A 115,343-nucleotide genomic window follows, 5' to 3' on the forward strand; every position below is an offset into this window, starting at 1 on the left:
CCAGAACATTGCTTGGCTTTGTTCTGTCCGTTTTTACCTAAGTTAGGTTGTTTTGTTCTCTGAATATTCTTTTTGGAATTTTCAGGGTTGCATTACTATTTTATTGTCAAAGTGCTTTGTCTAGGCTTGTCAGCCGCAACTCTGATAGAATATCATGTTTGCAACTTCTTGTCAAGAACTTTTTTATTTTTTTGCTCTGGCTTGTGAAGCGCTGAATCCTTCCGGTCAGTCATCTGTCACTCGCAGCGAGCGAATATAAATATATCACCCGTCCCCCTATGTGTCAATTACTTTTTTTAATTTTTTTCAATTTTTATAAAAATTTCTCAAATAGCCGGATGTAATGGGGCTTTCCGTAAATTACAATTGAAAAAAATGCAAACAAAAACCCCGGCAATATATTGCCGGGGATTACTAACGGAGAAAGAGGGATTTGAACCCTCGCACCGCGTGAACGGTCTACACCCTTAGCAGGGGCGCCTCTTCAGCCACTTGAGTATTTCTCCATGTCTGAAAACCTCTACCAAACGGTATTTGGTTGTCTGTTAACGATCATCTATATCATTAACGCAAAAGTTATTATACAAATTCAGCAGAGCATTGTCAACAAGTGTTTTTTATTCTCTGCAAAACTCCTTTATAGCAGTCTCATACAGATTATTTCCCTCTGAATCTATAACTACTATGGCAGGAAAATTTTCGACACGTAGTTTGCGTATTGCTTCTGTACCAAGATCATCATATGCTACAACCTCTGATTCAACAATTGCTTTAGATAGAAGCGCACCCGCGCCACCGATAGCAGCAAGATATATTGCTTTGTTACGCACAATAGCATCCAGTACTTCCTTGCTGCGTTTTCCTTTTCCTATCATGCCGCTTAATCCCATATCAAGAAGCTCCGGGGCATACTTGTCCATACGGCTGGCTGTTGTGGGCCCCGCTGATCCTATAGGTCTGCCTTCTCTGGCCGGTGAAGGTCCCATGTAATATATTACGTTTCCCTCTATATTTATAGGAAGAGCCTCTCCTTTATCCAGAGTTTCCTTCATTCTCTTGTGCGCAGCATCTCTCGCTGTATATATATCGCCGCTAATATATACCATATCTCCACTGCGGAGTTTAGAAATTGTGTCCTTATCAAATGGTGCAGTTATCTTATATTCCATATAACAGCCCTTTCAGAAATATAATTTGAATGAGTTTCTTCTATATATAGTGGTTTTTATTTAAAAAAGTATTTTTATACCACAACACTTCGATGTCTGTTGACATGGCAGCATATATTTACTGCCACAGGAAGTCCTGCGATGTGAGTCGGATATGTATTGATATTCACAGCAAGAGCAGTAACTGTTCCACCAAGTCCGCCGGGACCAATTCCGGTCTTGTTTATCCTGTCCAGTATCTCTTTTTCCATATCTGCCACATAAGGAATCTCTGAATGTTCGCCTGTTTTTCTGGTTAATGCTTCCTTTGCCATGATCGCACACTTTTCAAAGGTGCCACCTACTCCTACACCTACCACCATGGGCGGACACGCATTAGGGCCCGCATCCTTTACAGCCTGAACAACAGCATCCTTGACACCTTCTTCGCCATCAGCGGGTTTTAGCATGAAAACCCTACTCATATTTTCACTTCCAAATCCCTTTGGCGCTATAGTTATTTCTACTTTATCTCCGGGCACAATATTATAATGAATAACCGCAGGGGTATTATCTCCCGTATTCTCTCTGATAAGAGGATCCTTTACCACTGATTTTCTAAGGTATCCCTCAGTATATCCCTGTCTGACTCCTTCGTTTATGGCATCAGTAAGATCCCCGCCCTCGAAGTGAACGTCCTGGCCGATATTTATAAAAAACACTGCCATTCCCGTATCCTGGCAAATGGGTATATTATCCTTTTCTGCAATTCTCAGATTCTCTTCAAGCTGAAAAAAAATCTTCTTTCCAAGGTCAGATTCCTCAGCCTGTCCTGCCTTGCAGATAGCCTCCTTCATGTCTGGAGACAGCGTATAATTGGCATCTATACAAAGCTCTTTTACAGCTTTGGTTATTTCTGATACATCTATAGTTCTCAATTCTTCCTCCGAATAGAACTTCTTAATATGAATAAGAAATTTGTCATCAAAACTTTATTGTTTCACAAAGCGCTTTTAATTCTTCTGCTGAAGGAGATGTGGGATTCCATAAAATATGCTGTCCATCATCCTTGTATCTGGGAATAACATGAAGATGAAAATGAGGTACTGTCTGGCCGGCTGCCTCTTTATTATTCTGTACGATATTTATTCCGTCAGCTCCCAGCTTTTCCATAAAATGTGCAGCCAGCTTTTTTGCAAGCTTCATTGCGTCTGCTGCTGTTTCTTCGGGAAGCTCAAAAATATCCGTATAATGATCCTTGGGCAAGATAAGACAATGCCCCTTTGTCGCAGGGCCATTATCCAGTATTACATTGAACTTATCATCCTCATAAATTGAATTTGTGGGAAACTCCCCGTTTGCAAGCTTACAAAAAATGCAATTTGAATCTTTCATAGTCATTTCTCCCTTATGATTAATTATTTAAACTCAAACAGCTGATCCATTGTTCGCAGCAGTTTGAAATCCCCTTTCATCTTCAGATTGCCTTCCATGAATGCTCTCTGGAAAGTTATTCTTCCTGATATAATCTGCTCAAAAACCGATGTATTCATTGACACATGTACATTACAGCCCGGTGCTTCTCCCGGTTTACATTCCATATCCTGATTATCTATTTTGATACAAATATCTTTGTCTTTTATCTGATCAAGAAGTGTAATCTGGTAAGCTGCGTGAATCCCAGGCATAGGCTTAAAATGACTTTTTAAGCTGCTGATAAAGTCTTCTGCGTGCTCCGCAGCATGGTCCTTATCCATTTTATCCCTAAAAATGCTGCTAAGTTCCTGGATGTCTTCCTTCTGTTTCTGGACATATTCTTCATTCGAAACATATCTTGAGAGCTGCTCAGTTTCCTGGGGAGTAAGATCCGTTATCTTAGTAATAGAGACTCTGTTCTTAACTGCCTGATTACTCGTTGGCAGCGTCTCCATCTTCTGATTCATATTCCTATATATATTTTCAGCTTTTTTCTCAATATAATTCTGGTAACTCTCAGTTCGCTCAAAAGCAGAAGTATCGGCAATATATCCGCAAATACCATCAAGGGGAACTCCTCCGAGTATCTCCCAAGCCGACGCAAGTTCCATCATTCCCTCACGTTCACCATGAGTAGTTGACATCACAATGGGAGCCATAGGAAGGCCCGCGATTTTGTCCTTATCACCATACAACCAGCATGCATCCAAAAACTGATGCATATATCCACCTACTCCAAACCATTCAACAGTTGAAGCAAGTATTATTCCATCTGCATTTTTAAGAGTTCCGGGAAGCGCAGTGATACCGTTTTTCTGCTCAAAAAGATTAAACTGTTCCACCTGAACATTAAGTTCCTTGAATACCCCGGTCATTCTGGACAGGACCAGGAGAGTGGGATCATCTATGATTCCTCTGCCACCATAATAAATATTGATTTTCATACCATTATCTCCATGTAAGCTGAATCAAACTAACCTATATTGTACCATAAATCAGCGCTTTGAGACACCTGACCTCACCATCATCGATAAGCATAGACACACTTGCCAAAAGAGACTTCATCATCCTCAAAAAGCTCAACTTTTTCATTCGGCATAAGTCTTCTGCCGTTAACAAAAGTACCATTCGTTGAGTTTAAATCCTGTATCCACAGAGAATTTGTCTTGCGATCCTCTCTGAACAGTCTTGCATGCATTCGGGAAACCGATTTGTCCTTTATTACCGCATCCGCACAGGATGATAGCTTTCCGACAACCATTGGAAGTTTTTGAAGCCCTATATTATCAAGACCGGTTCCCTCCTCTGCGTAAAGTTTGTGAAACTTTTCCTCAAAATCAAAGGAAAGCAAGACTGTTTCCTCATTTTCTTCATCCTCGTCGGTCTGCGCCAAAACATTATGCTCATACGCTCTTTTTCTTATATAACCTGCTTTATTATCTGCACTGTATAGAGGCATTTCTACCAGATCCGAGGGTGGAGCTTCTACGTTTTTATCCATATCAGTTGTACTCTCAGGCACTGGTTCTTTTACTTTGTTCCCAAATACTTTTGTATTTTTTCTAAGCTGCAAAATAAAACAGGAAAGAGACATCATGACACTAATCATGAAAACGGCGATATCCAGTATGTTTTCCTCATACGTCAGGATATAAGCATATCTGAGGTACCACAAGGCTCCCGCTATAATGGCAAACAACATTGCCATCAGGAAATTCACTCCCAGCGGTAACATTATTTTTATCTTTTTCTCAGTTACTGATTTATCTTTTGCTTCCGCCTCATCTTCATCATCCTCGAAGTCCTCCTCATCATTCATTTCAAAGCTCTCTTTTTTCTCATTCGCGTTTATTCTTGTCTCATAGATATCCTTAGACGTGTGTATTGTGGACATTTCTTCCATAAAGGCTTCCTCCGGTTCTGCTCGAACCGCTCTTTCCAGTACGCTGAAATCAATTCCGCTGGCATCACATATTGTATCCAGAAGTTCGAAAATCAGCTGTGAGCATCGTCCATCCTCAAGATCAGCATATTCCATAAGTCCTTCAAAAAACGCATGATCTATGGTTTTTTCATGTACCGGATCATATATGAAATAGAATCTGCCTGTTGAAAAATCCTCAAAGACTGCCTCCGGAAGAAGTATAATATGGCTTGGATCAAGAAGATAATCTCCCAGGTTCTTTGCGGTTATAACCATATCCGACAAAAACCGCTTAAGCTTTTCATAAGACATCTTTTTGCGATCATATCTGTTTTTTATGCTCTGCCTCGAATCAATTTCATAATATAAGTAGTAGCATTCATCAGTATTCCTCAGACTAAAAGGCAATAGGCCATCTATTTTGTTGTTTTCAAGCATCTTGTATTGGAAAATATTATCTTCATTAACTTCTGCCTCCAATATAAGATAATTGTGTTTTGCATCCTTATAATATTGAATATCCATTACGGTTTTCCTTTCTTTTTGTTTTTCTCTGCCGTTTGAGTGATAATGTCCTTCGCTCTCTTCATTTTCCGCATGGTTTTTGCAGGTGTTATGATCTTTACTCTTGCAGCAGCTTCGGATTTCCATATGTCGGGTATTTTTGAAAAGTAACCAAACAGGGCTCTGTGATTTGTGGTTATACTTCCGTCAATTCTTATGTCTTTACCTGAGACTGACGATTTTATTTCCGGTTTGCTGCTTCCAAAGTATCTGCTTCCGGTCTTTTCATCCGAATGGTCTGTCACATAATCACACGGCGATGAATAACCCTGTTTTTCATAGAGCAGATACGCTCTGAAGCCCAAAATATACGCGTCCTGTGATAGAACACATCGCCCATAGACCATAAACGCCATGTAAATGATCAAAACAATTCCAAAAATAGCTGCAGGAATTACAAGAGCTGCCTCTACTGTCATGTATGCCGGTAGTTCCAGCTTCTTATCTGAAGGCAAAGCTCATCACCCCCACTCCCACTGTTAGAAATGGCATAAAGGCCATCACACTTTTGCCGGATACTTTTTTCATAATAAGAAGAATTCCTCCGATGACGGCTGAAAATGTAAATGATATAAGTACAATAAGCATGGTATCCGTTATTCCAAACAATGGCCCAAGCGCCAGTACCGTTAATCCATCTCCTAGCCCAATCCCCTGCCTGGTGAAATAGCTTACTGTCAATAAAACAATTCCGGGAATAAGCGAGTATAAGAAATCCGCCGGCTGTGTAATTCCCTTTGACCACAAATAGATAAAACATAGTCCGGAAAGTGTCATTTGTACGGTCGGAATTGATAAAGGAATCTTTTTCTCCCTTATGTCCATGATTGTTGCGATCATCAAAATTATCAATGCAAAAACCTTAAAGAAAAGGCTTACTATTACCGTATTTTCAATAATTTCATAAAAATCCATACTATCTCCTTATCATCCGGCACATTCTTTGCAAGGACTTTTCCCTATTGCCTCCGAAAGTCGCACCGTTCTTATTGTTCTTTTAATACCACTGCAGTTTCTGTTTGAGTGGTATCTGTTTCCAAAATTGGTTATATACACCGAACTCCCTGCCTTTTTTCCACAGTATTCGCAAGGGTAATACTTTGCTCTGTCCGCATTTCTCTTTCCGCTGACTTCTGATTTTGAAATCTGTTTCACACTAAGCTTCAAATGTGAACAATCAAGGCTTTTGTGATAAACCGTTCCATGATCCGTTATATAAACAAGTTCATCCGTCTCATCATTCTTTTCATGACTTTCCCCCGGACTGTATCCGGTAAACGCATGTCCGTAAAACCTTCCTTCCACCGAAAAATCGGTAAACGCTGCTATTTTGAAAAGCGGATGCGCCTTATAAGTCGCAACAATATCAATTATGTCTCCATTGGAATAAAAGGTTGTTTCGCCAAGCTTAAGACCGGAGGCTCCACCGTTTATAGGACTGTGGTCCAGATATTCTTCCCCGAGATAGTTTTTTACCATCTTGCCTGCAACCGCCGCATTTAATGCTCCTGTCGCAGCTCCCAATGCAGAATCACCATCCTCTGATTTTGCAAAAGATCGTGTGGTGGCTTCGGTTATCATAAGTTGTCTGCCTGTTTGGTGGAGGGCTGCTTCCAAATCGCACTGGAATTTTAAAATGTCAAAGACGCCAAGCAGATTGACAAAGAAAAAGAGAAACAAGGGTAATACCAATGATGCTTCGATTGTGACAGAAGCAGCCAGCGACGGCCTTTTTCTATTTGCCCGAAGAAGCAAATCCTTTGTATTAAATTTTATTTTTGAGTTCTTCGAACGATTTTCATTTATTTTTTCCATATTTTATTTTTTCCATATTTTATTTTTTTATTTTCCTTATAAATGAAAAAGGCCATCGCCGGCCACTCCTGTTTATCAGTCAAACATTTCGTAGCCGTATATACGCTCTATTTCTATCTTTTTGTTATAAGCTCCCAAAATATCGAAATCGACGCTTATTATGTCTACACATCTATCCAGTGAAAAAGCCTCATTGCCACTGAGTTTTCTTATATTTATCTCAATGATATCCATAAATCTCATGGTCTTTTTTTGTTTCTTTTCCAATATCAAAAGCATCTTCAGGTAATCTTCATAGCTTAGTCCCGATCCTCCGCCATTTTTCAGATGATCCCTGAACTCCAGCATATGTTCGAGGGAAAGATTCCAGCTATCCGCAGTCTTGATTAGTGGTACTTTGCCGCCGCTTAAGAGAATTCGAAGATCTGATATTGTTTCTGCGAACGTCCAGGCAAATATTATTGCCATCTTTATCGCCTCTTGAAGTTCGGGAAGGGTAAGAAGTACTGAAGCTGTTAGTGCCAATGCATCCGCTTCCGCAAGTTTTGCAGGATCGTTCATTATATATACATAATTCGCAGCCTCTTTTATAAGGAACAGTCTCTCCACGACCTTCTCAAGATTAGCGTAATCGCTGTCCTTGCCCGCCAATATGTATTCCAGTTCATATTTTAGGTACGAATCATCTTTTTCAAGTCCGTAACATCCGCACTTTTCATGGAGATATCTCTCAAAAAGCATATCCGGTCCTGCTCCCGTTGCCACAGTTTCGTCAAGGCCGGTGCCTTTCAGTAGTTTTCTGTGTGAGGCTAAGGTAGATGAATCAATAGCAGCTGTAGAAATTACATTAATGTCAGGTGCTGCCAGCGAGAGAATTCCTACACTTTTTTGAGCCGTGACTCCTGCTGCCGGATTATCAACGTAATAGGTCTCATTTTCTCCGTTTCCGTCCAGATCAAGCTCCCTCGGGGTATTTATATCATTTGCATTACTCTGTGCCTCATTTTCCACATTCATTTCCTCGAACCCGGAATTTTTCAGCTGATCCGCATTATTCTGTATACTTTTTATCGCTGCCTCAACAGGTTCAGAACCCATGTAGGAGAGAATCTGTCTTTTTAACACAGCTCCGCCACCGTCCGTTGCAACCGAGTATCCGGTAATGTCAGCTGACGAAAGCCTGGCGGGCATCATTGTGCTTCTCCCGGTTACTAATCCCACCGGAGATAATTCAAAATTTTTAGAAAAATACTTCTCAATGTGATCCCTTGTATGAATTACAGAACCGTTTGTCCCTCCATAGGTTGTATCAATCAGAAGAAGTCCGTATTTTTCAAACAGCTCTCTGTTGTACTCTCCGAGAGCTGAGTTCATAGCAATATCTACCACCAGTTCAGATTTCATTCTCACTGCTCCGGTCCTTGCACCCTGCAAGAGTGCAAGAATAAGAGCAAGGATTATTGTCAGTGACAACGAAAGATAAACCGTTATATAAGCATCAGCCTGTAACCTTTGCCGCATCCGAATTGATTGTTTTAAAGATCTCGGTAACAAGTCCGTCTATCTCCTTTTTGAAAATAATTACAAGCCCGATGAGAACAACAATAATCAGTATTACTTCCACCGTTCCCATCCCCGCTTCATCCAAAAGCAGTTCCTTAAGCTTGTCTTTTGCGCTGGAAACCACATATCTTAGTTTTGCCTCCAGCATGTCTTTCTTGTTTAAAATCAGTTCTTTCATTTTTCCTCCTTCATTTAATGAACTATATTTCAGTAACACCTTGTGGTGATTACCTTCGCTAAAATGACAGATATGCCGGTATCATAATTACCACCATAACTATCAGAAGCATGAGAATCATCGGAACAAGAAGTTTTGTTCCCGCCTCCTCTCCAAGCTTTCTTGCATAGGACATTCTCTCTATTGTTGCCTTATCTGACTCTTCCCTAAGAAGAGCCATCATCTCAGAATTTCCTTTCTTTAAATTTTGTGACAAAAGCGTCACAAGTCTTGCATATTGCTGCGAGCCGCATCTTACGCCGAGTCTCTCATATACATTTAATTCAGGAACTCCGCTCTCAAGCTCGTTGCAGCTTTTTAGTATTTCCTCATATAAAAAACTTCGTTTTCCGCCTTCTTTAATATGGGCTTTATACTCGTTAGCAAACTTTTTCAATATTGCTCTTACAGACATGCCGCTTCCCATATACAACACCAGTCTTGATACAAAAGCCGGATATTCCAGAATCATTTGCCTTCTTCTGTACTCCACTTTCTTTGTAAGATCTCTGTCTCCGGCTATAAAAATCGTTGCCGCTGCTATAATTGAAAGCATAAGGATCATTATGCTGTTTTCGTCTGTAGCCTCTTTCCAGAAGAGTTTTATTCCTTCGACATTTGCAGGAAGCATAAATCTGTCTTTTGTCCGTGTTTCTTCCTCGGTTTTTTTGATGTTTCCTTCAATCTCCTGCTTAATGATTTCTTCATCGGTAAAGTCCCTTGGAACAACAGTGATCTCAAAATCGTTTTCCCATTCATAGTCGCGATACGTGATATTGGCAGTCAGTAAAACTCTGGATGTCTCAAAGAAAATGTCTTCATTCATTACCTTTCCGTCAGAGTGAATTACATCAATATTGTCGGATTTCCATGAAATCTCAAACGGATATCCTTTGAGCTGCGAAGGAAGCTTCAGGTCGCTTTTCACATGTCTTAAGTCTTTATTTTCCAAGAGTATTTCTTGGGACAACGCCTTTAGCATTTCTTTATACAGTTCTTCCGATTCTTTCTCTGAATATTCTTTTTCTGCGATAGAGACGTTAAAAGCTCCAAGTTTTTCTCCCTCCTCATCCATGGCCACCAGCTGCGTTTTTCTGTCACCCTTCCCATAGTCGCTTCTTATAACCTCTCCCTCGCTATTAAGAGAAGTATTTCTCCTTGAGGAAAAGCAGGACAATAGCGATAGAAGCGATCCGAGAAATACTATTATCAGAACGACACTTATTTTCTTTATGTAGTAATCACCTAGTCTTTTTTGTACATCTGCCTCTGAATCAAGCTTTTGCAGATTTTCTCTCACCCGGCGCCTTCCATGGGATTTAAGAAAAAGCCTGTTTTTTTCGACAAATCTCCTGAATATATAAGAGGCCGTCTTTAAAAAGATTTTTTCTATTCCCTCCGGTTTTCCCCCTTCGGTATCCGGTATTCTTTCGTCGAAGGATAATATCAGTAATAGTCCTATAAAAACCGGAATTACCATGTATATCACCATTAGTATTCTCATTAGTTTCTCCTGTCAGATCTCAATATCCACAATTTTCTGGGTCAGCAAATACGCAGCAATATATATGACGAGACAAACTGTCATGATGACTATCCCGAGCGGATTGCCATATAAAGCATCAAAAAACCCCGGATTGGTCAGCCCCACATAAGTCATTATTCCGAAAGGGACAACCTCCATTATCTGTGCCTCCATTCTCTTTGCGGCAATAAGGATATCAATTTCATTTTCAACATCCATTCTCTTTCCTATCAGATCTATGCATCTTTCTATGGTTTCAGTCATATTTCCGCCGCTTCTTTTGGCAACCGCAAACACAGCCGCAAATTCTTCAATGTCCTTATTATTACTGCGTCTCCCCAGTTCTCTAAGCATGACTTCTATGGTTACGCTGTTTTTTATTCCCTGTTCTATGCGCTGCAGTTCTCTGAAGATAGGTGCACTTTTCCCGTACAGAATTCTCATATCGTGTATTGCTTCCTTAAAAGAATTCTCTATGGAATATCCTGCCTTTTGAGCAGCCAAAACCGCCATCATGGCATCCTTAAACTGAATTCCGAGATCATGGTTTTCCTTTTTTATCTTTTGCTCTTTTTGAATAACAAACCATGGGATAGATAAAGGAAATATCAGAATTGATGCGATAAAACTGCCATAAAATAGTTTTCCTATCATTAGAAGAACCAGAATATTTCTACCTATAAGCGGTATATCAAAGGCTGTCACTTTTAAATCCAAGACCCGCCGCTTCCAGCTTTGATACATTTTCAAGTTCATTTTCACACCTCCATTCTCCTAATATCTTTCCTGTTTCATCCGTACCTGTTTCATAAAACTTGTACAATGTTCTTATTTCAATCTCTCCGGTCATTGGCACGGTCCTTCCTGTTAGTTCACAAACTTCAAGAACTTTCCTAGATTTATCGCGAAGTCTTCCCAGCTGCACAATGATGTCTATCCCCGATGCTATCTGCCCTCTTACAGCCGCAAGAGGAAGATCCATTCCCATAAGAAACATTGTCTCCAGACGTGAGAGCATGTCCCTTGCTGTATTTGCATGCCCCGTTGACATAGATATGTGTCCGGTATTCATAGCCTGAAGCATGTCAACACACTCATCTCCGCGGACCTCTCCTACCACTATTCTGTCAGGACGCATTCGGAGAGAGGATTTTATAAGGTCTCTGATAGTAATTGGCTTACACCCTTCTACATTTGAGTTTCTGGTCTCCATCCTGACTATGTTCGGGACATGATTTATCTGTAATTCAGCATTGTCCTCAATCGTTATCACTCTCTCGTCTTCAGGTATGCTGTCCGAAAGTGCATTTAAAAATGTTGTTTTACCGGATCCTGTCCCACCCGAAATAAAGATGTTATAGCCGGCCTTAACCAGAGTTTGCAGATATTCTGCAAGCTCTTTTTTAATTGAACCTATACTTATCAACTTATTAATTGTTATGGGATTGTCCGGGAACCTTCTGATTGTAAGGATTGGACCGTTAAGCGCCACAGGCGAAAGAACAACATTGACACGTGAACCGTTTTCAAGTCTGGCATCAACTATCGGCGATGCCTCATTTACTACTCTGTTGCATTTACTGACTATCTGTTGTATTACATCTTCAAGTTTTTGAAGAGATTCAAATTTCATTTCATGTCTGTATAATCTCCCGTTTTTCTCTATAAAAATATGGTCGACACCGTTAACCATGATCTCGGTTATCCCGGGATCATCTACCAGTAGCTGCAGAACATCAAGTTTTCTGATTGAATAAAAAAGTTCTTTTCGCAGCTGTATTTTTTCATCAAGCGAAAGCTGCTCTTTTCTGCATCCGTATATTATTCCTTTATCTATTCTCTCAAGCATTTCTTCGTCATCAACATCTCGTGAAAAATCCATGCCTTCAAGTATCTGATCACGAATCATTGTTTTAAGAGCCTCACGTTCCAAGGTTCTCACCTCCGATTCTGCTTATTCTATGTAAATTTCTCATGTCAAATTCCTCATCGGAGTGCAGCTCATTTAAAAATAATTCAATTCTCATATGTGCATTATAATCATCATTTGACAACATATAGACCTCATCACAAAGGCGAAGCATCTCAAACAGTTCTCTTACGCCCTCCGCGATATCCACTACGAGGCTGGTATATTTTCCTGTATCCTCTATCTGCTCAAAGAGCTTTTCATACTCTCTTCCGGTTATAAGTCGGCTCTGACATGCACTGGAAGAAGCCGGAACAAAATCAAGTTCTTTATCATGTCTTACTATTCTCTCCAGATAAATACCAAACTTATCGCCACCACACTCAGCAAAGTACATAAGATCCAGCAAAGTCTCGGAATATGTGTCACTCCTTATGATTTTATTAGTACAAAAGCTGTCTGTATTAATGTATAAAGCCTTTTCTTTTTCGCATAACCGCCTTGCAAAACCAATAGCCTCGCTGGTCTGATCAGTATTAGGTACCGGTGTATAAAAGCCTATTATTTTCATCTTCTTTCCGGTATCACCCTTTTTACTCTTTACAACTATTCCGGGGATGTCCAGACACATGCTGAGGATACTATCTGTGATATGCTCACTCTTTTGGTATTTATCCATGTATCTTATATCCACATCTTTTAGTCCATAGGACTTATCGCATTCCGCAAGATCCCGTTCGTTTTCCTTTAATACGATTATGTGTTGAAAACCGCTTACACTTTCTATATTGAACAGAGCCTCCGATATTAGAAGTAAAACATTCTGTGTCTCATCCCTAAAGCCTGATAAATGCTTTATATCCGTTATCTCAAAGATGTCAAATGGGATGCTGAGATTATCTCTTATAAAGCTGTCCAGTTTTTTACAATAATTCTTGTCCTTATTACATATTATTAAAATATTCTTATTCATAATTATTCATTTCCTCTTCATTATGTGCATATAAGACCACCACCGCCTGTCACAAGAAAGACACTGATCATAATAGGGACGGCAAAGTGAATGGTGCAGTTATGATCCTTTTGGATAAAAATCTTCAGCACTCCGATCACAGCAGCTATGATAAATGCAATTATTATCGAACTCACAGTTTCTCCCGTGGTAAGAAACATTGAAAGAACCGCAAAAAGTTTCAGATCTCCGCCTCCTATGCCATGAACTATATATACCGGAAGAAGAAACATAAGAGTCAGTAGCGCTTTTGCTATTGGTATAAATATAAGTTCCTGCATACCGCTGCCTGTTAAACAAAAAGCAAATTTTGCCAAACATCCCATAAGGAGCCAGCTGTTAAATATTTTATTTTTCAATATATCTGTAATTGCCGATCCGGAGACCAGGCAATACAAAATCGGAATTGTCATAATTTCGTTTCAATCCTTTCTGAAAGAGTAATAAACATGCCGGTGTAAATGCGATTGCATTAAGGATGTACGTATAATTGATTTTGGAGAAAGCGATGAACGCCCGCACCGGCATATTTATGTTTATAAAATTCTGGACAGCGTTAAATTCCTATCCATTCCGTCGCTGTCGGTGACGATATTATCACCGAAAAATCAGCGGCGCAATACCGCTTCCGGCCTGAATTTTTCCTTCGATTTTTTTCTTAAGAAAGTTTTAATTTCGCTCGTGTGACATATAAACAGCCGAACTGACATCCCTTATTTTTGTCAGTTCGGCTGTTTGATTAATATATAGTAGAAAAAAATCGCCAAAATTGAATTATTAAATTTTCTTTAATTTCTCAGGCCATATATCCCCGTGATACCAGATCTCCGCTTATACTCTCTTGTAAACGCCCTTTTCCGTATGTAAGTCCAGCATAGACTTTTGGTACATTTGTCATTAGTGCGTCTTCTCTGTCCTCTTTTTCCAGCGAAAGATATGCTTCATGAAGTTGTTCAAAGGTTCCTGTTACATGGGAAAGTCCGTCTTTACTCAGCTTTCCTATAGATCTGATAATCTGTTTCTTCTCAAACAGGTACAGAGCAAGAAGATTATTTCCCAGTTCATAGTTCACATTCAGTGAATGAATCAATTCATCAATGCAGTTCATGGCTCTGCGGAGCCCTTCAATAAAGCCTGTTTTATCATCATATTCCAGACATTCTTCCGCTTCGCTGATATAGTCGAGTACCATTTCATACAGAATTGTTATCATCTGGGTTTTATTGGCTAACGTTATTCTTCTTGTATATGCATGTTTCTTTTCTTTTGTCATAGATATTCCCTCAAAAATTCACCATAAAATTACTGGAGAAGCTGCAAAACCTGTTGAGGTCTTTCATTAGCCTGTGCAAGCATGCTGGTTCCCGCCTGGGAAAGCACCTGCTGTGTGGAATATACGGTCATTTCCTCTGCCATATCCACATCCATTATTCTGGAATAAGCTGCAGTCATATTCTCGCTGGTTACATTGATATTGCTGATTGTATGATCCAGTCTGTTCTGATACGCACCCAGCCTGCTTCGAATATCAGAAACCTTCTGAATGGCATTGCCAATATCCTCAATTAACTGATCCGCACCGGTATGTGGAGCATTTCTTCCTCTTTCATCTCCGGCTTTCATGATGTCCTCTACCTTTGTTTCGTAATCATTTTGGGCTCTTGTTCGAAGGTCATCATAATTGGCCTGTGTAATTGCAATATCCAGATCTCTTTGTGCCTCAATCGCCGCCTGATTTGCAGGATTTGCTGCTATATCAGCTGCTGCCTTATCCTGAATCTTCTGAATCTGTTCAGCCTCAGCATCGTAATAATCCTTGATTGCATCCTGCGTTTTTCTGTATTCCTCAGATATCTTTCGTGCATCATCTCTATTTATGAAATAATATGATGAGCCATCTTCTATACCTTTGGTTTCATCTATAGCTTGTTTCGTACTGTCATAATATGTCATATCGATGATTCTTTGTTTTTCAGAATATGACATATAATCATCAGCATCTAAATAGTCTACAGCATCTATAAGGTCATCTTTAAAGGTCCTGCTAACATCTGCATATTCAATTCCCAAATTGCTCAGGGTTATCTTTGGAATTCTGATGTCAAGCGTCTGACCTTCGTTAGCACCAATCTGCATAGTCATGGCACCCTTTCTTGTGAGTTCCATGTCAATGCGTTCTCCCTCCAGTTTCTTATTTGCTTTTATTTCAATCTCTCTGCCATCCCTGGTGGCAATCTTAATAAGATCGCCATCTACAGTAACGTTGGCTTCCGACATATAGGTTATTTCTTTATCTCTGCCCTGGGAAAGGGTAATCCTTGTAACATCAATCTTAACCGATTCTGCTTTGTACCCGTCTTCATCAAGAAGTGTTACCTTACCTGTCTTTTCATCATAGTCGCAGTAAAGCCCTTCGATATAATAGTTTCCGCCGTCAATCAAATCACTATAACTGTTTATTGTTATGTCGGGATCGGTATCATCGTCAACAGTAGTATAGCCTCTGAAATCAAAGGTGCCATCAAGAAGAGTCTGCCCGTTAAACTGGGTAGCCTCTGATATTCTTGTTATTTCATCCTTCAACTGTACGATTTCATCCTGGATAATATCTAGATCTGTCTGACTGTTAGTTCCGTTTGCTGCCTGAACGGCAAGCACACTCATTCTTTGAAGAATGTCGTGAACTTCATGAAGAGTACCGTCAGCGGTCTGAATCACGGATACGCCGTCTCCTGAATTGCCGCCTGCTACACCAAGGCTCTTAATCTGTGCATTCATGCGCCTTGATATTGCAAGGCCGGACGGATTGTCCTTGGCGTTTGCAATTTTTAATCCACTTGAAAGTCTCTCAATGGATTCCGCCAGCTTATTATCATTTGCAACAAGGGCATTGTTCGCAATCATTGCTGAAATATTGTAGTTAACCTGCATGATGACCTCCGATTCTGTATATTCCTATACTGCGTGTACAAAAATCTCTGCCATCCTTAGCAATGTGCGATTTTCGAAAACTCCGTTTTCCGATCCGGCTATCGCGCTTCCGGCTTCCTGTCTGCGATAGAATATTCCGATATTTGTACTATCTGTTAAAAGTTCGGGCTCTGCTTCTTTTAGCCCATCTATAAATCTTTGTCTAAGCTCTGTCATATATTCGGCCATTTCACCTGTATGCGGATATGCTGCAGCAAATGCGCCTTTTATCACGTTATCCTCAATTGTCATGGCCATTGAAATGTGTCCGTAATCTATAGTTTCAACTTCCGCTTCTACTTTTCTTCCATCAAGAGCTGTCTCTCTTAAAGTTACGTGCATGGATACGGTTCTTCCTTCCAGCTCAACCGGAATCTCAAAACTCTTCTGTCTTGCCATGTTTGTTGCTACCGTGAGTTGTTTTTGCATAAGATGAATGGTTCTGACATCTATGTATGTATCGGTTTCATTCATCAAAATATTATCCAGACTTTCCGATAGCTCAAGCATTTTCTCAACGTAAGCCTCTTCATAGTTGTCTTCATTAATGAGATCATCCAGCATTTTCTGCCTGGTTTCCTTAAATGCCAGCTTTGCAATTTTTTCTGCATGATCCCATACAGAGGTTTCCCTCCCCTTTCGTCCGGATTTAAGATTGAGATATGCCTGAACATTTTCTACATTTGCTTCAATACTATATCTTGCAAGTTCCTTAGACATTTCTTCCGATATTTGTCCGGATGCTATTTTTCTTAAGTCTGAGGCTTTTTCGCTGTAGTATTTTTCTTCTGCTTCCGTTCCTTCCGGGGTTTCTTCTGCTTCTGTCAGTTTATCTGCAAGCTCGTCCAGAAGCATTTCTTCTTTTGCCTTCGCTGCATGAAGTTTCTCAGGTTCGAGGTTGTCATAAACCACATCCGCTTTTTCACTGTAATATATAAATGCTGTTTCTATCTGTGCTGATATGGATTTTGCCAGAGTTTTCTTTCCTTCCACTCCGCCGAATTTGTCATCAACCTTGAAATCCATTCCCTTCTTTTCAGTTCTGGATGAGCGGACCGCCGATAACAAATTTTCAAGAGTCATCTCGGCTCCGGTCTCCAATACCGCGCCTATAGCGGCATTATCCGTAACTTTGAGCGTATTAAAAAGTCTGTAAATGCCAATGAAAGATTCTCTCTCCTCAGGTGTTATTTCGGCATTTTTTTCAAGTTTATAAAGAAATCTGGCGTACTTTTCTTCCTGTTTTCCCGAATTCTTATCCTGATCTGACAGCTCGCTTGATAGTTGATCGAGCGTCATTTTCAGCGGATTATGTCCATCACGTATCATGTTGAGAACCGCTCCGGGTTTTAGCTTATTAATGGTACTCATAAGCTTTTCATCCATTGCTCTGACCCGCTCAATATTCTCTTCCGACACTTCCATTCGGTTATATCCGAGTATTCTGACTACTCTTCTGTTTTCCTCATTAATTTCCTGTCCGATGTCTTTAAGCAGGTCATCAACATTTCTGAAAGCCTTTTTGATATTATCCCCGAGATCTGCTCTTACTTCGGTTCCGACAGCTTCATATGTAGCACCTGCTTTTTCATAGCGATGCTGGATTGCCTTAGCATCATCATAGATTTCACCAAGACTCTCTTTCATTGAGAGATCATGTCTTCCAATGAATGCTATTGGCAATTCTTTAAATTCGGAGATTTTTGCGTTTGTCTCTTCAAACAGATTATATTTGGAAGGATCAGTCTCTCCGAAAAGCTCCCTGCTAAGAGAATCTATTTCTTTATCCAAAGCCTCTATAACCTTTGTTATCGGCTCTGTTTCCAGATTAAATCCTTTATCAAGAAGTCTTACATTTGCTGTAACTGTCATTTTTAGCCTGACTTCCTCAAGCTGTTTTCTGGCCTCAAGTACTTGGATTTTTTTCTCCGGCAGAAGATTATCTTCGACATTAATTCTTTTTTCTTCTGTTTTCTTCGTGCCTAGACCGCTATCTTCTTCAACTGTTCTCTCAGCTTCGGATAGATTTTTTAAATTTATTTCTTTATCGTCCAGGATGGCTCTTTCAATTGCCTTAGTGCTTATCCTGTCCACTGCTTTTTCAATTCGTACAGCTTTATCAATGGTGCTTTCCTGCTCATTTATATTACCCTTGGCTGCACCGTTCTTATTTGCTATGGATATTGCTGCAGACTTTACTATTTCTTCCTGCGTCATTGGCAAAGTCAGACTTTTAAGCTCATCTACCTTTTGAAGATTTTCTTTTGTCAGCGGAATCGACTCCTCTATCATCCACTTAGCTTCTTCAAGAACGCTTTTCTTCAATGGGTCAAAACCGGCCTCTTCAATTACCTTTTTTGCCTGCTGTTCCAAGGATTGCCATTCAATTTTCTCAGCTTTTTGGCCATAATAACCCTCTGCCTCAAGTGCTATGAACATTCCGGACTTTCTGTTTTGTCCGTTTGTCGCATGCTCAGCAAGATAGATATTTTCCATGGTGGGTTCAAGTTCATTTAATGTCATAAATTTAACCGCACTATCACTAAGAGCAGTTATTTCCTTCATATTGTCATAAACTGCCATTGTATCCGAAACATTATTCTCAGTAATGGGAATGTCATTCTCCTGAAAAGAAGAGATTATATCATTGGCAAAGGATCTGCTTCCTGTTATCTTCGTAAGCTCCTCGGCAGATATAGTATCCGTATAGCCAATAACTTCTGTCCCTGACATAGCAAGTGTAGCCTTGATTTTATCGAGTATAGTCACTGTTTCTTCCGGTTTCATATCACTAAAATCAAAGCCTTCAGCAGCTGCTTTTGCAAAATCCTCTGAAGACATATTATTGGCCATTACCGACATATAATTATGACGAATAGCCGCATCTGTATTCTGCGCCTCCGTCATTATATCGTTTTGTGTTTTTCCGGCTTTAACAAGCCCTTGCTCATTGCTAAGGCTTCCTGCCAGATCAACTGCTACCGCGCCCCTTGGCTGCGTGCTTTTTACATTTGAAAGAGTAAAATTTACTCCTGCATCCATGCTCTTTCTTGTACTATCAATATCGGATTCCATTCCATTAATAGCATTTAAATTCACGTTCATATATTTCTCCGATTTCAAGAAAAAGGTGATAAACACTCTTTGTGCTTATCACCTTTTATTTCGGATTATTTTCGAATTTCTTTAAGATTCGTTATTTTGTCTTTTTTGAAGAAGTAGTCTTCTTTGTAGTTTTTACAGCCCTTTTGGCAGTAACTGCCTTATTTGCCATCTTCTTCTCAGCTGTCTTTTTAGCCGTTTCTTTTACTTCCGGATTCTGGAAAACAAATACCTCAGCTCCATATGGAGGTAGTGTCATAGTTATACTGTAATCCTTGTAATCACAAAGTCCGGGCTCTGCCTTTATACTTGCGGGAACAGAACTTCCGCAGCCGGCATATTTCTTATCAGCACTATCCAGGATGTGCTTATAATTTCCGGCAAAAGGTACTCCAACCTTATAGTCTTTTATCTCCATAGGAGTAAAGTTCAAAACAAACAGAATGTTATCTTTTCCGTTTGAAGCTCTTCTATAAAAGCTATAGATACTGTGATCTGCATCATCAGCATTAATCCACTCAAATCCGCCCCAATCGTTATCCACTTCATAAAGAGCAGGATATTTTCTGTAGATCTCCAACAGGTCTCTCACATAGTCCTTCATACCTCTGTTGAGATCTTCCTGAAGAAGAAACCAGTCGAGCTCTCTCTTTTCACTCCACTCACGCTCTTGTCCAAAATCCTGTCCCATAAAGAGGAGCTTTTTACCACTGTGGCCGAACATGAAAGTGTATCCTACACGAAGATTCGCATATTTATCAACCTTATATCCGGGCATCTTCTCAACCATTGAGCATTTAAGATGAACAACCTCATCATGAGAAAGCGGAAGAATATAATTCTCGGCATTGTTATAGCTCATCGCAAAAGTCATCATGTGATGAGCACCTTTTCTGAAATAGGGATCAAGCTTCATGTACTCGCAGAAGTCATGCATCCATCCCATATTCCATTTAAAGCTGAAGTTAAGACCATCATCCTCAACAGGCGCAGTGATCTTAGGCCATGCCGTTGACTCCTCAGCTATCATCATAACATCAGGATATGTTCCTCTGATAACACTGTTAAGATGTTTAAAGAACTCAATAGCCTCATAGTTCTTATTTCCGCCATCCTTATTTGGAACCCACTGACCATCGCGTTTACCATAGTCAAGGTAAAGCATGGATGCCACAGCATCTACTCTGAGTCCATCTACATGGAACTCTTTTATCCAGAACAGCGCATTAGCTATAAGGAAATTCTTGACCTCATTTTTACCAAGATTAAAAATCTTGGTTCCCCAATCGGGATGTTCTCCCTTTCTCGGATCGGGATCTTCATAGATGCAGGTGCCATCAAAGCATCCAAGTCCGAATTCATCCGGACAGAAATGAGCCGGAACCCAATCGAGAATAACTCCGATGTTATTCTTATGAAGTAAATTAATGAGATACATGAAATCAGTAGGCTCACCGTAACGCGAAGTCGGTGCATAATAGCCTGTTACCTGATACCCCCATGAACCGTCAAAGGGATGCTCGGCAATTCCTATGAGCTCAATATGGGTATACTTCATCTCTTTGAGATATTCTACGATACGATCGGCAAATTCCCTGTAACTGTAAAAGCCATCCTCTGTACCGTCGGGATGCTTCATCCAGGAACCAATATGGCACTCATAAATAGCAATTGGCTGTTTGTTTATGTCCTTGCCTTTTTTGCCTTCATACCACTTATCATCGCTCCATTTGAATTTTGACAGATCTGTCGTTCTTGAAGCATTGCCGGGACGAAGCTCGGCATAATTAGCATATGGATCGGCCTTGTACAGCTTTCTTCCATCCGGAGTGTGAATCAAATATTTATACAGCTCACCGGTTCCTACACCGGGAATAAAAAGCTGATAAATACCCATATTTCCTATTTTTTCCATGGGATACATGCTCTCATCCCATCCGTTGAACGACCCAATAACATGTACTGCTGCGGCATTCGGTGCCCACACAGCAAAAAACATGCCCTTTACACCATTTTCCTCAGAGACGTGTGCCCCCAGCTTTTTGTAAATGTCGTAATGCGTTCCCTGTCCGAACAGGTACTCATCCGCATCTGAAATGAAAACAGTCTGACCCATATGTTATCCCCTTTTAGAAAAAATTTATGTAAAAATATTATAGCATAATAAAATCTTTAATGAAGAAAATCCTTCTCTCTTAAGATGATCATATCTTCACTGTCAAAGCGCTTTCTGAGCATTACATCAAAGTAATGACCAATTGAATGCTTATCAGCATAGTAGATAGCATCATCAACCATTTCTTTAACTTCTGCAACTGTCACCTCATGGTCCAGTGTCTGTCGCTCTGAAATCTTTTGATGAAGGGCAAGTATTCCCAGATTATCGATAACATGCTCTTTTTCAAGTGCGTACTGCTCTGCATAAGCAACCAGAGAATCATCATCAAGTGCTTCTATGTCAACCCGGACATTGAAACATTTTTTGAGGTCCGGATATTTATCAAGCAGCCTGTCAATATCATCTCTTGTGTCTTCAATGACTAAAATATATCCCTTATTCTCACTCTGCAACTGCTTAAGAAGAGTAACTACCGTATCCTCCTTAAGATCAGCTGCTCTTCTGATAATAAGAGCACCATTGACTATCTTATCCAGAATTGAGCTGACAGAACTCTTATTCAGCTTAATCGCCGTAATCATAGCAACTTTTCCTGAGAAGTTTGAATCTGTCTGCTGTACTGCCTTTATCAGACCCTTTGCCAGATTCACGGTACCGGCGCCTTCCTCACCTGTAACTATCGCATTGTTTGTATATGCAGCCATGCTCAGGTTGTCGATTGCGCGTACTATCTGCCTTCTGGATCTCTTGTAATGAATATAAGGGCCAAAGAGTCCTTTCTCCTCAGGAGTCATTACACGTACTCTTTCTTCTATTCCTCTGTCTTCTTTTTCATCATCCTCAGCAGATTCAGGTTCATCTTGAATTTCTTTGGAAATGTTTTCTTTAGTAGTCTCTGCCTTTACGGGTACTTCTTCTTTTGTAGGCTCTTCCTCGGTTGCAGGCATTTCTTCCGACTCTTCAATGACTTCAGAAGCTTCCGGTATTTCTTCTTCAACAGGTTCTTCTTTTTTCTCGTATGTCAGTTCTTTGAGTCCTGCCTCGGCTCTCACGATCTCAGCAGATTCTATCTCTGTGGTTTCTCCAAGATCGATTTCTGCTGCCTCTTTTTCCTCGTCCTCGGACTCTTCCACCGGTTCCTCTGCTGCTTCAGGCTCTGAGACCTCTTCCTCGAGATCCTCTCCTGTAATCTGTACCATCGAAGTTGTATTCTGAAGATCATCTATGGGCGCAATCTCCTCTGAAAACGCCTCTGCAAAGGTATCCTCTTCTGAAGATGAAGCCTCTTTTTCTTTAGCAATTTCAACCTGCTCGGTTTCTTCCTGTGCAGGCTCTGATATTACCTCTTCAATAGGCTCTGTACCCTCATCTGTCACCGGCTCTTCTGTTGGGATTTCTTCAGGAATTTCTTCCTTTACAGTCTTCACAACAGGAGTAATTTCCTCATCCCCGGGTTTCAAAATTCCGGAAATTGCGGGTTCTTCCTTAGGTTTTTCCTCACCAAGTGCCGAGTTCAGAAGGTCCTTATCGAAATCTTTAAACAACTCACCTGTCTCGGACGCTGCAAGCTTCTTGACACTCTGATACTGCTTTTTCTGCTGCTCCTTCTTATATCTCTCCCAGTCACTCATGAACTCATTAATGCTGATCTGACCGGTGATCTGTTTCTCAACCTGCTTGGCATCATCAATAGCCATGCTGATCTGACCGTCATATTCCTGTGACAGCATGTTATCAAAGTGATTATTGATCTGATATCTGATATTCGGTTTTATTACCGCACCCGGAACCTCATCCTGAAGTGGCTCATCCATGAAAACAACACCTTTATACATAGTGTGATCATTCATGGTGGTCTGCGCGATATTTGCGGCAATTTCCTTATCTTTTAATTCCTCTGCTATAGGAGTCTTAGTCTGTACCGGTTCAGGAATCTGTTTCCTTACCTGCTCCATAGATTCCGTATTCCATACCTTTGTATCTGTGCTGGGTACAGGCTCAGTACTAATTTCCTCTTTTTGTTCCCCTACAGGCTCATCATTTTGTTCCACTGCAGATTCCTGCATCTGCGGAGCCTCTGTAACAGGTTCTACTGCAGCTCTCTCCTCCTGCACAGCCTCTGTGCCATATGTCTTGTCCTCATAGAAAAGCTCTGACATTGAAGGCTTCTCAATATCACCTGTAGGTTCAAACATATCTCCGGTATCAAGATTACCGGTTTCTTCCTCTTCTCTTATAACCTGCGGGCCATGCGCATCTGCAAAAAGCGCGGCATCAGGATTCTCCGTAAGTACTTCCTTCAGATTCTCAGCTATTTCCTTCTGAAGATCTACTGTGTTGTAAGTATCAACATTTACTGTCGGAACAGAAAATGGTTCATTTATCGGAGCCTCATAGATAGGCTCTTCTGCTACAGGCTCCTGAACGGGCTGCTCATATATAAGCGCTTGCTGAACAGGTGCCTCCACCGGCTGGCTCTCATAAACCGGCTGGTTGTAAAGCTGCTCTTCCTGTGTGGGCGCAGCTACATAGTTTTGCTGTGCCTGCGCCTGCAATTCCTCCTCAGATATATGCGGAAGCTCTCTCGTAGGTGCTTTTTTCCCATCAACAGCATCCATCCCCGGAACAGCCTCTTTGAACTCCGGTGCATGAATGTTTCCGCTTGTCTCTGCCTTATATTTTGCGTATACTGCCTTCTGTTCAGGAGAAAGAGGTTCATGAAGGGCTTTTAATTCAAGTGCTTTAATAACATAGCGTCCCTCTCTCATGTATAAGAAAAGCTCATCGCATTCCTCTATACATTCTGTTGTGAGGCCTACTCTATGATATAAATAAGCAAGCTCATATGCCCACTTTTCGTTATAATCATGCTTCTTATACTCCTCAAGCACAGCAATACGCTCTTCAAGACTAACTTCCTGAGCCTCGTAGAGCTTGTACTGGAGAATATATCTGGCGGTGTTCCTGGGTGCAAGTCTTACAAACTCCTTGTAATACTCAACTGCCTGAACAAATTCACCCATGGCAATAGCCAGTTCACACAGAGAATAAACTATCTCTCTCCTTGTAGGACTTCTGTCATATGCAAGGAGCAGGATATCTCTACTCTCCTCCAATCTTCTGTTTACCTTGTAAAGGTCACTGATTGCACAAAGCATACCGACACTCTTAACTCTCTTCCAGTCAATTGTGTCGGCAATCTTAACTGCATCTGCAAAACGCTGTGCTCTTATCAGCGATTTAATTTCTTCTGCCCGAATTTTATATTCTGTTTTATCCAAAATATTGTCCTCTAAAACTTTTTCATACTACATCTAGTAGAATTTTAGCATAGAGGTCTTTTGATGTCAAAAAATCACAGCTAAAAATCCGCGTATTTTCGCGGTTTTCCTCGCATTTGATTTTAAAATATGGCAAAATCTTTACTGAATTGATACAATTAATTAACAAAACCATTTGTTTCAGAGTTTTTCACTACTGAAATCCCAATATTTATGAATTCGGAGAATAAAAAAATGCCTACACTTGGATGTGCATCCGGAACAAAAGCAGTTTTAGAAAAATACAACTTAAGTATTCAAAAAAAATTCGGACAGAATTTCCTTATAGATGACTCTGTTCTGACAGGAACCGTAGAGGCTGCAGGTGTCACAAAAGATGATACTGTACTTGAAATCGGACCCGGCATCGGAACAATGACTCAGTATATTGCAGAGAACGCAGGTAAAGTCATAGCCGTAGAAATAGACAAAATGCTTATTCCCATATTGGCGGATACACTTTCTGCTTATGATAATGTCAAAGTTATCAATCAGGATATACTAAAAGTTGATATAGAAAAAATTGTTCGTGAGGAAAACAGCGGAAAGCCCATTAAGGTCGTTGCTAATCTTCCTTACTACATCACAACTCCAATTTTAATGAGACTTCTTGAGAGTGAGCTACCAATAGACAGCATTACCGTCATGGTGCAGAAAGAAGTTGCGGACAGAATGGCTGAAAAGCCAGGGTCCAAAGATTACGGAGCTTTATCCCTTGCCGTGCAATATTACACTGAGCCTTCCATGGTTCAGGTAGTTCCACCCAGCTGTTTTATCCCTCAGCCCGGCGTTGATTCCGCAGTAATTCATTTAAAATGTCACAAAAATCCTCCCGTAGAGGTCACAGACTCAAAGTTTATGTTTTCAATAATCCGAGCCGCATTTGCCCAGAGAAGAAAAACCCTCTCCAACGGTGTTGCGAACGGGAATCTTGGACTCACAAGGGAGCAGGTAGTAGCTGCTCTCGAAAAAATGGGATTAAATCCTTCGGTTCGGGGCGAAAAACTGTCTCTTTCCGAGTTTGCCGAGCTTTCGAACCTTTTGATTGGAGATAGAAATGATTTTTGAAACGCATGCACATTATGATGACGAAGCTTTCGACAGTGACAGAGATTCTCTTCTCTCATCCATGACTGAGAACGGAATCGGAACAATTGTAAATGCAACCGCATCAAAAAGAACTGTCGAGAAGTCCATTGAACTTACTAAGAAATATCCTTTTATCTACACCACAATCGGTGTTCACCCCAGTGACTGCGATGAAATGGATGAAGAAGAGCTCTCCTGGCTTGAAAGCCTGTGCTCCTATGAAAAAGCTGTCGCTGTAGGAGAAATCGGTCTTGATTATCACTATGATGAACCTTCAAGAGATATCCAGAAAAAATGGTTTGAAGCGCAGCTTGATATGGCCAAAAGGGTTAAACTCCCGGTAATAATTCACTCACGTGATGCGGCAAAAGACACCCTCGATATTATGAAAAGCATGAAAGTCGAGGAAATCGGCGGTGATATACATTGCTTCTCATATCCCGTTGAAATTGCAAAGGAATATCTGGGTATGGGATTTTATATAGGTGTCGGTGGTGTCATCACCTTTAAGAATGGAAAGAAGCTGCGTGAAGTTGTTGAATACGCCCCCATAGAGCAGATTGTCATAGAAACCGATTCGCCCTATCTTGCACCCGAACCCTATAGAGGAAAGCGCAATTCTTCCTTAAACCTTCCATTTGTTGCCGATAAGATTGCCGAAATTAAAGACTTGCCTTTGGATAAGGTTATTGAAATTACTGAATTAAATGCAAAGAAACTATATAACTTATAATTTAAAAAAGCTGCCAAAGTGACAGCTTTTTTTCTTTATTTCTTAATTATCATTTTCTCCGAATTCACTGAGTACTACACTGCCACTTTCTCTGGTAGCAGGAACATTAATGACTCTTTGATTTGAAGATCCTCTGAACCTCAGAGAAATATTTTTCAGCTCAAGTTTAAACTCACCATCCACAAGCACATCTATTATCGACAAAATCGGCTCCGTGTCTTCGCTGTGACAGCGCTTATTTTCCTCATCGGTTAACTCTTCCCATAAATAACCGGAATATACCCATATCGATTTATTGGGAAACTCCCTCCTAACCCTTTCAATAAATGGTCTAAGCACTTTCTGATTTTGAATTTCCATTGGCTCACCGCCAAGAATTGTAAGACCGTTAACATAAGCCGGTTTTAGTGATTCGATTATCTCATCCTCCACTTCTTTCGTGAAAGACTTACCGAAATTAAAATCCCAGGTTTCTTCATTAAAACAGCCCTTGCAATGATGAGTGCATCCCGAAACAAAAAGTGAGGTGCGCACACCTGTTCCGTTTGCAATATCTGTTGTTTTTATCTCTCCGTAATTCATAAATACTTTGTCCTTTAATAATTCTCAAAAAGGGGCTACCTATTGATAGCCCCTTTTAAACCCTTTTACATATATTCATCAAAGATGTAATACACGCTCTTTGATTTCCTGTGTTCTTCCCTGATTCCAGTACTGAGTTCCGATATAGCCGCATGTACGTCTTGCAACGTTCATCTTGGACTGATCGGTATTGCCACAGTTGGGGCATTTCCAGATCAGCTTGCCATCGGTATCGTTCTCAATCTGAATCTCTCCGTTATATCCACAGCACTGGCAGTAATCACTCTTTGTGTTGAGCTCTGCATACATGATGTTCTCATAAATATACTGCATCACTGCGAGGACAGCCTCGAGATTGTTGTTCATATTGGGAACCTCAACATAACTGATAGCTCCTCCGGGTGAAAGTGCCTGGAATTCTGACTCAAACTTCAGTTTTGTGAAGGCATCTATCTTCTCGGTTACATGAACGTGATAGCTGTTTGTGATATAGTTCTTGTCTGTAACACCATCAATAATTCCAAAGCGTTTCTGAAGTGCTCTTGCAAACTTATAGGTTGTGGACTCAAGGGGTGTTCCGTATAAACTGAACGAAATATTTGTTTCCTTTCTCCACTTTGCGCACTTATCATTCATAAACTGCATTACTCTGAGTGCGAAGTCTTTTCCTGCAGCATCGGTGTGAGTTACGCCCTTCATGAACTTTGTGCATTCGCAAAGTCCTGCATATCCAAGAGAAATTGTTGAATAATTGCCATATAAGAGCTTATCGATTGTCTCACCCTTCTTAAGTCTTGCAAGTGCTCCAAACTGCCAAAGGATCGGAGCTACATCGGAAGGTGTTCCAAGAAGACGGTTGTGTCTGCACATAAGAGCCTTCTTACAGAGCTCTGTACGCTCCTCCATTATCTCCCAGAACTTCTCCTCGTCTCCGCCTGATGAGCAGGCTGCATCAACAAGGTTTATGGTTACTACGCCCTGATTAAAGCGTCCGTAATACTTATGATCACCCTCGGTATAGTTCTGCGCATTGGCAATATTACCCTTGTTACACAGACCTTCGGCAAGGTCTTCACTGTCAACTGTGAGGAAGCTTCTGCATCCCATGCAGGGATAAACGTCACCGTTCTTATATTCCTTCATCTTCTTAGCGGAGATATAATCCGGAACCATTCTCTTTGCTGTACACTTGGCAGCAAGCTGTGTGAGATACCAATATGGTGTGCCCTCGTGAATATTGTCCTCATCAAGAACATAGATAAGCTTCGGGAATGCAGGAGTTATATAAACGCCTTTCTCATTCTTTACACCGACTATACGCTGTTTCAGCATCTCTTCGATAACAAGAGCAAGATCGTTTCTGAGCTGACCTTCAGGTACCTCATCAAGATACATGAATACTGTAATGAAAGGTGCCTGTCCGTTGGTGGTCATTAATGTGATTACCTGATACTGAATAACCTGAACACCGCGCTCTATCTCCTTGCGCACACGCATCTCGGCGATATCGTTTATCTGTTCATCAGTTGCATCCATACCAGCATCGATAAACTCCTGGCGAACTTCTCTTCTGAATTTCTGTCTACTTACATCAACAAACGGTACAAGGTGGGACAATGTAATACTCTGTCCGCCGTACTGAGAGCTTGCAATCTGTGCTATCGCCTGAGTTGCAATATTACATGCTGTGGAGAAGCTCTTGGGACGTTCGATCATTGTCTCGGAAATAACCGTTCCGTTCTGAAGCATATCCTCAAGGTTTACAAGGCAGCAGTTGTGCATGTGCTGAGCAAAATAGTCGGAATCATGGAAATGAATGATTCCGTCCTTGTGTGCCTTAACTACGTCATCCGGAAGAAGGAATCTGCGTGTAATGTCACGGCTGACCTCTCCTGCCATATAATCTCTCTGAACACTGTTAACTGTGGGGTTCTTGTTGGAATTCTCCTGCTTAACCTCTTCGTTATTACACTCGATAAGAGACATAATCTGCTCATCCGTTGTGTTTGACTTACGGACAAGGGCATGGCGATAACGATAAGTGATATATTTGCGGGCAACCTCAAACTTCCCGGACTCCATGAGACCATCCTCAACCATATCCTGGATTTCTTCTACGCTTGCAGCCCTGGTAAGCCTGTTACACTTATCCTCTACCTGCGCCTCTATGCTCTTAATCTGATCTTCAGACAAGCTCTGATCGGGAGTTACTTCCTTATTTGCTTTCTCAATAGCAGCCAAAATCTTGGCACCATCAAAAGTAACCTCTTTACCGCTTCTCTTAATAATCTTCACTGGCGAACCCCCTATTTAAGTACATTTATATGGAAATACCTATATTTTTAGATAAATAGTAGCCACCCGAAACTATATCTTGTGGCTACAATTAAACTATAATACATTATATAGTATAAATCAAGTAACAATTTTCCGTTATCAAAACTTCCTTACAAATTCAAGCCTGTTCAGCATTCTAAGGTATTTTGACAATCTATCGTTATCCGTAATTTCGTCTCCCGACTCATAGTATGTGGTGTTGAAGCCAACCACAATATCTTGTGGTTCATTAAAAATGATCTCTTTATCTTCATCATTTTTAACTTCTAGCCCCATAACATCACCCAAATGATTAATTGTCCCGTGGTTTCCGTCTATCAGATGAATGCTGTCCCCCAGCAGTTCTCTGTAAAGAGGTTTAAAATAATTAAAATGTGTGCATCCAAGAACCAGCGCACTGTACTTTTCATAGGAAGCATTAACTGACAAAAAGCGGTTACTGATATAATCCCTTACCTCTTCCGTGTCGAATTCTTCTCTCTCCGCATATTTCACAAGCCCCGGCATCTCAAGTAAATCAGCCTTGTGCTGCAAATCCACTCTTGAAAGAAGTCTCTCAAGCTTTTTCTCTCTTATGGTAACGGGAGTAGCCATCACAAGAATTCTTTTACTGTTGTCACGACACTCCTCAACAGCCGGCTTCACTGCAGGCTCCATTCCAAGAATTGGAAGCTTGTACTTTTCCCTTACCATGGATGCACCCACACTGGTAGCTGTGTTGCAGGCAATCACTATGGCATCGACATCTTTGCTGATGAGAAATCTTACAATCTCATCAACATAGCCTTTTATCTCTTCCTCAGACTTTGTTCCATATGGTACATGCCTTGTGTCGGCATAAAATATGTATTCCTGATCCGGAAATCTGTGATAAGCCTCATTCAATACAGAAAGGCCTCCGACACCGGAATCAAAAATTCCTATTCGCATATCATTCCTCGTTGTTGTATCATTATTAATTATGAATGAATCCTACACATTTGAACTTCAAAAATTATATGATGATCCGCATGTAAGCCCTTTTATCCAGGAGGTTTGCGAGTATTACGCATCAAAAGCCGATTACGGCGATGGCTCCGACAGAGAAGAGATTGAACCTTCAGAAATAGTGGAACCCGTATATACTCTGTTTCTTCTTCAGCGAAGGGAAACCTTGCTGGATGAGCTCTCTTATATTCATAAAAAATATCCTCATCTGTTCGCCAGTGTTGAGGGGCTTTATGAGGATATCCTTATTCACATGGACATAAGACCTCTTGAATCCGAAACAGCTGCCCGCCTGTCACTTGCTCTTAATGAAAAAGTCTCGGCCGGGGCTATCACAGAGAAAATCGAAAATCTTTGTGACAGTTATGAGGATATAGGTGAAGCACTGGATCCGTTCTACGGTTGGCTTCACGCCTTCTATTCCTGAACTGTCGCGTATTTCATGACACAAAAAAGGAGCTGATTATCATAGCTTACCTGCGCCCATTCTCCGTCATCACTAACAGCGACTCTGTCGAGTGTAGTTCCTTCCGGCACCTGAACAACGATAAAATCATCGCTGGCTGTGCTGGGAGTGTTGCGCAGATTAAGGTCTGCCGTCGTAACTATCTTATCACCTGTCTTTGTGTATCCCGCGAGTTCACCTACCTGAACCTCAGTCTGCTCTTCATCAGGATCGGGTCTTAAATATTTATCATAAACCTTAGCCTTAAATATCATTCCAATAAGAGCAAGTATAATCAGTCCTGTAACTATCGAAGAGATTCTTACAATAATAAGCGGATCAACTCCGCCCTCATTATCGTCCTCTTCACGATAATCTTTACGTACCTTTTCCCGGTGCACCTTCTCTTTTCGCACTTTTTCTTTATATATTTTCTCTTTTGGCACCTTTTCTTTTTTGACTTTTTCTTTTTTTACTCTCTCTTCTCGTACCTGCTCTTCCCGTTCCAGCTCTCTTGCCCTTTTTCTGATATATCCGGGCTTTTCTTTTGGACTCTCGGGTTCAACACTTACAGGTTCAAGGTCCTCATCATCAAGATAAAATTCAGGTGAGTCCTCAGCAAGACTCTCCCTTTCTCTATCCATTTCCGCCTGTCTTGATCTGTAGTACTCCTCCCTCTCATCAGCTGAAAGGAAATCCAGCGGATCCTGGATCTCTATATTTATCTCCTCTGTAAAGTATTCATCGTTTCTGTTTTTTCTTCTGTAATCGTTAAAATTTCTGATATTGTCCGCCATGACTTCTCCTTGGGAAATCCCTTGGTCAACATCTCCCCCTATAAATGAAAATATAAATCGGGTAGGCATCGCCTACCCGAAACTATAATAGCACATATTTGTTATAAGCAAAAATTTGATTATGATACAACCTTATCAATCATACTCTGAAGCTTAGCTTTACTCTGAGCTCCAACCGCCTGATCCACAAGTTCTCCGTCCTTAATAAATGCAAACATCGGGATAGACATAACGCCATATTTCTGAGCAATCTCAGGCTGCTCATCCACGTTTATCTTTCCAACCTTGAGCTCTCCGTCATATTCTTTAGCAAACTCATCGATCATGGGTGCCATCATCTTGCACGGGCCACACCAGTCAGCCATAAAGTCGATAAGAACCGGAAGCTTACTGTTGAGAACTTCTTCCTCAAAGTTGTCTGTTGTAAATGTGTACTCAGCCATCGTCCACCTCTTTCCGCGATATTGTGGTATCGCTTTGCATAAATTAATGTAACAACCCTAGCGCTTAATAATATATTTGAAGATCGGATTCCCTTTAGCGGAAAACTTCTCCTCATATTCTGTCATTATATTGCCGTCGTTCATTACGGCATCATTATGAAGATCATAGGTCACAGCTTCGGCATGCCAGCCAGCCGTGTTCAGTTCCATCAAAGAAAAATCAAAAAGGTCTCTGTTGTCTGTTTTGAATTCCAATTGTCCGTCTTTTTTAAGAATGCGGTCATAACGCCGCAGGAAAGTGCTGGAGGTCAATCGTCTCTGAGCATGTCTCTCCTTGGGCCAGGGATCCGAGAAATTGAGATAAATTCTGTCTACCTCACCTTCCTCAAATACCTCATTAATGATCTCAGCTTCCATTCTTATGAATCTAACATTGGTAAGCTCAAGTTCAGTCTGCTTTTGTACTGCTCTTAGAAGTACACTGGAATATTTTTCTATTCCTACATAATTTATATCAGGATTGGCTGCTGCCATATCCATTATGAAGCGTCCCTTTCCCGTTCCGACTTCTATCCTTACGGGATTATCGTTTCCGAACACTTCTTTCCATTTTCCCTTATGCTCCTCCGGATTATCTATTGTGAAGGGGCTCTCTGCAATCCTTTCTCTGGATCCTGCTACATTTCTAAGCCGCATAAATTAAATTCTACCTTTCAATATAATAATTATAATACCAAATGCTACATATTGAAAAGTTTTTGCAGCTTCATCTTTGGTTTTATCCACTTTTAGTGTATCATAGATTAGCAGACTGTCGCTACAAGGAGTTTTATGAATTACAAAGGTTTTATAAATAAACTTAATATAATCATTTCCATGGTTCTTATATCTGTTCTGCTTACTCAGACCGGGTCTTTTTGCCATGCGGAGACAGACCTTGAGGCTGCGCAGAATGCACGAAAAGAGTTGCCCATACAAAGTAATGACACTCCGGGATGGCCTGCTGGTCCGCAAATAGGTGCAGAGGCTGCAATTCTGATGGATGCCAACACCGGGACAATTCTTTATGCAAAGAACATTCATGAAGAGCTCTACCCTGCAAGCACCACAAAGATAATGACTTGTCTTCTTGCGGTTGAAAATGCAGGACTTAACGACAGAGTTGATTTTTCCTATGAAGCTATACACTCCGTCCCCGCCGACGGTTCAAAAATCGGCATGGATGCAGGTGAATATCTGTCACTTGAAGAATGCCTTTACGGAATCATGGTTGGTAGTGCAAACGAAGTTGCAAATGCCGTTGCGGAGCATGTAAGCGGATCCATTGACGGCTTCATCGATCTTATGAATGAAAAAGCCGCTTCATTGGGATGCACAAATACTCACTTCTCAAATACTAACGGTCTTCAGGCTTCCGATCACTATACAAGCGCATATGATCTTGCTTTAATCTCCTCTGAGTTTTTCTCAAATGAGCTCCTCTGCAGAGTCGGTAATACGCCAAGATATCACTTTGAGCCAAGCGCCGGACAACCCGATGATTTTTATCTTAATAATAAACATAAACTGATATCCGGTGAAATGTCTTATCCTGGCATCATCGGCGGCAAAACCGGTTATACCGATCTGGCAAGAGAAACTCTTGTCACCTGTGCAGAGCGCGGTGGCATGAAGCTTGTCTGTGTCGTTTTTATGGAGGAATCTCCCTCACAGTTTACGGATACGGTAACTTTATTTGACTATGGTTTCAACAATTTTATAACAGTAAATATTAAAAGTGAAGAAAGCGGATATATCCCGAGGGATAACGCCTTTTTCTCATCCGGAAACGATATTTTCAAAGCCCCCACTTCTGTTCTTGAGTTTGGAAAATCGGATTATGTGATCCTTCCTGTTAATTCCTCACTCTCGGATGCCACATCAACAGTATCCTATGATAATGAAGATGGTTCATCAAATGTGATAGCCACCATTAATTACTCATTTAACGATGTACCTATAGGTTCCGGACATATTCTCGTCTCTCAGGCATCATCCTCTCAGGCAGCTTCTGAAGACAGAGACATTAAAACCATATATTTAAACATGAAACAGATCATTACATATTTTGCCTTTGCCGGCTTTTCACTAATTCTTCTTATCTATATATCTTCGCTAATCAGCACTTATAGCTTTGGTGGAAGCAGAGAAGATCGTAAAAGACTTAACAGAAGAAAACGTGAAGCAAGGAAAAGAAGCGGTCCGAAATTATGAGTTTTTCTTATGGTCCGAAAGCCTGTTGAAGCTTTTCTTTTCGGATTTTGCCTTCATTTCCAGCATTTCTTTATCTGTAATAAATTTAAGAGTCTTAACCGCATAATACTTCTGGCTTTCCGCCTTTTTAACACGGACTTTAGCTCTCATATATCCATGCTCTTTGCAAAGCGATACGCTGTAAAAGTGTTTTCCGTTATTGGAAAACCATTTCACCTTCCGCTTTATGGGCTTATTACAGATATAACACTTTGTCCCCATTACTTCGGGATCTGATAACAGTTCTTCCCTCGTCCTGAATTCTCTTGAAATATATTTTGCATAATGCTCAAAGATTATATGAACTTCCTGGTCTTTGGTCTTGGGAGTCACATAATTATCAAATGAGTAGTTATAAAAGACCTTGCGACTCAGCTCACAGAATATTCTGGCTGTATAATCCGCATCCGACAAAGCTCTGTGGAAGGCCCCGTCCTTTTCCATTCCGAGGCTGTCTGTAGCATGCTCCAACGACCTTCGCATTTTTCCGTCTTCATACTGGATGCTGAAAAGCTTCTGAACATCATAGAACGGAAGCGGTCTGTCTGAAAGTAGCGGGAGATCGTAAAAATCCATATTGCGCTGAAGCTCAGTAAGATCAAGAGGTCCCCAGGTACAAAATGTCGGTTCCTCACCGCACCACTCCAGGAATTCGGTAATAACAGTAACGAAATCATCACCCTTCTGAAGATCCTCCATTGATATATGGATAAGATCTTCTGTTATCTTATGCATCTTTTTATATACCTGCGGTCTTATGAGTCTGCTGAATTCACCTGTCCTGTTCATATTTTCATCGATACGAACCGCACCGATCTCAATAATCTCAAAGGGCAGGGATTTGCCGTTTCGCTCTTTTACTGTTTTCCCCTGATTCCACTCAAGGTCGAAGACAATGTAATTACCCATTCTTTACCTAAATCCTCATCAGCATTAATACTCTTTGGCAGGTGTCCAGTGTTCCTGACCATACATATCAGTGAATTTGAAGGTTACGAGAACTTTTCCATCTCCCACGGAAGTGTTTGCAATGTGCAAATCCTTCATATCACCTTCAATAGTCAGGGTCTCTCCAAGATGATATTTATCCTGGAATACCTGATCATAATCATAAAAGTCACAAAGGAAATCTATTGTATCGCCTTTTACAAGTTCAGTGAGGTTCTTTGCTACAGTCTCAGTCTCTCCTTCGACATAGTCATAATTTACACCTGCAATATAGCCATCCTCGTTTTCAGAATCAAATACAAGAATAAGATTTGCCCTTACTCCGTTTACCTCACAGGGAACCCTTCCTGTTATAGCGTAGTTGTCTGAATCCCCCTGGGTATCCAGACGATAGTATGCAACCGGATGACCATCTATGGAAATCCAGGTTCTGTCTGAAGGAGCTACGGGATTTCCGTCTGCATCAATGTCGTAGGAATTATCAAGTCCGAGATCAATATATCCTGTGCCATCGTCATAGAACATATTTACATCAAGGTCTGAAACAAGCTCCCACTGCTCCGCGGACATCTGGATTACCGATTCCCCATCTGCATTTTCAGTCCACATGAGATTGTCTAAGTCAAAGCGATTCTCTGCAACATACTCAGCCATAGTCTCAACGTCAAGTCCTCTTCCAAAGAATGAGGAGTTGGATGCATCAAGCCCCGATACACCTGAAACACCATCTGACATCATGGCTCCGAATAATTGGATAAGCACATCTGCGCTGGAAACACTCTGTCCCTGACCGCTCACATCACCGAAAAGACTTCCTGCAGGAGAAGTTGTTCCGCCTGCTGCAACCTGACCGGCAACCTCCATGGATGCTGCCTTCTGAATACAATCAGCATAGCTGCTGTCCATTCCGATGGCTTCGTAGGTGTTGACCATGTTGTCCACCTTCGAAGTCTTTTTATAAGGAAAATAAATCGACAGTCCATAAGCATTTGTCATGCTCTGACTGGTTCTGTTGTACTTTACGCACCCTTTAAGTGCCTCGGCAAGCTCTTTTGACTCTTCCGTACCCATGTTTGTTGCAAGATGAATGAGATCCACCTGATCTATTCTTGAGGAAGCAGCAAATTCTCTGGCCTCGGATCTCGCATTTGAAACAAGCTTATATTCCTTATTGGATATTTTTTCCGACGTTTCTGTCGCAAAATCCTTTAACTCTCCGGGCACAGTATTCTGAAGCTCGGCGAGGTCAATCAGCGAAAGTGTCGTCTTCTGGCCTCTGCAGGTTTTTGCACATTCATCAGTGTAAGAATCAATTATAAGTTTAGCCAGCTCAGGAGTTTCCATTGAAGGATTTTTGGAGTATTCATTTAACCAGGGTGTGTAAAACCAGCCAACACCGGGTTCTGTCTCCTCTGAGGCAATCATGTAATCCGCATAATTGGATGCAACAAGAGCCGTCTCAACTGTTGCCATAAGGCAGGCATCAAATCCGATAAAGTCATAGGTTATTCCGCTGTCCTTAAGGGCCTTGTTAATCTGAGACAAATCCATTGAGCCGTTTCGTGCGAATTTTTCATCATAACCGTAACCGCTGACCGAGCCGCCGCCGTGATCCCAGAAAATAAGATCATATCTGTCAGCTTTAAAGTTTTCGCTCGCCCATTTTACAAAATAAGTCAGATTAGCAGGATCTGTCATAGGCTTCTCGCCAAGGCCATCCTGCAAAAGAGCAAGTCCTCCCTTTTTAACCTGATATATCTGATTGGTTCTGCTGGAAATAAGGTTGTTCTGCCAGTTCTTACAACCACCCGTATAAACAATAATATTAATGTTATCGGAAAGATCCGCGCCCATCATTTCCTGAAGATCCTTCGTCGCCATAGCGCTTCTGGACTCAAGATCTGTTCCGCACATATACACCATAATTGTGGTGGTGTCTGTTCCGTCGCCCTTTAAAACGGTTCTCTTATCTCTGGAACCATCAGCGACATCTTTGTTCAGATTACCTGTATTGGGAGTTTCACTCCACTGGCTGCTTGCCTGACCGTAATATCCCGTGCCTCCGCCAAGAAGTGTTCCCAAAAGAGAACCCATCTGTGAGCTACCGGCACTGTTACTGCCACTCTGTGCAGATGTAGTGTCATTTTGCTGCGTTGTATTCTGTGTTCCCGAAGTAGTAGTTGTTGTCTGCGGGGTAGAATTAGTCTGTGACTGCGTATTCGTATAAGCAGTCTCGTTTCCTCCGGAAAATCCTCCCATGAGACTTCCGATACCGCCACCGCCTCCAAGAAGTAATATCGCCAGTATAATTATTATGGAAAGAGGACTTCTGCCACCTCCGCTTCTCTGAGGTCCGCCTCCTCCTGTTGTTCCGGATCCGCCACCTTTTCCCGAATAACCGTCAGATGATCCTACGGGTCCTCCTCCGAGTCCGTCACCTCTCTTATAGACTCCGGTTCCCCCTTCTTCAATGTTTTTCTTTCTCCTGATCGGTTGATCCGCCATAACTTTTTCCACCTTTCCTCTTGCTTACTCTATTACATAGATTTTTTTGCCAAAACTGTCGGCAATATATAATCTTCCCCCTTGCATGCACATTCCCACCGGAGATACCAGTTCTGCATCAGGTATTTTTTCATCCTTTACTTCCACTGTTGTCACCTGACCATCACTGATTCTTCTTACTGCGCCGTTTACCGTATCAGCAACGAAAACAGTACCGTCATTTGCAACCGCAACAGCCTTGGGTGAAGAAAAAGTCGCTGCAGATGCATCCCCGTCCGTAAATCCCTCGGTTCCACTTCCGGCTACAACCTCTATATCCCCGGAGGATTTTTTTGAAGAAGCATCCGATACGTTAACTCTTAAAATTCTGTTATTCCCGGTCTCAGCAATATAGAGAAATCCGGAATTATATCCAAGTCCCATGGGACAGTTAAGATCATCAAGAAGAGTTATGATGTCTCCTCCTGATGTTATCATCTTGATACTATTGGCATGTGTATCTGAAACAAAGAGGTTTCCGTTCTCATCTGATGCCATGCCTGTCGGGAACTCAAAACTCTCCGAATCACCGGATGAATTCAGCACAGTTTCGACTTTATCTGCGCTTACTATACGAATAACTCCGTTGTCTGTATCCGATACAGCTATTCCGGCTCCATAAGCACTCACATCCCAGGGCAGTTTAAAAAGAGCCTGCGCAGGATCTGCATCATTATAGCCTCCCTGCGGTTTGTCATACGCATCTTTCTCACTGTCGGCACCGGCAAATATTTCTGCTCCGCTCTCAGTAACCTTCCATACACACTTTGAGTAGGAGTCCGTTACATAGAGGGCGTCTTCAAACACGCACATTCCGCCGGGTTCAACGGTATCCGGAAGAGCATCAAGATTAAAATCTATGCTATTTTCATTTTGAATCCCAACTACTTTTTCCGAGGAATCAGATGAAGTTTCTTCAATATAAGCTTCCTCTGTCTCCTCAGCACTCTCTTCCTGTGCGGCTTTTTCCTGTTTTTCCTTAAAAAGGCCGCAGGCCACCATGGACACGGTAAATGTTGTTACCAAAAGTACAAGAAAAACGATTACCCACTTAAATCCTTTTTTCTTTTTTTTGTTCATAAGACTCCCCCACAAGAATCTATAATCACTACTATTATGAGTATATCACAAATAATGCCTATTTCCGCTGTACTACGGCATCTATTTCTTTAAGCTCATAATCCTTTATCCTTATTCCGTCAAAGGTGTGCTCTATAGTAAAATATGCCTCTCCTCCAAGTCTGGTAGCTTCATCCTGTTTCTGATCTGCACGGAAGTTCCCAAGAGAATAGTACACAAGCGTCTCACCGCCATCCTCTCTTTCAAGTGTCTGAACGTATTGAAGTACGTGAGGATGTGTTCCTATTACCACATCTACTCCCGCATCACACAGGAGATAGGCAAATTCTCTCTGGTCATCACTTATACTTTTTGTGTATTCATCTCCCCAGTGAGCATAGACAACGATAAAATCCGCTTCTTTTTTCGCATCTTGTATATCGTTTACACACTGTTCCTTTTCCTTTTCTGTCTTCGGAATGTAATGGACAGCGTAGGGATACTTTTCGGACATATCCATCCCGTTTGTTCCGTAGGTATAACTGAAAAGAGCAATCCGTATACCGTTTTTACTTATTATTTCGTACGGTCTGTATGCCTTGTCGCTGCTTCCCTGTATTCCAATGCAGGTTATGTCATTATTTTTATAAAATGAAGTCGTTACATCTATGCCGTAAATTCCCTTATCAAGAGCATGATTATTCCCGCATACCGCAATATCAAAGCCCGCATTTTTTATGGCTTCTCCAACCTCTATCGGAGATCCAAACTGCGGATATCCGGAAACAGCGGAGGGCTTATCCACCAGTATGGTCTCCGCTTGAATTGAAGCTATGTCGGCAGATTCTATCTCCTTTATAAAAGGCTCATAGAGAAAGCTGAAATCGCCGTGCTTATTGGTATACGCGTACTCATAAAGACTCTTATGGATAATGTTGTCTCCGAAAGCCGCGAATTTCACCTCATTATCGATGTTCTTAAGGCCAAACGAGCTCCATATCCATAGAGTATTATCATTATTTCTGTCTTCTGTGAGGATTATCGCTTCATCTCTCTCAAGCAGTTTCATTCTGGTCACAAGTCTGCCTATATCCGATGCAAACCACTTGGAATCTATATCTCCGTCTTCCGAGATATCATATATGAAAATATGCTGAGAATAACTGATCTCATCCCCTGTAACCCAGAAGGGTTTTTCATTTCCGTAGCGTCCTCTCTTCCATAAAAGAAGAATCAGTTCCTCGTCACCGTTTCTGTCTATATCAGTAATAAAGGCATCCTGAATCTTTAATTCCTTTTTGTTTGTCCATAAAAGATTTCCGTCTCTGTCAGTCAGTGTAACCTTTTTTCTTTTTAGGTGACATTCGATTCCGGCATCTGACGTAAATTCCTTTTCCTGCCAGGAAACCCACGAGGGTAAGAGCAGCGCCCAATATATGCAGCAAATGGCTGCCGCTATTACAAGCAGCAGCCACACTGATTTTTTTGAACTCAAAATTTTTTTCATCTCTTCACGCGATAACTCATAGTCCACTGCGGTTTGTCAGGTGTGGATTCCGCTTCAACCCAGTTCCAATCATCATCCAGATATCCGCCGTTAAGTCTTCCTCTCCACTCGGAGTCTGTCATTCTTTCTGATATCGGTACCTCAAATTGGTAGAAGCTGTATACGCTGCCTCGTCCAACATGGAGTTTGCCGTCAATAGGAAATACTACATATATACGGTCAGCTCCGCCGGTACCTACTTCGAGAACCGATCCGTTGGGATCAGTTGCGATATCAGCAACAATAGGACATGGTGCCTGGTAACTGTATGCAAGTCCCTCCACCGTATCTTTATTTACTTCAACCCAGAAATGCTCAAGGTTACCACCGTAGCATCTGATAAATTCGTAGTCCTCATCACTAAGGGATTCATTTTTCAGCTCTTTTTCGGAAATATCAAGAAGCTTTTTAGCCATATCGGAAAGCAGATCAAGATCTTTTTCTGCGGAAGACTCAAGCATTCCCATATTTTTCAGTCCCTCTTTTGTTTTGTTTGAGAGGAATAAAAATCTGCTGTAGACAACGGGTTCAGGATCTACATAGCCCCTGTCGTCCGGAATGTCCTCATCATCCTCACCGCCGCCCATCTCTGCCATTATCTGCTTGGCATACAGAATGGTATCGTGCTTAAGCTCGGCATATGAACCTGCGAAGGTTTCCAGGTCTTTCTTTTCCCATTCGTCTGACAGCATGTATGAAGGATATCCTTCAGGCTTTTTCTCGAACAACGGTCTCAGCGTATTGAGCCATCCGGAATAAAGGCTTGCGTTCCAGAGCTCATTGTTGTCACCACTAAAGAAACCTTTAAGGACAGTGAGATTGTCGGTGTAATTCTTATAATCCGTTGCTCCATTCTCATCAAGAATTGAATAAGCAGTATCAGAACCAAGGACTGCTGCCGTATCAAGCGTATCCGGAAGATATCTGTTATCTCCGTTACTGTTTTCCTGGACATTTCGATATACAAGGCGCTGCATTATTGAAGCATCTATGGTAAATCTCTGTCCCATAAATCTGAAGGAAGGTATAACAACCTCTTCATCTTCGTAAACGGGAACCGAATTAATCTGCGGAGGATCCAGTTTCTCTGCTGCCTTTACGACTTTATCCAATGATGAACTATCGGAAGATAAATCTGCTGCTGCCGGCATTTTTCCATAGCAGGTCTTTACAAGATCAGCAAAAACGTTATATCCCGGATCATCGGAAGCTCCTGCAAAGAAGCTTGTTACACTGTAGATATCAGCCCATTCCTCAGGCTTTTCATCTATCGCCATAGTCATGAGTACTGCGCTCTTAACTCTCTCTTCGGATTCAAGCTCAAACGGAATACGTCCATACCACATCATGGCTCTGAAGTATTTCTCCAGAATTTCATCTCCTTCGTAGTAACCCCTTACCTTGTACTGAGAATAATCCTCGTTAAGTTCAGTGAGTCCGCATACACTAATGCCGTCAGCCGACATGATTTTGTCATACTCAGCGCTTACAAGGTCTTCAAAATTCTTATCATTTATCGGAGCTTTATTATTCCCACCCTGAAGAAGGGATCCTATATAGAAAAAGGCGAGATTATTAAATGCTGCTTTTTCCCAGTCTGTTCCCTTTAATTCTTCATATTGTTTTTGAGTAATTTCAAGCATATTGTCAGTAAGGCTCATTAGCTTATCCGACAAAAACTTCTTTTCCGTATTTTTCATAAGGAATGCAAAATACAGGTGATAAGTATGCATCAGTGAATCCACTGTTACAAAGCTTGGGAAATAGTCGTAACGATTATCTTCATAAACATCAAAGAATTCATCTTCATTGCTTTCTGTCACAGCAAAAGAATTCTTTATCAGCATGTTTCTGAAATCCGTTACATTATTGTATTCGTCCTCATACTCAGTCTCAAAGAGTCCTGCAAAGCGTTTATGATATTCTACATTTGAAAAATCTTCTGCCACGGAATATGCAGGGATGGACGGAACAAGGTTCTCGTCGTAATAGATTTCTTCCTTGTCTCCAAGCAGAGACAAATTGATGACATCATAATCAGATCCGCCTTCATCTTCCTGCGAATCTGTGGTTTCATCAGTCGTTTCTTCCGGCTCCTCATTTTTCACAGAAGCATCATCGTCGCTGCTCTCGGTTTTTTCATCAACAGCAGCCTCTGTTGTATCTTCTGAGTCCTTTGCTTTATCACCAAGATCAGTCTGGTCACTCACACTATTTCCCGGAGTGGTGCTACCCGCGCATCCTGATAAGACCATAGATAACGTCAATAATATAGTAACAACCTTTTTCTTCATACTAAAACCCTCATTAAAAAACTGTATTGCGTTTTTGTTGCAACTATAAAAAGTATATCACATATTAAACAAATAGAAAAAACTGCTCAATTCATGCAACGGTGCAATTTTCATTTACTATCTTCGGAAATTCTTCCCAAAGTTATTCCAGAAAAAACTGTATTCTTCATTTCTTGCAAAAACGAAGGCGTAATGAGAATTTCGTCTTGCCTGCTTCAAACAATTCAGATAGTCTTGCTGATATGGCACAGAAAAAACATGATTTTCATATAATACTATGAGCGGAAGATCAGAAAAGTCCTCTGCTCTTGAATATATCTGCTCATCATTTTCTGTGCCGATGAGCCTTAATGGAATTCTGACAAGCTCAGACATAAAATACTCTGAGTAATCGGGAGCATCTTTATCCATTGAGCTCAGATACATACGCACCCATTCTTCTCCAAGTCCCTGTGATGCGTAATTCTCTGCTGAGGTGATGGTGGGCGAAAACATCGGAAGATTCACTTTCTTTCCGTATACCAGCTTTTTGATGGTTTCAGGTGAAAGATAGAATTCTTCTGCTATTTCCATGATAGAGTGTCCCGCAGAGTAGCGATTGCAGATCATGGCATTTCGCTTATTGAGTCTTTCTCTATAGCCGGATGCTTCGCCCCATCCCTTAGCGGATTCTTTCTTAGGAATATATATCACTTTCCCGCCCGCATACTTTTGAACTTCCTCTAATAGTTTTTCAGGCAAAATGTTTTTGGCATTTTCGTATTTCATACAAGCTTATTCATTCTTTCTTCAAGAGCATTTATGGATTTTACGATTGAATTGCAGGATTCAAGGTCATCTATTGAAGCATGCCATCTGAGTGTAACAATTCCTTTGTAATAAGCCATGCACAAGAAACGCTCTTTGAAATTCTCAATTTTAATATTCTTTTTCTTTGCATATTCATAGAGCTTTTCCGGAACCAGAAGATATGGCTTATTGAGATCAAGGATTACAAAATCCATCAGATAATCCATTATTCCGGCTCTTCCCCAGTCAGCGCAGTAGGTCTTTCCGTCTTCTCCAACGATCATATTGCAGAAGAATGTGTTGTTGTTGGCAAGAAATCTCTGACCTTCGCAAAACGGCGCATACTTAAGAGCTTTTGATGCAATCTCGTTGTAATAATCTTCCTCAAGGAAGGTGGTTCCGAACATTTCCTTCCAGTTCTTCCAATAACCTTCCTCAGGATCACCGAGCATATCATCACGGATGAAAGCTTCAAGACTCTCAAATGGAGCTCTGTTGTTCTCATCAAACTCTCCGTAGCCTTCTACAGAAGATACATCGGTAGCTGCAATCTCAAAGATCATGTCGAAAAAGTTTTCATAACTCTTCTCAAATTCTTCAGGAGAAAGTTCACTTGCGCTTCTGCCCTTAGGGCTCATCTCTAATTTTTCCTTAGTAAGGTTTCTTATAAAAATATCTCTGTTCATGTTTTTGTCCTCATCTATTTGTCTTATGTAATGTTTACTTTGTCTTTTGTATCAGCGCTTTTACAATTATGATGATATCAGCGTCTGTCCTGTAATCAAATAGAGAGAACCGTTATAACAGAACTATACCTAAATTACTCTTTTTTTTATTGCGATAGCTGTGAACTCACCGGGAAGCATATCATTCTCCCAGGACGGGTGTTCATCAAATCTTTCCAAAGTAAAGCCATTTCCTATTATGGAGTTGATGATCTCACTAATTGTGTACTTTCGATACTGACATTTGGGAATCTGCTTACGGATTTCTTCTTCATAAAATCTGGCATGTGCCATCTCACCCTCAAAAATATCTGTAGAAAAATAGCTCATGGTAGGCTGCTGCAGACCAAGCGCATCTGAAATCTTTGTAAATGGGTGGAAATCACTGCAAATCATTTTTCCATTTGGTTTTAAAAGCTTGTTCATCACTTTCATAAAGGCATCTATATCATGGAAGTAGTGCAAAATTCCGCCTTCCATGAATACCACATCAAAAAAGCCTTCATATTTGCTCATGTCAATTTCCATGATGTCGCAGACTTCATATCCAATTGTGGTACCTGCTGCCTTGGCTGTTTCCATTGCATATTTCTTATTGGCTTCAGAAATATCAAAAACAGTTACCTCTGCTCCAAGAAGTGCCAGCGGAACGGCCTTCTTACCGCATGATCCGCATATATTGGCAACCTTAATTCCCTCATATGAATCAAAATAGTTTGCATAATGTTTAAGCATCTTTCCGGGATTTTCCTTATCCTTAGCTGCTCTCTCTTCCGGTGTCCCCGCATTTCTTACCCAGAAATCATATGCATCAAACTCCCAGGCTTTCTTGTGTTGTAAGCTATACTCTTCCAAATCATTCACCCCTTTTTTATCTTTTCCCATAATTTATTTTTCTGTTCTATACCGAACTTCAAAATCTTCCATAATGAATCGACCGCATAAGGCCCATAAACCTGCATATATGAAATATGCATCTGCTCAGCACCTTTAAATATCAAATCAAACTCTTCTCTTGATATTTCTTCCGTGCCGAAATACCCTCTCAAAAAACTCCTCGCCAAATCAAATCTGTAAGTCATCTCTTCTGTATCGTGGTTGAAATCCACAAACTGCATTATAAATGGCCAACCCAAATCTAAGTACCTGCTACCAATTCCCATGATCTTTAATATAATAATTTCCATCCTTCGCGGCAAAAATTCCTGGCGCCATACCATTTTCATTGCCCAGATATAGGTGCGCTGAAGTATTACTCTTTATCGTACTCTCAAGTACTGAGTCAGGTAAGCCTTTCAGTAGATAATCCTGAGTCTCTGTTTTGATTTTAAACATCAGCCTTGCAGATTCTTCATTGAACCTCTCTCCTATTTCAGGATTATCCAAATCCCAATGACACTGAACTATTTCAAGGATAGTCTCATCACTAATATTTATCATTATTTTTCTCCGGTTACAAATCAAACAGGCTCATCTGCTTATACTTATCCGGCATCTCCTGTATAAATTCAAAACACTCTTTTGGTGTTGAAAGGATATTATTTTCCTTACAAATATTCCGAAACAGCGTTTTCAACTCTTTTGAATTAGGACTTGGAAGTTCATATGCATTACCATATCGCTTTATGTATTTCTCTTTTATCCCGGGAAAATTCTTATCAAGCGCAGCATAATAGTACTCCCTGTCGCCTTCCCTGAGAGTAAGACCCATTCCAAAATCGATGATGCCCTTTACTCCTGTCCTAACGCATTCATTCAGAATAGCTTCTATGTTTTCTTTTGTATCATTGATAAACGGAAGTATTGGTGTCAGCCATACAACTGTAGGAATGCCTCGTTCACGCATCATTTCCAAGACCTCTATACGACGTTTTGTGTTGCAGACATTTGGCTCAAGAATTTTACACAACTCATCATCATAGGTTGTAAGTGTAATTTGGACTACACATTTTGCACTGCGATTTATTTCTGAAAGAAGGTCAATATCCCGAAGTATTAAATCTGATTTTGTCTGAACTGCTGCCCCAAAACCATTCTCCAAAATAATTTCAAGGCATCGCCTCGTTAGCAGAAGTTCCTTCTCACAATGCATATAAGGATCCGACATCGCCCCTGTCCCAATCATGCACTTTTTTCTTTTTGACCTTAGTGCCTGTTCAAGGAGCTCGGGTGCATTCTGCTTTACCTCAATATCCTCAAAAGGATGTGTGAACTGATAGCATTTACTCCTGCTGTCACAATAAATACAACCGTGGGTACATCCACGGTATATATTCATCCCAAAGTATCCATTTTTTCCGGATAAAATGCCTTTCGCATCAGTAAAATGCATCTCTTCACCTTCTCCTTTCGCAGAGTGTATTCTGCAAATGTCTTCATTACCCACCAGAACTCATTGCAGGTATTTACGAATTCATCTTCCGTGGGAATGCCTTGGAATATAGTCTGAGTTTCCTTAAGGCGTTCTATGTCAGGCAAAATATTTTCTTTATCCAGAATCTTTTGATATGTATCCCCTATCCATACATTTTCATACTCATTTTCTCTGTTAAACCTTCTAATGAACGTTTCTTTGTCCATAGCATTTATAACGAGAGTGATTCCATCTGCTAACACCATCAAATGAGCCTTTGTATTATCGAACATCTCCGAATAATTCTTATCCCCTCTGTATAATAAAACTCGTTTTCCAAAGCAAGTCTCGAAGATGCTATCATCATCGTATTTTTCAATGTCATCCACAATAAAGCAGAACTGATAAGAATACAAATACTCCCTGACAGGAAGCAACTCTGTTCTGATTACTGCTCTGACTGCATCATCATTTTTTGCCACATCTAACACTATATCTATTATTTCTTTTTCTGTTCTCATGAATATGTCTTTCTGCTTGAATCTACTAATTTTGTCACCCGGCAAGTATAGCTACTGCTTTTTCGACATCCATTACAGTAAGTCCTACCTCTGCATCCGTCTTAACCTGATGTTTTTCTATTTCAATATTATTTAACGCGAGATCATCCAGCACTACCCAATTATCATATGAATTCTCTTCTAACCACAGCAGTATTTCATCAGCCTTAACCATACTGAATTTCTTAGTCTTTCTTATCTCTTCCGTAGTTAAGTCCGGTGTAATTCCTGCAATCCTAATGCCTTCGCTCTTCATTGTATCAGCAAAAAACGCAGCTTCCGGCCTAAGTGGTTTCATTGATTTGTCAAACCAAAATCTCCAGCCTGAGTGGAGAATTATCTTAGCACCAGTCCTTTTCACAAGGCTTCCCAATAGCCTTACCTTTTCAATATCTACGTATTTGCCCTCACTTATTTCTCGCTGATGCTCATTGTCCCAGAACTTTGAATTCAGAACTCCATCAACGTCAAGAAATATTACATTACTCATAATTATCCTGTCTGCCCTTAAAAAGTTTTATCGCATTTTCCCCTCAAGACTCTAATTGCAAATAATCTCTGCACTTATCAAAATGCATTCCGGAACAATTATTTACTCTGGCTATTACATCATCCACTTCATCTATTCTATACCATTTATGGTCATCCACCTCGACAGATTCAGCAAATTCCGCCTTCTTTACATAAGCAATGAAACCTATCATGATAAGCTGCTTTGGCTCAAAGTAATAACTGGACACATACCGGCACTTCGTAACTATCTGTCCGGTTTCTTCTTTTACTTCCCTTGCCACAGCCTCTTCTATGGTCTCTCCTTCAACCATATATCCCGATACGACTGTCCACTTATCCTCAGAAATATAATTCTGCTTCAAAAGAAGAATCTCGTTAAACTCATTTACAACCAAAACTTCAACAACCGGAATAGGATTTCTTCCAAAAATTCGCTTGCAGGAAGGACATATCTTGCAATCATCATCCCCGCATTTTATATCCTCAAGTTCATGTCCGCATTCAGCACAGTATTTAAAAAGCACGGCAACCTCCCACATTATTTATATACAAATAATAGAGGGTACCCTTAGGGCAAGGTCAATATTATAGTTCTACTAATGTTTCCTTATTTGTAGCCAAAAGAAATCACATGGCACCTGGCAGCAATGAAATTCTCAGATTCCAAATATTTGTCGTCCATGCCATGATCTTTTGTAAACCTTCTTTTCTCTGATTCAAAGTCTTCACTGCCTGCACTAATGAAATCAACATAATCATTGATCCTGACTTCGATGTTTTTTAGTCCCAGCTTTTCCATAATCACCGGAATTCTCATACCAATTTGGTAATCTCTTCCACCGGATTTTTCCTCAAAAAGCCACTTTTGTTTTAAAAATTCATCGTTTTCAAATGGATCATAAGCTTCATTGTCTGCAAAAATACCGGCATTTTCCAGGCGTCTGCTTGGTTCAATGCATATTACCAGGCCATTCTCCTTTACAGACCTTGTCATCTTTTTCAAGATGTCTTCAGGATTATTGAGATGTCGCAGCACAGCCTGGCATATAGCGATATCATATTCAGCAACAGGCTCATAATCATTTAAATCTTCCACTTCAAAGCAAACCCCCGAATTAGAATCAGAAAAAATATCCTGCGCTTCTGCAATGAGCTCTTCAGATATATCAATTCCTTTATAGGTGCTCCCTTTCGGAACTAGTGGTAACATCATCTGTGCCAGATATCCATATCCACAACCAAAATCTATAATTCTTACGGGATGGTCTATCTTCCATACAGACTTTACAAGAAACTCAAAGTAATCATTATTCCACAAATTGTTTCTTGTGCTATATAAGTATTCTTTTTCCATTCCCCAATCTTTATTGGTGCCTTTACTTAATGTTATTTTTTCAAATATTTCGTTAAAATTCTTTATCGTTGGAATATGAATCAGCACTGCTCTACCCTGATATTTTTCAAGTAAATTCCAATAAGCCTCATTGCAAAGATAATGGGTTGGTGTTTTCGATATTGTGCTTTTAATACCCACTACTGACAAACGTTCCGCAATAGCTTTAAGATCAAGTTCAGTAGTTATACAGATTCCATCCTTTTCCGCATATTGCTCGATGCGAAACGAGTTGGTCAAATTCTTATCCACTCCAAAGAGATATACCACATCATACTCTGCAGGAAGCATATCAATATCTTTTTTTAATCCATCAAAAGAATTTGTCAGCAGATAGTGCTTCTGCGACAATGCATTTACCAGCATCGATGATGAATTATTTCGGCCTTTAAATCCAATGTATGCTTCAGTCATTATGTATAAATAACCTTTCTGAGCGCCGGTCCGCAGTCTTGTATTCATCTCTCAATTTCGTAAGATGCTCCACAATATTCGGATTCCAGGAAATCATCTGTGGAAGATTATCGCAGGGGAACTCGTCACATAAACCGCAGAACTGTGCATTGTGTTCTTTGCAGCAGACATAAACCTTGCATATTCCTGATCCGGCCCATTCCGGCACGCGTCCTTCTGCCTCAATGCAACCGGGACAAATGCCCTTTATCTTTTTCTCACATCCAACGCAGCACTCACCGCAAGCGGTTATTGTTGTAAAATCTATCATTACTGCCTATCCCCTATCATATTATTTTACATTCTGCCAACACCCTGGTTCTCAGATAAAACTAAGGGGCTGTCGCATTAGATGATTAAATCATCTGGGCGATGGCCTTTTTTTAGGCCTAAAAATCGGTACTTATATCTGCTTTCTGCTCATATCTCATATTTTTAGAGTAACTTAATAGTCCGAAGATATCTTCGGATCAGATACAGGAGTTTGATTTTTAAGGATCAAAAATTATGCCGTTTTCTTTAGCTCAAAAAGATGAGTTCCTGTTCGGCCGGCCATGATCTTGTGATGCAGTTTATTGATATCGAATCCGATTGCAAGCAACACGCTTTGTGCAAGAACATTCTTCGTCCCCTTATACAAATATCTTCTGAAGTTCATGTCTTCTTTTACATTTGCAAATGAACCCTCCGCCTGAATGCTTCGGTTCATTCTGAGCTGCGTGCCGAATTCGCTGGTTATCCGCTTAAGGCATTCACTGCGCTTTTCTTCAAGCTTTCTCGAAACGTAAAGCCTTTTGTTCCTGTCTTCAAATGGTGTCTTGCAGTTGTTTCCTTTAATGCAATCTTTCTTGTACGGGCATTCCTTGCAGCTATCACATTCATACGTAGTGACACTTCTTGAATAGCCACTTGCTGTTTTTTCGTTGCGGGTAAAGATTGCCTTTAATTCTTTGCCATTCCTGCAAACATAAGCATCATCCTCACTGTCATAATCCATGTTTTCACGTCTGCTGATGTCATTTTTAAATTTCCTTGTTTTTGAAAGTTCATAATTCTGAGGTTTTATGTATGCTGTCTGGTCATTTTCCTCGACAAAAACATAATTCTCTTCACTTTCGTAACCGGCATCAGCCACGATGTTCTTGTACTTAAACGGCAGATGTTTTTTCATGTCATTGAGAAACGGAATGAGTGTCAGAGTATCTGTGGGATTTGGATATATATCAAGCCAGGTAACATACTCGGCATCGACACCATGCTGGAGATTATAAGCAGGTTTAAGCTGTCCGTTCAGCATGGCATCTTCTTTCATGCGCATAAAGGTTGCATCCGGATCTGTTTTTGAATAACTGTTACGATTTCCACACTTGTACAGCTTATATGTGTAATCCTTGAGTTTCTTTATGTATTCTTCAAGTGTTTCGACAGACCTTTGAAGAACAGTTTTTCTCTTTCCGGAGCCATAGACAAACTTTATTCCTTCATCATTCTTAATCTTGTAAAGTTTCTTTTTGAGTCTTTTTAATGTATGAAGTGATATCTGGTCATCATAGACAATCTTCAAGCCATAAAGTTCCTCGCACTCTGCGCAGAAGAGGCATATCTTCTCAGCCAGTTTTGCCATGTTTTTTGAAACTGCTTTTTTCCAGACAAAAGTATATTTATTCGCCATGGATTCAATCTTTGTGCCATCGATGAAGATGTTCTCCCCAGAGATTTCACCAAGATCAAGAAGGATTGTTCCAACCTGAGCCATCATCTGTTTTGAACACTGTGACAGATGAAGGGAAATAAACCTTGCAATGGTTGAATGGTCCGGTGCGGGCAAGCCTTCAAGAAGGTACATGAAATTGATATCACGCTTGCATGAGGTTTCTATGTCTCGAGATGAGAAGATTCTGTTCATTGCTGCATAGAGTGCTATCTTCATCATATGACGGGGCGTTGCCTGGCCTTTTTCTGATTCTTTCATATGTTGCATAAAGATCAGAAAGGTCCATCTCCTCCACGAATGCGCTTACCAGGCGTACCGGATCGTCATCTGCTACTGATAGGTCTATGTCGAGCGGAAGTTTTATTTGATGATTTAAGGAAGAAAGGCTATAATTTCCTTGTAAGATTTTATTTAGTAGCATAAATATATTTTACAGCAAAGACCAGGCTTTTCGAAGCCTGGTCTTTGTGTTAATCAAGGCTTTTAGCACTAAAAAGGGGCCTCGCACTAATTGAACCGTTCCCCGTCAAGTAGACAGTCAAAAAAATAAATTTTCTGCCATCAGTTTTTCTCCTGATGGCAGTTTTTTATGCCACCAGCAAATAATTTTTATGTTTCTCTATAGGCGTAAGAACACCAAGATTTCTCTGTAAACGTCTGTTGTTATAGTATTCAATGTATTCCTCAATCATCGTAACCAATGAAGCTTTATCATTGAATCTTTTTCCATAATACCGCTCTCGCTTGATTATTCCCCAAAAGCCTTCCATGGGACCGTTGTCGATGCATTTTGCCACTCTTGACATGCTCTGAGTCATTCTAGCAGCCTCTAACTTCGCGTGGAACAGTCTGTTTGTATACTGGAATCCTCTATCACTGTGGCACAATGGTGTTGCACCAGGATTTGCAACTATAGCAGCATCAAATGTATCAAATACCAATGGGTTATTATTCGAATCACTTATCACATATGATACGATTCTTCGATCATATAAATCGAGGATAGCACTCAAATATATCTTATGAATTTCCTGATCCACATAATATTTGAATTCCGTTACATCTGTCAGCCACTTTTGATTAGGGGCATCTGCCGAAAATTCTCTGTTTAAGATGTTCTCGGCAATGAATTGAGGATTAGCCGCCTGCCTTGTGCATCCATTGTTGGCATATTTTATAGTGGATTTAATTCCCTTTTTACGGCAGATCCTAAGGACACGTTTGTCATTTACCTTTATATCATGGTACCGTTCTAGATCATCTCTAATACGTCGATATCCTTTATCAGGGCTCTCTGTGTGTATTTTTTCTATTTCATCAGCTATACGTTTGTTTTCAGTTTCGTAGGCTGGAATCCCCCTATGCAACCATTTATAGTATGCGGCTCGGCTAACATTTCCCACTTTGCAGAGTGCAGAAATTGGATAGCCATGTTCATCATTCTCTGCCTTAATAGCAAGATATACCTGCTCATGACGGATAAGGCTCAGTCCCACCCCCTCTCTATTGCATCGAGTTTTTTTAAGAAAGCAGCCTCCATTTCAGCACGTTCCTTTTCTGCACGAAGTATCCTATTTTCAGCGCGTAACCTATCCAATTCTGTCATTTCTTCTTTAGACTTGGTTCTTCCACGCCTGTCTTTAAGAGCCTCAATTCCATCGGCCTTATATTTAACTGTATAGTTTCGTGCTTGCTGATATGATACCTTGAACCTCTCAGCAGTTTCTGCATAATTGCAATCATGAGAAATGCAATACTGAACAATTTCTACACGCTCATCAAATGTTGTTTTTCTCCCCTTGGTCATGATGGTTACTCCTCCTGTTCCGGAAGCTTTCAGTTCCTCATGACCATTATATTTCTTTATCCAGTTTTGTAACTTACTTTTTGCTCTAATGCCATATTTCTGACATATAGATAGTAATGAGCCTTCTCCATTTATATACTCCAGAACTGCTTTCTCCTTCAGTTCCTTGGAATATTTTTTGTATTTTCTTTGATAAAATGCTTCAGTGCCATCGCTTTGGTAAATGGCAATCCATAGTTGTACGGATGTGAGTGCAACTCCAAGCCTTGCTGCTGCATGGTACTGTGTTTCTTTTCCATCAAGAATCCCCTTTACTGTCATTAATTTTTCATCTGGATCTATCTTATATTTGGACATAAAAATGCTCCCTCCCAAGCAGTACAAGATTTTATTATTTCTCTTGTCTACCTAGAAGGGAGCATATCAAATTCTTAGTGCGACAGCCCCTTTAGTTTACCAGTCTTACTTCATTTTCTTGTATTTAAAAGTGGCATTTTTCAGACCTTTCTTTTTTAGCTCTTTAACCAGCTTCTTATAGATGTTTTTGTCCTTTGCATATATAGTTACATTGGCTTTCCTTTTAGTATTGCGAAATGCTCCGTTAAAAACCTTTTTAAGTTGATTTCCATTTATATTAATTGTTTTTAGTTTTTTACAGCCAAAGAAAGCTCCTTTGCCAATTGTTGTTACATTGCTTGATTTAAGATCCAGTCGCGAAAGATTTGTGGCATTTTTGAATGCTGCATAATCTATTACTGTTACATTTTTTCCAACTGTTACTTTCTTTATCCTTTTGTTGTTATTAAATGCCTTAGGCAGTATTGATGTGACCGGGTAGGTAACACCATTTATTGTGACATCTGATGGAATGGTAATATTAGACCCGTTGTTTGACGGAGAACTAAACCCTACACTACCATCGGACTTAAGAATATATGTGGAGCCTGTGTTTGGATCCACTAATTTGTCTCCAGCCTTGGCAGTTTCTATTTCGTTATTGTCCGGTGTTTTACTCGGTGTCGTATCTGAAGATTTGTTTGAAATTATATTAACTGTAACTGAGTTAGTAACACCACCATATGAAGCGCTAATAGTTGCTGTTCCTTCTGATACAGGAGTGAGATAAATCCGACCATTATATCCCTCAGGGTGAATAAAAAACGAATCTTCTACACCGGTAAACGGACAAGGTCTTATCTTTACAACATTTTCATTGCTGCTTGACCAAGATACAGAATATATGGATGGATTAGTCCAATTATCGTTTTCATCTACAGAAAAATTATGTCTAGTATCCTCTGATGTTGCATAAATTATTGTGTATAAATAATCAATTTCTATATCAATGCTAGTCGGACTAACTGTATCCAAATTCATAAGATGCCAAGGATATATCGAATCAACATTCATTACTGCTGAATCGCTTACTGTTGAACCATCAGAATTGACATAAGAAGCAGTTACTGTAGCCTTACCTGGTTTAAGTGCAATCATGCAATGGTTGGAGATTTTTATTATAGATTCATCGCTACTTGTGTAGGTTAAATCTTTCCACCTATTACTGGGTTCTGTATATGTTCCATATCCAAAGTTAATGTAGGTATTTTCGCTCAAATCAAGACCACTCAGAGAAATTTTCTGAATATCTTCTTCCTCTGCGGATACACTAAGCGAACCAAATTGCAAATTCATTAGTATTATCATTAGTGAAAGAAAAAACGTAAAGAAATGCTTACGAAGAAATCTATTCATGCATATCCCTCCTATGAATGTTTCAGCATGTTTATACAATCATTTTTATACTAATTCGAGGATGCAGTCAATTCGGTTAATAATGAAATTTTCGTAAAGTGACTGAGTTATTGTAAGGCAATACAAATTTATGGGGCTGTCGCATCTAATGCGACAGCCCCCAATGTAAACGTTCCCGATGTGATTCGAACACACGACCTTCCGCTTAGGAGGCGGACGCTCTATCCAGCTGAGCTACGAGAACACTTATGCTTTTTTTGCACTAAAATATAGTATCATAGCCGTCAGCTAACTTCAAGACTTCACGAAGTAGTGTCTTCCAAGCCAGCGTGAAAGACCGTCCAGTCCCGGATAAACAATTCTTTCCGAAATGTTCTGATGGTCCAGCATGTCCCTGACCTGCCAGCGAAGTTTTTTGTCCAATACATACTTATAAGTGTTGGAGGTATTTTTATTAAGAAAGCCTTCGATATCCTCCATGTCACTTGGAATCACGGAAAAGAAAGAATACTGATTAACTATGCGCCTGTCAACTGAAGGCGGCTCTATAACTACCATCGATTGGTTACCCATATCCTTATCATACTGATCCAGGCTGTCGCATACATCCTGCATCATATCAACCGAGAAAACAGTATTGTTAACTCGCTTGGATTCCTGCCTGTATTTTTCGGGAAGAAGATCATGAAGCTCATGGATATCTATTCTCCAAACTGCGCTGTCATGCATATCCATCTGATCCATGTCCCCTTCAGCTGTGGAAAAATGAAGTGCAATCAGAGGTGAGAACGACCAGTCAAGGAGCCTTGTGGGGAGTCCGTGATGCTGTCCGAAAATCATTTGTCTCCATACGGACCTTTCTATAGATGGTTCCTCTATGGCAGCATACTTAGTAAAATTCCTTAATATACAAGGCTCGAGCTCTCTTCTCTTGTCCTTGCAGTTTCTCATAAGACTTGTTACCAGTTCAAAATCCGCATCGGGCTGTCCTCTGTACACAAAGAGATTCCTGTGCCTTCCAAGGTCATCCCTGTACTCCTGCTCTGATATCATTCGGAAAAGTGAATCCATGTTATCAATTCTTACGGTATTGATCATCTGTCACCTCACAAGTTTTATGCCAGCTCTTTTTTTCCAAAAAAATTATTTCAGCACATCCAGGGTAAGTATCTCAAACCCTTCAGCTTTTCCTTTTAATTTAATACTGTCTCCAAGAGATGTTACCTCCGCCCTGTCTCCAAGTATATCGGCAACTGCTCTTGATATCAGAATCTTACCTCCCGGAGCGTTGGCTTCAAGTCTCGCTGCCGTATTAACGGTATCGCCTATGGCAGTGTAGTCCATTCTGAGTGGTGCTCCGATATTACCTACAACCGCAGGTCCGTAATTAACTCCTATTCCGAAGGATACACTTCTTCCAAATCTCTCATTCAATTTTTCACCAAGGGCAATTGATCCTTCAACCATGTCCATTGCCGCACGACATGCCATATAAACTGCGTCGTCCTGTGCAACCGGAGCATTCCAGAAGGCCATGGTACAATCTCCGACAAACTTGTCCAGCGTTCCGTGGTTTTTCATTATGCACTCGGTTGTCAGCGTCAGGTACTGATTTATTATTTCTACGACTGTTGGCGGATCCAGCGCCTCACTCATAGTAGTAAAGCCTCTTACATCCACAAAAAGAACCGCTATGTCGTAAGTCTTTCCTCCAAGCTCCAGGGCACTCTCACCCTGTTCAAGAAGCTGCTTCATAACCGCCGGGTCTACATATTTTCCGAAAGTATTGGTGACCTTTTTTCTTTCTCTTGCAGCCTTAATATAGTTTATCGCAACTGAACCAATGAATAATATTGATACAAAAAGCGGTATCCACAAAACGTGCAGAACAATACCCGATGTCTTATAAAGAAGAAGGCAAAGCAAGATATACCCGCCGCATACCAGCACTTCTCCGATAATAGATGGGATTACATTTCTATCATAGAAAAACAGACACATGACTATGCATAGGATAAATAGAATTATCAGCTGAACATTTCGTGATGCCTCTGACGGATAAAAACCTCTTCTGAAAAAATCCACAAGATTGGCCTGTATTTCCACTCCATAGGTAGGAGCAGCATGATCAATGGCTGTTCTGTATTCATCCTGAAGTCCTGCTGCGTAAGGTCCTATAAGAACGGCCTTTCCGGAGAAAAACTCAGGATCAACTTCACCATAATACAGATCCGCTACAGAGATAAAATCATAGTATCCCCCAGCATTTGTAAAATAGGGTATATAGAAAAATCCGTCATTTTCCTTTGGAAGAGGATTTTTCTCTATTCCATTGTTTTCACAGAATTTTTCATAGATTGTTCTGGAAAAAGAGTATACCTTCCCTTCTCCCGGAACATCCACATATAAGATTCCATGACGGATGATACCGTCGCTGTCAGCCATGGTGTTTATGTGGCCATAGCCCGCTGCTGCCTTTAACTGATCATAGGGTTCATCAAAAGCGAGCACAGCTCTCTCATCCATATAGAAGCCGGCGTCTTCAATCTGAAGTTCGCTCCCGAAGGTTGCCGCAGAAGCCACAACCACATTTTGTCCATTTTCACAAACTGCTGCCAGATAGTCATCAGCGTCAGGGTCTGCACTTTCTCCGACATACAAAATGTCAAGTCCGATTACGGCAGGTTTTTCCTGCGCACTGTTTAAGTAACTGACACAATCTGCAATTACACTCCTGGACCAGGGAAAAGGCCCCAAAGCATCAAGTGCTTTCTGATCAATTCCGACAACAACTATTTGTCCGTCGGTTGCTATCCTTTTCTGGTAGAGCGCATCAGAAACAACTCCGTCTGCGGAATCTGTAATCCCGCTTATGGAGATTAAAACAAAGATAATTGAAATTAGTAATGCTATAAAATATTTGCCATACTTATTCCATTTCAAATTCATAGATTTTACCATTGAAATTGTCGCAAACGTAAAGCACATTATCTTTTATGCAAAGACCTGTAGGTGTTACAGGGTAAGCATTGATCTCTCCGGTATTTCCTTCTACAACAGTTGAAACCTCTCCGTCTTTTATACATCTGATTGCGGAATTAACTGTATCTGCCACATAAACTGATCCGTCTTCTGTTACAAAAAGTGTTTTCGGAGATGAGAAAAGTGCCTCTTTTGCATCGCCGTCCTTCATTCCTTCTTCTCCGCTTCCTGCAACTTCTTCGATCACTCCGGCCTTATCTTCCTTTATGGAAGCCTTCACTATACGGTTTGCTCCTGTCTCAGCTATGTACAGAAATCCATCAAAAATGTACAGTCCCATGGGTTCATTCAGATTAACAAGAACCTTATCCGCTTTTCCGTCACCTGTAATTCTGATAATTTCTCCTTCTCCGGTATTTGATACATAAAGGTTTCCGTCATTATCAGTTGCTAGTCCTGTAGGATTATTAAACTCACAAGGCTTTTCCTTGCCACCTGAGGAAATAGCTGCATTTAGTGTCTCAACTATTCCATCATGTATGTACCTTACAACATCGTTTTTTGTATCGGAAACTGCATAGCCATTCTGGAATTTGGTAATCTCAAAAGGATCCGTGAACAGAGCTTCCTCAGTTTTTCCGTCATTGTATCCGCCAAGTGGCACACCATAGATATCCTCTACGCTGTCAGCTCCTGCGATCTTTGTGAATTCTTCCCCATCATATTTCCAGACTGCATCATAATATGTATCGGATATGATAAAGTCATCACCATCAATGAAAATTGTACAAGGCTTAAATTTCTCATTTTCAAGATAGCCTTTTTCATCCTTATCTACACTCTTCTCATCAACAGTCTCTGATGATTTCTCCAGATTCTGCTCAGGAGTTTTTTCTTTTGCTTCAACTTCTCCCCTTGCATCTACAGCGCCTTCCTGCGCAGTGTCAGTTGTGACGTCACTGCTCTTTGTTCCACAGCCTCCTATAATGAGCACAGTGATGAAGAAGCTACATAAAATGCTCATTTTTTTTCGAAATGAACTTACTTTTTTCATACAGATTTACCCCTATTATTGGTTAATTATTCTTCCATTTCCTCGATTTATAATATGTCCCTCTGCTCCTACTATAGAACCATTTGTTTCCGGTTGATCAGCATTTGTTTCACATTCTATCGTTCCATAATTATATACATATGCATTTGCTCCTACCTTGATAGTCATTCCAATTCCTATTGTCAGAGTTGATTCAGGCATAATTATTAATATCGCATCATCTAGGTTTGTATCATAATCCCCTGTTGCGTATGCTCCTGCATAACCATCAGGTTCTTTTCTACTTACAGATACATCTCCCTTAATACTACTTACATTTGTAATACAATAAAACTCTGGAGCATAAAAATTACTTATTGTAGTCGGTTCAACATATGTTACATCCACCTGAGCATTTGCAGCACCCAAAGTAAATTCATAATCAAGTGTCCACGGTTCTTCTTCTGTATTTGCACTGACATAGGTCGCTGCTTCTGAATTGCCGTTAACACTTATTGTTTTAGGATAATAATTATCATCCATCTTTACTCTGACTGTAACTTTCTGTCCGTAGGCTGCACTGGTTGCTGCCTCTCCGTTTATCAGTACACTCACATATGAAGCATCTGCACCACTAACAGATGTTGCAATATCATAAGTATTAAGTTTAAATGTAGCGCTAACCTTTACATTACCTTCCGGCATCGTGAATGATTTTGTATTTCCATCTCCGGATGCTGTGACTGCACTGTTATCTGAAGTGTTTGTAATAGTCATCGAATCAAAAGAGTATCCTTCATTCGGAACGGCCGTTGCTGTAACCTCTGTTCCTGCAGTGAGTTCTCCAGAAGGGCTGATAGTAATACTTCCCTGGCTGGTGTCACATTCTGTTGTAACAGTATACTTAGTCGGCTCCGGTTCAGGTTCCGGCTCAGGCTGAGGTGTATCCTCCTCCACCTTTTCAAATTTAACCGTTATTGTTACATCCTTAGCAGGCATATCAAACGTATATTTTCCATCATCTTCTTCTAAGTCCACCTGCTTAGAAGATACGCTCTTAACCTTATATCCATCCTTAGGACTAACTTTTATTGTTACACTCTTTCCCTCTTCTGCCTCAGATACCGTTGACTTTACTTTTCCGTCATCACTATCGAAATTTAGCGTAATCTTATACTTCTTTTTCTGCTGACTTCCTCCATCATTATTTTCAGCAGGAGGATCTTCTTCGGAAGGCTGCTCAACAACCGGGTTAGTATTTTCTGGTGTTGCCGGCTCCTGCGGGGTTTCAGGTTGTACAGTATTCCCCTGTCCCTGAGGTGTTACTGCCTGGGGAGGTGTGTTTGTATTAGTAACAGTTTGTGCCTGTGTAGAATTTCCGCCCCAATATGCATCATTATTTGAATTATTATCCTGGTCTTCTTTATTCTTATTTACTTTGTCCTGTAAATCTGAATTCGCTTGTTCTTCCTTATTTTGTCTATCTTTTGCGGACTCAGGAGTTACTCCTTCTGTGTCAAAACCGGCACCTTCCGCTTTATCTCTGGCATCAGGATCATTTGCAATCTCAATCCAGACAAAACCTCCTAAATCTTCGATAGTGGCTTTATCAGTATTAATTTTCACACTTCCGTCCTGGTCGCCTTGTACAGTAACCTTTTCACCGGGTCCTGCCTCTATATGCTGTCCATCGCTGGTTTCACCCTCTCCATTTCCATCGATGAAGACAATTTCTGTTGTATCACCGTTTTGCCTGGTTTGAATGATGGTTCCTCTGATCCCCATCACCATGTTTGAAGTGCGAACATTCACGTTTTGTCCGCTTTTCAGTTTTTCAGAGACATTAAAATACATGTTTCCCGATAATACAAGGACCTCAAGATTATCGCCCTTTTTATGTATTTCTGTTTCGCTTATGGCATCAAGCTTTACAGCCTTTTTATCATCAAGATTAAAATAGGCATAGCTTGCCTTATCAGTGCCAACATGATTACCGTTAAATAGTCTCATGTTATCGGTGGTCTTGAGCTCTGTCCCCGAACTGTCGGTTACTTTTACTTCTCCCTCAGTTTTTGTCATTCTGATTGTGGATGCAACCGCTTCCTCAGCCATAACTTTATGCCCTGCAAAAATGGCTGTCATGGCAATGCTCAAACACATTGCAAAAACTAATATTCTTTCTCCGGTAGATTTCATAGTGAAATTTTTACCTCCCCAAAAACTTCTTTCATAAAATATCTATTTTCATTCCTTTTTTTGCGTAGCTAATGTCAGTTTCTTTTAAACTGTCCTCCATTTTTTTGAGATCACTGTCATTATGCTTCGGATCGTGGTGAATAAGAATCATTTTCTTAGAGTTCGTAAGTTCTTTAAACTCTTTAGCCATCTTTAAAGTCGAATGACCGAATCCTTTTTTTGTTTCATACTCTTTTTCCGTATACTGTGCATCAAAAAGAATTAGATCTGCGTCTTTTGCAAAGCCCGTCAAATTACTTTCCGGCTTTGATTGCAGCTCGCAGTCAGTCATATAAACAAGCTTTTTCCCCATATAGGTAATCTTGAATGAAAGACATCCCCCCGGATGGTTTACTTCAGCTGCTTCTACAAGTATCTTTTCTCCTCCGTCACGCAATTCAAGAGGAATTTCAAGATCCTTATAAATTATATTGGAAGGATATTCCGCAATGGTAAGTGGCCAGTAGGGTTTTGAAAATGCCTTTTCTATTTGATGTTCAATTGATTTTTCTTTTAATCTTTTTCCGAATAGTGTTATTGTCTTATCCTTTTTAGATAGTTCCGGAAAAAAGGGAAGTCCAATTATGTGGTCAAGATGTGGATGAGAAAGAATAATATAAACATTATCCTTATCCTTTAAATCAGGCGCATTAATTATTCCGGTTCCGGCATCCAGAAAAATAACCTGTTTTCCAAGTTCAACCATATAACATGAAGTTTCACCACCGTACAAGTTATATTCCTTTCCACTTACAGGAATAGAACCCCTTGCACCAAGAATAGTAACTGAAAAAATTTTTTCCCCCATATTTTCCCCTTATGAGTCTACCTTCTCATAGCCTTCTATCGTTTCCTTGATAACCTGATTTCGACCTGTTTCCTTGGCAATATACAATCTGGTATCTGCAACCTTGATATTATCTTCTACAGGTACTGCCGGATCCATTTCAGCACAGCCAAAACTCATGGTAATTTTGATATCAGTTCCTTCAAAGGTACATACTGAAGCTTCGATTCTTTTCCTGATTCTCTCTGCTACAAATGCACTCTGATCAAGATCTGCCTTAGCAAGGAAAATGATGAATTCCTCTCCTCCCCATCTGTAAACAGTATCTGATTCTCTGACACTTTCTCTTAAATTCTTCGCAACGTGCTCCAGTACGGCATCTCCCGCATTATGTCCGTAAGTATCATTTACCCTTTTGAAGTGGTCGATGTCACACATAATTACTGAAACAGTTACTTTATCATCGTCAGACCTCTGCATGAGTTTGAGATATTTAGATTTATAATCGCTATGAAGACCCATACGATTTCTAAGCTTTGTCAGCTTATCTGTCTGCGAGTCATCGAGGAAGGTATCCGCCTCAAGAGTAATCCCACAAACAACTGCTGCCAGAGATAGTCTTCTGACATCATGTTCAAGATCAAAGCCCTTGTCATCAAGCTTATTTATAGCCTGATAAGCGCCTATCATTTCTCCTTTGCAATTAAAACATGGAATTACTAGAATTGATTTTGTGGTATATCCTGTGGATTTATCCACTGAAGAATTGAAATCCGGACAATTGTACGGATCATTTGTTACGATTGGTTTTTTCTCTCTGATGGCACGTCCCACAAGACCTGTGTTCTCATCGATGATGATCTGATCTGTGCCAACAGCAGCATTGGTTATCAGCTTATGATTTATCTTATCCCATTTCCAAAAGCTGCATCTGTCTGCTTCTACAAGTGTTCTTCCAAGCTCAGCAAAAATAGAGAACAGTCCGAAATGATCGTTCCATCCTCCTTCTGCTTCTGCCGTACTCATCTTATTATACAAATCCTGTGTAATATCGAGAGTTCTGTTAAAAAGTGCACTTTGATCACTTTTATCACTATTCATATTATTATCCCTCATAATGCAACAAAACGATGTTACAGGAATATTTTACCATATTTTTATGAGGCAATACATGACATTAGTTTTTCATGCATCAGGATAATTGACAAATCCCTGCATCCATATAGTTCCTTTGAATCTTCTTCCCGGCATTGGTTCGCCCAGAAGATCCTTTTTATTTATACAAACATCAAATATAAGCTCATTGCAGTTGATAGTCATAATCTCAAGTGTCTGTCCTGTCAGGGAATTGGTTTCTTCATGGCATTCCATGATTTCTCCCATAACATTGTACTGATCACATTCAACACCGTGGGGCATGAAGTAGTTATCAACAAGCGTATAGATGTCAGTTGTCTTTATCTGCTTGGAAAGAGCACTATATGTATCCATATCATCTATGGAAAGAGTCTCCATAGCTGTTTCATCGCCTTTTCTGGCTTTATGCATCAGCTTTTCTCTTTCCCTGGTTCTCTTTTTTGCAAAACTTTTATCACTATCGGTTTTGGCGATAGGCATCATTATAGTTCCTTTAAGAGAAAGGGCTGACATCGTAAGCGTAGTTCCTCTTATGGGGAATCTGTTTTCATTCTGAACCTTGATATAAGGAATCATGTTCTGTAAATAAAAAATTACAGTTACTCCTACTCGAAGGTCATCACAAACTCCGGCATAGGATTCTCTACTTGCGTGTCTGGATACTGTTATATCTTCCTCCGTAGTGATACGGGTTCCTCTGATATATGGATAGTAATAGTCATAAAGGAATTTGTCCTGCTCATTAAATTCTCCGCAGACGCAAATTCCGATTCCGTCGGCGAAATCCTTGCAGAATTCCCCCAATAATTTTTCACCATCCTTAGTAACATAGGATCTTGAATCTGCCTGCTGAACAGTCATAGCTATAAGCTGCTGAATATCATCTCTGCTTTTGAAATTTTCAAAACCGATTGCTCTTAGGTAATTATGCATGGATTTCACCTCCTTTCCATTCCTTCATTTTTTCTCATTTATGAAGGCTATATTTTTATTTATTATTTTACAGGTATAAGTTTTTCCTTGCCGCCCATATAAGGTCTGAGTGCTACAGGCACATTAACAGATCCATCTGCATTGAGATTGTTCTCAAGAAATGCAATAAGCATACGCGGAGGTGCCACTACTGTATTGTTAAGTGTATGAGCAAGATAATTTCCATCCTTACCCTTGATTCTGATTTTCAGTCTTCTAGCCTGAGCATCTCCAAGGTTAGAGCAGCTTCCAACTTCGAAGTACTTCTTCTGTCTCGGAGACCATGCCTCTACGTCACAGGACTTACATTTAAGATCCGCAAGATCACCTGAACAGCACTCAAGTGTACGAACCGGAATATCCATGGAGCGGAAAAGATCAACTGTGTTCTGCCAAAGCTTGTCATACCACATTTTTGATTCTTCAGGCTTACATACAACGATCATCTCCTGTTTCTCAAACTGATGAATTCTATATACGCCTCTCTCCTCTATACCATGAGCACCTTTTTCTTTTCTGAAGCAAGGTGAATAGCTTGTAAGGGTCTGAGGAAGGTCTGCCTCTTCAATCTGCTGTTCCTTGAATTTTCCGATCATTGAGTGTTCACTTGTTCCAATAAGGTAAAGATCTTCTCCTTCAATCTTATACATCATAGCTTCCATCTCAGGGAAACTCATAACACCTTCAACAACATTTCCATGAATCATGAAAGGAGGAATGCAATAAGTAAATCCTCTGTCAATCATGAAGTCTCTTGCATAAGAAATAACAGCTGAGTGAAGTCTTGCTATATCTCCCATGAGGTAATAGAAACCGTTTCCTGCAACTCTTCTTGCAGCATCAAAATCGATTCCGTTAAATCTCTCCATAATGTCTGTGTGATAAGGAATTTCAAAATCCGGCACCACAGGCTCTCCGAATTTTTCAATCTCAACATTTTCGGAATCATCCTTACCAATCGGAACACTCTCATCAATGATCTGAGGAATGACCATCATGATTTTAAGAACTTTATCATCAACAATTTTCTGATTTTCTTCAAGGTCTGCAAGTCTCTTTGCATTAGCAGCAACCTCTGCCTTTTTCGCTTCAGCTTCCTCTTTCTTGCCCTGAGCCATCAATGCTCCGATTTCTTTGGAAATCTTGTTTCTGCTTGCACGAAGATCATCTGCTTCCTGCTGATTTTTTCTTCTCTCATTGTCGAGTTCTATAACTTCATCAACAAGCGGGAGTTTTTCATCCTGGAATTTCTTTTTTATGTTTTCTTTAACTACATCAGGATTTTCTCTTAAGAATTTAATATCTATCATTTTATTTTCCCCTTTTATTATTCTGCAGTTAATCGCAGATTATTATTTTCCATATTCCATCGCTTCATTCAAAGCAATCTGTTCTTCATCTCCAAGTTCCAGTTTACATTTTCCGTTTACTATTTCCTTGGAGTATGAGTAGCAACCATCTGTACTGTGTACTGAATTTAATAAGAAACCATTGTTATCTTCATCCAGAAGAGCTATTGAATATGAAAGCTGTCCACCCATTTGGTTGAAAGCATCATACTTGATTATTCCGACCTTTTGGAAACATGAAGCCAGGCGATCATATAATCTATTTATGTCTTTTTGATTCTTTTCTGTCGTTTTTCTGATAACTTGATTTTCTTCAAATAAAGCTACTATTTCATCTTCAAGGGAAGCTGCTTCCTTTCCCTTCATGAATCTTGAAATTTGATTCTTAATTGCTTTTATCTTATTACCCTGAATTATAACAATTATTAGCAGCACTATTATAATCACAAGCAGTGCCAAAAGTATATAAGCAATATCTATGTTTAGTCCTAACTGGTCAAAAAGATTACTGTTCATATTGCCACTCCTACCTGTAAAGTTTTTCTGTTATTTTTTCAAGATCATCTGTACTGTAAAACTCGATTTCAATTTTACCGGTTCCATCTCCCTTAGGTGATATTGATACCTTTGTTCCGATAGCCTGTGTACATTTTTCTTCAAGTTCTCTGTATGCAGATTCGACACTTGAATTAAGCTTATTTAGTTCTTTCTTTTTCTTAGGTTCTTTACCAAGATTCTTAACAAGCTTTTCTGTGTCTCTTACACTCATCTTTTGATCAAAGATTTGCTCGGCGATTTTTAATTGTTCTTCCTTATTTTCTATTGAAATAAGTGCTCTGGCATGACCGGTTGAAAGTTTACCGTCTATTACCATCTGACGAACTTCTTCACAGAGTTTCAAAAGTCTAAGTGAGTTAGTAATGGCAACTCTGCTCTTAGATACTTTTTCAGCAACAACATCCTGTGTATAGCCAAAGTCATCTATAAGCTTTTTATATGCAAAAGCTTCATCGATAGGATTAAGATCATCTCTTTGAATATTATCGATAAGAGCATATTCGGCAATTTCTTGCTCTGTGAGATTTTTAATAATTACCGGAACTTCTTTAAGTCCTGCCTTCTTAGCTGCGCGCCATCTTCTCTCACCACCGATTATTTCATAATGATCTTTTCTATCCTGAACTATCAGAGGATTTATAATTCCATGTTGTTTAATAGAATCTGAAAGCTCTAATAATTTATCTTCATCGAATGTTTTTCTGGGCTGATCTCTATTTGGTTCAACTTTAGTAATATTTACAATTACTACCTGTCCTTCTTCATTATCAGCTTCAACTTTTTTCTTAGATGCAGGTGCCGGAGCAATCAGTGCATCAAGACCTTTACCTAAACCTCTCTTGGTATTTTTCGGTGCCATTTATTTACCTCTTTCTATATATAATGTATCTTATGTTTCACGTGATACATCATATTGTAGTTACATTAAAATTTTCTTCCTATTACTTCATCTGCAAGAAGTCTGTATGCTTCTGCTCCTGCAGACTTTGTATCATATAGATTAATCGGAAGTCCATAGCTGGGTGCTTCTGCTAAGCGAATATTTCTCGGAATAATTGTTTTATAAACATTTTCTGAAATATGATCCTTAACATTTTCAACTACCTGCATTGAGAGATTAGTTCTGGAATCATACATTGTAAATATAACTCCCTCCATCTGCAATGAATTGTTCAATCTCTCTTTCACCAGATTAACTGTGTGAACTAACTGGCTTAATCCTTCAAGAGCATAATACTCACATTGAATGGGAACAAGTACTGTATCTGCTGTTGTCATTGCATTGATTGTGAGCATGCTAAGTGAAGGAGGGCAATCAATAATAATAAAGTCGTAATGATCTCTTATTTTCTCAATTGCTTTCCTCAAAATAAATTCCTTTTCTTCCATATCTATCAGTTCAATCTCAACAGCTGCAAGATTTACATTGGAAGGAATTATATCTACGCCATCTACAACATTTATATATAGTGCATCATCTACCTTGCAATCACCAATAAGTAATTCATATATTGTATTCTCTAATTGATTTTTGTTAAGACCAAATCCACTTGTAGTATTACCCTGGGGATCTGTATCGATGACTAGTACTTTCTTTCCTTTTTCAGCAAGAGTTGCCGACAGATTAATTGATGTTGTTGTCTTACCCACGCCACCTTTTTGGTTTGCAATCGCAATCGCACGTCCCATACTTTTCTCTCCCTCTTCAGTTTTCTTTCTTAATCAACTTTTAAATTATAGCACAGTTTTATAGACACAGTTTCAAAATTATAATGTAAATTATCTTTATTTTTTATACAATATTCATCTAATTAATGTTTCACGAGATTTTTTTACTATATATTGGGTCTCTATGTTTCACGTGAAACTATTTATTGTGGAAATAAATTTTCATATAAAAATGTTTCACGTGAAACAAATAGTTGTCTTCCAAATCTGTAATACAATATATTGTATTATAAAATATATTTATGTTTCTAATGCTTATAAAGGTTTCTTTTGAGGGGTACCTGCTTTTCTTGGATACTTTGAAGAAGTCTTTTGAACTTTATCTATAATACATATCGTTCTCTTAATATCTGTATCAGGAAGACAAAATTCTTCTACAAGTTTTGTCTTGCCCCCTAAAAGAAAAATAGCATTTTTTGCATCAGCTACTTCCTCTACACCTTTATCACCTTTGTATGCAATGAAAGATCCTCCAACTTTCACATATGGAAGATCATATTCGCAAAGCGTTGATAATCCAGCTACTGCTCTTGAAACTGCAATATCAAATTTTTCTCTTAGCTCTCCATTTTTTGAATCCGAATAATCTTCTGCCCTGCCATGAACAGTTTTAATAGATCCTGATTCATTTAAGTTTAAACTATCTATTACTGTATCAAGAAATGTAATTCGCTTTTGAAGTGAATCTAGTAATGTAACATTCAATTTAGGAAACACTATCTTTAAAACAATACCGGGAAATCCAGCTCCGGTACCAACATCAATTAAAGATAAAGCTTCTTTCGAAAAATCAAAATATTTTGATGATGCTATAGAGTCAACAAAGTGTAACTTACAGACATCATCAAATTCGGTTATTGCAGTAAGATTAATTTTATTATTCCAATCAATAAGAAGTTCATAATAATCTTCAAATTGTTTTATCTGCTTATCAGATAATTTAATATTTAAACTATTAAAGTCTTTTATCATAGAATCAAAATTGTGATTCATAAAATAATCCTTTCAAATAACCATATATTGTGTTTCACGTGAAACAATTAGCAGAATTAGTGGTTTGAATTTTTTCTGTAGTTTTCAAGGTAAACTAATAATACAGAAATATCCGCAGGATTTACTCCACTAATTCTTGATGCCTGACCCACATTAACAGGTTTGAATTTTTTAAGGTTAGCACGTGCTTCAAGACGTAGACTTATTACATCGTCATAATCGATGTCAGCAGGAATCTTTTTATCTTCCATTTTCTTGAATTTATCTACCTGCCTCTGCTGTCTCTCAATATAACCTTCATACTTAATATTTATTTCAACTTGTTCTATAACATCCTTACTAAGTTCGGGCCTTTCCGGATCAAGTTCTGCAATATTGTAATAATTCAGCTCCGGTCTGCATATAAGTTCAGCTATAGATGCTGCAGTCTTAAGTCTTGGTGAATCATGTCTGTCCATAAAATCTTGAACATCCTTTGAAGCACCAACCTTGAGCTCTTTTAATCTTGCTGTTTCTTTTTCAATAAGTTCCTCTTTTAATAAAAGTGCTTTATATTTATCTTCTGGAATAAGACCAACTTCATAGCCTTTTTTCCTAAGTCTGATATCTGCATTGTCCTGACGCAGAAGTAATCTATATTCAGCTCTTGAAGTCATCATCCTGTAAGGTTCGAGATTATCCTTTGTAACAATGTCATCAACAAGAACTCCGATATAACCTTCTGATCTGTCTATGGAAAGGTATGGCTTTCCTAAGATTTGCATACATGCATTTATACCTGCATACAAACCTTGAGCCGCAGCTTCTTCATAGCCACTACTTCCGTTAAACTGACCAGCACTAAAAAGACCTCTTATTTTCTTTATTTCAAGAGTAGGATAAAGTTGTCCCGAACATAAACAATCATATTCGATGGCATAAGCGTTTTTTACAATTACACAATTTTCAAGTCCCGGAACAGATCTATACATTTGTATCTGAACATCTTCCGGCATAGAAGAAGACATACCATCAACATACATCTCATTTGTATGTGTTCCTTCCGGTTCTATAAAAACTTGATGTCTTATCTTGTCTGGAAATTTTACAACTTTGTCTTCTATTGAAGGGCAATACCTAGGACCTATGCCCTCTATAATGCCAGCATAAATAGGTGATCTATCTATGTTATTTCGTATAATTTCATGTGTTTTTTCATTTGTATATGTGAGATAACAATTATGTTGCTGCTTCTGTATATCATCAGGATTTGTATCAAACGAAAAAGGAACAACCGGTGTATCACCTGTCTGAATTTCCATTTTGGAATAATCTATTGTATTTCCATCCATTCTTGCAGGAGTACCTGTTTTAAATCTTCTGAGTTCAACACCTCCATCAATAAGTGATTGTGATAAAAGATTAGAAGGCTGTAATCCATTAGGACCTGTATATGAAATAGACTCACCGCAAAGACATCTGCTTTTAAGATATGTTCCAGTGCATAATACTACTGCCTTACTTTTATAAGTAAGACCTGTTACAGTTTTTACTCCTGAAATCTTTTTTTCGTAACCTTCTTCAATTAAGTCTTTATCAGTAGAAATGTCATCATAAAGGATTTCCTTTATCTCAGCCTGCTTTACAGTAAGATTTTTCTGAGCCTGCAAAATCATTCTCATAGATTTTGAGTATTCAAGCTTATCTGCCTGAGCACGTAATGAATGTATTGCTGGACCCTTGGATTTATTAAGCATTTTGGATTGAAGATAGGTCTTATCAATGTTTTTTCCCATCTCACCACCAAGAGCATCAATCTCACGAACAAGATGTCCTTTCGAAGAACCACCTATATGAGGATTACAGGGCATGAAAGCAATATTATCAACACTTAAAGTGAAGATAATTGTCTTTAATCCCAGTCTTGCAGCTGCAAGTCCTGCCTCACATCCGGCATGTCCTCCACCTATTACTATCACATCATAATTATCAACTATCATTTTTTATTTACCCATACAGAATTTTGAAAAAATTTCTTCAACAAGATCATCATCAACTTCTTGTCCGATTATTTCCCCTAAGAAAGAATAAGCATTCATAAGGTCAATTGAATAAAAGTCTTCTGACATTGATGCTTCGATACTTGACTGAACTTTTTTCAAACTGTCACATGTATTTAATAATGCTTCTTTTTGTCTAATATTTGTAATATATATTTCTTCTTTGGGAGCAATGTTCCCATTAAAAAACATATCAGTAATAATTTTCTTTAAGTCTTCAATTCCGGTATCATCCACCATAGAAGTTTTTATGACAGGAATATTATCTCCGTATATGTTATGAATATCATTTTCCAGTATAGAAATTCTGTCACTGATATCATTTTTATTTAATAATACAATTACATGATTATTTTTTATAAGTTCTGATATTCTTTCATCGTCGGATATTTCATCGTCTGTAGAATCAATAATATACAAAATAAGATCTGCACTTTGCGCTGACTGTACAGCCCTCTCTACACCAATCTTTTCTACTTTATCATCTGTATCTCTTATGCCTGCTGTATCAAGAACTCTTAAAACAATATCATCAAGTCTAATAGTTTCTTCTATAATATCTCTTGTAGTTCCTTCTATATCAGTTACGATTGCCTTTTCTTCACCGGCGAGTTTATTTAAAAGAGATGATTTTCCGGCATTTGGCTTTCCTATAATAACTGTTTTAATTCCTTCTTTTCTAATAATGCCTTCTTCGGAAGTACCTATCAGATAATTAAGGCGACTAATCCAGTCTTCATTCTTTTCTTTTAATCTTTCATCATATCCAGTCAGATCATAATTTTCAGGGTCATCTATTGCAGATTCAATGTATGCCATTTCATAAAGAATTTCTTTTCTTATTTCTTCTATTTTATTAAAAAGAATTCCACCAAGCTGCCTCTCTGAATTTTTCATTGAAAATTCATTTTGAGCATGAATGAGATCCATTACAGCCTCTGCTCTTGTAAGATCAATTCTACCATTCAAAAAAGCGCGCTTTGTAAACTCACCGGGTTCGGCAAGTCTACATCCATTTTTTATAAGAAGATTCAAAATGGATTCCATAATAAGTCGTCCACCATGAGAATTGATTTCAACCACATTCTCTTTGGTATAGCTTCTGGGTGCTTTCATTAATGAAACCATTACTTCATCAACTTTATTTTCATTCTCATCAACAATAAAACCATAGCTTATCGTATGAGAATCTTTATTTAATAAAGAATGATTTCCCTTTGTATCAACATACAATTTACTTGCTATGCTAAGTGCGTCTTCACCACTAATTCTTATAATACCTATACCTGCATCTATCATGGCAGTGGCTATTGCACAAATAGTATCTTCCTTGAAGAACATATTATTATCCTCAAAATGTAACAAGAGCTGCCAATTGAAATTATTTTAAATTCAATGGCAGCTCTAAGCATACAAATTATTTCTTAAGAGTTACAACAACTCTTCTAAAAGGTTCCTCACCTTCACTGTGAGTTGTTACATACTTATCAGCCTGAAGAGCCGAATGAATAATTCTTCTTTCATAAGGATTCATAGGCTCGAGTGAAACTGACTGTCTGTTTTTACGAACCTTGTAAGCAATGTTCTTAGCAAGATTCTCAAGAGTTGCTTTTCTTCTGCTTCTGTAATTTTCTGTATCTACCTTAACATGAATATAATCTTCACTGCCTCTGTTTACAACAAGAGAAATAAGATACTGAAGAGAATCGAGTGTCTGTCCTCTCTTACCGATAAGAACACCCATCTCATCTCCGGAAAGTTCAACTTCAAGAACTTTATCTGTCTCATTATACTTGGCATCAACAGTAACCTTCATGTTCATTGCGCCAAAAACATTTGCAAGGAATTCCTTAGCTCTGTTAATAAATTCATGATCATAAACATAAGAAATCTGTTTTTCTTCTGTTTTTTCTTCCTTCTTAACTTCAGGAGCTTTTTCTTCCTTAACTTCTTTTTTCTTAGGCTTTTCTTCTTTTTTAACTTCTACTTTCTTCTCTTCAACTGTTTCTTTTACTTCCTGCGCTTTTTCTTCAGAAGCACTCTTTACTCTTGCTCTTATTACAGCAGGTTTAACATTTAAACCAAGAAATCCTGTGGATCCTGTAGAAATTACTTCATATTCAAGATTGTCGCTTGTTACCATAAGCTGTGCACATGCTTCTGTTATGCACTCATCAACAGTCTTTTTTGAAATCTCGATATATTCCATTTTTTTATCCCCTATCAATTATTCTTCTGATCAAATTCTTTAACCATATTTGCTCTGGCAAGAAGACTCTTTTTGTTAGCCTTACCTGATTGATAAATATCGTTAGCTTTTTTCAACCCCTCTTCCTTCTCCTGTTCAGAACGAGTTGAAGTATAAGAATTCATTGTTCTTGTATTCACATTTGCAAAGCGATTCATCTGAGGAGTAGATTTCATTTCCTCAAGTTTTTTATTATATTTTTCCGTATTCTTTGCAATCTCAGCATCTATGTCCATCTTATCAATATGCTTGTTAATGAATATCTGCTGAATTGTACGTACTACAGCACCTGCAATCCAGTAAATACCAAGACCTGCAGGGAATGAAAATGTAAAGAACAGAGACATCAAAGGCATCATCATGTTCATTGTCTTCATGGAATTTGCCATCTGAGCTGCCTGATCATTAGGGTCATTAGACTGCTGTGCAGGCTGAGGCATAAGTTTAATGCTTATCCACTGTGTAAGACAAGAAAGAACAGGAATAATAAGAGCAACAATAAATAACTCAAATGACTTATTATGCCATGCATTCTGAACCATGAAAGTAGGTGAATCACCTATATTAAGACCTAAAAAGCTATTGTACTTATTAAGTAATGTATGAGTACTTGTTATTGAATCAGAAAGATTGCCAAATTTTTCAGTAAGTGAAGCCCAATCAGCAGAAGATGCTTTATAAAGGACATCAATAAATGTATTCTCAATGTGAGATACATCACCTGATAAAAATGCATCTGCCTTAAACTGCTTTGAGTACTGTGAAGCACTTGAAAGAGTCTGCAGGAAATCACTTGCACCTGCAGTATTTCTGAGCTGCTCTACTAAAGGATAGAAAGAATTCTTAATCTGACCAACATAAGCAGGCATTGAATAAATTACACGATAAAGAGCAACCATTATAGGAAGCTGAATAACAAGCTGAACACAGCTACCTGTCTGTGAAACACCATACTTAGCATAAAGAGCTTTTATCTCTTCCTGCTGAGCAAGCATGGAATCATTATCTTTTTTTCCTTTGTACTTAGCCTGAATAGCCTGAAGCTCAGGATTCATTCTGGCCTGAAGCTTAGAAAACTTCTGCTGCTTATAGGTAAGCGGCATAAGAAAAAGATACATTATAATAGTAAATAAAATAATAGCAAGACCGGTACTTGGAATACCAATCTTATCAAGAACTATGAAAATCCAATTCATTATGTGACCAAGGACCCATGCGATAGGACCGACAATTTTTCCCTGGTACTGTGTTAACGCAACAATGTTCAAAACCAACCCTCCGATACTTACGGTACAGGATCATAACCACCGCTGGAAAAAGGATTACATCTTATAATTCTCCAGGCAGCAAGCAAACTTCCTTTAATAGCACCGTATTTTTCTATTGCTTCTAATCCGTACTGCGAACAAGTCGGAATATACGGACATTTTGTTCTCTTCATTGGAGAAACATACTTTTGATATAGTTTAATCAGTAATATCAGTATTTTCTTCATCTTGCACCTCATCATTTTTTCTTAGATGAGACTTTCCGGCCAAATATAAAAAGGATTTTTCAATATCAAAATAACTTGCATCCTTTGCACGGGATCTGGCCACGACTACTATATCTAAACCACTATTAAATATATTTTCGTGTAGTCGGTAAACTTCTCGAACTAGTCTTGCAAACCTGTGCCTTACAATACTGTTCCCAACTTTCTTGCTAACTGAAATTCCGAGTCTGTTCATATCGGTTTGATTCTCTCTGAGATAAACAACAATATTCTTATCTGCGTAGCTTTTACCGGTTTTATAAACAAGCTGAAAATCAGCAGTCTTTTTTAAACTTTCTGTTTTTTGCATTTAATCAATCCATTTAATGTGCTCTTCTATGAGCAACATAATTCGTAGAAATATGAAAATACGCGAATATGCATCTATGCACATTCGCGTAACAAGACCACAACATTATGTGGTCCTTATTATGCAGATATTTTCTTTCTACCCTTAAGTCTTCTGGCAGCAAGTACCTTTCTGCCTCCCTTAGTTGCCATTCTTGCTCTAAAGCCGTGAACACGAGCTCTCTGAAGCTTATGCGGCTGATAAGTTCTCTTCATAGTCGAAATACACCTCCTTTTACTATCTATTTAGCAAATAAAATAATTGTCTGAATCAGAAAAAATCGTTGTTATTATAATAAAATTAAGCATTTCCGTCAAGTAAAAAAAATATTGTGGATAACTTATAAAAAAGTTTTAAAAAAAATGAATCAACATATGGTGTAAAAAAAAGTTATCCACATCTAAATGTTGATTTTGTGGATAAATTGTTATTATCTGTAAATTTATTTTTTTTATCCACAAAATGTGGATTAGATGTGGAAAACATTTCCGATAAAAAAATCACAATTTTAAAAAAGCCAGTAATAATGCGCCTTAAAGGAAGTGAATAATTAATAGCTACTTTTCCACTTTTCCACTCTATGCATGATTATTATTATCATGAAAAATTTTTTTATAAAAAGTTATCCACAATTTCTGCCTGTTTGATATTTATTTTTCCATAGGATAAAATAAACTCTAAACTTACTATGGGAGAAAGTTATGGAAAAAGCTACAGAAATAACACAAAAACTGGCTGATAATTTTGAAAGCCTGAAAGAAGAAATCAGAGTGGAGCTTGGTATGACAGCTATTTCTTTTGATACCTGGATCAAGCCCCTGTCATTTTATAAATATGATAACGGTACTGTTATTATTCTAATCCCCTTTGATGATACCAACTTTTTAAGTTATATAGAGAGAAAATATCAGAAATTCTTTAAGGTAACTCTCTCTGAGTTTCTAAATGAAAATGTTGAGATAGAATTTCTTTTGGAAAAAGATGCTCATATTAATAATGAAGAAACTACTTCAAAAAATGAAAATGAGACTAAAATAAATCAGAACAACTACGAATTTTCAGGACTTAATTCAAAATACATTTTTGATACATATGTAGTAGGTGGAAATAACAGATTTGCTTACAATGCATCTCTTGCAGTAGCTGAATCACCGGGAGAAGCTTATAATCCTCTTTTCCTTTACGGAGGACCCGGTCTTGGTAAGACTCACCTTATGCATGCAATCGGACATTTCATTATTGAAAACCATCCTAATTTTAAGGTTTTATATGTTACTTCAGAGCAATTTACAAATGAAGTTATTGAATCTATCAGAAGTGGTAAAGCTGAAGCAATGAGCAGACTTCGTGATAAATATCGCACAGTGGATGTTCTGATGGTTGATGATGTTCAGTTTATTATAGGAAAAGAAAGTACTCAGGAAGAATTTTTTCACACCTTCAATGTACTCCATCAGTCCGGTAAGCAGATCATTATTTCATCAGATAAACCTCCGAAGGAAATGGAGACTCTTGAAGAAAGATTCAGATCCAGATTCGAGATGGGACTCATTTCAGATATTCAGGCTCCCGATTATGAAACAAGAATGGCAATCCTTAAAAAGAATGCTGAAAGCTATTCAAAACACATAGACGATGAGATATTTGAATACATTGCTACCAATATCAAATCTAACATCAGAGAACTTGAAGGTGCTTATAACAAAATAATCGCCTTTTCACGTTTAAATAATGTAGAGATTACTTTAGACAATGCAAAAGAAGCTCTTAAGGATATTATTTATCCAGATGTATCCAAGGTTATAACAATTCCTCTTATTATAAGTACTGTTTGCGAACAATACGGAGTTAAGCAGGAAGATATCGCTTCAAAGAAAAGAAATAAAGAAATAGTTCTTCCAAGACAGATTGCTATGTATCTTGCCAGAGAACTTACAGATTCTCCGCTTGAAGAGATAGGAAAATCCTTGGGCAAAAAAGATCATACTACTGTAATGAGCGGTATTAATAAGATAAAGGATCTTTTATCCGTGGATGAAGATCTAAGAAGAAACCTTGATATTATTAATAAGAAACTAAACCCTTCAGTGTGATAAAGTGGATAACTCAGTTTATAAATACTTTATAAATTGTTTATAAACTGGGGATAGGAGTGGAAAACTATTTTATAGTCTCAAATCGCAAAATTTGGCTTGTGTACAACAATTTACTTTTCAACATTAAATTTTTATTTATCAACTATTAAAAATTTGTAAATAAGCCAGATAAATTGTATAATAGATAAGGATTTCCACATATCAACACCTATTATTATTTATATTATTAAATATTATTAATTTATTATATATATGGAGATATGTGCATAATTTTATCTCGTTGAAGGGAGTTTTTAATTCATGAAGTTCGTTTGTTCCAAATCAAATCTTATTGCAGGATTGCAGATTGTATCCAAGGCTGTTCCCAATAAGACAACAATGTCAATTTTGGAGTGCATTCTTGTAGATGCAACAGAGGGAGTAATTAAGTTCATCGCTAATGATATTGATCTTGGAATTCAGACAGAGCTTGATGGTAATATTATCGAGAGAGGTTATATCGCTATTGATGCAAAGATATTCTTTGATATCATCAGGAAGCTTCCTGACAGTGATGTTACCATAGAAGCCGATGCAAACGGTAAGGTTACCATAAGCTGTGAAAAGGCAAAATTCAGTATTGTAGGAAGAAATGCCGATGATTTCACCTATCTTCCCAATATAGAGAGAATAGACGGAATATCAGTATCTCAATATACTCTGAAAAATATTATTCAACAGACTATATTTTCTATTGCGGAAAACGATGCCAATAAAATGATGAGCGGAGAGCTTTTTGAGATAAATCAGGATACACTTAAACTGGTTTCTCTTGACGGACATCGTATTTCTATCCGAAAAATTAAACTTCAAAACAGTTATGAATCAAAGAAAGTAGTAGTTCCCGGTAAAACTTTGTCTGATATAAGCAAGATTATATCTGATAGCACAGAGAACAATGTTGATATCTTCTTTACAGATAAGCACATTTTGTTTGAGTTTGACAGAACTATTGTGGTTTCAAGACTTCTTGAGGGTGAGTATTTCAATATTGATCAGATGCTTTCAAGTGATTATGAGACCAAGATGACAATATCAAGAAAAGAAATGCTTGATTGCATCGACAGAGCTACTCTTCTCGTAAAAGAAGGTGATAAAAAGCCGGTTATCATCTCTATTACTGACGAAAAAATGGAATTGAAGATAAATTCAACCATTGGAAGTATGGATGAAGAGATTGATATAGAAAAGCAGGGTAAAGATCTTATTATAGGCTTTAATCCTAAGTTTTTGATTGATGCCCTCAGAGCAATTGATGACGAAAGTATTGATATTTATATGGTTAATCCCAAAGCTCCCTGCTTCATAAGGGATAAGGATTCAAACTATATTTATCTTGTACTTCCTATTAACTTTACAACAGTGAGCTAAGAAAATGGAAAAGATAACAGTTAATTTAAGAGATGAAGACGAATTTATAAAGCTTGGACAGGCTATGAAAAAGGCCGGTCTTGAGGAATCCGGTGTTGATGCAAAAGTTGATATTCAAAACGGTCTTGTGAAAGTAAACGGTGAAGTTGAAACAAGACGTGGACGTAAGCTTTATAGCGGGGACACTGTTGAGTACGAAGGTGTTCAGGTACAAATTGAGAAATGATAATAAAATCATTAGAACTTACAGATTTTAGAAATTACGAGAATTTAAAAATTGAATTCAGCAGCGGAACCAACATTCTTTATGGTGATAATGCTCAGGGAAAAACAAATATTCTTGAAGCAATTTTTCTTGCTGCTACTACTAAGTCTCATAAGGGAAGCAAAGACAAAGAGATAATTTCCTTCGGTAAGGAAGAGGGACATATAAGAACCATTATTGAAAGAGATGGCGCTTCGTACCGTGTGGATATGCACCTTAGAAAAAGTAAATCCAAAGCGATTGCTATAGATTCACAAAAAATAAGAAAAGCTTCCGATCTGGTAGGAAGATGCAATGTTGTATTTTTTTCTCCAGAAGATCTTAGTATCATAAAAGATGGTCCGGCAGAGAGGCGAAGATTTATGGATATGGAGCTTTGCCAGCTGGATCAAATTTATTTAGAGAATCTTGCAAAATACAATAAGCTTATAACAGAAAGAAATAAAGTATTAAAAGATATGTTTGAACATCCTGAAAACAGTGTTTTATTAGATGTTCAGGATAAGCAGCTTCTTGAATACGGATCTGTAATAATTAAATCCAGGGAAAAATTCATAAAGGATTTATGCGAAATAATAGATCCAATTCACAATAAGCTTACCGGTGGAAGAGAAAAACTGAAAATTTACTATGAACCCAATGTAACTGCTTCGGAATATGAAAATAAACTGGCTTCATCGAGACAAAAAGATATTTATCTGAAGCAGACGACAGTAGGACCTCATAAAGATGATTTTTCATTTAATGTAATTACAGAAAATGTTCCCGAAGAAATAGATATCAGAAAATACGGATCACAGGGACAACAGAGGACAGCCTCGTTGTCGCTTAAGCTTTCGGAAATTGAAATTGTAAAAAAATCAAAAAAAGAAAATCCTGTTCTCTTACTTGATGATGTTTTATCGGAGCTTGACAGCAACAGACAAAATTATCTTTTAAACACAATTGGAGATATTCAGACAATCATTACTTGTACAGGATTAGATGAATTTGTTAACAACCGTTTTGAAATAGATAAGGTATTCAGAGTTGTGAACGGAAGTATACCTGAAGAATAAGAGGATAAAAATGAGTAACGAAGGAAACAATTACGGTGCGGATCAAATACAGATACTTGAAGGACTTGAGGCAGTAAGAAAAAGACCCGGAATGTACATTGGTACAACTGCAGCAAGAGGACTTCATCATCTGGTATATGAGATTGTTGATAACTCAGTAGATGAGGCACTTGCCGGATTCTGTGATCATATTGAAGTTAATATAAATGCAGATAATACTATCACTGTCATGGATAACGGACGTGGTATTCCTGTTGATGTTAACCATAAATCAGGACTTACCGGAGTTGAAGTAGTATTTACAATTCTTCATGCCGGCGGTAAGTTCGGCGGTGGCGGTTATAAAGTATCCGGAGGACTTCATGGAGTTGGAGCTTCTGTAGTTAATGCCCTCTCCGAGTGGCTTGAAGTTGAGGTAATGAGAGGCGGAAAAATATATCAGCAGCGATATGAGAGAGGTAAAGTTTGTTTTCCTCTTAAAGAGATCGGAACCACAGAAGCAGAAAAGTCAGGAACAAAGGTATCTTTTAAACCCGATGCCCTCATTTTTAAAGAGACAACTGTCTTTGATTTTAATGTATTAAAACAAAGGCTTAGAGAAATGGCGTTTCTTACAAAGGGACTCAGTATTACTTTAAGAGATTATCGCGTAGCTGAAGGAGAAGAAATTATCGAGCAGAACTTCTGCTACGAAGGCGGTATCAAGGAATTTGTGCAGTATCTCAATAAGAGTAAGACTGTTCTTTATGATCAGATTATGTATTTTGAGGGAAATAAAAACAATGTTCAGGTGGAAGTTTCTCTCCAGCATAATGATTCATTTAATGAGAGCACATATACATTCGTTAATAATATAAATACACCTGAGGGAGGAACTCATCTTGAGGGCTTCAAGGTTGCACTTACGAAGACCTTTAATGATTATGCAAGAGAAAAGAAGATGCTCAAGGATAATGAGGAAAATCTCACAGGTGATGATATCCGTGAGGGTCTTACCTCAATTATCAGCGTAAAAATTGAAGATCCTCAGTTTGAGGGACAGACCAAACAAAAGCTTGGAAATTCTGAGGCAAGAGGTGCAGTTAACAGTATTGTTTCTGAACAGCTTACGTATTTCCTTGAACAGAATCCTCAGGTTGCCAAGGTTATACTCGAGAAAGCTATTCTTGCTCAGCATGCAAGAGATGCTGCAAGAAAGGCAAGAGATCTTACAAGAAGAAAATCAGCCCTTGATGGACTTGGACTTCCCGGAAAGCTTGCGGATTGTTCCGATAAGGATCCAAAAAATTGTGAGATTTTCATAGTTGAGGGAGATTCCGCGGGCGGATCCGCAAAGACTGCAAGATCAAGAGCAACACAGGCTATTCTTCCGCTTAGAGGTAAAATTCTGAACGTTGAAAAAGCAAGAATAGACAAAATATACGGAAATGCTGAAATTAAGGCAATGATTACTGCCTTTGGTACAGGTATTCATGATGATTTTGATATCGAAAAGCTTCGTTACAACAAAATCATTATTATGACTGATGCCGATGTTGACGGTGCTCATATTGCAACACTTATGCTCACTTTCCTTTACAGATTTATGCCTGAGCTTATTAAAACAGGCCATGTTTATCTTGCTCAGCCTCCGCTTTACAAGCTTGAGAAGAACAAAAAGGTCTGGTATGCATACAGTGATGAAGAATTAAATAAAATCCTCAACGATGTAGGACGAGATCAGAATAATAAGATTCAGAGATATAAGGGACTTGGAGAGATGGATCCCGAACAGCTTTGGGAGACAACCATGGATCCTGACAGACGAGTACTTCTTCGTGTAAATATTGATGAGGAAGCTGAATCTGATATTGATGTTACGTTTACAACACTTATGGGTGACAAAGTAGAACCCAGACGTGAATTTATTGAGAAAAACGCGAAATTTGTTAAAAACCTTGATATTTAAGAGGATAAAAAATGGCTGATAACAATAACAACAATAATAATGGTGAAAACCTTTCGGATGATGTATTCGATCAGGTGACCACCGACAGAATAAAGGAAGTAGATCTTCAGAAAACCATGGAGTCGGACTATATCGACTATGCCATGAGTGTTATCGCATCCCGTGCACTTCCGGATGTAAGAGACGGACTTAAGCCTGTTCAGAGAAGAATTCTCTACTCCATGATCGAACTTAATAACGGTCCCGACAAGCCTCATCGTAAATGTGCACGTATTGTCGGTGATACAATGGGTAAATTCCACCCCCATGGTGACAGCTCTATTTATGGATCTTTGGTAAATATGGCACAGCCCTGGTCAATGAGATACTGCCTGGTCGACGGACACGGTAACTTCGGATCTGTAGATGGTGATGGCGCAGCTGCCATGCGATATACAGAGGCAAGACTTACCAAGATATCAATGGAGATGACGGCTGATATCAATAAAGATACGGTCGATTTTACACCTAACTTTGATGAGACAGAAAAAGAGCCTGCTGTACTTCCCGCAAGATTTCCGAATCTTCTTGTAAACGGAACTACAGGTATCGCCGTTGGTATGGCGACAAATATTCCACCTCACAATCTTCGTGAGGTTATTGCTGCTGTTGTAAAGATGATCGACAACAGAGTAAATGAGGATAGAGCTACAGATATAGAGGAGCTTCTTCCGATTGTTAAAGCACCCGATTTTCCTACAGGTGGTATAATTCTCGGCACTAGAGGTGCAGAGGAGGCTTATAGAACAGGAAGAGGAAAAGTAGTTGTTCGTGCGGTTACAGATATTGAGGCAATGCCCAATGGTAAGAGCAGAATCATTGTTACTGAGCTGCCTTATCTTGTTAATAAGGCCAATCTTATAGCAAAAATAGCCGAGCTTGTAAAACTTAAAAAGCTAGATGGTATCACAGCTCTTCGCGATGAATCGGACCGTGAGGGTATGAGAGTTGTTATTGAACTGCGACATGACGTAAATGCAAACGTTATGCTCAACAGACTGTTTAAGCATACACAGCTTCAGGATTCCTTTGGAATCATTATGCTTTCACTTGTAAATAATGAGCCCAAGATACTTGGACTTGTTGATATGCTTCATCACTATATCGTCCATCAGGAAGAAGTAGTGACAAGAAGAACCAGATATGATCTAAACAAGGCTGAGGAAAGAAATCATATTGTTGAGGGATTGCTCATAGCCCTTGATAATATCGATGAAGTAATCAAGATTATTCGCGGAAGCAAGACTGTTCAGATAGCAAAAGAACAGTTGATGGAACGCTTTGGATTATCTGATGCTCAGGCACAGGCTATCGTTGATATGCGTCTTCGTACTCTCACCGGCTTGGAGAGAGACAAGCTTGAGCAGGAGCACGCAGAACTCTTAAAGAGAATCGAAGAATTGAAGCTTATTCTTTCAGATAAAAAGGTTCTCCTTGGAGTAATAAGAAAAGAAATCTCAGAAATTTCCGATAAATACGGTGATGATCGTAAGACACAGATCGGACATGATGATTCCGATATCAACATTGAGGACATGATTCCAAATGTTAATACGGTTATTGCTATGACAAATGTAGGATATATCAAACGTATGTCTATTGATAACTTCCGTGCGCAAAATCGCGGAGGTAAGGGAATAAAGGGAATATCCACAATTGAGAACGATTATGTGGAAGACCTTCTTATGACTACAACCCACAATTACATTATGTTCTTTACTAACAAGGGTCGTGCATACAGACTTAAGGCTTATCAGATTCCAGAAGCATCAAGAACATCAAGGGGAACAGCTATTGTTAATTTACTCCAGCTTTCTCCCGAAGAAAAGATAACTGCGACTATTCCGATAAAGGAGTATACAGAAGAAAAGAATCTGTTTATGGTTACCAAAAAGGGAACTGTAAAAAAGACTCCTATAATGGAATTTGCAAATGTAAGAAAGAACGGCCTTACAGCAATTAATCTCGATGATGATGACGAACTTATAGAGGTTAAGACCACAAAGTCCGATTCTGAGATATTCCTTATTACCAGAAACGGAATGTGCATTAGATTTAAGGAGACAGATGTTAGACCTACCGGAAGAACATCAATGGGTGTAAGAGGAATTATGCTCGGCGACCAGGATGAGGTTGTTGGAATGCAGCTTAATTCCCAGGGTGATTCACTTCTTATAGTTTCTGAAAAAGGATTTGGAAAGAGAACCGAGCTTTCAGAATTCCACATCCAGCTTCGCGGTGGAAAAGGTGTAAAGTGCTACAAGATTACTGAGAAGACCGGTAATGTAATAGGTGTAAAGGCTGTTAAGGATGAACATGAAATCATGATGATAACTGACAGCGGAATACTTATTCAGCTTCGAATGGAGGAAATAACCATTCACGGAAGAGTGACCTCCGGTGTTAAGATGATAAATCTAGATAAGGGTGTCAGTGTAGTAGCAATTGCGAAGGTACGTGAAAAGGTATCAAACGGTGACGAAGAATTTGAAAATATCGAAGATGCCATGGAAGAGATACCCGAAGGCGAAGAAATAGTCCCGGATGATGATTTTGATGATGAAGAGATAGAAGAATCCGAAGATAGTACTGAAGATACAGATGAAGAGTAAATCTTATGAGAGTTGGACTTTTAATATCCGAATTTAAAGACAATAATACATGTGATATTTGTCTTGGAGCAGATGCGGCTGCCAGGGACTTAGGGGTAGAGCTTGTCATTTTTCCCGGTAAAGTAATGATTACTGATAAGAATTATAGCGAAGAAAGAGCCTATGATTATCAATATCAGGCAGTTTATGACTATATCTATGAAGCCGGTTTTGACGGACTTATTGTGGATATAGAGCATATCGGAAATAAAGCTCCTATTCTCAAAAAAGAAGCATTTTTGAAGCAATTCGGTAAAAAACCGCTTCTTAATCTTTCGAATATGGAAGGCTTCGAGTGCGTATCCTATGCAAAGGATACAGATTCCTATGAAAAGGGTTTTCTTGCAATTGAACAGATTATCAGGAAAATATCCGGTAATGAAGTAAAAGCAAAAAGGCAGAAAATAAGCAGCATTTCAAAGGAATCCATAATTAATATTATAGGAAAAACCGCACGTTTCTCAGAGATTGCATCACAGGCTAATTACTCTAAAGAGAATTATGATGAATCTGTAAAGAAAATGGAAAAGTGCTTTGATAACATAGAAGTATTTTTCCTTGAAAATCCTCAGATATGTTCCTTAAAAAAGGGATGGAATGTGCCTAAGCACTGTAAAAGAATAATAATTATCAAAGACGGAAAGGCCGGAAAAAAAGAGAAAATCAAGGATATGGAGACATCTGATATTTTTGATCTATCGGAAATAAAAGGCACTAAGGTCATTAGAAACATATTCAGAAAAGATAAGCAGTACGGATTCTTTATTATGGGATTTGATGACTCTTTCAGAATAGAGAATTACGATGATCTTATTACCGGAATTATTCTTAGCTCGATAAGAATAAATTTCCTTAAAAAATTCCTGTATGACACAGAGAAAGAGCTCACACAGTGTCAGGAAAAACTTGCAAGGGACGGATCGGTCCTCGATCATATCGGCGATGAAGATTATCTTACAGATCTTCCGAACAGAAGAGGATTTTTTGCAAAGGCTTATGATCTTCTTAAATCCGATTTCAAAGAAGGAACCTATGCCGTAGTTGCATATATTGATATGGATTCACTTAAAAATATCAATACAATTCACGGGCATGATGAGGGAGACAATGCTGTTAAAAGGGTTGCCGAAATCCTTAAGGAAGTGTTCGGTGAAAACAGTGTTTGCGGAAGAATAAGAGGAGATGAATTCGCTGTAATAGAAGTTACGACAGAGGAAGACAAAGCTGAAGAACTTCGTACAGAGATGGCCAGACAGAATAACAAGCTTCTTATGGATAATACTAAATATCTGAATCATCTGATTTATTCAATCTGCGAATTCGATTATGAGGAAAGCCTGTCTCTTAGAGAAATGCTGAAGGAAACGGATGACAATTTAAAGAATATGCGCCGTATGGAGACCATAGGAAAATAAAAAAACAGTTAAGTATATTTTTAGAATTTACAAGGTTGTGAAAATAACAAAAACAAGATAAAATGTGCTTAATTGGAGTACTACGGACAATTATTTACGAGGATAAACTATGGGAACAGATGCAAATGGATTAGATCCTGAACAGCAGGCACTTTTAGCCAGCATAATGGGAAAATCTTCACAGCAAGGTGCGGGAAATTTTAGTATGCCTGCAGCTACTCCTGCAGCGGCAGCAGCTCCTCCGGATCCTGCAAACAGCGGTAAAATGCTTAGTCAGTCAGAGATAGATGCGCTTATTGCTTCAATGAATAAATAATTATACAGGTTAAGCCTCTCTTTTTAGAGAGGCTTATTAGATATAGTGGAGTATTAAAATGTCTAACCAAATACCAAATACAGAAGAACCTCATTATAAGCACCAGATACGAAGATTTACCGGCACAATTAAATGGCTGGTGCTTGGTGTTATAGTGGGAATTATCATAGGGGCAGTCGGGGCTGCCTTTTTCCATGGAATAAGGATTGTTACGCAGTTTAGAAAAGCACATAGCTTTATGATTTTTCTCTTGCCTCTGGCAGGTCTAATAATTGTTTTCCTATACAGACTGTCAAAAGAGTATGAGGACACAGGTACAAATCTTGTTATAACTACTATCTCAGCGGGAGACCATCTTCCGAAAAGAAAGATACCTCTTATTTTTATTGCAACTATACTGACTCATCTGTGCGGTGGTAGTGCCGGAAGAGAAAGCGCTGCCTTGCAGCTTGGAGGAAGTATAGGTCACAATTTTGGTGAGCTTATCGGACTTGATGAGGACGACTGTAAAATAATTACAATGTGCGGAATGAGTGCGGCTTTTGCAGCACTTTTCGGGACACCAATGGCGGCAGCATTTCTTGCTATGGAAATTGAGGCTGTTGGAGTAATGTATTATGCAGCTCTTATACCATGTGTATTATCTGCTCTTGTTTCCAGCAGTCTTGCTTCATATCTTGGTACAATACCGGATGTTTTTACTGTGAGCATAGTTCCGGAGTTTACTGTGGGTAATGCTGTAAAGGGATCTGTACTTGCAGTTCTATGTGCACTTATAAGTATTCTGTTTTGCATAGTTGTGAAAAAGAGCGGAGATCTCTACAAAAAATACTTTAAGAATCCATATATTAGAATTTTTGTAGGTGGATGTCTCGTAGTATTATTAACACTCCTTGTAGGAAATAATAACTATAACGGTGCGGGAATGGATGTTATAGAGCTTGCAACCAAGGGAGAAGCGCCATATCCGGCATTTGCGCTTAAGATGCTATTTACGGCAGTCACTATTGGAGCCGGATATAAGGGTGGTGAGATGATTCCGGCACTTTATATAGGTGCAACCTTCGGATGCCTGTATTCTCAGATATTCGGATATAATTCTGCACTTTGCTCAGCAATAGGAATGGGAGCACTTTTCTGCGGAATCACAAATTGCCCTATTTCATCTCTTCTTTTGTGCTTTGAAATGTTTGGATATAACGGAATGCCATATTTCCTTCTAACAATAGCTCTAAGCTATACCTTTTCAGGCTATTACGGAGTTTACGGATCACAGAAAATTATGTATTCTAAGTTCCATAACAAGTATATTAATCACAAGACCAGATAAAAAAATAATAGGGGTATGAGTATGTCAAAAAAGTTAGTGTCCTGGAATGTAAACGGACTTCGCGCCTGCGTATCCAAGGGAGAATTTCAAAAGTTTATGGAAGAGGAAAAGCCTGATGTAATAGGTCTTCAGGAGACAAAACTTCAGGAGGGACAGATAGAGCTTGATCTTCCCGGCTATCACCAGTACTGGAATTATGCCGAGAAAAAAGGATATTCCGGAACAGCTCTCTTCACAAAGGAAGAGCCGATAAACGTAACCTACGGAATAGGAATAGAAGAACATGACCATGAGGGCAGAGTAATTACTGCCGAATATCCGGACTACTATTTCATAACAGTCTATGTTCCAAATGCCAAGGATGATCTCTCAAGACTCGAATACAGATGTGCTTGGGAGGATGATTTCCTTAAATATATAAAAACTCTTGAGGAAAAAAAGCCGGTAATATACTGCGGTGATCTTAATGTTGCTCATAAGGAGATAGACCTTAAGAATCCCAAACCCAATAGAGGACATGCCGGATTTACTGATGAGGAGCGCGAGAAATTTGATAACGTTGTAGCTTCTGATTTAATTGATACTTTCAGATATTTTTATCCGGATCTGGAGGGAGCTTATTCCTGGTGGTCTTACAGATTTCAGGCAAGAGCTAAGAATGCAGGATGGCGTATAGACTATTTTGTGACATCCAAGTCGCTTGAAAACAAGCTTGCAGATGCTGTTATTTATAAAAATCAGATGGGATCGGATCATTGTCCTGTGGGATTATTACTGAAGTAATTATAAACTCTGCGGAGAAATCCGCGGAGTTTTTGACCTTAAACCTAAAACACCCTATAATTAGAACATGTCATTTAATTCATTTTCATTTATTTTAATATTTTTACCCGTAGTCCTTATTATTTGGTACGGATTAAACTATTTTGAGAAACGGAAGCTGGCGGATTTATCCCTTATTGCGGCTTCTTTAGTTTTGTATGGAATTTTTTCGACTAATTTTGTCATTATTCTTTTAATATCCTGCATCGGTACATTTGGTATTACAAAGCTGATGACAAAATATGAAGGAGCTTCCAAGGCTTTTTTAGCTACGGGAATAATCGGAAACCTGTTACTTCTCGGATATTTTAAGTATACAAACTTTTTTCTTACAAACATTTTTGCAGTATTAGGAAAAGAATTGTCCGAACTGAAGATTATTTTACCAATTGGAATAAGCTTTTATGTCTTTTCTCAGATAGCATTTTTGATAGATTTATATAGATATAGTAAAGGAACTGACAACAGAGAGTCTTTTGACATGGAATCTGTATCACTATCCGAATACATTCTTTACATCACTTATTTTCCCAAAATAATTCAGGGACCTATTGCCCTTCCGGGAGAAATGATATCCCAGTTCAGAAGCGCCGAAAAGAGAAAACCCTCAGCTGAAAATTTTAGAAAAGGGATAGAACTTTTTACTATAGGTCTTTCAAAAAAGGTACTGCTTGGAGATAATCTTTCTAAGATAGCGGATTATGGATTTCAATATACCTACTACATGGATACACTGACGGGACTTCTGGTTCTTATATCTTATTCATTGCAGTTGTACTTTGACTTTTCGGGATACTGCGACATGGCAGAGGGTGTCAGTATGATGCTTGGAATAGAACTTCCAAGAAATTTCAACTCACCCTATAAAGCAATAAGTGTAAGAAATCTCTGGCAGAGATGGCATATGACACTTACAAGATTTTTTGTTAGATATGTTTATATACCGCTTGGTGGTTCAAAAAAAGGAAAGCTAAGAACAGCTCTTAACGTCCTGATAGTATTCGTTTTAAGCGGGTTCTGGCACGGAGCTGGATGGACTTATATATGCTGGGGACTTGTAATGGGAATTATGGTCGTCTTTGATGATCTTGGAATAATTGCCACAAAAGGAGATATAAAAAAGCATTATCTTTTACGAGAAAAGCCAATGTTTATAATACCCCAGAAAATAGGACAGATATTAACTTATATTATATTCCTTGTATCGCTGGTATTTTTCAGATCTCAGAATATGACTTATGCCCTGCAATATTTTAAGCAGTTGTTTATACCTACCTGGCCGGGATTTATGTATAAGACTTCGGCAGTGCTTGATATACCTGAGAATTATCTTGCGACAACTGCGACGAACCTGTATGCAAAAAACATGACAAATATGGTTTATCTGGTGAGCTGGATCATCCTTCTTATAATTTCATTTATCGTTATAAGAAGCAAAAATGCAAAAGAAATTGTGGATAGCGGAGCAACATCAAAGAGATTTACAGCGTTTCTTGTGATACTTTTTGTCTGGTCCTTTATTTCATTATCACAGGTTAGTACCTTTATATACTTCCAGTTCTGAGTGCGAGCTGAATTTATTGAGTAATAACATGAATAAAAGCAAAGATTTAAACTTCATAAAAAATTTTATAAGAGCTGTTATCATTATTGTCTTATTGATAGGAGTAATGGTTTTTCTTATCGATCCCTTTTTCCATTATCATAAGCCGTGGTTTGGTTTGAAGGCTGTTCTCAATGATAAGGAATATCAGTGCATCGGAACGCTGAGACATTTTGATTACGATGCGCTTATTGTGGGATCTTCGGTTGCCGAGAACAATGACAACAGCTGGTATGATGAAGCTTTTAATTGTAAATCCATAAAGGCAATCCGTTCGTATGGTGCGACGGCGGATCTGTGCTATCTTTTGGATGAAGCATTTTCATCAGGCAATGACATAAAGAAAATATTTTATAATATAGACCCTTCATCACTTAATGCGGATGTGGCTCCTACCTTTGAATCGACGGGATGTCCGATGTATCTATATGATAAAAATCCCTTAAATGACATCAGATATTTATATAACAAGGGTGTCATTTTTGAGAAGATACCATATATGCTGGTTAATTCATATCTTGTGGACTACGATGAAAATCTCTCATATAACTGGGCTAAGTGGAAAAACTTTGGAAGTGAGAGTGCCCTTGGTTTATATTTTAGGCCAAAGACAAAAAAGTCCATGATGGATGAAACAGTTTATGATGATAAACTTTTGGGCAATATCGAACTACTTACAACCGAAGTAGAAAATCATCCTGATACGGAGTTTTATTTCTTTTTCCCTGCTTACTCTATGCTCTGGTGGGACGGAATATACAGAACCGGAGAAAGAGATGCGTTTATCCACTGTGAAAAGGAGATGGTTAAAACTCTTTTAAAATATGAAAATGTAAGAGTTTTCTGTTTTCAGGATGAGGAAGAGATAATAACAAATCTGGATAATTATATGGATTCCATCCACTTTTCACCGGAAATAAATAAATATATGCTGGATAAGATGGTAGGGGATGAAAATAGGATGACAGAGGCAAATTATGAAGATATACTTGATAATATGAAAAACCTGTCAGACAGAATAGTTAATGAACTCATAGTACCTTATGAGGAAAACGGCCAGATTACTTACGAGCAATGATAGTAGAGACTAAATTATCGAATTTAATAAAATGGGGGAAAGCTGTAGTGTTATTATGCACTATGGCTTTTCTGTGCTCTTGCGCAAATTTTGGCGATGATGATGACAGAGCACAGAAAACCGGTGCGGATGTTTATGTCTATGATTTTGAGGATCTGGGAATAGAACTTTTAAAAAACAATGAGTATATATCCCTGAATTACGACAGTAGCGGGATTTACGGGTTAAAGAAAAGCAACAATGACGGTCACATTAATTACAGTTTTTCCCGTATAAAGAATGGACAGACAAGAGTGGAAGAAATTCTTATAGGCTCGGGTAATACCAGATTTGATTATCTTTGCACAGATAATAATGATAATTTTTATGTTTTAAGGACAATTTATCCCGATAAAAAGGGCGTTGATAATAATAATGATGACTATGAGTATAGCGGAAAAGGAGAGAAGAAGCTTGTAAAGTATTCTCCTTCAGGTGATCAAATCTGGGCAGCAGCGTTAACTACTCAGGATGCTGCGGGTTACATCAGAGATATGGCTTATGTCAAAGAAATAGGAATACTTACCTGTTCCACAGAAGGTTTATCTTTGTATGATGAGTTGACAGGAGAAGGAAAGGCTATTGTCTCCAAAGATAAAGGGGACATACATGGTGACCGCGAACTACTTGTATCTCCGGACGGGACAGTATATGCAGTTGAGACTGACAGTAGTTGGAAGTATATAGTTTATGAATTTGATACAAAGAAAATGAATCTTGGGAAAAAGTATAATATTCCCAAGGAAGTTCCGATGGGAGCCAAGTTTTTCACAGGTACAGATAATGATTTTTATTACATTGATAAAAACTGTATATATGCCTTCAATAAGGGTGATGAAAAGACAAGAAAAATATGCGACCTGATTGATTCTGCTTTTTATGCGGATAATATAGTTCTCTTGTTTGAAAAATCCGAAGATGAGTATGAAATAATAGCTGATTATAACACGGCAAGCAGTCGTGCTTTTTCCATGAGAAAAAAAGACAGCCAAAGTGATGAAAAAAAGTCCATCACCATCGGAATTACCACCAGTGATTCTTATGTGAGACAACAGGTAAATATATTCAATCAGGAAAACAGGGAATATAACATAATACTGACGGATTATACAGAGAACAGTCTCCTCGGTTATCATTCGGCATACGGAAGATTACTGGAGGATATGCAAAAAGGAAAAGGTCCTGATATTCTGATCCTCAGTTCTTATTCGGACATGTGCGATCTTCGTTCAAAGGGATTCCTTGAACCGATTGATTCATATCTTAGAAATGATGTTGAAATTTCATCAAATAAGTATATTGAGAATATTGCAGGGGCAATTAAAGAAAACGGAAAGCAGTTTGCAATAATGCCGTATTTTTCTATAAATACCTGCGCTGCTTCAAGTGAATTTCTTGGAGACGAGGCGGTCAGTCTGTCTAATTACAGGAATCTGTGTAATAAGCATAATGTCAAAATTCAGAATGTAATGGGAACAATGAATTTTGCAGGAGCTGACATATTGTATGAGACATCAGGCTTTGACTTTATTGACATAAAAGAAAAAACCTGCGATTTTCAGAATTACAATTTTATCAATCTGATAAGTTTAATCAGAGAAGTAAAAAGAGCGGAAGATAGCGATATTTACAAACCTCTTGATTCAAACTGCTATATTGAAAACAAATCGATGCTTCTTCCCTATGTCATTTCAAGTTTTGAGGATTATCGTATAATTCGTGACGGATATTTTAAATCGGATATCTTTTTCAACGGTTATCCTTCCATAGGTGGAGGAATATCATATATTGAACCCGGGATGATGCTTTCAATTAACAGCAGAAGCGAGTACAAAGAAAAAGCATATGAATTTATAAGATATTTTCTTCTTGATGAGTATCAGTACAGCATAGAATGGGGCTTTCCGGTATATGAAAATGCTCTGGATCTCCTTATGGATAAATCGACCAGAGCACGGTATTACATAGACGATTCAGGAAAAAGGGTAGATACAAACAGTACAATAACTATAGGAAAAAGAGAATTTGTGATCACACCGCTGACGACGAGTGAAGCATCATATATGAAAGAATTCATTTGTTCTTTGAATAAGCTGCAATATAGAGACCCCGAGATAGTAAGCCTTATCTCAGAATCCGTAAAGCCTTACTACATCGGGGACATAACCGCAGAAAAAGCATCTTCACTTGTTCAGCACAGAATAGAAAAATACTTAAAAGATAATAATTCTTAATAAGATCCCATATCATGGAACAAATCGTAGGAATCCTGAAGAAGCTGTCTTATATTGGTAAAATCTTTGTTTGCAACAGCTGTATAAAGAGTATCAACAAGGAAAAGCTGCGCAAATCTTGAACTTGTTACACCGCTTTTTTTATCGATTTCAGGAGATGTTGTAAAGAGAACATGGTTACATCCCTGAGCCAGAGGGCTGTTTCCGAGCTTTGTAATTGCTACTGTCTCGGAATGTTTGTCATTTGCGATTTTAAGAAGCTGCATAATTTCATCGCTTTTTCCGGAGTCGCAGAAGAAGATAGCAACATCATTCTCCTGAAGCTGGGCTGCGTTCATAAGGCTGTTATGAAAATCCTCGTTGTAGGTCACATTGTAGGAAAGTCTCTGAAATTTGGTGAAAAGATCGGAGGCTGCCAGAGAACTGCTTCCAACTCCGAATATTCTGATCATTCTGGCACCGACAATAGCATCTACGGCGCCTTCGAAGGATTGAGTATCAAAGAGCCTGTAGGTTGTCTGAATAGCCTGAGAGCTTGTAGCACAGATATTATCAGCTATAGCCTGCATTGAGGTATATTGATTGATATCCTTGAATTCAATATGAGGACCCGCTTTTTCAGCCTTTTTGGCATCTGAGAAAATTTCTCTTTTAAGGCCCTTTAGTCCTGAATATCCAAGGGACTTGGAAAATCTGCTCCAGGTCGCCTGTGTTGTACCTGATGCTTCGGCAAGCTCTGCAACGGTATTGTTGTATATGCTTGAATCATTCTTTAAACAGTAATCAGCTGCTTTTCTTTCTTCTCTGGTAAGGTTTGCATAAACACTTTTAATTCTTTCTTCCAATAATGACATAGTTGATCTCCATTCCTGTAAACGTGAGACTAACATAATTAACCATTTATAGTATATCGCAAAATCAGTAATTACATTATTAAATAACAATAATATATTTATGCATTTATTAAAATTTTATAAATGATAAAATGTATAAGATTTATTTGTTATACTAAATATCAGTAAGGATAAATTTTTTTGATTACAGGGTTAATTAAGCGGATGGATTTAATATCCTATGCTAAAAGAAAGGAGATTTTATACTATGAAATGGGTATGTGCAGTATGTGGTTATGTTCATGAGGGAGATCAGCCCCCGGCAGAGTGTCCTGTATGCCATGCTCCCGCAGAGAAGTTCAAAAAGCAGGAAGGTGAGAAGGTTTGGGCATGCGAACACGTTGTAGGTGTTGCTTCCAGTGCTCCTGAAGAAATCAAGAATGGTCTTCGTGAAATGTTCAATGGTGAGTGCTCTGAGGTAGGTATGTACCTTGCTATGGGCAGAGTAGCTACTCGTGAAGGATATCCTGAAATTGGCGCATTCTTTGAGAAAGCTGCCTGGGAAGAAGCTGAGCATGCTGCTCATTTTGCTGAGCTCCTTGGAGAAGTCATCACAGATTCCACAAAGAAAAACCTCGAGCTTCGTGCTGATGCTGAATATGGAGCTACACAAGGCAGAGCAGATCTTGCCAAGAAAGCAAAAGCGCTTGACCTTGACGCTATCCATGACATTGTGCATGAAATCGGACGTGATGAGGCAAGACACGGTAAGGCATTCCAGGGACTCCTTGACAGATATTTCAAATAAATATAGAGCAGAGCTTATAAGTAAAAATGATATGAGAGAGAACCGATGTCAATGGATGCCGGTTCTCTCTTTTTGTTTGCGTTGTCACAAATGCCGGAAGATGATAAATTTAGATTAGCGCTTTTATATAAACATTAATATGACAAAACATAGAAGCAACGCAGAAAGAGGGCAGAATTATGAGTTATAAGATCGGAATAATCGGTGCAATGGAAATAGAGGTTGAAAGCCTCAAAAAGGAAATGACGGTTACAAGAACTCTTACAAAGGCAAACATGGAGTTTAATGAAGGAAAGCTCGGAAACACCGAAGTGGTTGTTGTAAAAAGCGGAATCTGCAAGGTAAATGCAGCTCTCTGTGTGCAGATTCTTGTGGATGACTTCAAGGTAACCCATGTAATAAATACCGGGGCAGCAGGCTCACTTGATGCAAAAATCGATATCGGTGACTTTGTTGTATCAACTGATGCTGTATACCATGATGTAGATGCCACAATTTTCGGATATAAGAAGGGTGAGATTCCTCAGACAGGATGCCGTGAGTTCACCGCTGATTCCTGGATGGTGGAAAATATCAAGAAGGCAGCAGAAACTGCCGGCATTACAGGAAAACTGTGGGACGGAAGAGTATGCTCCGGAGATCAGTTCATTTCGGATAATTCTGTTAAGGATTCAATCAAGAAGGAATTTGATGGTCTTTGCTGCGAGATGGAGGGCTGCGGAATCGCCCAGGCATGCTTCCTTAACAACATTCCTTTTGTTATCCTTCGTGCTATTTCGGATAAGGCAGATGGCAGCGACATAATGGATTATCCGGAGTTTGAGAAGAAGGCTGCAAAGGACTGCGCTGCACTTACTGAAGCTTTCATCAAAGCTATCTAAATATTTTACATTCTGTACTGACTGGGAGTACAGCCCAGTTCTCTTTTGAAATATCGATTGAAGTGATATATGTTGGTAAAGCCGCATTGCTCGGCGACATCCGACACACGAAGTTCTTTGTTGGTAAGGAGATGCTTGGCCTTATCAATTCTGGCTGTGATGAGATCATCCTTGGGACTTGTGAAGAAAAAGGTCTTGTAATAATGATAGAGCTGACTTCTCCCAAGGTGTGTCTCTTTGCAGATTTTTTCTATATTCCATTCCTCTGAACATCTTTGAAGCATATTGATTCTGAAGGCTGAGAGAAATGAGTATATTCCGCCACCTTCCTCTAGAGGTGCGGGACTAAATATACTTCGCTCCGCAGATATTAGTAGTTCCATGATAAGAAGATCTATCATACGTTCTTTTCTCGACTGCTTTGAAAGGTATTCAAATTGGATACGCCGCAGGCAGTCGATGATAGCTTCGTCATCATTCGGGTGGAAAAGCGTGTTCATCGGTATCTGAAGACCGCGGATTTCTTCTGGATCACAGGTAAAGTGGACAAAGGAGTTCGAAAAAGAAGACACGGCCTGATAGTACTGCGGATGTCCCGGAGTAAATAATATACAATCACCTGATACCGCAGACTTCTGGACAAGCCTTAGACCGTCTCTTTCAACTGTTTCATATCCTGCATTATGCCTATTTTCTGAGCCTGCAGGAAAATAAAAGGTCATAGGCGAAGTCAGATGTAAAAACAAATAATCGCCGCTGCCGTCAGGTCTGTATATTATATCTTTGTCTGGATTGCGGTAATTATAACCGCAGTAATCAGTTCTAAACATAAATCCAATGCCTCACGAATAGAAAGTATTAAAATCTATATCAATAATTCTAAATTTACACCGGACAAAAAGTCAATAAAAATGGATTAAATAACATTTAAATATGCCTTAGTGTCTGTAATAATGAAAATTACCAAGAACAAAAAATCAATAGATTGTATTTTGGAGGATATAAAATGGCTAAGAAATTACAGAAGGCTCAGCTTTGCATAGACAGAGACTTTGAGATCAGCAAGATAGATGAGAGAATATTCGGTTCCTTCCTTGAGCATCTCGGAAGAGCGGTTTATGAGGGTATTTATCAGCCCGGAAATAAGAATGCGGACAAGGACGGATATCGCAAAGATGTACTTAAGCTCATAAATGAGATACATGTACCGATAGTAAGATATCCGGGAGGTAACTTCGTATCCGGCTTTAACTGGGAGGACAGCGTAGGTCCCAAAAAGGATCGTCCCCGCAGAATAGAGCTCGCATGGAACGTTGTGGAGACCAACCAGTTCGGACTCAACGAGTTCATGGAGTGGTGTAAAAAGGCAAATACAAAGCCCATGATGGCAGTTAACCTCGGAACAAGAGATATAGATGCGGCAAAGAATATTGTAGAGTACTGCAACATCAAGAGCGGCACATATTACAGTGATCTTCGTATTAAGCATGGTGTGAAAAATCCGCACGACATTAAGCTTTGGTGCCTCGGAAATGAGATGGACGGCCCCTGGCAGATCGGCCATATGACGGCACAGGAATACGGCATGAAGGCAGGAAGAGCAGGCCACATAATGAAGCTTGTTGATCCTTCAATAGAGACTGTTGTTTGCGGATCTTCATCACTTTACATGGATACCTTTGGAGAGTGGGAAAAGACGGTGCTTGAATGCAGCTATGATTCTGCTGATTATTTATCACTTCATACCTATTATGGTAATCCCGAGGATGATACACCAAACTTCCTTGCAAGTAATGTGGCAATGGATAAATTTATTTCACAGGTAATCTCTATTTGTGATTATGTAAAGGCAGTTAAGAGAAAGAACAAGACTATCAATCTTTCCTTCGATGAGTGGAACGTATGGTATCACAGCAACGAGCAGGATAAGAAGCTTGAGAAATGGGTTGAACATCCGCATCAGCTTGAGGATGTATACAACTTTGAGGATGCCCTCCTTGTGGGCTCAATGCTCATAACACTTCTTCGTCACGCTGACAGAGTAAAGATTGCATGCCTTGCACAGCTTGTAAATGTTATTGCACCCATTATGACAAGTGATACAGGCGCATGGAGACAGACCATTTTCTATCCATATATGCACGCAAGCCTCTACGGAAGAGGAACGGTTCTCAACACAGTTGTTAAGTCTCCTTCCTACGAGAGTAAGCACGGCGATGCTCCTTATATCGATAGTGTTGTTACTGCTGATGATGAAAATGAGACAATCACAATTTTTGCAGTAAACAAGAATCTTGGAGAAGATTTCGAGCTTACATGTGATCTCAGACAGTATGCAGGCTACAAGTTAGTTGATCATATCGTACTTACAAATGATGATCTCAAGGCTGTAAATACTGAAAAGAAGCCCAATGCCGTTGCTCCCACAGAGGGTAAGAACACTAAGGTTGAGAAGGGTATCCTTACAACGGTTCTTCCTTCAAAGAGCTGGAACGTTATCAGACTGGCTAAATAATCCTATTATTCAAGATTGTAATCTCTTTAACCTTCCCTAAAAGAGATATACAAAAAAGCCGGCTCATTACTGAGCCGGCCATAGAAGCTATATAGCAGAGATGGAACCTGTAGAGAATTACTTAGCGGTAATTGCAGGTTCTGTTTTTTATTAGTTTACGTTTGACCAGATCTTATATCTCTGATTGGGATTTACTCCCTTCTTCTGGAACAGTTCACTTAATGTTACAAGTGTGTAACCCTGTTTCTGAAGACCCTCGATGATCTGAGGAAGAGCCTGTACAGTCTGGTTATTGCCCTGGAAATCATGGAGAAGGATGATCTGTCCGTCTCTTGCGCCGCTGAGTACAGAATTTACTCTCTGCTGTACAGAGGTGCTGTTTTCCCAGTCATTATGTGTAGAACCCTGAATGAAGGTTGCATTGATGTTCTCATGCATTGTGTTGCTTGTTGAAAGGTAAGGTGCTCTGAAGAACTTAACGTCAACACCTACAGCATTCTTGATTGCTGAAGCAGTCCACTCCTGCTGATTGCGGCAATCCTGAGCGCTCATTCTGGACATGTCCTGATGAGTATATGAGTGGCTTGCAAGTTCACATCCCATTTTTACCTGTCTCTGCATGATGCTGAGAGTATCCATGCTGATATTCTGTCCGATAAGGAAGAATGTAGCCTTTGCACCGTATTTCTCCAGCGCATCAAGTACACCGTTTGTTGTGCTTGAAGGACCGTCATCGAAGGTAAGGGCGATATACTTGCCTGTATCCTTCTGTGTCTGGTTTCCTGTCTGAGCAGGTGCAGGTGTCTCAGTTGCTCCGGTAGTCTGTCCACTCTCTTCACCCCATCTGAGGGAATCAAGATAAGCATCCCAGTTGCCGTCATCTGCTGTAACAACAAGTTCAATCTTCTGATTGCCTGTACCGTGATTTACATTCTTGATAGTGTATTCAGCAGTATTAGCATCGCCGTAGTAGAAAGTACCCTTGTATTCGCCACCGATCTTAAGATCAACTCTTGCCATGTTGTTATTGTTTGAAGCGCCGCGAAGAGTGAAATCATGAGTGCTGTATGCAAAATACTGAGTGAAGCTTACGCTGTCGTTGTTAGCATATAATGCTACGCCATTGAAAGGACTGCTGATGCTTCCTGTATACTGACCTGACTTTGTCATGTCCTCACACTGTTTGGAAGTGTTGCCCTGAGCAGGTGTGCTGCTCTGGTTACCGCCCTGGCTCTGGTTTCCACCCTGATTTCCACCCTGGTTACCGCCCTGGCTCTGATTTCCGCCCTGGTTACCGGTGGAAGGTGTTGTAGACTGACCTGAACCACCACTCCACTTAAGTGAATCTATGAATGCATCCCAGTTACCGTCATCTGCTGTAACAACAAGCTCAACCTTCTGATTACCGGTCTTATGATTTACATTTTCGATCGTGTACTCAGCGGGATAAGAACCACCATAGTAGAAAGTTCCCTTGTACTCGCCGCCAATCTTGAGATCAACTCTTGCCATGTTATCGTTGTTTGAAGCACCGCGAAGAGTGAAATCGTGAGTTCCGGAAGTGAAGTTCTGAGTAAAGCTTACACTGTCATTATTAGCGTATAATGCTACACCGCTGAACGGACTGTTGACATTGCCTGTGTACTGACCGGACTTGGTCATCTGCTCGCACTGCATGGAAGTTCCGGTCTGAACAGTAGTGCTGCCCTGATTGCCACCCTGGTTTCCGCCTTGGTTTCCACCCTGATTACCTGAAGAGGAACCACCGATTGTCATAACGTTCTTATAAACGTTAGCGTAGCCGCTACTCTGGTAACCTTCGATGTTAAGAGCTGCCTCGGTAAGTCTTCCGAGTCTGATACCCATTCTCTCCCAAGCCTTGAAATGCTCGGTTACGCTGATGGTACCGCTTTCCTTCTTACTGGTACGTACGCTGAAAATCTGGGTAAAGTTTGTATCTCCAATGATTGAAGGCGCGTTATAACGATTTGTTACATATACGTCATATGTACCGCCATCTACCTGGATCTGACCTCTCGGAGATCCCCCCGGCGGACGCCATGAACCCCAACTGTCTACAATGTAATACTCAATAAGTGGATCAAGAGTCCAACCATATACACACAGATATGAATTTCCATTCGGTCTGTAATCAACACCATAATCGAATGATATATTTCCGATCTGCTGATAGGTCTTAGTCTGATCGAATTTTCTGCCCTTTCTGAAAAGAGCGTTTCCGATGTTGCTCCATTGACAAGTGAATGCCCCCCCTGCATCCAGTGTCATACTGGTAGTTCCGTAATCTTTCCACAGCTCATAATCGTAGCCGTCCTGATTGCCGGTCTTATTATCGTACAGCGTTGTAGCTGCCTTGGCCTGCAAGGAAGGTACTAAGAGCTGCGCGCACATGAGAGTAGTCACGAGCGCAGATGTCAAAACTTTCTTCAACACTTTCTTCTTTCCTCCTATTTTTATATTGTCTGCTATATAACATGGCTGTATTATATACGAAGATAAAAAAACATGTATTACAGAATTTAGTGCGTAAAATTGTTCAATATGTCAAAAAATCAATCATATTTATGCAAAATAATGAATATAGTTTTGAGTATACAATTTTATATATATTTAAGCACTTAGATATTGCGCCACTTCTCAAGTTTTGCTAAACTTTAACGCGAAAGTAATACTATTTTTTTACCATTTTTTTGAGTTTTATATGGCGGTTTATTACCGTATCAAATTTTAGGAGGATTCTACAAAATGGTTGAATGGAAAAACCTTGATAAGTTAAGTTCATTCGATGAGCTTAAGAAGGTAAAACGTGTTGATCTCGTATCTGCTATGACAGGTGAGAACGGCGCTAAGAGAGTTAAGGAATATTCCGTAGATATGGCTGAGGGCCTTACCTACAATTATGCCGCTAAGGAAATCGATGATGACGTTCTTGCAGCACTTGATAAGCTCTCTAAGGAAGCACAGCTTTCTGAGAAATTTGAAGCCCTCTATAACGGCGAAGTAATAAATACCGGTGAGAAGAGAATGGTTCTTCACCAGCTCACAAGAGGACAGCTTGGAAATGATGTTATGGCTGACGGTGTTAATAAGCGTGAGTTCTATGTGAAGGAGCAGAAGAGAATTGCTGATTTCGCAAACAAGGTTCACTCAGGTGAGATTGTAAACGAGAAGGGTGAGAAATTCACAACAGTAGTTCAGATCGGTATCGGCGGATCGGATCTTGGCCCCAGAGCTATGTATCTTGCTCTTGAAAACTGGGCACACAGAACAGGCAACTTTAAGATGGAAGCTAAGTTCATCAGTAACGTAGATCCTGATGATGCATCTGCAGTTCTTAATTCTGTAGATGTTGCTCATTCAATTTTTATCCTCGTATCAAAATCAGGTACAACACTTGAGACTCTTACAAATCAGAGCTTTGTAATGGATGCCCTTAAGAAGGCAGGGCTTGATTCATCAAAGCACATGATAGCCGTTACTTCTGAGACATCTCCTCTTGCAAAGAGCGATGATTTCATTGAAGCCTTCTATATGGATGATTATATCGGAGGACGCTATTCTTCAACCTCAGGCGTAGGCGGAGCAGTTCTTTCACTTGCTTTCGGCCCTGATGTATTTGCACAGTTCCTTGATGGTGCTGCAGCAGAGGATAAGCTTGCAGCTAATAAGGACATGATGAAGAATCCCGCAATGCTTGATGCCATGATCGGATTCTATGAGAGAAACGTACTCGGATATCCTTCAACAGCAGTCCTTCCTTACTCACAGGGACTTAGCAGATTCCCTGCACACCTGCAGCAGCTCGACATGGAGTCAAACGGTAAGAGCGTAAACCGCTTCGGAGAGCCTATAGATTATGTAACAGGTCCCGTAATCTTCGGTGAGCCCGGTACAAACGGACAGCACTCTTTCTACCAGCTTCTCCACCAGGGTACCGATGTTATTCCGATGCAGTTTATTGGCTTTAAGAACAGTCAGCTCCGAAACGATGTTGATATTCAGGGCAGCACAAGCCAGCAGAAGCTCTGCGCTAACGTGGCAGCTCAGATTGTAGCATTTGCCTGTGGTAAGAAGGATGAGAACCTTAACAAGAACTTCAAGGGTGGACGTCCTTCAAGTATTATCATCGGTGACGAGCTTAATCCCAAGTCCCTCGGTGCACTTCTTTCTCACTTCGAGAACAAGGTTATGTTCCAGGGCTTTGTATGGAACTTAAACAGCTTCGATCAGGAAGGTGTACAGCTCGGAAAAGTACTTGCAAAGAAGGTTCTTGCACACGAGACAGATGGAGCCCTTGCAGTATACAGCGATCTGTTGAATATTTAACATATTAGAATAATATGCCCCCACGTATACTATATTTGATTTCAATCTCGTTGCAAAAAACGCATAATCGAATGAACTCAAATGTAGTATGCGTGGGGGCTTAGTTTTTTCAAAAATTTAAAAAATTATACAAGCAGAATATTAGGCGAGGAGTGATATTGTTATTGTGCTACTGCATCCTCGATAATATTTAAAATTGTCTCTGTGGCGCCGGACTGGTTTGATTCTTTCATCTTTTCGATATATTTTTCACGGTGTTCATAAACATCAAAGATGCTCTCTACTAGAATGTCCTCATCAAGTTCCTCATTGTCTATAACAACGGAAAAACCCTGCTTTTCAAAGGAGCGGGCATTTATTATCTGATCGCCTCTGCTGCTCTTGGCAGAAAGAGGAACGAGAACATTGGGCTTACGCAGAGCTGCAAGCTCACAGATAGCGTTGGCACCTGCTCTTGATACCACTACATCTGCCATGGCAAAGATGTCCTTCATCTCGTTTTTGACATATTCGAACTGCTTGTAGCCTTCCATATTGAGCTTAAGGTTATCCATTTTATCCTTACCGCACAGGTGCACGATATTGAAATGGGGCAGAAGTCTTGGAAGTGCATAGCGTATGGTTTCATTTATGCTCTGGGCACCGAGGCTTCCTCCGGTAACCATGATAACAGGCTTGTCGTCCTTAAAGCCGCATATCTTTTTACCCATTTCACGGGAACCCTTCATGAGCTCTTTTCTTATCGGAGTTCCGGTCAAAACCGCCTTGTTCGCGGGAAGGAGTTCAAGGGTCTCAGGGAAGTTACAGCAAATGGTCTTTGCTGATGAAAAGCTGAGCTTATTGGCAAGCCCGGGTGTCATATCGGATTCATGAAGAATGCAGGGAATGCCAAGCGTTGAAGCTGCCCGTATTACAGGCACTGAAACAAAGCCTCCCTTGGAAAAAACAACATCAGGGTTAAGCTTCTTTAATAGCTGTCTCGCTTCAACAAAGCCCTTCATAACTCTGAAAGGATCAGAGAAATTCTTGGGATCGAAATATCTTCTAAGTTTACCTGTAGAAATTGAATAATATGGAATATGAAAATCTGCAATAAGCTTTTTTTCAATTCCTGTATGTGAACCGATATAGCTGATCTCGTAGCCTCTTTCCTTAAGCTCGGGAATAAGAGCCATATTCGGTGTAACGTGGCCGGCAGTGCCGCCACCGGTTAAAACAATTTTCTTAGACATTTACAAAAAGCCTCCTTAAATATAAGAGTACCACAGTTTTAATAAGCCCGCACTCTTAAGAAAACATAGAATTACTGAATTAGTTAGGGCAATTCGTACAGTACGTAATTATCCTGTTTGGCCCTGATTTTGGATTCTCTGATAAGGGGCATGACAATGTCCTTTAACTCGGGATTTTTATCCATAGCAGCTGTATCAATAAGAAGCAGTTTTACTGCATTACTGTCAAGATCAGGGAACTTAGTATCAATCTCATCTGCGCTATCAACAAGGTAAACTCTCTCGTGAGAGATTGTAAGATCCATTGGCGGTTCGTAGTGTATCTCGTTTGTAAATGAAAAACACACATCATTATAATCAGTATTCCTGTAGAGGAATTCATCAAGGGTATAATCCGCATCACCGTCTCTTGATACTATGTACTTCGAAGTAGATGTGGGAACACCTGTTATAAGTATCATGATAAAGAGGGCGATAGCAAAAGCAGGTATGAGAGGAGCAATCCTTCTTCCGAGAAAAAAGGTGCCGCCTTCCGCATCCTTTCCAGCCGTAACGGCTCTTTCGTACGCAACTGCAGCAATTGGAGCTGTCATTGCAACGCACCATCCGGCTTTCATCATGGAAAACTCGTGAACGGCGGAGTGATTCTTAAGCAAAAGTATCTGAAAGGCTACAGCGATATAGCTTGCTATTACAAGTGAAATATCGGTATTTGTGAAAAGTGCTTTTATGCGAGCACCCTTTTTCAATGTAAGGAATGCAATAACTACGGTTACAAACTGGAACAGGAAAAGATAAAACATGAAGCTTCGCTGTTCCTGAGTAAAGGCGGAGGTAAAGTTTTCAATAAGTCTTGAAACAATCACTGAAAGACTGTCGTCACCGCCGGTTCTGAATTTGAGCTTGTACTTTAAGGTATCGAGCCAGCCATCGACAAAACTCAACTGAACAAGGAAAGTGATGAGTGCAAGCACTACAGGAACAGCATATGAAAGACCGCAGATCACAGTATCCCGCAGGGATTTTTTATCAAGAATAAGACCGATTATCCTCATCACAAATACAAAAAATGCAAGGATCCAGAAATAGTAGTCCGTGAGGATTCCGAGATATATTGTCACAAAATGAAATACTCTTATGAAAATCATCAGAGGTTTTTTCGCCCGGAGTTCCGGCATGTATAAAAGCTCTTCCAGAAACAGGAACAGCATGACATACAATAAGACGCTCTGATCAGTGAAAAATACATTTGGAAGATACCAGGCGTTTACCGGGAGGAGCATCCATAAAGCCACTGTGGATACGGAGATAAGAATTCTTGAAAGGTTTGAGCCTATGCGGTGCTTCCAAAAAAGAACAAAAATAAAACTTGAAAAAAGTAGGGATTCAATTGCGAAAAGAATCATCTGGAGATGCTTTACGAAAGAAATATTTATAAAGCTTCTGCCGGACAAAACGGCACACAGCCACACAAGAACAATATGTCCGCTGGGATAGCTTATGAAAGGGACTCTGTCATTGAAGCTCTGGAACTCAATGGAGCGATAATTTTCGCAGGCAGTAAAGTGCATCTTTGCGGCACCTTCTTCGAGCCATATATTTACATACTTAACGGTGGAGGCAGACTGCCAGATATTGTCTCCGCCCATGTTCTCGTATCTGATAGGATATTTAAAATTGAAAACAGCTAAAAAAATCAGCAATGTAAACAGATTAACAAGAAAAAAACCAAAAAATGTATTCTGAAATTTGCTCATTGTGGCACACCCTCTTAAAACTTATCGTCTGTTCATACTACCATATTTTTTGCTATAATTAAATTCACTTCTAACTAAGAATTAAGCTTCGGAGGACAGTAAGAAAATGCCGGATTTTCTTAAAAAGATTTGGGAAAAGCTTCCCATCACACATAGATTCTGCTTTTTTATCAGTTTTATAACAGGACTTCTTGTTCATTTCTTCATGATTTCAAACAAGATTACAAATCTGGATGATATTGTATGCGTACCGGGAGTTGGCGGCGGAAAAGTTCTGGGAAGATGGCTCCAGGATCCCATTCACGATATTTTTTCACCCTGGTCTGCGCCGGCTCTTAATGGCATTATGGCGATAATTTTTCTCTCGGCAGCAGCCTGCGTAATAGTTTCTGTCTTGAAAATTGAGAGTATAACAGGTGCCGTTCTTGTAGGCGTTATGATGATGACGCTTCCCAGCACAGCAAGTAATATGTACTACATGTATCTGGCGCCAATCTTTGCGCTTTCTATTCTTGCAAGTGTTCTGAATGTGTATCTTACATCCAAGTACACCTATGGTTTTATTTTAGGTATTGTTTTGCAGTTCCTTAGTATGGCTTGCTATCAGGCATACTTTGGTCTTTCTGCCTCACTTTTTGTACTTGCCTATTTCCTCATGCTGATGGACGGAGCAAAGGTAAGTCTTGTCATAAAGAAGGGACTTAGAAGTCTCCTTGGCCTTGCGGTGGCAATGGCGGGATATCTTATTAGTCTTAAGTTTGTTGATCTTAGCGAGTATAAGGGACTTAGCAGTATAGGACATACCTCACCGGCGGACCTTGCTTTGTCGATACTTAGGGCATATCACAGGGGCGTTCAGTATTTTGTTACGGCTCCGGAAAGCTTTATGAAAGGCGCTCCCACACTATTCAACAGAGTGCTGGTTGTATTTTTGATAATTCTTGTGGTCCTTCTTTTTATATGGAAAAAAACCTTTTCAGAGATTTCAAGAGGAGTAATATGCCTTATTCTCCTTGCAATTTTTCCTCTGGCACTAGGACTTGTGTATGTGATGGCTCCCGAGCTTTCTCATGCATCCACAGTTATGATATATTCCTACAGCGTGTTCTATTTCTTCCTCATAGCTGGAATGGAGAGAATAATGAGAGGGGAAGAAGGTACAAAGAAAAAAGTATCGGTATTTCTTGCATCACTCATTTTCATAGGACTTATTCTCGAAGCCTATGCCGGCGCGAGAGTAATAAATAACTCATATTACAGAAGTTATGTTGCCCAGAACCGTGTAATGCAGTATTACAACAGAATAATCTCAAAGTTGGAGGATGGAGGATATAAGTACGGTGAGCCAATGGCAATCCTTGGAGGTTTTTATCCGGATCCTCTTCCGGTGGCAGCCCACAGTATGCACGGGGCTATTCTTGCGGATTTCGAAGGTGCTACACTCGAAGAGCACTTATTCCTTCCGACTCACAGGGACAGATTTATTCAGATATGGTTTGGAATTGATACAGGGGACATTACCACTGAGAAAAAAGAAAAGCTCATGAAAACAGCCGAATTCAAGGAAATGTCTAATTACCCTGAAGACGGCTGTGTAAAACAAATCGATGGTGTGTGGGTTGTGAAGCTAAATGAGGACGATGGTTAAAAGTCGGTCTTTTCCATAAGGCCTTCGATTTTGTTCCAATATTTCTTGGGATCTACGTCGACTCCTTCAACATGGTCGGAGCCGAGTATCAGGCAATACTGCTTGGGCGCGCTGCACTTTTCATAGAGGCGTGCGCTCATATGAGGATCTATAACCTTATCCTCATCGCCGTGAATAAACAGAGTGGGTGTCTTTGACTTTTCAACAGCTGAAAGCACATCCACCTTTTTTATGTCATAACCACAGCGGATAAGCACCAGCAGACGAATAATGAAAAATGAAACCGGGAAAGGAATCAGGTGCTTGCCCTGTTTATAGATGTCTGCAAACTCTTCATAAACGGTGGTGTAGCTGCTGTCTGCAACTGCAAGTATAACGTTATCCGGCAGGTTCTCACCGGTGGTCATAAGAGTTATAGCAGCGCCCATACTTACACCGTGTATGAGAATATGCGCATCCTTGTCCTTTTTAATTATGTGATAAATCCACTCTAAAATATCAAGTCTGTCAAAATATCCGTAGCCGGTGTAGTTACCTTCACTTTGGCCAAAGCCTCTGTTGTCGGGAAGGAGCACGTTTATGCCCATTTTGTGGTAATGCTCGGCAAAGATACCCATATATTCGCCGTCACTTCTGACACCGTGAATAACAATGGCATATTTGTGACTTTCTTCCTCTGCCTTGATGTAATGTGCGTGAAGCTTTAACTCATCAATGGAATCGACATAGACATCTTCTCTGAGAGGATTATTTCTTACCCACCTGATTGCCTTTGAATCCATGGGGTTATTGTCTATTTCTTTCTGTGTTTTCTTTTTCGGAACAACTGCCATATCATAGAAAATCGATGCAGCTGCGGCTCCACCTCCGAAGAGAGCTGTAAAAAGACCAAATAATACGAAATTTCGCTTTTTGCTCATGGGAACCTCCTTTGCAAGTAATGTATAAAAATTTTAGCAAATACTAATAAAATGTGCAATTGGTGGAGATTCAATAGCACATATTAACGAAATATGGTATGATTAATCAAACTGATATTTTGCATAATTTTTTTACGTGATGTATATGAGGGGTACACATGTTAGAAAGGAAACTTGCAGAGAAATTCAGAAGGCTTTACACTGAGAACTCTTTGAAGCTGAAAAATTACGAGGATCAGCTCTTTTTAATTGATGATCCGTTTGACTGGATACAGCTTTTGTCCGAAAGATCTTATGTTATGCGCGAAGTATATGCGGAAAACGAAGAGCTTATGGCTGAGCTGTGGGAAAATTGCTCCGAGGAGATTACTCCGGAGGAGGCAGAGCTTCTTTATGACCTTGCTATAGGTTTTTTCTTTGACGATCACCATGATTTTGTAGTGCTTACTGAGTTTTGCGAGCGCATTCTTCCTGTGTTTAAGGAGATGGATGAGCCGGAGTTTCTGGTTGCAATCTATCATGTTCTGGGGTCTGAGTATGCTCAGTTTTATCGTTCTGTCGGCGATAAGAAGGGCATGAGTATAGCCCTTGATTATCTCAGAGGATCTATCGCGCAGGCAGAGCGCTATTCACAGATTTCCGCTCCTGAAGTTCGGGAGTTTATTTTCCGGGATTATTTACAGCTTATAACATACCTCTCCGGTTTTTATACCGAAAAGGATGAGAGTATACGTCTCTATGACAAGGTATGGGCTCTTTGGAATAATGAGAATGTACAGCAAAGGGATTCAGACAACGAACAGATAAAGGGATTTCTTTCGATAATTGACGATGCATTTATGGCAAAATCCAAAAATATTGATGTTTTGTCTGAAGCTGACAGGGAAAAGTATTTAAGCCTCCTTGGTGAGTCATATAGGAGAGCAAAAGAAAAAGACGGTGAAAAGGAAGGAACTCCGGATTTCAGAACCTGCATAACCTATAAATGGCTTCGCGGAGATATTAAAAGTGAAGAAGTTCTGGAGAAACTTATAAAAAGCATAAATGAGATATTGCCAAAGCCAACTTTTTCAAATGATGATCCCGTTAATTTTGAAATTGTATTGAGGCATTTTAAGTACGCCTGCACGGCAATAATGGTGCTGGAAAAAATGGAGCTTGATGATAATGAAAGAAGTTCCTATCTCGACAGATTTATGCCGACTTCGATGGAAATCCTTTCAAAAGTTCCGTACAGATTTTTCACCGGCGATATGCAGCCTGTATGTGAGCAGTGGTATCATGCAGCAGAGCCTATGCTCTCCGGTGAGCTTAATAAAGTTCAGTTCATAATGCAAATGATAGTAAGACGTCAGCCGTTTACATATATTCATTCGCAGATGGTTGCAAAGATAGCCACGATGATCGGTCAGATTATCCTTGAAAAGGAGCCGGAACTTCTGATAGGTGTCAGAGGGATGGAGACATTAGAAGATATCCAAAAGAGCAAGGCTTACATTTTATCCTTTATAACAATGAGCGGTCTTGTTCATGATATAGGAAAATGCTATATCCCGGATACGATAAACAGGCAAAACAGAAGTCTTAATACAAAAGAATATGCAACCATAAGAAAACATTCCGAGGTGGGTTATCGCGAAGCGCAAAATAATGCCGCATTAAGGCCCTATGCCGATATAATCATAGGTCATCACAAGCATTACGACGGACTTCACGGATATCCTTTGGGATATGATAACAGTGAATCCAAGGAAAAAGTGATAATCGATCTTATTTCCATAGCGGATTCGATTGAGGCAGGAACAGATACTCTTACAAGAAGCTATACAAAGAACAAGGATTTTGAGAAGCTGCTGTCAGAGCTTAAGGCTGAAGCAGGCACAAGGTATAATCCCAAGATTGTAAAGCTTATAGAAGATTCAAAGGAGCTTAGAGAGGAACTTGGGAATCTCACGGGACAGGGTAGATATGATATCTATTACCGTGCGATGCAGGAAATTTTGGGGAACGCCGAGGAAGAACTTCCCAATATTTGATACACATATAAGGAGCATACATGCGATTTAGAACCAGGCTGATGATTACATCAGCGACCATTGTTATTTTACCGCTTATCCTGGTTTTTGCATCGTTTCTTATCATAAGGAATTCGCTGGCTTATTCATATACGAGTTTTATTACATATATGGTTGTGGCCTTTTTCCTGATAATGCTTGTGACCAGTGTGATATTGACCGCATGGCTCAGGAAGGGTTTCTTCGAGCCGGTGGATGAGCTGAATGTGGCGATGCAGCATATCAAGGACGGCAATTTTGATTATATGCTGCCCACAGATATTGGCGATAAGGGTGAAATAGGAGAACTATACAGAAACTATGAGGACATGCGGCTAAGACTAAAGGAGTCGGCCGATGAAAAGGTCATCAGAGAGGGGCAGAATAAAGAACTGATAAGTAATATCTCCCATGACCTTAAGACGCCCATAACTGCGATTAAGGGCTATTCGCAAGGACTACTGGAAGGGGTTGCGGATACTCCGGAGCGGCAGATGAAGTATATTCGTACCATTTTTAATAAAGCAAATGATATGAATAATCTTATTAACGAACTGACGCTGTATTCGAGCATAGACAATAACCGCATACCGTATAATTTTACAAGAATAAATGTTGGGGATTACTTCGGGGACTGTATTGAAGAGATAGGAATGGACCTCGACAGTAAGGATATTAATTTAAATTATGCAAATCTAACCACACCCGACACCCAGATTGTTGCTGATCCCGAGCAGCTAAAGAGAGTGGTTAACAACATAGTAAGCAACAGCGTTAAATATCTTGACAGGGATGACGGTACGGGAAATATCGACATCCGGATACTTGATGAAGTGGACTCTGTCAGAGTTGAAATAGAGGATAACGGAAAGGGTATAGGTGCTTCGGATATTCCGAACATCTTTGACAGATTCTACAGGACCGATTCCTCCAGAAATTCCAAGCAGGGCGGAAGCGGAATCGGACTTTCAATTGTAAAGAAAATCATAGAAGACCACGGTGGCTACATTTGGGCTACAAGCCATGAGGGAGAGGGTACATGCATGCATTTTGTTTTAAGGAAATACATGGAGTACCATGAAAAGGCGGAAGGTGAAGCAGTGGTTGAACATGATTTTGAAAGTATATGACAAAATAAAAAAGACAGGAGGCCATTGGTATGAGCAGAATACTGATTGTTGAGGATGAAGAAGCGATTGCTGACCTCGAGAAGGACTACTTGGAATTATCTGATTTTGAAGTGAAAATTGAAAACTCAGGAGATGTGGGGCTTCAGACAGCGCTCAGCGAGGAATTTGATCTGGTTATCCTGGATCTTATGCTTCCCGGAATGGATGGATTCGAGGTGTGCAAGAGAATCCGTGAAAAGAAAGATGTTCCGGTTCTTATGGTATCAGCAAAGAAGGATGATATTGATAAGATAAGAGGCTTAGGACTCGGCGCGGATGACTATATAACAAAGCCCTTCAGTCCCTCAGAGCTGGTTGCCAGAGTTAAGGCTCATATGGCACGTTACTCAAGACTTGTTGGAAGCGGACATGACTCTAATGATGTTGTTGAGATAAGAGGACTTCGAATCGACAAGACAGCCAGAAGAGTTTATGTTGACGGCGCAGAAAAGAGCTTCACCACCAAGGAGTTTGATCTTCTTACATTCCTTGCGGAGAATCCTAACCATGTATTTACGAAGGAAGAACTCTTCAGAAAAATCTGGAACATGGATTCAATCGGGGATATTGCGACCGTTACCGTACATATCAAGAAGATCCGTGAAAAGATTGAGTTTGATACCTCAAATCCTCAGTACATCGAGACAATCTGGGGTGTTGGATATCACTTTAAGGTATGAGCATCGAAGTACTTTATGAAGACAATGACATACTGGTCTGTCATAAACCTGCCGGAGTAGCGGTCCAGAGCAGCAGCGTAACCTCTTCGGATATGGAGACAATGCTGCGCTCGCAGATATTAAGAAGCGGGAAATTTAAGAATAAATCGACACTTCTGTATATTGTTCACAGACTTGACCAGCCTGTGGAGGGAATAATAGTATTTGCGAGAACCAAGAAGGCGGCAGCAGATTTAAGTGCTCAGGTTCAGGCCGGCGCGGAGATGAATAAGATATATATGGCTGTAGTCTTCGGAGCATTTGCCGACGACGAAAAAGAAGGCGAGCTTCGCGACTATATGTATAGGGACGCTGCCAGCAGGAGTGCGGTAATATCTGATTCATCGGATAAGAATGCGAAGGAATGTTTCCTGTCCTACAAAGTTATATCCGAGAAAGAAATAAATGATATTTCTGCCAATAATGTGGTGGATTTTAGCGAACATAGAAATGATAAGATTTCGCTTGTTGAAATTCATCTTGGAACCGGTAGATATCATCAGATTCGTGCACAGTTTTCAAATGCGGGGCATCCTCTTCTAGGTGACAGGCGGTACCTGTCGGAAGAGAGTGATGAAGTCTCAGCAAGACTCAGGGTAAAAGATGTAGCACTATGTGCAAAAGCCCTTTCATTTAAGCATCCTTCCACCGGTGAAACCATGAACTTTGACATCTCACCCCAAGGCCCCATCTTCAATGAATTCTAGTTCATTGGAATTAACCTAAAACCATCCTTGCTATTATCTATCGATTTGTAGATATAGATGGGTTAAAAACAAAAAACAGCCCCGTGAGATATATAGGGATTTCAATCGATTATGCGTATTTTGCAACGAGATTGAAATAACTATATATTTCACGGGGCGCCCTTATGTCAGTTAAACTTCTACATGAGCGTTGGCTTGATCCGGAACGGATACTTCCTTGATGGATTCGTCTATGTCATGGAAGAAGGAACGTGTCTGCACGATTCCCTGCTTTGCATCTTCGAACTCATAAAGGAACTGCTGAGGGATATTTTCCCTGCCATACATTGAAATACGACCGGCATAAGCATGGATGATACTTACGTACTTTTTATCCAGCTCGTAGTTTCTGTAGATCTCTCTGCGGAGACGGGGACGCTTTGCCACAAACTTTCTGATATCCATCTTAAGATCCAGCGGAAGCTCCTGTTCTCTGGCACGAACTGCCTGAAGATACTTAGTGTAAGACTCTTCATCAATTTTCTTGAAATGATCCGGATACTCAAAACATGCTGCTCCGTCCGGAAGATCCAGCCTTACTTTTCCGTCAGAATAAACCTCTTCAATTCTGGCGACAACCTGAGGTACTAAAGGCTTGTTGTTGTAATCCAAAATGATGACTTTGTCATCCGGCTTATACTTTGTCATAATATTTTCTCCTCTTTTTGCCTTTTCCTGCACCAACAATATAGTCCTAAAAATAGGCAAATTCAAGGGCTTTCCCGCTTTTTTAAGAGGTTTTCGTGAATTTTAAGAAAGTCTCAATAATTTAGTTTGAACCGATTATTATTATGGACTGACCATCGGAATTCAATTCTTCTGAGCTTACGGGATATTCTACTATATTACCTTCGGTATCAGTTGTGACAAAGGACCACTCTGTGCTGTCAGCATATAAAGGCAGAGTGACGCCGGAAAGAATCTGCCAGGGTTCCAAAACACTGCCTTCTTTAAGATAATTTTCGGTTTCAGCTCCGGTAGTTACATCTTTAAAAATTATTGAAGTCAGATTGTAGCCGGTATGGTTTTCGATGTGCTTTAAGACCTCTGTATGTTTTGCGGCTTCATCGGCAGCAGCAATAGACTCTTCAAGGCTTTTATCCATTTTTGAGTAAAGATCTTTATAAGACTGCGTAAGTGCTTCCATCTGAGGAATCAGTTCTTCGGCGTCCTTATCTTTGAGTTTTTCAAAATCAAGAGAATTGAACTCTTCATACTTAGCAGAAAAATCCGAGAGCTCATCACTATAATCTTCGGTAGTCAGTTTTTCATAAAGTGTCTGTGTATCATTTTTCTGTGCGGTAAGAGCATCCCTTGTCTCAGTCATTTTGGCAAGGTTTTCCTCGGATAATCCGCAGGCAGAAAGTATAAATGCTGTTAATAAAGATGTAAAAACAAGAAGGCTTTTCTTTGACATATTACGGGCTCTCCCAAAAGTTTGATCTGATGCATAACCATCTGGTATTGAGTATAATATATACGTCTGTAAAAGACAAAAAACAGAAAAACTTAAGAGGCAAAAACAAATGAAGAGTAATAGTTCGGAAAATAAAAATACAGATAATAAGACAGAAAAAAAATCTATCGCCGGTGGACCGATATTTGTTTTTCTTCTCATAATAACAATTCTCCTGAATGTTTTTTCATGGGTGATTCCCGGATTTTCAGATATCTATAGCGCTAAGATTTTTCCAATCTGGGTAAATACATATGGAAGATTCACATCGAAATTTCCCTTTTCAGTCGGGGAATTTATGATAATCGCGGGACTAATCTGGCTTGTTATGATTCTGTTTTCAAAGTGGATAAGAAGACACACAATAAGACTTTTGATTATTATCGCACTGGTTATGACTCTAAACTGCTTTGTGAACTATCACACCACACCCATATCCGATACCTATGAAAACAGCAAACTTGAAGATGGTACAAAAAGAGAGTTCACAATAGCTGAGCTTACTGAGCTTCGTGATGAGATAGTAAATATTTGTAATCAGATGTCAACTGAAGTTCCGAGGAATGAGAACGGAGAGTTTAGCTATGATGAGCAGGAGATGAAGGAAACCGCCAGAGAAGCGATGTCGGCGCTCGGCGAGAGATTTCCGAAGCTGTCGGGGTATTATGTTACTCCAAAACAGCTCGTCTTTTCGGGATTTATGAGTCAGCAGTACATGCAGGGGTATTTCTTCCCGTTTTCAATGGAAGCTAATTACAACGATATTATGTATATAACCAACAAACCCTTCACAATGTGCCATGAGCTTGCGCATACAAAGAGTTATATTTTTGAGGATGAGGCGAACTTCCTTGCATATCTTGCCTGCATTAATTCAGACGACATCTTTTTTAGATACAGCGGATACCTTGGAGTTCTAAATTATGTAAATAATGCTTTTTACGCAAACGTTTCCAAGGAAGAGTATCTGTCGCATGTAAAAATCTCAGATCAGGTAAAGAAAGACAATGTTTTTCTAACCGAAGAGAATTGGAAGAAGGTTGAGGAGAGTTCTCCGCTTGATACCGAGACTGTGAAGAAGGCAGCCGATACTTTCGTAGATACTACACTGAAAGTAAATGGTGTAAATGACGGAAAAGCAAGCTATGACAGAGTTGTAGAGCTGATGCTGCTGGAATATTTCATACAAAC

At 39.5% G+C, this 115,343-nt stretch carries 99 protein-coding genes, 2 tRNA genes and 1 pseudogene (1 of these 102 running past the window's edge); 27 read left to right on the plus strand and 75 right to left on the minus strand.

Features of this window, described 5'->3' with window-relative positions:
* Window positions 1-418: 418 nt before the first annotated feature.
* The 21 genes from G630_RS0108835 to G630_RS0108940 form a co-directional block, all read right to left on the minus strand.
* Window positions 419-506 (minus strand) — tRNA-Ser (locus G630_RS0108835).
* 111 nt (window positions 507-617) lie between these two features.
* The gene (locus G630_RS0108840) at window positions 618-1,169 is read right to left on the minus strand and encodes a Fe-S-containing hydro-lyase (RefSeq protein ID WP_026498368.1); all 552 of its coding nucleotides are present in this window, start codon (window positions 1,167-1,169) and stop codon (window positions 618-620) included.
* 74 nt (window positions 1,170-1,243) lie between these two features.
* Window positions 1,244-2,086 carry a fumarate hydratase gene (locus G630_RS0108845; protein WP_026498369.1) on the minus strand — a complete coding sequence of 281 codons (843 nt, stop codon included), beginning with the start codon at window positions 2,084-2,086 and terminating at the stop codon, window positions 1,244-1,246.
* Between the two features lie 46 nt (window positions 2,087-2,132).
* Window positions 2,133-2,543: an HIT family protein gene (locus tag G630_RS0108850; protein WP_026498370.1), complete on the minus strand. Its 411-nt coding sequence runs from the start codon at window positions 2,541-2,543 to the stop codon at window positions 2,133-2,135.
* Between the two features lie 23 nt (window positions 2,544-2,566).
* The gene (locus tag G630_RS0108855; protein ID WP_026498371.1) at window positions 2,567-3,568 is read right to left on the minus strand and encodes an SCP2 sterol-binding domain-containing protein; all 1,002 of its coding nucleotides are present in this window, start codon (window positions 3,566-3,568) and stop codon (window positions 2,567-2,569) included.
* 80 nt (window positions 3,569-3,648) lie between these two features.
* A complete protein-coding gene (locus G630_RS0108860; RefSeq protein ID WP_026498372.1) occupies window positions 3,649-5,073 on the minus strand; it encodes a DUF6382 domain-containing protein in 1,425 nt (474 codons plus the stop codon).
* Window positions 5,073-5,567, minus strand: a complete 495-nt coding sequence (locus G630_RS25030) for a TadE family protein (RefSeq protein WP_026498373.1) — start codon at window positions 5,565-5,567, stop codon at window positions 5,073-5,075. The genes G630_RS0108860 and G630_RS25030 overlap by 1 nt, the downstream gene beginning before the upstream one ends.
* A complete protein-coding gene (locus G630_RS0108870) occupies window positions 5,554-6,027 on the minus strand; it encodes a prepilin peptidase (RefSeq protein ID WP_026498374.1) in 474 nt (157 codons plus the stop codon). Before G630_RS0108870 ends, G630_RS25030 begins: the two co-directional genes overlap by 14 nt.
* A gap of 12 nt (window positions 6,028-6,039) precedes the next feature.
* Window positions 6,040-6,927, minus strand: a complete 888-nt coding sequence (locus tag G630_RS21275) for a hypothetical protein (protein WP_155831959.1) — start codon at window positions 6,925-6,927, stop codon at window positions 6,040-6,042.
* 75 nt (window positions 6,928-7,002) lie between these two features.
* On the minus strand, window positions 7,003-8,448 hold the full coding sequence (locus G630_RS0108885) for a DUF5702 domain-containing protein (RefSeq protein WP_155831960.1): 1,446 nt from the start codon (window positions 8,446-8,448) through the stop codon (window positions 7,003-7,005).
* On the minus strand, window positions 8,426-8,668 hold the full coding sequence (locus G630_RS25945; RefSeq protein WP_330363785.1) for a Flp1 family type IVb pilin: 243 nt from the start codon (window positions 8,666-8,668) through the stop codon (window positions 8,426-8,428). Before G630_RS25945 ends, G630_RS0108885 begins: the two co-directional genes overlap by 23 nt.
* 58 nt (window positions 8,669-8,726) lie before the next feature.
* Window positions 8,727-10,211: an immunoglobulin-like domain-containing protein gene (locus G630_RS0108895; RefSeq protein WP_026498377.1), complete on the minus strand. Its 1,485-nt coding sequence runs from the start codon at window positions 10,209-10,211 to the stop codon at window positions 8,727-8,729.
* A 12-nt stretch (window positions 10,212-10,223) separates the two neighbouring features.
* Window positions 10,224-10,949, minus strand: coding sequence for a type II secretion system F family protein (locus G630_RS0108900; RefSeq protein WP_022763016.1), 726 nt, complete (start codon window positions 10,947-10,949; stop codon window positions 10,224-10,226).
* Window positions 10,924-12,141, minus strand: coding sequence for a CpaF family protein (locus G630_RS0108905; RefSeq protein WP_044959054.1), 1,218 nt, complete (start codon window positions 12,139-12,141; stop codon window positions 10,924-10,926). Before G630_RS0108905 ends, G630_RS0108900 begins: the two co-directional genes overlap by 26 nt.
* Window positions 12,142-12,154: 13 nt before the next feature.
* Window positions 12,155-13,114: a hypothetical protein gene (locus G630_RS0108910; protein ID WP_026498380.1), complete on the minus strand. Its 960-nt coding sequence runs from the start codon at window positions 13,112-13,114 to the stop codon at window positions 12,155-12,157.
* A gap of 20 nt (window positions 13,115-13,134) precedes the next feature.
* Entirely contained in the window at window positions 13,135-13,566 is a 432-nt protein-coding gene (locus G630_RS0108915) for a prepilin peptidase (RefSeq protein ID WP_022763013.1), read from the minus strand.
* Between the two features lie 383 nt (window positions 13,567-13,949).
* Window positions 13,950-14,426 carry a flagellar export chaperone FliS gene (locus tag G630_RS0108920; protein WP_026498381.1) on the minus strand — a complete coding sequence of 159 codons (477 nt, stop codon included), beginning with the start codon at window positions 14,424-14,426 and terminating at the stop codon, window positions 13,950-13,952.
* 29 nt (window positions 14,427-14,455) lie between these two features.
* Complete coding sequence (locus tag G630_RS23500; RefSeq protein ID WP_049946153.1) at window positions 14,456-16,084, minus strand: flagellin N-terminal helical domain-containing protein; 1,629 nt, start codon at window positions 16,082-16,084, stop codon at window positions 14,456-14,458.
* 24 nt (window positions 16,085-16,108) lie between these two features.
* The gene (locus tag G630_RS0108930) at window positions 16,109-19,228 is read right to left on the minus strand and encodes a DUF6240 domain-containing protein (RefSeq protein WP_026498382.1); all 3,120 of its coding nucleotides are present in this window, start codon (window positions 19,226-19,228) and stop codon (window positions 16,109-16,111) included.
* A gap of 91 nt (window positions 19,229-19,319) precedes the next feature.
* Complete coding sequence (gene glgB / locus G630_RS21290) at window positions 19,320-21,341, minus strand: 1,4-alpha-glucan branching protein GlgB (protein WP_022763009.1); 2,022 nt, start codon at window positions 21,339-21,341, stop codon at window positions 19,320-19,322.
* Between the two features lie 56 nt (window positions 21,342-21,397).
* Window positions 21,398-24,625 (minus strand): hypothetical protein, encoded by a 3,228-nt coding sequence (locus tag G630_RS0108940; protein WP_026498383.1) that lies wholly within the window; start codon window positions 24,623-24,625, stop codon window positions 21,398-21,400.
* 234 nt (window positions 24,626-24,859) lie between these two features.
* Between G630_RS0108940 and rsmA the strand changes: the two genes are divergently transcribed.
* Complete coding sequence (gene rsmA, locus G630_RS0108945) at window positions 24,860-25,732, plus strand: 16S rRNA (adenine(1518)-N(6)/adenine(1519)-N(6))-dimethyltransferase RsmA (protein ID WP_026498384.1); 873 nt, start codon at window positions 24,860-24,862, stop codon at window positions 25,730-25,732.
* Window positions 25,722-26,486: a TatD family hydrolase gene (locus G630_RS0108950; RefSeq protein ID WP_026498385.1), complete on the plus strand. Its 765-nt coding sequence runs from the start codon at window positions 25,722-25,724 to the stop codon at window positions 26,484-26,486. The genes rsmA and G630_RS0108950 overlap by 11 nt, the downstream gene beginning before the upstream one ends.
* Window positions 26,487-26,528: 42 nt before the next feature.
* Here the strand turns inward: G630_RS0108950 and nrdG are convergent, their stop codons facing one another.
* From nrdG to murI, 3 genes are all read right to left on the minus strand, one after another.
* A complete protein-coding gene (gene nrdG / locus G630_RS0108955) occupies window positions 26,529-27,068 on the minus strand; it encodes an anaerobic ribonucleoside-triphosphate reductase activating protein (protein WP_026498386.1) in 540 nt (179 codons plus the stop codon).
* Between the two features lie 78 nt (window positions 27,069-27,146).
* Window positions 27,147-29,363, minus strand: a complete 2,217-nt coding sequence (nrdD, locus tag G630_RS0108960) for an anaerobic ribonucleoside-triphosphate reductase (RefSeq protein ID WP_026498387.1) — start codon at window positions 29,361-29,363, stop codon at window positions 27,147-27,149.
* A 141-nt stretch (window positions 29,364-29,504) separates the two neighbouring features.
* Window positions 29,505-30,335 (minus strand): glutamate racemase, encoded by an 831-nt coding sequence (gene murI / locus G630_RS0108965; RefSeq protein WP_026498388.1) that lies wholly within the window; start codon window positions 30,333-30,335, stop codon window positions 29,505-29,507.
* A gap of 31 nt (window positions 30,336-30,366) precedes the next feature.
* Here murI and G630_RS0108970 point away from each other — a divergent pair, with 31 nt between their 5' ends.
* Window positions 30,367-30,819 carry a hypothetical protein gene (locus G630_RS0108970; RefSeq protein WP_022763002.1) on the plus strand — a complete coding sequence of 151 codons (453 nt, stop codon included), beginning with the start codon at window positions 30,367-30,369 and terminating at the stop codon, window positions 30,817-30,819.
* On the opposite strand, the gene G630_RS0108975 is transcribed toward G630_RS0108970, so the two are convergent.
* The 3 genes from G630_RS0108975 to trmB form a co-directional block, all read right to left on the minus strand.
* Window positions 30,810-31,634 carry an SH3 domain-containing protein gene (locus G630_RS0108975; RefSeq protein WP_022763001.1) on the minus strand — a complete coding sequence of 275 codons (825 nt, stop codon included), beginning with the start codon at window positions 31,632-31,634 and terminating at the stop codon, window positions 30,810-30,812. The genes G630_RS0108970 and G630_RS0108975 overlap by 10 nt on opposite strands.
* A 119-nt stretch (window positions 31,635-31,753) precedes the next feature.
* Window positions 31,754-32,077 carry a thioredoxin gene (gene trxA / locus G630_RS0108980; RefSeq protein ID WP_022763000.1) on the minus strand — a complete coding sequence of 108 codons (324 nt, stop codon included), beginning with the start codon at window positions 32,075-32,077 and terminating at the stop codon, window positions 31,754-31,756.
* A gap of 57 nt (window positions 32,078-32,134) precedes the next feature.
* Entirely contained in the window at window positions 32,135-32,773 is a 639-nt protein-coding gene (trmB, locus tag G630_RS0108985) for a tRNA (guanosine(46)-N7)-methyltransferase TrmB (protein ID WP_022762999.1), read from the minus strand.
* A 135-nt stretch (window positions 32,774-32,908) separates the two neighbouring features.
* On the opposite strand from trmB, the gene G630_RS21295 reads away from it, so the two are divergent.
* A complete protein-coding gene (locus G630_RS21295; protein WP_049946154.1) occupies window positions 32,909-34,330 on the plus strand; it encodes a D-alanyl-D-alanine carboxypeptidase family protein in 1,422 nt (473 codons plus the stop codon).
* Here G630_RS21295 and G630_RS0108995 read toward each other — a convergent pair.
* From G630_RS0108995 to rpmH, 40 genes and pseudogenes are all read right to left on the minus strand, one after another.
* Complete coding sequence (locus G630_RS0108995; protein WP_026498389.1) at window positions 34,325-35,278, minus strand: 3'-5' exonuclease; 954 nt, start codon at window positions 35,276-35,278, stop codon at window positions 34,325-34,327. The genes G630_RS21295 and G630_RS0108995 overlap by 6 nt on opposite strands.
* Before the next feature lie 24 nt (window positions 35,279-35,302).
* Window positions 35,303-37,822 carry a clostripain-related cysteine peptidase gene (locus tag G630_RS0109000; protein WP_026498390.1) on the minus strand — a complete coding sequence of 840 codons (2,520 nt, stop codon included), beginning with the start codon at window positions 37,820-37,822 and terminating at the stop codon, window positions 35,303-35,305.
* 24 nt (window positions 37,823-37,846) lie between these two features.
* Window positions 37,847-38,941 (minus strand): NHL domain-containing protein, encoded by a 1,095-nt coding sequence (locus G630_RS0109005; protein ID WP_026498391.1) that lies wholly within the window; start codon window positions 38,939-38,941, stop codon window positions 37,847-37,849.
* Between the two features lie 58 nt (window positions 38,942-38,999).
* Window positions 39,000-40,427, minus strand: a complete 1,428-nt coding sequence (locus tag G630_RS0109010) for a CapA family protein (protein WP_022762994.1) — start codon at window positions 40,425-40,427, stop codon at window positions 39,000-39,002.
* Window positions 40,424-42,760: a DUF3160 domain-containing protein gene (locus tag G630_RS21300; protein WP_049946155.1), complete on the minus strand. Its 2,337-nt coding sequence runs from the start codon at window positions 42,758-42,760 to the stop codon at window positions 40,424-40,426. The genes G630_RS0109010 and G630_RS21300 overlap by 4 nt, the downstream gene beginning before the upstream one ends.
* 117 nt (window positions 42,761-42,877) lie before the next feature.
* Window positions 42,878-43,528 carry a CD3324 family protein gene (locus G630_RS25035; RefSeq protein ID WP_196805774.1) on the minus strand — a complete coding sequence of 217 codons (651 nt, stop codon included), beginning with the start codon at window positions 43,526-43,528 and terminating at the stop codon, window positions 42,878-42,880.
* Window positions 43,525-44,235: a hypothetical protein gene (locus tag G630_RS0109025; protein ID WP_026498392.1), complete on the minus strand. Its 711-nt coding sequence runs from the start codon at window positions 44,233-44,235 to the stop codon at window positions 43,525-43,527. Before G630_RS0109025 ends, G630_RS25035 begins: the two co-directional genes overlap by 4 nt.
* A 129-nt stretch (window positions 44,236-44,364) precedes the next feature.
* Entirely contained in the window at window positions 44,365-45,159 is a 795-nt protein-coding gene (locus tag G630_RS0109030; protein ID WP_242829921.1) for a class I SAM-dependent methyltransferase, read from the minus strand.
* A complete protein-coding gene (locus tag G630_RS0109035) occupies window positions 45,135-45,461 on the minus strand; it encodes a hypothetical protein (protein WP_155831961.1) in 327 nt (108 codons plus the stop codon). Before G630_RS0109035 ends, G630_RS0109030 begins: the two co-directional genes overlap by 25 nt.
* Window positions 45,424-45,714: a hypothetical protein gene (locus tag G630_RS0109040; protein WP_026498395.1), complete on the minus strand. Its 291-nt coding sequence runs from the start codon at window positions 45,712-45,714 to the stop codon at window positions 45,424-45,426. The genes G630_RS0109035 and G630_RS0109040 overlap by 38 nt, the downstream gene beginning before the upstream one ends.
* Before the next feature lie 13 nt (window positions 45,715-45,727).
* Entirely contained in the window at window positions 45,728-46,606 is an 879-nt protein-coding gene (locus tag G630_RS0109045) for an SPL family radical SAM protein (RefSeq protein WP_026498396.1), read from the minus strand.
* Window positions 46,549-47,148 carry an aminoglycoside 6-adenylyltransferase gene (locus G630_RS0109050; protein ID WP_026498397.1) on the minus strand — a complete coding sequence of 200 codons (600 nt, stop codon included), beginning with the start codon at window positions 47,146-47,148 and terminating at the stop codon, window positions 46,549-46,551. Before G630_RS0109050 ends, G630_RS0109045 begins: the two co-directional genes overlap by 58 nt.
* Before the next feature lie 34 nt (window positions 47,149-47,182).
* Window positions 47,183-47,677 (minus strand): HAD domain-containing protein, encoded by a 495-nt coding sequence (locus tag G630_RS0109055; RefSeq protein ID WP_026498398.1) that lies wholly within the window; start codon window positions 47,675-47,677, stop codon window positions 47,183-47,185.
* 43 nt (window positions 47,678-47,720) lie between these two features.
* The gene (locus tag G630_RS0109060) at window positions 47,721-48,224 is read right to left on the minus strand and encodes an NUDIX domain-containing protein (protein WP_026498399.1); all 504 of its coding nucleotides are present in this window, start codon (window positions 48,222-48,224) and stop codon (window positions 47,721-47,723) included.
* A gap of 83 nt (window positions 48,225-48,307) precedes the next feature.
* The gene (locus tag G630_RS23505) at window positions 48,308-49,507 is read right to left on the minus strand and encodes a methyltransferase domain-containing protein (protein WP_049946156.1); all 1,200 of its coding nucleotides are present in this window, start codon (window positions 49,505-49,507) and stop codon (window positions 48,308-48,310) included.
* Window positions 49,500-49,817 (minus strand): DUF3795 domain-containing protein, encoded by a 318-nt coding sequence (locus G630_RS21315; protein ID WP_049946157.1) that lies wholly within the window; start codon window positions 49,815-49,817, stop codon window positions 49,500-49,502. Before G630_RS21315 ends, G630_RS23505 begins: the two co-directional genes overlap by 8 nt.
* A 234-nt stretch (window positions 49,818-50,051) precedes the next feature.
* A pseudogene (locus tag G630_RS21320) lies at window positions 50,052-51,681 on the minus strand (IS1182 family transposase).
* 166 nt (window positions 51,682-51,847) lie between these two features.
* Window positions 51,848-52,756, minus strand: a complete 909-nt coding sequence (locus G630_RS0109080) for an IS3 family transposase (RefSeq protein WP_155831962.1) — start codon at window positions 52,754-52,756, stop codon at window positions 51,848-51,850.
* A complete protein-coding gene (locus tag G630_RS0109085) occupies window positions 52,747-53,424 on the minus strand; it encodes a helix-turn-helix domain-containing protein (protein ID WP_026498401.1) in 678 nt (225 codons plus the stop codon). Before G630_RS0109085 ends, G630_RS0109080 begins: the two co-directional genes overlap by 10 nt.
* A gap of 105 nt (window positions 53,425-53,529) precedes the next feature.
* A complete protein-coding gene (locus tag G630_RS0109090; protein ID WP_026498402.1) occupies window positions 53,530-54,819 on the minus strand; it encodes a leucine-rich repeat protein in 1,290 nt (429 codons plus the stop codon).
* A 170-nt stretch (window positions 54,820-54,989) separates the two neighbouring features.
* Window positions 54,990-55,063 (minus strand) — tRNA-Arg (locus G630_RS0109095).
* Between the two features lie 50 nt (window positions 55,064-55,113).
* Window positions 55,114-55,917: an FRG domain-containing protein gene (locus G630_RS0109100; RefSeq protein ID WP_026498403.1), complete on the minus strand. Its 804-nt coding sequence runs from the start codon at window positions 55,915-55,917 to the stop codon at window positions 55,114-55,116.
* 45 nt (window positions 55,918-55,962) lie between these two features.
* The gene (locus G630_RS21325) at window positions 55,963-57,768 is read right to left on the minus strand and encodes a CHASE2 domain-containing protein (RefSeq protein WP_175475169.1); all 1,806 of its coding nucleotides are present in this window, start codon (window positions 57,766-57,768) and stop codon (window positions 55,963-55,965) included.
* Window positions 57,749-58,855 carry an NHL domain-containing protein gene (locus G630_RS0109110; RefSeq protein WP_026498404.1) on the minus strand — a complete coding sequence of 369 codons (1,107 nt, stop codon included), beginning with the start codon at window positions 58,853-58,855 and terminating at the stop codon, window positions 57,749-57,751. The genes G630_RS21325 and G630_RS0109110 overlap by 20 nt, the downstream gene beginning before the upstream one ends.
* A 15-nt stretch (window positions 58,856-58,870) precedes the next feature.
* Window positions 58,871-61,030, minus strand: coding sequence for an InlB B-repeat-containing protein (locus G630_RS0109115; RefSeq protein ID WP_026498405.1), 2,160 nt, complete (start codon window positions 61,028-61,030; stop codon window positions 58,871-58,873).
* 31 nt (window positions 61,031-61,061) lie between these two features.
* On the minus strand, window positions 61,062-61,877 hold the full coding sequence (locus G630_RS0109120) for an MBL fold metallo-hydrolase (RefSeq protein ID WP_026498406.1): 816 nt from the start codon (window positions 61,875-61,877) through the stop codon (window positions 61,062-61,064).
* 9 nt (window positions 61,878-61,886) lie between these two features.
* The gene (locus G630_RS23510; protein ID WP_022761808.1) at window positions 61,887-62,957 is read right to left on the minus strand and encodes a sensor domain-containing diguanylate cyclase; all 1,071 of its coding nucleotides are present in this window, start codon (window positions 62,955-62,957) and stop codon (window positions 61,887-61,889) included.
* An 84-nt stretch (window positions 62,958-63,041) separates the two neighbouring features.
* Entirely contained in the window at window positions 63,042-63,926 is an 885-nt protein-coding gene (locus G630_RS0109130; RefSeq protein WP_022761807.1) for a DUF3881 family protein, read from the minus strand.
* Window positions 63,927-63,988: 62 nt separating this feature from the next.
* Complete coding sequence (serS, locus tag G630_RS0109135) at window positions 63,989-65,275, minus strand: serine--tRNA ligase (protein WP_022761806.1); 1,287 nt, start codon at window positions 65,273-65,275, stop codon at window positions 63,989-63,991.
* Between the two features lie 42 nt (window positions 65,276-65,317).
* Window positions 65,318-65,830: a DUF4446 family protein gene (locus G630_RS0109140; RefSeq protein ID WP_022761805.1), complete on the minus strand. Its 513-nt coding sequence runs from the start codon at window positions 65,828-65,830 to the stop codon at window positions 65,318-65,320.
* A 10-nt stretch (window positions 65,831-65,840) separates the two neighbouring features.
* The gene (locus G630_RS0109145) at window positions 65,841-66,731 is read right to left on the minus strand and encodes a ParB/RepB/Spo0J family partition protein (protein WP_022761804.1); all 891 of its coding nucleotides are present in this window, start codon (window positions 66,729-66,731) and stop codon (window positions 65,841-65,843) included.
* 65 nt (window positions 66,732-66,796) lie between these two features.
* Window positions 66,797-67,561 (minus strand): ParA family protein, encoded by a 765-nt coding sequence (locus G630_RS0109150; RefSeq protein WP_022761803.1) that lies wholly within the window; start codon window positions 67,559-67,561, stop codon window positions 66,797-66,799.
* Between the two features lie 294 nt (window positions 67,562-67,855).
* Complete coding sequence (gene rsmG / locus G630_RS0109155) at window positions 67,856-68,593, minus strand: 16S rRNA (guanine(527)-N(7))-methyltransferase RsmG (RefSeq protein WP_022761802.1); 738 nt, start codon at window positions 68,591-68,593, stop codon at window positions 67,856-67,858.
* A gap of 56 nt (window positions 68,594-68,649) precedes the next feature.
* Window positions 68,650-70,572 carry a tRNA uridine-5-carboxymethylaminomethyl(34) synthesis enzyme MnmG gene (mnmG, locus tag G630_RS0109160; RefSeq protein WP_022761801.1) on the minus strand — a complete coding sequence of 641 codons (1,923 nt, stop codon included), beginning with the start codon at window positions 70,570-70,572 and terminating at the stop codon, window positions 68,650-68,652.
* Window positions 70,573-70,575: 3 nt separating this feature from the next.
* Window positions 70,576-71,973 carry a tRNA uridine-5-carboxymethylaminomethyl(34) synthesis GTPase MnmE gene (gene mnmE, locus G630_RS0109165; RefSeq protein ID WP_026498407.1) on the minus strand — a complete coding sequence of 466 codons (1,398 nt, stop codon included), beginning with the start codon at window positions 71,971-71,973 and terminating at the stop codon, window positions 70,576-70,578.
* Between the two features lie 76 nt (window positions 71,974-72,049).
* Complete coding sequence (jag, locus tag G630_RS0109170) at window positions 72,050-72,841, minus strand: RNA-binding cell elongation regulator Jag/EloR (protein WP_026498408.1); 792 nt, start codon at window positions 72,839-72,841, stop codon at window positions 72,050-72,052.
* A gap of 14 nt (window positions 72,842-72,855) precedes the next feature.
* The gene (locus tag G630_RS0109175; protein WP_026498409.1) at window positions 72,856-74,148 is read right to left on the minus strand and encodes a YidC/Oxa1 family membrane protein insertase; all 1,293 of its coding nucleotides are present in this window, start codon (window positions 74,146-74,148) and stop codon (window positions 72,856-72,858) included.
* 17 nt (window positions 74,149-74,165) lie between these two features.
* Window positions 74,166-74,375 (minus strand): membrane protein insertion efficiency factor YidD, encoded by a 210-nt coding sequence (yidD, locus tag G630_RS0109180; RefSeq protein ID WP_026498410.1) that lies wholly within the window; start codon window positions 74,373-74,375, stop codon window positions 74,166-74,168.
* Entirely contained in the window at window positions 74,347-74,724 is a 378-nt protein-coding gene (rnpA, locus tag G630_RS0109185; RefSeq protein WP_022761796.1) for a ribonuclease P protein component, read from the minus strand. Before rnpA ends, yidD begins: the two co-directional genes overlap by 29 nt.
* Window positions 74,725-74,843: 119 nt before the next feature.
* On the minus strand, window positions 74,844-74,978 hold the full coding sequence (rpmH, locus tag G630_RS0109190; protein ID WP_022761795.1) for a 50S ribosomal protein L34: 135 nt from the start codon (window positions 74,976-74,978) through the stop codon (window positions 74,844-74,846).
* A gap of 486 nt (window positions 74,979-75,464) precedes the next feature.
* Between rpmH and dnaA the strand changes: the two genes are divergently transcribed.
* The 13 genes from dnaA (at window position 75,465) to G630_RS0109255 (ending at window position 93,067) form a co-directional block, all read left to right on the plus strand.
* Window positions 75,465-76,856, plus strand: a complete 1,392-nt coding sequence (gene dnaA / locus G630_RS0109195; protein ID WP_022761794.1) for a chromosomal replication initiator protein DnaA — start codon at window positions 75,465-75,467, stop codon at window positions 76,854-76,856.
* A gap of 303 nt (window positions 76,857-77,159) precedes the next feature.
* Window positions 77,160-78,269, plus strand: coding sequence for a DNA polymerase III subunit beta (gene dnaN / locus G630_RS0109200; RefSeq protein WP_022761793.1), 1,110 nt, complete (start codon window positions 77,160-77,162; stop codon window positions 78,267-78,269).
* 4 nt (window positions 78,270-78,273) lie between these two features.
* A complete protein-coding gene (locus tag G630_RS0109205) occupies window positions 78,274-78,495 on the plus strand; it encodes an RNA-binding S4 domain-containing protein (RefSeq protein WP_026498412.1) in 222 nt (73 codons plus the stop codon).
* A complete protein-coding gene (gene recF, locus G630_RS0109210; RefSeq protein WP_022761791.1) occupies window positions 78,492-79,592 on the plus strand; it encodes a DNA replication/repair protein RecF in 1,101 nt (366 codons plus the stop codon). Before G630_RS0109205 ends, recF begins: the two co-directional genes overlap by 4 nt.
* A gap of 10 nt (window positions 79,593-79,602) precedes the next feature.
* Window positions 79,603-81,540, plus strand: a complete 1,938-nt coding sequence (gene gyrB, locus G630_RS0109215) for a DNA topoisomerase (ATP-hydrolyzing) subunit B (RefSeq protein WP_026498413.1) — start codon at window positions 79,603-79,605, stop codon at window positions 81,538-81,540.
* An 11-nt stretch (window positions 81,541-81,551) separates the two neighbouring features.
* Window positions 81,552-84,191, plus strand: a complete 2,640-nt coding sequence (gyrA, locus tag G630_RS0109220; protein ID WP_044959039.1) for a DNA gyrase subunit A — start codon at window positions 81,552-81,554, stop codon at window positions 84,189-84,191.
* A gap of 5 nt (window positions 84,192-84,196) precedes the next feature.
* On the plus strand, window positions 84,197-85,645 hold the full coding sequence (locus tag G630_RS0109225; protein ID WP_026498415.1) for a GGDEF domain-containing protein: 1,449 nt from the start codon (window positions 84,197-84,199) through the stop codon (window positions 85,643-85,645).
* Window positions 85,646-85,754: 109 nt separating this feature from the next.
* On the plus strand, window positions 85,755-85,961 hold the full coding sequence (locus tag G630_RS0109230; RefSeq protein WP_026498416.1) for a hypothetical protein: 207 nt from the start codon (window positions 85,755-85,757) through the stop codon (window positions 85,959-85,961).
* A 58-nt stretch (window positions 85,962-86,019) separates the two neighbouring features.
* Complete coding sequence (locus tag G630_RS0109235; RefSeq protein WP_044959041.1) at window positions 86,020-87,291, plus strand: chloride channel protein; 1,272 nt, start codon at window positions 86,020-86,022, stop codon at window positions 87,289-87,291.
* 21 nt (window positions 87,292-87,312) lie between these two features.
* On the plus strand, window positions 87,313-88,074 hold the full coding sequence (locus G630_RS0109240; RefSeq protein ID WP_044959043.1) for an exodeoxyribonuclease III: 762 nt from the start codon (window positions 87,313-87,315) through the stop codon (window positions 88,072-88,074).
* Between the two features lie 67 nt (window positions 88,075-88,141).
* Complete coding sequence (locus G630_RS0109245) at window positions 88,142-89,677, plus strand: MBOAT family O-acyltransferase (protein ID WP_026498419.1); 1,536 nt, start codon at window positions 88,142-88,144, stop codon at window positions 89,675-89,677.
* A 28-nt stretch (window positions 89,678-89,705) separates the two neighbouring features.
* The gene (locus G630_RS0109250; protein ID WP_026498420.1) at window positions 89,706-90,794 is read left to right on the plus strand and encodes a hypothetical protein; all 1,089 of its coding nucleotides are present in this window, start codon (window positions 89,706-89,708) and stop codon (window positions 90,792-90,794) included.
* A gap of 62 nt (window positions 90,795-90,856) precedes the next feature.
* The gene (locus G630_RS0109255) at window positions 90,857-93,067 is read left to right on the plus strand and encodes a hypothetical protein (RefSeq protein WP_026498421.1); all 2,211 of its coding nucleotides are present in this window, start codon (window positions 90,857-90,859) and stop codon (window positions 93,065-93,067) included.
* Here the strand turns inward: G630_RS0109255 and G630_RS0109260 are convergent.
* Window positions 93,064-93,921, minus strand: coding sequence for a MurR/RpiR family transcriptional regulator (locus G630_RS0109260; RefSeq protein ID WP_022761781.1), 858 nt, complete (start codon window positions 93,919-93,921; stop codon window positions 93,064-93,066). The two genes, G630_RS0109255 and G630_RS0109260, sit on opposite strands and share 4 nt — an antisense overlap.
* A 247-nt stretch (window positions 93,922-94,168) precedes the next feature.
* Between G630_RS0109260 and G630_RS0109265 the strand changes: the two genes are divergently transcribed.
* Together G630_RS0109265 and G630_RS21335 are read left to right on the plus strand one after the other, a co-directional pair.
* The gene (locus G630_RS0109265; RefSeq protein WP_022761780.1) at window positions 94,169-94,708 is read left to right on the plus strand and encodes an NADH peroxidase; all 540 of its coding nucleotides are present in this window, start codon (window positions 94,169-94,171) and stop codon (window positions 94,706-94,708) included.
* 179 nt (window positions 94,709-94,887) lie between these two features.
* Window positions 94,888-95,589, plus strand: a complete 702-nt coding sequence (locus G630_RS21335) for a 5'-methylthioadenosine/adenosylhomocysteine nucleosidase (RefSeq protein ID WP_022761779.1) — start codon at window positions 94,888-94,890, stop codon at window positions 95,587-95,589.
* Window positions 95,590-95,594: 5 nt separating this feature from the next.
* Here the strand turns inward: G630_RS21335 and G630_RS0109275 are convergent, their stop codons facing one another.
* Entirely contained in the window at window positions 95,595-96,419 is an 825-nt protein-coding gene (locus tag G630_RS0109275) for a helix-turn-helix transcriptional regulator (RefSeq protein ID WP_022761778.1), read from the minus strand.
* Window positions 96,420-96,595: 176 nt separating this feature from the next.
* Here G630_RS0109275 and arfA point away from each other — a divergent pair, with 176 nt between their 5' ends.
* On the plus strand, window positions 96,596-98,104 hold the full coding sequence (gene arfA / locus G630_RS0109280) for an arabinosylfuranosidase ArfA (protein WP_022761777.1): 1,509 nt from the start codon (window positions 96,596-96,598) through the stop codon (window positions 98,102-98,104).
* A 150-nt stretch (window positions 98,105-98,254) separates the two neighbouring features.
* Here the strand turns inward: arfA and G630_RS24185 are convergent, their stop codons facing one another.
* Window positions 98,255-100,558, minus strand: coding sequence for a glycoside hydrolase family 11 protein (locus G630_RS24185; RefSeq protein WP_081667850.1), 2,304 nt, complete (start codon window positions 100,556-100,558; stop codon window positions 98,255-98,257).
* Between the two features lie 312 nt (window positions 100,559-100,870).
* Here G630_RS24185 and G630_RS0109290 point away from each other — a divergent pair, with 312 nt between their 5' ends.
* Complete coding sequence (locus G630_RS0109290; protein ID WP_026498422.1) at window positions 100,871-102,451, plus strand: glucose-6-phosphate isomerase; 1,581 nt, start codon at window positions 100,871-100,873, stop codon at window positions 102,449-102,451.
* Window positions 102,452-102,612: 161 nt separating this feature from the next.
* Here G630_RS0109290 and G630_RS0109295 read toward each other — a convergent pair whose 3' ends face one another.
* Together G630_RS0109295 and G630_RS0109300 are read right to left on the minus strand one after the other, a co-directional pair.
* Window positions 102,613-103,683, minus strand: a complete 1,071-nt coding sequence (locus G630_RS0109295) for an undecaprenyldiphospho-muramoylpentapeptide beta-N-acetylglucosaminyltransferase (protein WP_022761774.1) — start codon at window positions 103,681-103,683, stop codon at window positions 102,613-102,615.
* Window positions 103,684-103,766: 83 nt separating this feature from the next.
* On the minus strand, window positions 103,767-105,440 hold the full coding sequence (locus G630_RS0109300; protein WP_026498423.1) for a hypothetical protein: 1,674 nt from the start codon (window positions 105,438-105,440) through the stop codon (window positions 103,767-103,769).
* Between the two features lie 106 nt (window positions 105,441-105,546).
* On the opposite strand from G630_RS0109300, the gene G630_RS0109305 reads away from it, so the two are divergent.
* The gene (locus G630_RS0109305) at window positions 105,547-107,088 is read left to right on the plus strand and encodes a glucosyltransferase domain-containing protein (RefSeq protein ID WP_026498424.1); all 1,542 of its coding nucleotides are present in this window, start codon (window positions 105,547-105,549) and stop codon (window positions 107,086-107,088) included.
* Here G630_RS0109305 and G630_RS21345 read toward each other — a convergent pair.
* A complete protein-coding gene (locus tag G630_RS21345) occupies window positions 107,085-108,008 on the minus strand; it encodes an alpha/beta hydrolase (RefSeq protein ID WP_049946158.1) in 924 nt (307 codons plus the stop codon). The genes G630_RS0109305 and G630_RS21345 overlap by 4 nt on opposite strands.
* Window positions 108,009-108,166: 158 nt before the next feature.
* On the opposite strand from G630_RS21345, the gene G630_RS0109315 reads away from it, so the two are divergent.
* Genes G630_RS0109315 through G630_RS0109330 form a run of 4 tightly spaced genes read left to right on the plus strand, consistent with a single transcriptional unit; the run spans window position 108,167 to window position 112,657 of the window.
* Complete coding sequence (locus tag G630_RS0109315; protein ID WP_026498425.1) at window positions 108,167-110,044, plus strand: HD-GYP domain-containing protein; 1,878 nt, start codon at window positions 108,167-108,169, stop codon at window positions 110,042-110,044.
* Between the two features lie 20 nt (window positions 110,045-110,064).
* Window positions 110,065-111,192, plus strand: coding sequence for a sensor histidine kinase (locus G630_RS21350; RefSeq protein ID WP_044928405.1), 1,128 nt, complete (start codon window positions 110,065-110,067; stop codon window positions 111,190-111,192).
* 29 nt (window positions 111,193-111,221) lie between these two features.
* Complete coding sequence (locus G630_RS0109325) at window positions 111,222-111,911, plus strand: response regulator transcription factor (protein ID WP_026498426.1); 690 nt, start codon at window positions 111,222-111,224, stop codon at window positions 111,909-111,911.
* Window positions 111,908-112,657 carry an RluA family pseudouridine synthase gene (locus G630_RS0109330; RefSeq protein WP_026498427.1) on the plus strand — a complete coding sequence of 250 codons (750 nt, stop codon included), beginning with the start codon at window positions 111,908-111,910 and terminating at the stop codon, window positions 112,655-112,657. The genes G630_RS0109325 and G630_RS0109330 overlap by 4 nt, the downstream gene beginning before the upstream one ends.
* A 171-nt stretch (window positions 112,658-112,828) precedes the next feature.
* Here G630_RS0109330 and G630_RS0109335 read toward each other — a convergent pair whose 3' ends face one another.
* Together G630_RS0109335 and G630_RS0109340 are read right to left on the minus strand one after the other, a co-directional pair.
* Complete coding sequence (locus tag G630_RS0109335) at window positions 112,829-113,344, minus strand: hypothetical protein (protein ID WP_022761766.1); 516 nt, start codon at window positions 113,342-113,344, stop codon at window positions 112,829-112,831.
* 121 nt (window positions 113,345-113,465) lie between these two features.
* Entirely contained in the window at window positions 113,466-114,113 is a 648-nt protein-coding gene (locus G630_RS0109340) for a hypothetical protein (RefSeq protein ID WP_022761765.1), read from the minus strand.
* A gap of 109 nt (window positions 114,114-114,222) precedes the next feature.
* Between G630_RS0109340 and G630_RS0109345 the strand changes: the two genes are divergently transcribed.
* Window positions 114,223-115,343 carry the 5' portion of a DUF3810 domain-containing protein gene (locus tag G630_RS0109345; RefSeq protein ID WP_049946159.1) on the plus strand. Its footprint extends 7 nt past the window's final position, so the window shows 1,121 of its 1,128 coding nt (coding positions 1-1,121); its start codon is at window positions 114,223-114,225; its stop codon lies beyond the right edge, outside the window.

Origin of the sequence: Butyrivibrio sp. WCD2001, from assembly GCF_000424485.1 — a bacterium.
GTDB lineage: Bacteria > Bacillota > Clostridia > Lachnospirales > Lachnospiraceae > Butyrivibrio.

Bases quoted from the DNA above. Each gene is read 5' to 3' on its own strand.
- G630_RS0109000 (WP_026498390.1), bottom strand. From the start codon at position 37,822: ATGGCGGATCAACCGATCAGGAGAAAGAAAAACATTGAAGAAGGGGGA.
- G630_RS0109130 (WP_022761807.1), bottom strand. From the start codon at position 63,926: ATGCATAATTACCTAAGAGCAATCGGTTTTGAAAATTTCAAAAGCAGA.
- G630_RS0109100 (WP_026498403.1), bottom strand. From the start codon at position 55,917: ATGATCAATACCGTAAGAATTGATAACATGGATTCACTTTTCCGAATG.
- G630_RS25035 (WP_196805774.1), bottom strand. From the start codon at position 43,528: ATGAAATACGAAAATGCCAAAAACATTTTGCCTGAAAAACTATTAGAG.
- G630_RS0109260 (WP_022761781.1), bottom strand. From the start codon at position 93,921: ATGTCATTATTGGAAGAAAGAATTAAAAGTGTTTATGCAAACCTTACC.
- G630_RS0109275 (WP_022761778.1), bottom strand. From the start codon at position 96,419: ATGTTTAGAACTGATTACTGCGGTTATAATTACCGCAATCCAGACAAA.
- trmB (WP_022762999.1), bottom strand. From the start codon at position 32,773: ATGCGGCTTAGAAATGTAGCAGGATCCAGAGAAAGGATTGCAGAGAGC.
- mnmE (WP_026498407.1), bottom strand. From the start codon at position 71,973: ATGTTCTTCAAGGAAGATACTATTTGTGCAATAGCCACTGCCATGATA.
- G630_RS0109010 (WP_022762994.1), bottom strand. From the start codon at position 40,427: ATGAAAAAAATTTTGAGTTCAAAAAAATCAGTGTGGCTGCTGCTTGTA.
- G630_RS23500 (WP_049946153.1), bottom strand. From the start codon at position 16,084: ATGCAGGTTAACTACAATATTTCAGCAATGATTGCGAACAATGCCCTT.
- G630_RS0109315 (WP_026498425.1), top strand. From the start codon at position 108,167: ATGTTAGAAAGGAAACTTGCAGAGAAATTCAGAAGGCTTTACACTGAG.
- G630_RS0109120 (WP_026498406.1), bottom strand. From the start codon at position 61,877: ATGGGGGAAAAAATTTTTTCAGTTACTATTCTTGGTGCAAGGGGTTCT.
- G630_RS0108975 (WP_022763001.1), bottom strand. From the start codon at position 31,634: ATGGCGGACAATATCAGAAATTTTAACGATTACAGAAGAAAAAACAGA.
- G630_RS21335 (WP_022761779.1), top strand. From the start codon at position 94,888: ATGAGTTATAAGATCGGAATAATCGGTGCAATGGAAATAGAGGTTGAA.
- G630_RS21315 (WP_049946157.1), bottom strand. From the start codon at position 49,817: ATGATAGATTTTACAACAATAACCGCTTGCGGTGAGTGCTGCGTTGGA.
- G630_RS0109205 (WP_026498412.1), top strand. From the start codon at position 78,274: ATGGAAAAGATAACAGTTAATTTAAGAGATGAAGACGAATTTATAAAG.
- G630_RS21325 (WP_175475169.1), bottom strand. From the start codon at position 57,768: ATGAATTTGAAATGGAATAAGTATGGCAAATATTTTATAGCATTACTA.
- G630_RS25945 (WP_330363785.1), bottom strand. From the start codon at position 8,668: ATGAAAGAACTGATTTTAAACAAGAAAGACATGCTGGAGGCAAAACTA.
- G630_RS0109040 (WP_026498395.1), bottom strand. From the start codon at position 45,714: ATGATAAATATTAGTGATGAGACTATCCTTGAAATAGTTCAGTGTCAT.
- G630_RS0109305 (WP_026498424.1), top strand. From the start codon at position 105,547: ATGCCGGATTTTCTTAAAAAGATTTGGGAAAAGCTTCCCATCACACAT.
- G630_RS0109140 (WP_022761805.1), bottom strand. From the start codon at position 65,830: ATGAACAGTAATCTTTTTGACCAGTTAGGACTAAACATAGATATTGCT.
- G630_RS21275 (WP_155831959.1), bottom strand. From the start codon at position 6,927: ATGGAAAAAATAAATGAAAATCGTTCGAAGAACTCAAAAATAAAATTT.
- G630_RS0109295 (WP_022761774.1), bottom strand. From the start codon at position 103,683: ATGTCTAAGAAAATTGTTTTAACCGGTGGCGGCACTGCCGGCCACGTT.
- arfA (WP_022761777.1), top strand. From the start codon at position 96,596: ATGGCTAAGAAATTACAGAAGGCTCAGCTTTGCATAGACAGAGACTTT.
- G630_RS0109240 (WP_044959043.1), top strand. From the start codon at position 87,313: ATGTCAAAAAAGTTAGTGTCCTGGAATGTAAACGGACTTCGCGCCTGC.
- G630_RS0109245 (WP_026498419.1), top strand. From the start codon at position 88,142: ATGTCATTTAATTCATTTTCATTTATTTTAATATTTTTACCCGTAGTC.
- G630_RS0109050 (WP_026498397.1), bottom strand. From the start codon at position 47,148: ATGAGAACAGAAAAAGAAATAATAGATATAGTGTTAGATGTGGCAAAA.
- murI (WP_026498388.1), bottom strand. From the start codon at position 30,335: ATGCGAATAGGAATTTTTGATTCCGGTGTCGGAGGCCTTTCTGTATTG.
- G630_RS0108930 (WP_026498382.1), bottom strand. From the start codon at position 19,228: ATGAACGTGAATTTAAATGCTATTAATGGAATGGAATCCGATATTGAT.
- G630_RS0109005 (WP_026498391.1), bottom strand. From the start codon at position 38,941: ATGAACAAAAAAAAGAAAAAAGGATTTAAGTGGGTAATCGTTTTTCTT.
- G630_RS0108895 (WP_026498377.1), bottom strand. From the start codon at position 10,211: ATGAGAATACTAATGGTGATATACATGGTAATTCCGGTTTTTATAGGA.
- G630_RS21345 (WP_049946158.1), bottom strand. From the start codon at position 108,008: ATGAGCAAAAAGCGAAATTTCGTATTATTTGGTCTTTTTACAGCTCTC.
- rsmG (WP_022761802.1), bottom strand. From the start codon at position 68,593: ATGAATCACAATTTTGATTCTATGATAAAAGACTTTAATAGTTTAAAT.
- serS (WP_022761806.1), bottom strand. From the start codon at position 65,275: ATGATAGATATTAAATTCTTAAGAGAAAATCCTGATGTAGTTAAAGAA.
- G630_RS0109230 (WP_026498416.1), top strand. From the start codon at position 85,755: ATGGGAACAGATGCAAATGGATTAGATCCTGAACAGCAGGCACTTTTA.
- G630_RS0108950 (WP_026498385.1), top strand. From the start codon at position 25,722: ATGATTTTTGAAACGCATGCACATTATGATGACGAAGCTTTCGACAGT.
- G630_RS0109290 (WP_026498422.1), top strand. From the start codon at position 100,871: ATGGTTGAATGGAAAAACCTTGATAAGTTAAGTTCATTCGATGAGCTT.
- glgB (WP_022763009.1), bottom strand. From the start codon at position 21,341: ATGGGTCAGACTGTTTTCATTTCAGATGCGGATGAGTACCTGTTCGGA.
- nrdG (WP_026498386.1), bottom strand. From the start codon at position 27,068: ATGAATTACGGAGAGATAAAAACAACAGATATTGCAAACGGAACAGGT.
- gyrA (WP_044959039.1), top strand. From the start codon at position 81,552: ATGGCTGATAACAATAACAACAATAATAATGGTGAAAACCTTTCGGAT.
- G630_RS0109025 (WP_026498392.1), bottom strand. From the start codon at position 44,235: ATGAACAGAGATATTTTTATAAGAAACCTTACTAAGGAAAAATTAGAG.
- G630_RS0108850 (WP_026498370.1), bottom strand. From the start codon at position 2,543: ATGAAAGATTCAAATTGCATTTTTTGTAAGCTTGCAAACGGGGAGTTT.
- gyrB (WP_026498413.1), top strand. From the start codon at position 79,603: ATGAGTAACGAAGGAAACAATTACGGTGCGGATCAAATACAGATACTT.
- G630_RS0108995 (WP_026498389.1), bottom strand. From the start codon at position 35,278: ATGGGTAATTACATTGTCTTCGACCTTGAGTGGAATCAGGGGAAAACA.
- G630_RS0109225 (WP_026498415.1), top strand. From the start codon at position 84,197: ATGAGAGTTGGACTTTTAATATCCGAATTTAAAGACAATAATACATGT.
- G630_RS0109085 (WP_026498401.1), bottom strand. From the start codon at position 53,424: ATGTCCAAATATAAGATAGATCCAGATGAAAAATTAATGACAGTAAAG.
- G630_RS0108860 (WP_026498372.1), bottom strand. From the start codon at position 5,073: ATGGATATTCAATATTATAAGGATGCAAAACACAATTATCTTATATTG.
- G630_RS0109265 (WP_022761780.1), top strand. From the start codon at position 94,169: ATGAAATGGGTATGTGCAGTATGTGGTTATGTTCATGAGGGAGATCAG.
- G630_RS21350 (WP_044928405.1), top strand. From the start codon at position 110,065: ATGCGATTTAGAACCAGGCTGATGATTACATCAGCGACCATTGTTATT.
- G630_RS0108870 (WP_026498374.1), bottom strand. From the start codon at position 6,027: ATGGATTTTTATGAAATTATTGAAAATACGGTAATAGTAAGCCTTTTC.
- G630_RS0108855 (WP_026498371.1), bottom strand. From the start codon at position 3,568: ATGAAAATCAATATTTATTATGGTGGCAGAGGAATCATAGATGATCCC.
- trxA (WP_022763000.1), bottom strand. From the start codon at position 32,077: ATGGCTGAGTACACATTTACAACAGACAACTTTGAGGAAGAAGTTCTC.
- G630_RS0109110 (WP_026498404.1), bottom strand. From the start codon at position 58,855: ATGAAAAAAGTAAGTTCATTTCGAAAAAAAATGAGCATTTTATGTAGC.
- G630_RS0108840 (WP_026498368.1), bottom strand. From the start codon at position 1,169: ATGGAATATAAGATAACTGCACCATTTGATAAGGACACAATTTCTAAA.
- G630_RS0108920 (WP_026498381.1), bottom strand. From the start codon at position 14,426: ATGACAAAAGAAAAGAAACATGCATATACAAGAAGAATAACGTTAGCC.
- G630_RS0109330 (WP_026498427.1), top strand. From the start codon at position 111,908: ATGAGCATCGAAGTACTTTATGAAGACAATGACATACTGGTCTGTCAT.
- G630_RS0109090 (WP_026498402.1), bottom strand. From the start codon at position 54,819: ATGAATAGATTTCTTCGTAAGCATTTCTTTACGTTTTTTCTTTCACTA.
- dnaA (WP_022761794.1), top strand. From the start codon at position 75,465: ATGGAAAAAGCTACAGAAATAACACAAAAACTGGCTGATAATTTTGAA.
- G630_RS0108885 (WP_155831960.1), bottom strand. From the start codon at position 8,448: ATGCGGCAAAGGTTACAGGCTGATGCTTATATAACGGTTTATCTTTCG.
- G630_RS0109235 (WP_044959041.1), top strand. From the start codon at position 86,020: ATGTCTAACCAAATACCAAATACAGAAGAACCTCATTATAAGCACCAG.
- G630_RS0109335 (WP_022761766.1), bottom strand. From the start codon at position 113,344: ATGACAAAGTATAAGCCGGATGACAAAGTCATCATTTTGGATTACAAC.
- G630_RS0108905 (WP_044959054.1), bottom strand. From the start codon at position 12,141: ATGATTCGTGATCAGATACTTGAAGGCATGGATTTTTCACGAGATGTT.
- G630_RS0108910 (WP_026498380.1), bottom strand. From the start codon at position 13,114: ATGAATAAGAATATTTTAATAATATGTAATAAGGACAAGAATTATTGT.
- G630_RS0109150 (WP_022761803.1), bottom strand. From the start codon at position 67,561: ATGGGACGTGCGATTGCGATTGCAAACCAAAAAGGTGGCGTGGGTAAG.
- recF (WP_022761791.1), top strand. From the start codon at position 78,492: ATGATAATAAAATCATTAGAACTTACAGATTTTAGAAATTACGAGAAT.
- G630_RS0108915 (WP_022763013.1), bottom strand. From the start codon at position 13,566: ATGACAATTCCGATTTTGTATTGCCTGGTCTCCGGATCGGCAATTACA.
- G630_RS0109115 (WP_026498405.1), bottom strand. From the start codon at position 61,030: ATGAAATCTACCGGAGAAAGAATATTAGTTTTTGCAATGTGTTTGAGC.
- G630_RS23510 (WP_022761808.1), bottom strand. From the start codon at position 62,957: ATGAATAGTGATAAAAGTGATCAAAGTGCACTTTTTAACAGAACTCTC.
- G630_RS0109340 (WP_022761765.1), bottom strand. From the start codon at position 114,113: ATGTCAAAGAAAAGCCTTCTTGTTTTTACATCTTTATTAACAGCATTT.
- rnpA (WP_022761796.1), bottom strand. From the start codon at position 74,724: ATGCAAAAAACAGAAAGTTTAAAAAAGACTGCTGATTTTCAGCTTGTT.
- G630_RS0109055 (WP_026498398.1), bottom strand. From the start codon at position 47,677: ATGAGTAATGTAATATTTCTTGACGTTGATGGAGTTCTGAATTCAAAG.
- G630_RS0109250 (WP_026498420.1), top strand. From the start codon at position 89,706: ATGAATAAAAGCAAAGATTTAAACTTCATAAAAAATTTTATAAGAGCT.
- rsmA (WP_026498384.1), top strand. From the start codon at position 24,860: ATGCCTACACTTGGATGTGCATCCGGAACAAAAGCAGTTTTAGAAAAA.
- jag (WP_026498408.1), bottom strand. From the start codon at position 72,841: ATGGAATATATCGAGATTTCAAAAAAGACTGTTGATGAGTGCATAACA.
- G630_RS0109300 (WP_026498423.1), bottom strand. From the start codon at position 105,440: ATGAGCAAATTTCAGAATACATTTTTTGGTTTTTTTCTTGTTAATCTG.
- mnmG (WP_022761801.1), bottom strand. From the start codon at position 70,572: ATGATAGTTGATAATTATGATGTGATAGTAATAGGTGGAGGACATGCC.
- G630_RS0109035 (WP_155831961.1), bottom strand. From the start codon at position 45,461: ATGGAAATTATTATATTAAAGATCATGGGAATTGGTAGCAGGTACTTA.
- G630_RS23505 (WP_049946156.1), bottom strand. From the start codon at position 49,507: ATGACTGAAGCATACATTGGATTTAAAGGCCGAAATAATTCATCATCG.
- G630_RS0109255 (WP_026498421.1), top strand. From the start codon at position 90,857: ATGGCTTTTCTGTGCTCTTGCGCAAATTTTGGCGATGATGATGACAGA.
- G630_RS0109030 (WP_242829921.1), bottom strand. From the start codon at position 45,159: ATGGGAAAAGATAAAAAAGGGGTGAATGATTTGGAAGAGTATAGCTTA.
- G630_RS0108970 (WP_022763002.1), top strand. From the start codon at position 30,367: ATGAATGAATCCTACACATTTGAACTTCAAAAATTATATGATGATCCG.
- rpmH (WP_022761795.1), bottom strand. From the start codon at position 74,978: ATGAAGAGAACTTATCAGCCGCATAAGCTTCAGAGAGCTCGTGTTCAC.
- G630_RS0109325 (WP_026498426.1), top strand. From the start codon at position 111,222: ATGAGCAGAATACTGATTGTTGAGGATGAAGAAGCGATTGCTGACCTC.
- G630_RS21295 (WP_049946154.1), top strand. From the start codon at position 32,909: ATGAATTACAAAGGTTTTATAAATAAACTTAATATAATCATTTCCATG.
- dnaN (WP_022761793.1), top strand. From the start codon at position 77,160: ATGAAGTTCGTTTGTTCCAAATCAAATCTTATTGCAGGATTGCAGATT.
- G630_RS21300 (WP_049946155.1), bottom strand. From the start codon at position 42,760: ATGAAGAAAAAGGTTGTTACTATATTATTGACGTTATCTATGGTCTTA.
- G630_RS0109045 (WP_026498396.1), bottom strand. From the start codon at position 46,606: ATGCATTTTACTGATGCGAAAGGCATTTTATCCGGAAAAAATGGATAC.
- G630_RS0109145 (WP_022761804.1), bottom strand. From the start codon at position 66,731: ATGGCACCGAAAAATACCAAGAGAGGTTTAGGTAAAGGTCTTGATGCA.
- yidD (WP_026498410.1), bottom strand. From the start codon at position 74,375: ATGAAGAAAATACTGATATTACTGATTAAACTATATCAAAAGTATGTT.